Origin of the sequence: Phocaeicola sp. HCN-40430 (assembly GCF_037890285.1) — a bacterium.
In the GTDB taxonomy this organism is placed as follows: domain Bacteria; phylum Bacteroidota; class Bacteroidia; order Bacteroidales; family Bacteroidaceae; genus Phocaeicola; species Phocaeicola acetigenes.
This window is the reverse complement of record NZ_JBBKBS010000001.1, coordinates 115,343-230,685: the sequence shown is the minus strand read 5'-3', so window position 1 is coordinate 230,685 and position 115,343 is coordinate 115,343. Positions and strand designations below refer to the sequence as shown.

The following is a 115,343-nucleotide window of genomic DNA, read 5'->3' as shown; positions in this document are numbered from 1 at the left end:
GGCATGATGTAATTCTGACATACAACAAAGGGAAGTATCTTTAGCTTCCCTTCCTCATACTCAAACAAAAAAGTCCGGCGCTTTGCGTCGGACTTTTTTTATTATGCCACAAGACGTTTATCGGGAAGTAATCGGAGTGTATGCCACTTCTTCCAATACATTCTTATAAGCCGGACGGATAATACGTCTTCCTTCAAAGTTCAATTCTTCAATACGATGTGCTGTCCATCCCACAATACGCGCCATGGCAAAAAGAGGAGTATAGATTTCGTGCGGCAGGCCCATCATTTCGTAAATAAATCCGGAATAGAAATCTACATTCGAACAAACCTGCTTCTTTCCTCCCTTCACCTTCTTGAAACATTCTATGGCACGCTGCTCCAGAAGTTCAAGAAAGGCAAACTCTTTCTGACATCCCTTTTCAGCTACCAGTTCTCCTGCCAGCTCTTTCAACAAGACGGCACGAGGGTCGGAAATGGTATACACCGCATGACCGATACCATAAATCAGTCCACTACCATCATACGCCTCTTTATTGAGCATACGGGTAAGATAAGTATCAATCTCATCTACATTCGTCCAGTCGGATATCACTTCTTTCAGGTGATGGAACATTTTAACCACCTGTATATTGGCTCCTCCGTGCAAAGGCCCTTTCAACGAACCGATGCCTGCAGCAATGCTGGAATACGTATCGGTACGGGTAGAACTGGTGACGCGTACAGTAAACGTAGAGTTGTTACCGCCTCCATGCTCTGCCTGAAGCACCAGCAGCAAGTCGAGCATACGTGCTTCCAACGGAGTATATTCCTTTTTAATCATATACAGGAAATTCTCGGCAAGTGACAGATTTTCGTGCGGATGACGAATGTGCAACGAACGTCCGTGTGTGCTGTGACGATAAATGTTGTATGCGTAAGCAATGATTGTAGGAAACTTGGAAATCAACTCAATAGACTGACGCATCAGATTGTCTCTTGAGATATCATCGGGATTGGGATCGAATGTATACATTTCGAGGACACTCCGGGCCAGAATATTCATAATATTCTGACCTTCCAAGTCGATGATATTCATCGTCGTCTTCTTATCGAGCGGCATATTATCATTAATCAGCTCCTTGAAAGAAGCCAGTTGTTCGTTATCCGGCAATTCTCCCGAAAGCAACAGATAAGCCACTTCCTCAAATCCGAAACGCTTCTCCTTGAGCAGTGCATGAGCGATGTCGTCCAAATCATATCCCCTGTAAAACAACTTACCGGGAATCGGTTTCAGCCCTTCCTCCGTACGTTCATATCCTACTACATTTCCGATTTTGGTCAGCCCTACCAATACTCCTGTACCATCCTCATTACGCAATCCACGTTTTACATTATATTTTGCAAACAATTCATTATCAATACGACATGCCTGTTTGGCACACTCCGAAAGTTTATATACGATGTATTCTTTTTTCATATACAAGCTATCTTTATTAATATTTACAATGATTCAATCACACGCTGTCCGAATTCTTCTGTTGTCAATACATGTCCATCAGGCATAAAGCGTGCGAGGTCCGAAGTTGCCTCTCCAGCCTCGAAGAGGTCCTCCAACGCACGGATAATCAAAGCAGAAGCTTCTTTCCATCCGATATAATCCAACATCATAACAGACGACAACAGCAGCGAGCAGGGATTTACGATATTCTTTCCGGCAATATCGGGAGCCGTACCGTGTGTAGCCTCAAAAATAGCATGTCCGGTCTGATAGTTGATATTGGCTCCCGGTGCAATACCGATACCACCCACCATCGCAGCCAACTGGTCGGATATATAGTCTCCATTCAAGTTCAAAGTAGCAATGACTGAGTAATCTTCAGGAGTGAGCAATGTATTCTGCAAGAAAGCATCCGCAATACAGTCCTTGACAATTACTTTACCCAAATTCATGGCTTCTGCCAAAGCAGCTTTGGCAGACTCTTCTCCCAACTCCTTCTTCAGCTGATTGTAGCGGTTCATGGTAAAAGTCTGCTGGGCAAATTCTGTTTCTGCCACTTCGTATCCCCAACGCTTGAATCCTCCTTCGGTAAACTTCATGATATTTCCTTTGTGTACCAATGTAACCGAAGGCAAATGATGCTGCAGGGCGTACAGAATAGCAGCACGTACCAATCGTTTGGTTCCTTCTACCGATACCGGCTTTACACCGAAAGAAGAAGTCTCAGGGAAACGGACCTTCTTCACTCCCATCTCGTCGCGCAGAAAAGCATAGAACTTTTCAGCTTCCGGAGTCCCCTGTTCCCATTCTATACCGGCATAAATATCTTCTGTATTTTCACGGAAAATATGCATGTTTACTTTCTGCGGTTCCTTTACCGGAGAAACCACTCCACGGAACCAGCGTACCGGACGCAAGCAGACATACAAATCGAGTGTCTGACGCAGTGCCACATTCAGCGAACGGATACCTTCGCCTACAGGAGTAGTAAGAGGACCTTTTATACCGATAAGGTATTCGCGAAAAGCATTCATTGTAGCTTCAGGAAGCCATTCTCCGGTCTGCTTGAATGCCTTTTCTCCAGCCAGTACTTCTTTCCACTCGATAGAACGCTTATCATCATAAGCCAGTTTAACAGCTTCGTTTACTATTTTCTGACATACAGGAGTAATTTCTGCTCCCACTCCATCGCCTTCAATATAAGGAACGGTCACACAGTCGGGTACTATCAGCCGACCGTCTTTCATATCTATTTTGGACATAATTTTTAAGTTTGTGAGTTTGTAAGTTCTTAAGCTATTTTCGGAAGGTATTCAAAGCACAACCGGCTTTAAACCAACCTATCTGCATTTCATTATAGGTATGCAGGGCAAGAAATGTATCTTCTGTTTCATCCTCGTGCGTTACTACCACCTGCAAAGGTTTTCCCGGAGCAAAGTGGTCCAGTCCACAGACAGAAATACAGTCGTGTTCCTGTATTTTATCGTAATCGGATTTGTCAGCAAAAGTCAGTGCCAGCATTCCCTGCTTCTTCAAATTGGTTTCATGGATACGGGCAAAGCTTTTGGCAAGAATCACCCGCACATTCAGGAAACGAGGTTCCATAGCAGCATGTTCCCGACTGGAGCCTTCGCCGTAGTTTTCCTCGGCTACCACAATAGAAGAGATGGCCTTTGCTTTATATTGCTTGGCCACAGCCGATACGGCATCATATTCGCCAGTCAGCCGGTTCCATACGCAATTGGTCTTCCCATTGAAAGCATTGACAGCCCCCATCAGCATATTGTCGGAAATATTCTCCAGATGTCCACGGAAGCGCAACCACGGACCAGCCATCGAGATATGGTCTGTAGTACACTTACCCTGCGTCTTTATAAGCAAAGGCATCTGCTCCAGATCTTTACCATCCCAGGGAGCAAAAGGAGCCAGACGCTGTAAACGGACAGAATCGGGAGCTATGGACACTTCGATATCTTTTCCGTCGGCAGCAGGAGCTACATACCCGTTATCGTCTACAGTAAATCCTTTTTCCGGCAAGGTATCTCCTACCGGAGCATCCAGCCGTACCTGTTCACCCTGTTCATTGGTCAAGGTATCGGCCAGCGGATTAAAGCATAAATCACCAGCTATAGCCAGTGCCATTGCCACTTCCGGAGAAGCCACAAAAGCATGGGTATTAGGATTGCCGTCGGCACGTTTGGCGAAGTTACGGTTAAAGGAAGTAACAATAGAATTAGCCCGCATAGGGTCATCAGTCACTCGCTTCCACTGGCCGATACACGGACCACAAGCATTGGTCATAATCACTCCACCTACCGCTTCGAAATCGGCTATCATGCCATCGCGCCGAGCAGTACAATAGACTTGTTCCGAACCCGGGTTGATAATCAGCCCGGCAGCCATCTTCAAACCTTTCGCCTTGACCTGACGTGCCAAGGAGGCTGCACGACTCAAATCCTGGTACGAAGAATTGGTGCAGGAACCAATCAGTCCCACTTCCATTTTCTGCGGATAGCCATTCTGTTTTACCTTCTCCGCAAATTCCGAAATCGGGCAAGCCGCATCGGGAGTAAACGGTCCGTTGATATAAGGTTCCAAAGCCGACAAGTCGATTTCTATTACCCGGTCATAATAAAGATGCGGAGCAGCTTCCACTTCCTTGTCCGCTCTCAGACACGAAGCATTTTCCGAAGCCATTTTTGCCACTTCCTCACGTCCGGTAGCACACAGATATTTCTCCATCTCTGCATCATAAGGAAAGATAGAGGTAGTAGCTCCCACTTCTGCTCCCATATTGCAAACAGTGGCCTTACCGGTAGCAGACAGTGAAGCCGTACCTTCTCCGAAATATTCTATAATGGCATTTGTAGCTCCTTTCACCGTAAGCAGTCCGGCCAGTTTCAGAATAACATCTTTCGGAGAAGCCCATCCGTTCAGACTACCTTTCAGATGTACTCCAATAAGCTTGGGCATTTTCAACTCCCATTCCATTCCTGTCATGACATCCACCGCATCGGCTCCGCCTACTCCGATGGCTATCATGCCCAATCCTCCGGCATTGGGGGTATGCGAATCTGTACCCACCATCATTCCTCCCGGAAATGCATAGTTCTCCAATACTACCTGATGAATAATACCGGCACCCGGCTTCCAGAATCCTATATTGTATTTAGAAGCTACACTCTTCAGGAAGCCATACACTTCCTTGTTGGTTTCCTGCGCCACAGGCAAATCTGCCGATGCGCCCTTGTACGCCTGAATCAAATGATCGCAGTGTACAGTAGAAGGTACAGCCACTCGCTGCTGTCCGGAATTCATAAACTGAAGCAGTGCCATCTGTGCGGTTGCATCCTGCATGGCTACACGGTCCGGACGAAAATTGACATAATCCTCTCCACGGCGAAACGCACAAAGCGTCTTTTCATCGTATAAATGTGCATATAAAATTTTCTCAGCCAAAGTCATTGCTTTGCCCAATTTACGTTGTACTGCATCTACGCGCATTGCATAGGATGCGTAAAACGTTCTCATCATTTCAATGTCATAAACCATCTCTTTTCTTTTTACCTTTTACTTTCAATTAGTCGCAAAAATATGGTATACTATTTTCGTTTGTCTACAAAAGACGATATTTTAAATACATTTTAATAGAAAATAACTTATTAGCGTATACTTATAACATTTACAACCATTCTTCACAAAAAGGAGTTATAAATATTCAACTTTTAAAACAAGGCTATCGTAACTTCATACCATCAATCACAATCTGTAGCCAACGTCGTCGGCTGTAAAACCAACGACATCGGCTGTAAAATCGGCGACGCTGGCTGTACAATCGACGTCGTCGAATACAGAAAAGAATAAAAATCAGCAGCAGATTGTATCAGAAAGGAAGACTCTGAAGAAAGATATACTTTCCGACTGCGAATATAGAAAAGAGTGGAAGTCTGAAACATAAAAAAAATGCCCGAGCACTGAACAGACAGTGGACGGGCAATGTTTTTATCACTTATCACCAGTATCGTGACAAGAAGAGGAATCTTATTTCTTCGGTTTAATATCCAGTTTTACCGGATGAATCATATTTTCAGGACTTAAGATTGTATCGATATCCTCCTTCGAAAGAATACCATGATCCAAAATCAACTGATACACACTCTTTCCGGTTTCCAAGGCTTCCTTGGCTATTTTAGTAGAATTCTTATAGCCAATAATCGGATTAAGAGCTGTTACTACACCAATGCTATGATGTACCTCTTCAACACAATGCTGTTCGTTTGCAGTGATTCCTTCCACGCACAAAGTACGCAATGTATCGAATCCGTTCATCAACAGATCTACCGACTCAAAGCAACACTGTACCATCACCGGTTCCATCACATTCAGCTCCATCTGAGCGGCTTCTCCCGCCATTGTTACACACAATTCATTTCCTATCACTTTAAAGCAAATCTGATTCATCACTTCGGGAATCACCGGATTGACTTTACCCGGCATGATGGAAGAACCCGGTTGCATAGCCGGCAAGTTCAATTCACCCAAACCACAACGCGGACCACTTGCCAACAGACGAAGGTCATTACAGATCTTGTTGACTTTTACAGCCAGACGCTTCATTGCCGAAGCATAACCTACCAGACAGGAAGTATCGGAAGTTGCTCCCACCAAATCATCAGACAAACGGATATCCCAGCCTGTAATATCGCGCAAAGCAGCAATACACTTTTCTGCATAACCCGGTTCTGCACAAATACCGGTACCAATGGCTGTACCTCCCATATTGACTGTCAGAAAATCGGCAGCAGCTTCATTCAGATGCTTGATTTCATCAGTCAGGATACTGGCAAAGCCATTAAAAGTCTGTCCCAATGTCATAGGAACCGCATCTTCCAATTGAGTACGTCCCATCTTGATGATGTGTGCAAATTCTTGTCCTTTCTTGCGGAAAGCCTCTATCAGTTTTTCCAGACAAGGGATCAGACGCAAATGAGTGGCATACATTCCCAAATGAATGGCAGTAGGATATGCATCGTTGGTAGACTGCGAACGGTTTACATGATCATTAGGCGAACAATAGGTATATTCTCCGTGTGCATAGCCCATGATTTCGAGTGCACGATTGGCAATCACTTCGTTTGCATTCATATTGGTACTTGTTCCAGCTCCTCCCTGAATCATATCTACAGGGAACTGATCGTGGAACTTTCCATCCAATATTTCCTGACAAGCCTGAGTAATCGCTTCAAACTGCTGGTCTGTAAGCAAACCTAATTCATGATTGGCACGGGCAGCTGCCATTTTTGTAATAGCGAGTCCATTTATAAACAAAGGATAATCATTCAGATGAAATTTACTGATAGAGAAGTTTTCCAGGCCTCTCAATGTCTGTACACCGTACAATAATTCATCTGCTATTTCACGAGAACCAATTAAATCGCTCTCTATACGAGTCTTTCCAAATTCTTTCATCATGTTATTCTTTTCGTTTAAATAAACATTTTATGCAGACACCTGCGTTTTATCATTTTGTAAGGCAAATATAAGTATATTAAGAGAAACAACCTAAAAATACGGATAAATTCTTGTATAAAAAGTTATATATAATGTTATTTTGTCAAAACCACAAGAAGACATTTCAAATCATTTCAGAGAGGTATCTACTTTGATATTAGCTCATTATATGTATATTCATAAAATTTTTATGTAAGTTTTATCTTTTCATCCGGATCTTTTATATTTGCTGTAAAAGTCAATACATTATCTAAACATGGAATTTCAACTGACCAAAGCGAAAGCAGAAGAGGCTTCCCTACTGACTTCACTCATTCGGGAAGTATGGAACGGAATGGAACAGCAGGAATGGTTTGCTCCAGAAGAAGGAGAAAACTACATCCACCAACTTATTGAACAAGATAAAGGAGTCGCATGGATAGCTACAGACACTGCTTCGGAAAAAATTGCCGGATTGTTTCTTATCGTATATCCGGGAAAAGACAATCCGGATAACTTGGGACGAGATATTTCTCTTCCTGAACACGAATTAAATCTGGTTGCCCATATGGATACAGCAGTAGTCCACCCTTCTTTCCGAGGCTATGGTCTGCAACGTAAACTTACAGCAAAAGCGGAAGAAGAATTACGGGCCGCAGGTTACCGCTATCTTTTATGTACCGTACATCCGGACAATTGCTTCTCACGTATCAATATGGAAAAAGCCGGATACCGCTGTGTAAAACAAGTCTTGAAATATGGTGGACTGCCCCGGCTTATCTTGATGAAAGAAGTGTAATAAAGATATATTGTCCGTTCTTTCTTGGTCAATCTCATATGGAAAGTATCTGTCCTAAAAGTTATTACAGATTTATGTATGTACTCAGTCAAAAATTGAAGAAGATTTACCACATAACATAATAAAGGAATAAGAAAATTGCTTTCAATTTGATAACTTTGTATGATAAGGAACAGTTTTTACACAAAGTAATATGTCCGACGGAAATACATACAAGAAGAATCCTTCCTATACAATAGGAAACGATAATTTAAATATGAAAAAATGATTAGACGATTTCTATTTATTTCAATCCTTTCGCTGTGTTTTGGTACACTGTGTTCAAGTGCATGCTTAGATGACGTTAAAACATTCTATAGAGGTTATATGATGAATTTTTTAACTGTTGATTCAAACAACGACTCTTTATGTAAAAAGTTTTTAACTGAAGGATTGATAGCCAAAACAAAAAGAATGAGTAATGCAACTGGAGTTAATCCTATAATACGCTCTCAAGATGTAAATGAGGATGCAATTAAAACCTTAGCTGTGAAAAGAGTTGCAGACGACTGGTATATGGTGAGTTATCTTTGGAATGAAAAGGATAGTACCACTTTAACTGAAATTCCATTAAAAGCACAAAGTATTGATGGTAAATGCAAGATTGTATATATTACTCCCATTGAAAATGGAAGTCAATGGGGAGACGAAATGTTGTCTTGTTGTGAGTGTATGAATGAAGCCAAAATAGATGAAATGTCAGGGCAATCATTCATAGAAAGCTTTTATAAAATTTATCTGTCACCCTATTGTACTATATCTAAAGACATAAATACAAAATTGTCATCTTTGCGTTTGTCTAATTTATCACCGGCAGCATTGCAGCAATTCAAGCAAGCAGAATCGGAACATCAAGAAGATGGTCTTTATGGATATGATCTTTTAATTAATAACTTTGATTTCGATTGCATGTGGTATAAAAGTCTTAAATTCACTCAAATGAGTGATGATAATTATCAAATTACTTATCAAGCAGGAGCCACGATACATAAAATAATTATTAAGATAATATATCAGAATGGAAAATATTTGATTAATAGTATTTCATTTTAAATAATAAGTGATATTTCTGAAAGTTGTTGGTCATTATTCAGCCTGTAAAATGAGAGGTTTGTTTTTGTTGTGACTTGCTTTCAAATTCATAACCTTTCAGTATAAAAAACAGCGAAAGATAAAAAGAACAAATGTGACACTTCATTGTGAAAACATCTAAAGCGGTCTTGAAAAAGGTCGCTTTCTTTTTGTTCCTCAATTCAACTACAATCGCTTTAGCAATTCAGGCAAAATAAGTAACTTTGCAACCTCACAAAAACAAGTTCAAGAAAAAGACAACTGTATGTTATTATTACAATTAATCATTGTATTAGGAGCAATCGTATTGGGAGCTCGTTTAGGAGGTGTCGGACTAGGAGTCACAGGCGGACTGGGAGTAGCAGTACTGACTTTTGTATTTGGCATCCAACCTACCACCCCTCCCATTGATGTAATGCTGATGATTGCGGCTGTAGTTACTGCTGCATCGTGCATGCAAGCTGCCGGAGGTTTGGAATATATGGTAAAACTGGCCGAACGTATTCTGCGCCGCCATCCCGAACACGTAACGATTCTAAGTCCTATCGTTACTTACCTGTTTACATTTATTGCCGGTACAGGGCATATTGCCTATTCTGTACTGCCAGTTATTGCCGAAGTGGCAAGAGAAACCAAAATCCGTCCGGAACGCCCGTTAGGTATCGCTGTCATCGCCTCTCAACAAGCCATCACAGCCAGTCCGATATCAGCTGCTACCGTAGCTCTATTGGGACTTTTATCCGGCTTTGATCTTACCTTATTTGATATTCTGAAAGTCAGTATTCCTGCTACGTTCATCGGAGTGCTGGTAGGAGCATTCTGCTCACTCCGGACGGGAAAAGAACTGGCTGATGATCCGGAATATTTAAGACGACTGAAAGAAGGGCTTGTAAAAAATACTACTGCTCAAACTTGTGAAATACAAGATATGAAGAAAGCACGCCTTTCTGTATTTATCTTCTTGCTGGCTACTTTCCTGATTGTACTGTTTGGGTCTGTAGAATCACTTCGTCCGGCTTTTATGAACGATGGAAAGATAACCATGCTTGATATGCCTGCTCTGATTGAAATCATCATGCTATGTACAGCTGCTATTATTCTGTTAGTATGCCGTATTGATGGCATCAAGGCTGTACAAGGCAATATATTCCCTGCCGGTATGCAGGCCGTCATTGCAATCTTTGGTATTGCATGGATGGGAGATACGTTTATTTCCGGTAATATCGAACAACTGACATCTACCATCGATCAGGTGATTCATTCCATGCCCTGGCTCTTTGGAGTAGCCTTGTTTGTGATGTCTATCTTGCTTTACAGTCAGGCTGCAACCGTACGTGCCGTAGTACCTTTGGGCATTGCACTGGGAATTTCTCCTTTGCTGCTGATAGCACTGTTTCCTGCAGTAAACGGCTACTTCTTTATCCCTAATTATCCTACGGTAGTAGCAGCCATCAACTTCGACAGCACTGGTACAACCCGTATCGGAAAGTATATTCTGAACCACTCGTTCATGATGCCGGGACTGATTTCTACTGGTGTAGCCATAGCTGTGGGACTGCTGTTGATACAGATACTTTTCTAAAAGAACAAAGAGACCGAAAATAAAGAAGGCCAATCGTTTTATGTTACGACAAAACGATTGGCTTTTTCTTTTCATATAAAAAAGAAAGGAAGGGGTTATCTTTCATTCCCCAATCTCTACCTAACGAATCGAATATTTTCCTTCCATCTGCAGATAGAGTTTCCTTATTTCTTCAGGGCGGGATGAATTGATATAGATATCTTCATTCCATATAGTCTGTACATGCAGAAAAGGAGCTTTATCTGATGCAAGAAAGAGTTTTACTTTCCTATCATCGCCAGTACGAAAATATCCCTTCTTTACCTCTCCCACCGACAAGCCATTGGTACGCCAGATAATCTCCGGTAATGTCTGTTCTAACGATACACGACGTATTTCGGTATGTGGTATCTCGGTTCCATACATACCCGAAATACGTAGGGTTTCATTCGTATAGCTGACAGATGTTCCACGACACAGAGGAAAAACGACAAGCCCCGTAATTAAGACAAAGACAAAAATACCATAGATACGGCTTTTCCGTTTCATACGACTGGATATCTTGCCTTGTACATAAAGCAAATACAAAAGCAATATACAGACAAGCACTATCGACAGAATACGATAGACATTAGAATTGAGCCACCAGGAAAGCCACTCTCCTCCAACTAAAACAATGGCTATGGTAATCATTATGTTTCGGACACTTTTCAGATAACGGTGAAAAGCAGGACTGGCCTTTTCTTCTTCCGTAAACGAATGATAATTGGACAGCAATTGGGGCTGTTTCACTATGGCTGTTCCAGCAATTACAAGAATCGCTACTACCGGTAGCATAATAATCAGACTAAGGTAATTCATACTCTTTCAGGTTTTCATTATCAATGCTCTAAATTAAAAAAAATATTGATTTTTAAATAGTCTGATAAAAAATATTATAGAATGATGATATGTCTTTTCTTCTTTCCAAGACAAATCCTATACAGTGAAATATACCCCAAAAACGCAATAATATGAGACGATTCAAGAATTACAGATACAATGCGGATTGCAGGATTTTAATAAGTCCTATTATAAGGTATCCCCATTAGTTAAACAAAAAGCGCCCGCAAACCTCACAAAGAAGTCTGCGGGCGCTATATATTCAATGCCTTATCAAAAGGAAGGATTATTTATATTCTTCCCAGCTCTTGATAGCAATATCATCGATTGTCATGGTACAGAATGCATGGATAAAGGCGCTTGCCAGACGTGCATTTGTAACCAAAGGAATGTTCAAGTCGACTGCTGCACGGCGGATCTTGTAACCGTTGTCCAATTCACCTGCCGACAAGTCGCGCGGGATATTGACAACCATATCAATTTCCTTGTTGTGCAACATTTCCAATGCCTGCGGATGTCCTTCTTCGCTTGGCCAGTATACACGGGTATTTTCTATACCGTTTTCTGCAAGGAATTTAGAAGTACCACCGGTAGCAAAGATGTTGTAACCTTTTGCCTTCAATTCATGAGCCGCTTTCAGCATTTCTACTTTCTGCTTCGGAGTACCTGTAGACATCAGTATGTTCTTTTCCGGAATACGGTAACCCACAGACAACATAGACTTCAGTACTGCGCAAGAAGTATCTTCACCGATACATCCTACTTCACCGGTAGAAGCCATGTCTACGCCCAATACAGGGTCGGCCTTCTGCAGACGGTTGAATGAGAACTGGCTGGCCTTGATACCTACGTAATCCAATTCGAAGAGATTCTTGCTTGGTTTTTCTACCGGCAGACCCAACATTACCTTCGTAGCCAATTCGATGAAGTTAATCTTCAATACCTTGCTTACGAATGGGAACGAACGGCTGGCACGCAAGTTACATTCAATTACCTTGATATCGTTTTCACGGGCAAGGAACTGGATATTGAACGGACCAGAGATGTTCAGTTCTTTTGCAATCTGACGGCTGATGCGCTTGATGCGACGTACAGTTTCTACATACAGTTTCTGCGGTGGGAACTGGATTGTAGCATCTCCAGAGTGTACACCGGCAAACTCAATGTGTTCTGAAATAGCATAGGCAACGATTTCACCGTTCTGTGCTACAGCATCCATTTCTACTTCCTTAGCATGTTCAATGAACTGGCTTACTACTACCGGATGTTTCTTCGATACGTTGGCAGCCAACTGCAGGAAGCGTTCCAGTTCTTCCTGGTTAGAACATACGTTCATGGCAGCACCAGAAAGTACGTAAGACGGACGAACCAATACCGGGAATCCTACTTTTTCGATAAATGCGTTGATATCTTCCATCGAAGTCAATGCGCTCCATTCTGGCTGGTCAACACCGATACGGTCGAGCATAGCCGAGAACTTGTCACGGTCTTCCGCATTATCGATACTCTTGGCAGAAGTACCCAAGATATTTATTTTCTGACCATCAAGACGAAGAGCAAGGTTGTTAGGAATCTGACCACCAGTAGATACGATTACACCGTGCGGATTTTCCAAATCGAGGATATCCATTACACGTTCGAATGTCAATTCATCGAAATACAGACGGTCACACATATCATAGTCGGTTGATACGGTTTCCGGGTTGTAGTTAATCATTACCGAACGGTAGCCTTCCTTGCGGATAGTATTCAGAGCCTGTACGCCACACCAGTCGAATTCTACAGACGAACCGATACGGTATGCACCAGAACCCAATACTACGATACTCTTATGATCGCCCAAATAGTGAACATCGTTTGCTACACCACTATAAGTCAGATACAGATAGTTGGTCTGAGCTGGATATTCGGCAGCCAAAGTATCGATTTGTTTTACTACCGGTACAATGCCTTGGCTCTTACGGTAGTTACGTACTTCCAATATTCCATCTTCCATATCGCCTTGATAACCGATGGCACGTGCAACCTGGAAGTCTGAGAATCCCTGACGTTTTGCCTTATACAGCAAATCTTTCGGAAGTTGTGCTATCTGTGTATGGTTTCCTCCCCATTCATGCAGTTCTTTTGAAGTCTGCATGATGTTCATCAATTTATCGAGGAACCATTTATCGATCTTAGTCAGTTCATGAATCTGGTCTACAGTATAGCCGGCACGCATCGCTTTAGAGATAACGAAGATACGTTTGTCGGTCGGTTCGCGCAATGCTTTATCTACATCGGCAATCTGCAATTCTTTGTTTTCAACAAAGCCGTGCATACCCTGACCAATCATACGCAGACCTTTTTGGATTGCTTCTTCGAATGTACGACCGATAGCCATTACTTCACCTACCGATTTCATTGAAGAACCCAGTTCGCGGTCTACGCCGTGGAACTTACCCAAGTCCCAACGAGGAATCTTACATACTACATAGTCCAATGCAGGTTCGAAGAAAGCAGAAGTAGTCTTGGTTACCGAGTTCTTCAAATCAAACAGACCGTATCCCAATCCCAACTTAGCAGCAACGAATGCCAAAGGATATCCGGTAGCTTTTGATGCCAATGCAGAAGAACGGCTCAAACGGGCATTTACTTCAATTACACGGTAATCTTCCGATTCCGGGTCGAATGCATACTGTACGTTACATTCACCCACGATACCGATGTGACGGATGATTCGGATAGCCAGTTCACGCAATTTATGATATTCGCTGTTGGTCAGTGTCTGAGAAGGAGCGATTACGATAGACTCACCGGTATGAATACCCAGTGGGTCGAAGTTTTCCATATTACATACAGTGATACAGTTGTCGAAACGGTCACGCACCACTTCGTATTCAACTTCCTTCCAGCCTTTCAGACTCTTTTCTACCAATACCTGTGGAGAGAAAGAGAAAGCTTTTTCAGCCAATACGTTCAGTTCTTCTTCGTTGTCGCAGAAACCAGAACCCAGACCACCCAGTGCATAAGCAGCACGGATAATAACCGGATATCCCAGTTCTTTTGCTGCACGACGAGCATCTTCGATATTTTCTACCGCTTCACTCTTGATAGTCTTCACGTTGATTTCATCCAACTTCTGTACGAAAAGTTCACGGTCTTCTGTATCCATGATAGCCTGTACCGGAGTACCCAATACCTGTGTATTGTATTTTTCGAATACACCTGCCTTATACAGAGCCACACCACAGTTCAATGCAGTCTGTCCACCAAACGACAGCAATACTCCATCCGGACGTTCTTTCGCGATGACTTTCTCTACGAAATACGGAGTTACAGGCAAGAAGTAAATCTTATCTGCCACACCTTCCGATGTCTGTACGGTAGCAATATTCGGGTTGATAAGGATGGTTTCAATACCTTCTTCCTTCAACGCTTTCAATGCCTGAGAACCAGAGTAGTCGAACTCACCGGCTTCACCGATTTTCAACGCTCCAGAACCTAACAATAATACTTTCTTTATATTTTCTTTCATGAATTTGAGTTTTTAAGTTTTTGAGTTTTTGAGTTTGCGAGTTTAAGTTTGAGTGTGAGTTTTCAAGTTTTTCAGTTTTTGAGTTTTTCAGTTTGCATCAACAAACTAACAAACTAACAAACCAACAAACTTATAACAATTTTACAAACTCATCGAACAAGAATTCGGTATCAGTAGGACCGCTGGCAGCTTCCGGATGGAACTGTGCAGAGAACCAAGGATTCTTTTTATGACGGATACCTTCGTTTGAGCCGTCATTCATGTTGATGAACAAAGGTTCCCAATCTGCTCCCAATGTATTGTTGTCTACCGCATAACCGTGGTTCTGTGAAGTGATGAAGCAGCGTTCTGTTCCTACCATACGTACTGGCTGATTGTGGCTGCGATGACCGTATTTCAATTTGTAAATCTTAGCACCACCAGCCTTCGACAGCAACTGGTTACCCATACAGATACCGAAGATAGGAAGTTTTTCGTTCTGCATTGCCTTACGGATATTCTGTACAGCAGCATCGCAAGTGTCAGGGTCGCCCGGACCGTTTGAGATAAACAAACCATCGAACTGCAAAGAGTTGAAGTCGTAGTTCCAAGGTACACGGATGATTTCCACATCACGTTTCAAAAGGCAACGGATAATGTTTGATTTTACACCGCAGTCTACCAGCACCACTTTCTTCTTGCCTTCGCCTTCGTTGTAACGAATCACTTCCTTGCAAGAAACCTTGTCTACGTAGTTTACTCCGGCATATGCAGCCTCAGGAATATTGTCCGGTTCATCGTCGAATACGATTTTTCCCATCATTACCCCATGTTCGCGCAAAACCTTAGTCAGTTCACGAGTATCAATACCTGTAATACCAGGTACCTGCTCACGTTTCAACCAGTCAGCCAGGCTTTCCACAGCATTCCAATGGCTGTATTTTTCACTATAATCACTGACAATAATTGCCTCGGCATGGATTTTTTCACTCTCCATGAAAGTCGGAAGTCCGTTAGCTTCAAAAGTAAACGGTGGAACACCATAGTTACCAACCAGCGGATAAGTCAAAGTCATCAACTGACCTGCATACGAAGGGTCGGTCAAGCTCTCTGGATAACCGGTCATTGCTGTATTAAACACAACTTCACCGGCTACCGGTTTCTCATAACCGAACGACTTGCCATGGAAACGGCTCCCGTCGTCGAGGATTAATGTTACATTTCTCATTACCTTATTATAATACTAATATATCGTTTAAATTTATTATTCTTCACTTATTTACATTCATCAGAACTGATAGACTTGCTCTACATAGTCGATGAACGCCTGGTTTACCCGTTTCACTCCCCCCGGCGTAGGATAGTCGCCACTGAAATACCAGTCGCCTTCGTGCTGTGGACAAGCTTCATGCAGCCCTTCCAATGTCTGGTAAACAATTTCCACCTTTGCCTGAGTACCTGCCGGAGTAAGCAGTTCTACCATCTTTGCCGAAATTTCCTCGTCGGTGAAAGGAGCATAAATCTCTTTCACGTAATTCACCATCTGTTCTTTCGGTAAAGAAAGCTGTCCTTTCGACTTACGGTATACTTCCTCAATAACCGACTGCATACCTCGTTCTTCCAGCAATGCGATAGCAGCACGGAATGCAATAAACTGCTCCATACTTGCCATATCAATTCCATAATAGTCCGGATAACGAACCTGAGGAGAAGAAGAAACAATGACAATCTTCTTCGGATGCAGACGATCGAGAATGCTGATGATACTTTGTTTCAAAGTAGTACCTCGCACAATACTGTCGTCGATAATGACCAGATTATCCTCATAAGGAATCAAGCTTCCGTAAGTAATATCATATACATGAGCGGCAAGATCGTTTCTTGTATTACCTTCTGAAATAAACGTACGAAGCTTTATATCTTTAATAGCGACCTTCTCACTACGGATGCGTTGAGAAAGAATCTGTTCCAACTCGCTATGGCTGGGCTTATGTCCCAATGCCTCTATACGCTGCACTTTCAATTCGTTCAGATAGTTATCAAAACCTTCCAGCATTCCATAGAAAGCAACTTCTGCAGTATTAGGAATAAACGAAAATACAGTGTGGACCACATCGTAGTCGATAGCCTTCAGAATAGGATTCACCAATTTTTCACCCAGCAGTTTACGCTCGCGGTAAATATCCATATCACTTCCGCGGCTAAAGTAAATCCGCTCGAACGAACAAGCCTTTTTCTGCTTAGGTTCATTGATTTGAGCCAAACGCATCTCTCCTTTCTTATTCAGCAAAATAGCCTGTCCCGGTTGTAATTCGTGAATACTGTCAGCCGGCACATTCAAGGCTGTCTGTATTACCGGACGTTCCGATGCCAATACCATGATCTCCTCATCCATGTACCAGAATCCCGGACGGATACCCCAAGGGTCGCGTACGGCAAATGTTTCTCCACTTCCTGTCAGACCACAGATTACATATCCTCCGTCCCACTTAGGACTCGATGTTTTCAATACATTCGTCAAATCAATACGGTCTTCGATAGCATGAGTAATATCCATCCCTTCCAGTCCTTCGGCCTTACACTCAGTAAACAGTCGCTCTACCTCTCTGTCCAGTCGGTGTCCCACCTGTTCCAGCATGATATAAGTATCGGCATACTTGCGAGGATGCTGACCAGCTGCAGTAATCTCTTCGAAAATCTCATCCACATTAGTCAGATTGAAGTTTCCGCAAAGCAACAGATTCTTCGCACGCCAGTTATTTCTTCTCAAGAAAGGATGTACGTACGAAATACCACTCCTTCCGGTAGTAGAATAGCGCAAATGCCCCATATACAACTCTCCTGCAAAAGGCAAGCACTTCTCAGCATATTCAGCATCACTCATCTGCTCTGGAGTAAGCCCTTTAAAATTGGAATGTACAGCACTGAAAATTTCAGTAATAGCTCCCGCTCCCATGGCACGCTCACGAAACATATACTCCTCACCCGGATTTGCCTGTAGCTTCACACAAGCAAGTCCGGCAGCTTCCTGTCCACGGTTATGCTGTTTTTCCATCAGTAAATACAGTTTATTCAGACCATACATCCAAGTCCCGTACTTCTTCTGAAAATAATCCAACGGTTTGAGCAGTCGAATCATAACTACTCCACATTCATGCTTTAGCGGTTCCATACGTATATATGAAAAGACGCCCGGATATGCCGAAAGCAATTCCGGGTGTCAGTTAGTATAAACAAATTACAAATCAAGTTCAATAAGGAACAAAAAAAAAGAGTGATATTGGCAGGGTGGTAAAAAAGAGAAAAACCAAAGGGAAAGAGGTCGAAACTTGACTGCCCGTTTCCTTTTGTCTGCAAAAGTGCGGTAAAAATGTCCCTAGCAGGATATGCACTTTGCCCTTTTATATGTTTCACCAAACTATACATCAGATTATGCCACATCACTATTCGGGGTGCAAATATACGAATTACTTATCATATTCTTATATATGTTTTTTAAAATTATTCATATCAGAATAATTATTTCCTTTCTTTAAACGCCTTTCTGTATATATATTCCATAAAAAATCAGAACAGAGAATTTTCATAAAAAAAAATTCTATTCCTTTTTGCTTGTGAAAAGAAAACAATAAATTTGCATCACGATCGGGCGACAAAACAGTCACCGATATTGCCGAAATAACTCAGTTGGTAGAGTAACTCATTCGTAATGAGTAAGTCGCGGGTTCGAGTCCCGCTTTCGGCTCACAAAGGCATAGTCAACTATGCCTTTTTTATTATCCGATTCCATACCGACAATCTTATCCAATTCCCCAATAGCTTTAAGGTAATAAAATCAATTTGCACAGCTCTGTATTTCCTCCGGTTCCTACTATATCCCGACTTACATAAGACATTTTTGCAGTCTCTTTCCTTTCTTTAAGACATTTTTGCAGAATAAAGCCTTAACACACTGACAATTAGACAGTTTTATCTTCTTTTCCGACATTGGCAAAGATTTTGAGAATCTATTAGCGTCGTGCAACGGACAAGGTAATTCCCCTACTCCGGACGACACCCTAAAACAAGATAAAAGAAAGGAGAAACTATATGAACTTTAACAACTTTACAATCAAATCGCAGGAAGCTGTTCAACAGGCTGTCAACCTTGTACAAAGCATGGGACAACAGGCCATCGAACCGGAACACCTGCTGGCAGGAGTGTTGAAGGTAGGTGAAAATGTAACCAACTTCATCTTCCAGAAACTGGGAATGAACAGCCAGCAAGTAGCCATGGTTCTCGACAAGCAGATAGCTTCCCTTCCTAAGGTTTCGGGAGGAGAACCTTACCTGAGCCGGGATGCTAACGAGGTACTTCAGAAAGCGGTCAGCTTCTCTAAAGAGCTGGGCGACGAGTATGTATCACTGGAAGCCATTATTCTGGCTTTACTGAACGTAAAATGTACGGTAGCCACTATCTTGAAAGATGCCGGTATGACCGACAAGGAACTGCGTGCTGCTATCAGTGAACTGAGACAGGGACAGAAAGTTACTTCACAATCCAGCGAAGATACTTACCAGTCTTTGAACAAGTATGCCATCAACCTGATAGAGGCTGCACGAAACGGAAAACTCGACCCTGTTATCGGACGTGACGAGGAAATCAGACGTGTATTGCAGATTCTGAGCCGACGTACCAAGAATAATCCGATTCTGATAGGTGAACCGGGTACAGGTAAAACAGCTATCGTAGAAGGATTGGCACAGCGTATCTTAAGAGGTGATGTACCGGAGAATTTGAAGAACAAACAACTGTACTCACTGGATATGGGTGCACTGGTAGCCGGTGCCAAATATAAAGGTGAGTTTGAGGAACGTTTGAAATCGGTCATCAACGAAGTGACTCAGTCGGACGGAAACATCATCCTGTTCATCGATGAAATCCATACGCTGGTAGGTGCAGGTAAAGGAGAGGGTGCAATGGATGCAGCCAATATCTTGAAACCGGCATTGGCGAGAGGAGAACTGAGAAGTATCGGTGCCACTACATTGGACGAATACCAGAAGTATTTCGAAAAGGATAAGGCTTTGGAACGTCGTTTCCAGACCGTAATGGTCAACGAACCGGATACACTGAGTTCTATTTCTATCCTTCGTGGTTTGAAAGAACGGTACGAAAACCATCATCAGGTACGTATCAAAGACGAAGCTATCATTGCTGCCGTAGAATTGAGTAACCGTTACATTACAGAACGTTTCTTGCCGGATAAGGCCATCGACCTGATGGATGAAGCGGCTGCAAAACTGCGTATGGAACGTGACTCACTTCCGGAAGAACTGGATGAAATAGAACGTCGTCTGAAACAGCTCGAGATAGAACGCGAAGCCATCAAACGCGAAAAAGATGAAGCTAAACTGGCTCAACTGAACAAGGAAATCGCAGAGTTGAAAGAACAGGAAACTTCTTATAAGGCTAAATGGCAGAGCGAAAAAGAACTGGTCAACAAGATTCAGCAGAACAAACAGGAAATTGAACACCTGAAGTTTGAAGCTGATAAGGCTGAACGTGAAGGCAACTACGGAAAAGTAGCCGAAATACGATATGGCAAGCTCAAAGCACTGGAAGATGAAATCAAACATATCCAGGACGACCTGAAGCACAAACAGGGAGACAATGCCATGATTAAGGAAGAAGTTACCGCCGAAGACATTGCTGATGTTGTATCACGCTGGACAGGAATACCGGTCAGCAAAATGTTGCAGAGCGAACGTGAGAAACTGCTGCATCTGGAAGACGAACTGCATCGCCGTGTCATAGGTCAGGACGAAGCCATTCAGGCTGTAGCCGACGCCGTACGTCGTAGCCGTGCCGGATTGCAAGACCCGAAACGTCCGATTGGCTCATTTATCTTTCTGGGTACTACCGGAGTTGGTAAGACCGAATTGGCAAAGGCTTTGGCCGAATACTTGTTCGACGATGAAACACTGATGACCCGTATCGATATGAGTGAGTATCAGGAGAAACATACCGTGTCTCGTCTGATTGGTGCGCCTCCGGGATACGTTGGTTACGATGAAGGAGGACAGCTTACCGAAGCCGTACGCCGGAAACCTTATTCTGTAGTATTGTTCGATGAGATAGAAAAAGCTCATCCGGATGTGTTCAACATCCTGCTGCAGGTATTGGATGATGGTCGACTGACCGACAACAAAGGACGTACAGTCAACTTCAAGAATACTATCATCATTATGACATCCAACTTGGGCAGTGCCTACATTCAGAGTCAGTTCGAGAAGATTAACGACCAGAACCACGATCAGATTGTAGAAGAGACCAAGGCGGAAGTGATGAATATGCTGAAAAAGACCATTCGTCCGGAATTCTTGAACCGTATCGACGAGACCATCATGTTCCAACCGCTCAACAAAGAGCAGATTGAACAGATTGTCCGCTTGCAGATAAACGGTATTAAGAAGATGTTGGAAGAAAACGGAGTAACCCTCCAGATGACCGACGAAGCTGTCGACTTTATCGCCACAGCCGGTTACGATCCTGAGTTTGGTGCCCGTCCGGTAAAACGTGCAATCCAGCGTTACCTGTTGAACGATTTGTCAAAGAAACTTCTGTCTCAGGAAGTAGACCGCAGCAAACCGATTATCGTAGAACGTAGTGGTGAAGCACTGAAGTTCCGTAACTAAATCTTTCTACTTAAATAAAAGCAAGGCTGTTTCAAACTATTTTGAAACAGCCTTTTTTGTATCCGGATATTCCCTGCATCAGGAAAGTCCGTCATACCGTAATTGTACGGTATAAATTGCGCTTTCACCTGAAACCGAACAGAAATTTATTGAAATGACAAACAGTGCAGCAGGAATAAAAAGATAACAATGAATGTCAGAAGCTTTAAACGCGGTCGTTGGATGTCCGTTTGTCGCCGTTGGCTGTACATTCAACGTGGGCAAATGTACAGCCGACGTCGTCGTTTTAAGCCAGTAAATAGAATCATAAATTTATATTAAAGAAAACAGAGACCATCCCAGAATGAAGTGAGATAGTCTCTGTTTTGATAAAAAAGTACACCAACAATGTCTTCTTATTCAAAAAGCAATTTCTGTATTGCTCCGATGATTTATTTCCTCGTTTTTTTCTTTGAAGCAGTAGCCTTTTTCAAACTCTGATAATCGGCCACAATACCTTCGGTTATCCAGTTGGCAAGTGCCTGACGGTTGTCGGCTATAACCAAACGCTTCTGGTCTTGAGCATTCTGTATATTTCCCAGTTCCATAAATACAGAAATAGGCATTGCTTTACGCAATACGAACAAATTTCGTTCGCTCACCGTTCCGTCAAATCCACGATTGGGCTGATGACGGTCGTACTTGGCACGGAACGTACTCTGTATCCGGTTTGCCAAACGCTTTCCATACGTGCTTCCCGGCGCATGATAGAAGAACACATCGGTCTGATTCCGTCTTCCACGACTATCTACATGGATAAAGATAGCCCGCTTATAACTGCTTTTCTCCTTACGATGAATCCGGTTAATGGCATCACAGCGCTGTTGCAGGCGTGCTACCTGATTCAAAGGAATAGGACTTCCCATACAGGTTTCCCGCTTACTGTTCTTCAATACAGCATGCTCACGAATGCCGTCTTTCGCATCCTGAATAATAAAGTGTACTTTAGCTCCCCGCTTCAACAGTTCACGTCCCAATCGGAGTATGATGTCGTAAGCATACTCATCTTCGTGCAACTCCTTTCCTTTATACTTTCCGATACATCCGGGGTCGGGACCACCATGCCCGCTCACCAGATAAAAGACTGTACCTTTCAGCGAATTCGAAATAACCGGATACGATGCTTGTGCCTTTCCAAATAAAGGCTCATAGTTTGCTTTCTTCTTTTTCTGAGAAACAGCCGGCAAACACATAAGCCAGCACAGCAATATCAATACGTATCTCATACTCAGTCTTTCAGCAATTCATCGATTTTCTTACACAATGAAGCAAACTCTTCTTCATTGTACAAACGGGTCATCATCACAATCTTACCATCCTTACCCACCAATACATTACGGGTAATTCCAGCCTTCCGTTCTGCATAAAGAGCAAAAATATCTGCACCCGGATCAAGGCCTAACGGATAAGTCACTCCGGTCTGTTCTGCAAACTTCTTCACTCTCTCCAAAGGCTCGTCGCGGTCAATACCGTAAAGAGCAAAATCTGCATTATCTTTATGTTTCTTCCAGATATCACGTTCGATGAAAGGCATTTCCTTTCTGCAAACTCCACACCAGCTGGCTGTAAACTGAAGCATCACAACCTTTCCTCTCAAATCGGAAAGACGTACCTTCTGTCCGTCGGTAAGTGTCATTTCAAAATCGGGAGCTTCCTCTCCTACTTTTACAATATAACCTACCGCATCCGGAGTCTGCTGCTGTGCATAGCCAGATGTACCAACCAATAAACTTATTATCCCAACTACCAATAATACAATCTTTCTCATTTTTATATTCTCCTTTATTTTCTTTGACAAACTTACGGAAAAATGACGGAATATGCCAATATCCATAAAAAAAGCTTCTCCCATTCCTTCATCAGGCTATGGAAGAAGCTTACGAATTAAATATCTAAATCATTCTCTATTCATCAAAAGCAACTTGAACCGTCGAAACAGTGCGTACAAACCTTACACTTAGGCAATCCAATTGCTTCAATCAATGTTTCCAATGTATTAAACTTCAAAGAAGTCAGTCCGAAACGTGCACGGATACGCTCTACCAGTTCCTTATACTCTGGTGAATCGGTGGTTGCATACTGTGCCAGTTTTGCATTCTCATCTCCCTCTATTTCCTTGATAATACGGCGTGTAATCAGTTCCATATCTCCTTTCGAAGAAGTAAATCCGATAAAAGGACAACCATAAATAAGTGGAGGACAAGCAATACGCATGTGTACTTCTTTTGCTCCGTAATCGTACAGTACATTTACATTATCGCGAAGCTGTGTACCGCGTACGATAGAATCATCACAGAACAAGACTCTCTTTCCCTGCAACATGGCACGGTTTGGAATCAGTTTCATCTTAGCGACCAAAGAACGCATTGCCTGATTGCTTGGAGTAAAGCTTCGTGGCCATGTAGGAGTGTATTTTGAAATAGCACGGTGATAAGGAATTCCTTTTCCTTCGGCATAACCTAAAGCCATACCTACACCCGAATCAGGAATACCGCATGCACAATCTACTTCCGAATCGTCGGTCTTTCCCATCTTGTAACCACTTGCAAAACGAACCTCTTCTACATTCTTTCCTTCATAGCAGGATACAGGGAATCCGTAATATACCCACAGGAATGAACAAATTTGCATTTTCTCATTGGGCTTGCGCAATTGTTCCAATCCATCGGCACGCATCCGGATAATTTCTCCCGGACCTACAAAGCGTTCAATCTCGTAATCCAAGTTAGGGAAACTGCTTGATTCGCTTGTAGCCGCGTAGGCACCTTCTTTCTTACCTATCACAATAGGAGTACGTCCCCATTTGTCACGCGCCACAATAATACCGTCTTCTGTCAGAATCAGCATTGAACACGAACCTTTTATCTTATTGAATACGTTTTCAATACCATCTACAAAATCTTTTCCCTGTACGATAAGCAAGGCAATCAACTCGGTAGGATTGGTCTTTCCCATGCTCATTTCCGCAAAATGCATATTCGCATCTAGCATTTCCTTCTCAAGTTCAGCAGTATTGTTGATTTTGGCTACCGTAACAATAGCAAATCGTCCTAAATGAGAATTGATCATGATTGGTTGCGGATCTGTATCACTAATGACACCTATTCCCGACTTTCCTTTAAACTGAGGAAGTTCTGCTTCAAATTTCGTACGAAAATAAGAACTTTCAAGACTGTGTATAGACCGCGTGAATCCTTCGCCTTCGGCATATGTAGCCATACCGGCGCGTTTTGTTCCTAAATGTGAATTATAATCCGTACCGTAGAATAAATCGGTTACGCATTCAGCCTTAGAGACTGTTCCGAAAAAACCACCCATTCCTTTATTGTTTGTTTTATTATTGTTTGATTGAGAGGGCAAAATTACGAAAAAAAAGAAAAGTCATAATCATGAACAAACATAAACATGAAAAAAATATCCATCAACTGCAATCCCCAATAAAAAAATGCCGCAATCTTACGATAACGGCATTTTCCATAACTTCTTTCTTATGAATTGATATTTACTTTATTTTATCTCGAATCTTGCTAAGATAGGCACGCATTCCCTCGGTATCTTTATTGCTGATAATATCCAAGAGTTCATTCAACTCGGTACGAATTCCCTCTACCTGGGCAGGTGTACGGGGGTTGAATAGAATTTCCTGCAACAGATAATCGTCTTCATTCAAGACTCCTTTCGCAATAGCCATATGACGCTTGAATGTGGTACCCGGTGCATCCTGGTGCTTCATTACAGCTGCAAAAACAAAGGTAGAGACAAAAGGTATGGACAATGAATATGCTACTGTTTCATCATGTCCTTCGAAGGTATATTCAAAAATGTTCAGTCCTAAACGCTGATATAAATCTTTGAAGAAAATCTTACCTAAATGGTCTCCTTCCTTGATAATAATCGCATTTTCTGTACTCAGCTTATCCAAGTTGGCAAATGTAGGACCAAACATAGGGTGTGTGGAAACATAACGGAATCCGCTCTGTTCGTAAAACTCCTTCAGTCCTGTCTTTACCGAAGCAATATCACTGATTATACAATCTTTTGGCAACACTGGAAGAACCTGACGAAAAGCTTCTAATGTATATTTGACCGTCGCTGCATTGATAACCAGCTCTGGTCCGAACTCCTGTATTTCGTCTATCGAGGTGAAACGATAACAGTTGTACATAAAACGAAGGCGCTTGGCATCTACATCATATACTGCTACATCATGGTCAAAACTCAACACATCAGTAAAGAAAGATCCCATCTTTCCGGCTCCCAATATCAATATCTTCATCGTCTCTTTTCTTATTTATTAATAATTTCCATCTGCTGACGTACACTTTCTTCATGGATAGCTTCGAACACTTGCTTTACAAAGTCTGCATCCATTCCACACAGAGTTCCTTGTGCTCCACGCTTATCAAGAATCTCATTGTAACGTCCGGTCTGAAGAATGGTCATATTATGCTCTTTCTTGAATGTACCGATTTCACGACATACACGCATACGTTTAGCCAGAATCTCCATCAGTTCATTGTCGCAATCGTCAATCTGATGACGAAGTTCATTCAGATTTTCTGTAGACTGATGTTCCTTACGGATAACCAGCAAGTTCAAAATATAATCCAGAATATCCGGAGTAACCTGTTGTGCAGCATCGCTCCACGCCGCATCCGGATTGCAGTGTGCTTCTACAATCAGACCGTCGAAGCCCAAATCCATTGCCTGCTGACAAAGCGGAGCAATCAGTTCACGCTTACCTCCAATGTGGCTCGGGTCGCACAGAATAGGCAAGTTAGGAATACGACGGCGCAATTCGATAGGAATATGCCATTGAGGAAGATTGCGGTAAATCTTCTTGTCGTAAGAAGAAAAACCTCTATGGATTACTCCCAGTCTCTTCAATCCGGCATTATTGATACGTTCCAAAGCTCCAATCCAAAGTTCCAGATCGGGATTGACCGGATTCTTTACGTATACAGGAACATCTACTCCTTTTAATGCATCTGCAATCTCCTGTACAGCAAACGGATTGGCAGTTGTACGGGCACCAATCCACAAAATATCGATACCGGCTTTCAGGCACTCGTATACGTGTTTGGCTGTAGCCACTTCTGTTGCTACGTACATACCTGTTTCCTGTTTGACACGTTTCAACCATGCCAGACCATCCACTCCGATACCTTCAAAGCCTCCTGGTTTTGTACGCGGTTTCCAGATACCGGCACGGAAAATCTTCACACCTTTATTAGCCAAAAGTGTGGCAGTTGACATTACTTGTTCTTCTGTTTCGGCACTACAAGGGCCTGCTATCACCATGGGGCGTTCTTTTGAAACACCTTCCAGTTCGATGGGTTGTAAATTCAGTTCCATATCTTTATCTTTTTTGTTGTTCGTTTTTATTTATCTGACTTTTTATAAGACAGATTTGATTCTTTCTAAAGCTTCTGCCAGTTTTTCTTCTTTGGCACAAAGCGAAATACGAATGTAGCGTTTGCCATTGCTTCCGAAGATAAATCCCGGAGTAATGAATACCCGTGCCTCATGCAAGACTTTCTCGGTCAGTTCCTCTACATCACCATAAGTATCGGGAATACGTCCCCAAAGGAACATGCCCACTTGGTTTTCATCAAAGGTACATCCCAAGACACGCATGATTTCTTCTGCAAGTTTCCGGCGTCGGCTATATACCTGAATATTGGCTTCTTCATGCCATTCGGCACTGTTATGATACGCCTGTGCTGCAGCCAACTGCAAAGGTCGGAACGTACCCGAATCGATATTACTCTTAATCTTCAGAATCCACTGTACAAAAGTAGCATTGGTAGCCAGCATACCGACACGCCATCCCGGCATGTTGTGACTCTTACTCATCGAGTTGAACTCAATACAGCATTCCTTTGCTCCCGGCACATTCAAGATACTGATTGGCTTCCGGTTAAGAATAAAGCTGTAAGGATTGTCGTTCACTATGACAATATTATGACGGCGTGCAAAGTCTACCAGTTTTTCATACAGTTCCATTGTAGCATTTGCTCCTGTCGGCATATTGGGATAGTTGGTCCACATAATCTTTACACGACTCAAATCCATTTTCTCCAACTCGTCAAAGTCCGGCTGCCAGTTGTTGTCTTCTCTTAAGTTATAGTTGACAATCTCACTACCCAATATTTTATTCAATGATGTATAGGTAGGATAGCCAGGATTAGGAACCAACACTTGATCTCCCGGATTCACCAATGCCAGCGTCACATGCAAAATACCTTCCTTAGAGCCGATAAGAGGCTGGATTTCCGTAGCAGGATCTAAATCAACGTTATACCAGCGCTTGTACCAGTCGGCCATAGCCTGACGTAACTCAGGAATACCCACCGTAGGCTGATAACCATGAGCATCCGGTTTCTGGGCATTTTCACACAAGACACGTACCGTTTCTTCTGAAGGTGGCATATCGGGGCTTCCGATACCCAGACTGATTACATTCTTTCCTTCCGCATTCATACGCGCTACTTCTTTCAACTTACGGCTGAAGTAGTATTCGCTTACATTAGCCAGTCTGTCGGCAGGCTGTATATTATAGTGTAGATTCTCCTTCTGCATATTCTCCTAATATTTTAAGTGCTTTGGTAAGCGGCATTACCGCATCAATAGCTTGTTTGTATCTCAAATAATCGTTAAACATTACATCCACATAAAACAGATACTCCCATTCACGACCGATAATAGGCAACGACTGTATCTTGGTCAGATTGATCTTATAAAATGAAAAGATAGACAAAACCTGTGAAAGGCTTCCTTCTGTATGCGGAAGTGAAAATACGATGTTGGCTTTGTTTACTTTCGAGCGGTCTTTCAGTTCGTCTGCCATCCAAGTATCGGCAATAACCAGGAAACGGGTAAAATTATGTTTGTTTGTTTCAATGCCTTCCTGCAAGATTTTCATTCCATACAATTCGGCCGCATACTTGGAACAGATAGCAGCATGGCCTTTCAACTGATGCTTACTGATGTTTTCGGCACTACCGGCAGTATCTTCTGTTTCTACAACCTTCAGCTTCGGATGATGCTGCAAGAACTCACGGCACTGGGCCAATGCTACCGGATGAGAATTCACTTCAGTCAAATCGTCCCAATCCTGATCGGGCAAACACATGATACTATGACTGATACGCAACTTGTGTTCTCCAATGATGGTTGCTCCACTTTCTCTCAATAATTCATAATTGTGAAGCAAACTTCCTGCAATCGTATTTTCAATGGCTACAAGTCCTATCACCTTACTGTCTTTACGCATCTGTTCAAAGACCTCTTCAAACGTATTGCAACATATCAGTTCAATTTCTTCATCTTTAAAATATTTATGAGCTGCAATATCATGATACGAGCCTGGAACCCCTTGTATAGCTATCTTTTTCATATAATCATATCTATAAAAAAAAATCCCGACTTCTTTACGAAGCGGGATTCGTTATATTTTCACTTATCATTTATCTTACTGTACACATGCGAACTCCCGCTTCTACCTTATTGCTAAAGTAAAAGTAATAAAAAAAGAAAAAGAAGTATGTCGCAAATGTTTTCATAAATCTTGCATTATTGTCTTTACGCTTGCAAATGTAATGTTTTTCTCGAAAAAACAAGCATAATGCGAAAAATTTCTATTCTTTTTTCAGTTTACGTATTTCACAGACTCATTTCAAAAGATTTCTTTACAAGAAAGAAGTACAACTACAGTCAAATGTCCCTTCAATAGAGATCAAGAAAAAACATACAGCTTTTTGGGTTCAAAAATAGAACGCCGTTGAGCTTCCCAACTCCCATTTACTCTAAATAGCCAAAGTAACGCTCCGTCCCCTTTTTTACAAGCTACAGCAGGCAGAGCAGAAAGAAATAAGATAACTTCATTCTGCGCATCTGTTCTCAGACAGACACAAAAACAACTAAAATAGTGCATGAAAAAGCCGTACCATCCCCCTGTTCCAGCTACTTCTCTTTTTCTGTTCTTTGACGATCAGACAATCCCAAAGGAGATACCAAAAGTAAACGGGAAAATACGGCACCTATTACTTCTTACCTAAAAGGAGTCAACCTATTGTATGCAGAACACATCCGGATAAAAACCGAGAGAATTTTTCACATAGACTAACCTGTTCTTTCCAACTTATATCAACAGCCTGCAACAAATATATAGAAAAGATTGTATTTTTGTAAAAAGAAGAATAACAAGATAAGCCGTATATGCGGTTCATACCATATTCCGGCTTGTAAGAAATCAAACAAAACCTGAAATGAAAAACCTTATTGCCTATAGCTGTCTGGCTACTTGCCTATTCTCCTTTCAGACAGTGCTTCCGCAACACCTTTCGGAAGACAGTTTGGCACCGACCGTGGTCGGTATCCCTCCTTCCGATGCCTTCATCGGACTGTCGCTCATGGAAGACGGGGAAATCAGACATTACAATTACGGAGCTCACGCTGTCGACCAACGTCCTCTCTATCTATCCAGTCGAGACGGTGGGCACAGTTGGAACACAGTCTACTTGCCTTATGAACTTCCTTATGCCGACCAGCGTTCGCCAGTGAGCCACGAATACATCCGTCTTTTCTGTACGGCTCAAGGAGTATACGCCATGCGTACGGAAGGAGGACTGGAGGGCGGACGTTCCATCGTGAAGATAGACGACAAGCCGGGAATCATGAACAAGCCTCCTCTCTTTATCCGAGATGGTAAACGAATTGTGTCAGGAGCGCACCGAACTGACAGAAGCGGTGCTTTTGTGTATTACTCCGACGACGATGGACGCTCTTGGAAAGCTTCTCAACAGGTTACGGTACCACTACACGAGAAAGGAGGATTTCATCAAGGCATACGCTGGAACCACGGTGCAGTAGAACCGACTGTACTGGAACTGTCCGACGGACGATTATGGATGATTATACGCACTTCACAAGACAAGCATTACCAGTCTTTTTCCGAAGACGGAGGAGAGACATGGAGCGAAGCTACCCCTTCGCCTTTCTACGGAACCATTACCATGCCTACGTTGTTCCGGCTGTCTGACGGAAGAATTCTCTTTTTCTGGTGCAATACCACTCCACTGCCCGAACTGCCGACAGCCAACGGGATATGGGATGATGTCTTCACCAATCGTGATGCCGTGCATGTGGCTCTGTCAGAAGATGAAGGAAGGACCTGGAAAGGATTCCGCGAACTGCTACTGAACCCGGAACGGAACTCTTCTCATTTTGGCAACACAAAAATGGGAGAAGATAAAAGTGTACATCAGGTGCAGGCAGTGGAAGTAGCTCCCGGCAAGGTTTTAACCTCCATTGGCCAACATCGTCAATGCCGAAAAATGATTCTGTTCGATGTAGACTGGCTTTACGAAACCGAACGTTCTTGCGATTTCAGTGACGGACTCGAGCAATGGTCCGCATTCCGGTACTACAAAGGTATTACCGGACACTGCTGCTACAACCGCCAGGAAGCTCCCTTACTACAGCCTCATCCGGACCGTACTCAAGCAAAAGCACTCCATATCGGATATACACCAAACGACTCACTAGTACAAGACAACGAAGGAGCCTTATGGAATTTTCCGGCTTCACCAGATGGAGAAGTCGAAGTACATCTCAGACTGGATACCGATATCGCTCATATCGACCTTGTCCTGAACGACCGTTGGTTCAATCCAACCGATACGGTAGCCCGACATGAAAGTATGTACATCCTACCACTGCAAAGAGACCGACTGAAAATCAACGATAAAAAGTGGCATAAAATCCGTGTATCGTGGGAAAAGAACCAAATGGCAACAGTATACGTAGACGATAAGCAACATGGAACGATTCCTCTGAACAAACCCACCGAACACGGTATTTCTTACCTACATGTGATAGGAGGTCACACTCCCGACAAGGCTGGAGTCTGGATCGACCGAGTATATGGAGGAAAACCTCAAAACAAGTAAATCAGCATTCAAAAAACAAATTAATCAATTTATAACCATAAAATTAAGATTATGAATAATTCCTTCGACCAAATCATAAACCGGCAGGGTACTGCTTCAGTCAAAACAGATGAAGTAAAAGAAATCTGGGGACGCGAAGACCTTATCCCATTGTGGGTAGCCGATATGGACTTTGCTACTCCTCCTTTTGTACTTGATGCCATACGAAAACGCTGCGAACATCCCATACTGGGCTATACCTGTAAGCCGGACAGCTATTATCAGGCTATTATTGGCTGGATGAAAATGAGATACCACATGGAGGTAAGCAAAGAACAGCTGAATTATGTACCCGGTATCGTACCCGGACTGGGAATGGCCATCAATGCTCTGACTCAGCCTGGAGACAAGATTATGATTATGCCTCCTGTATATCCTCCATTCTTTTGGTTAGTTACACGCAATAACCGCCGGTTGGTAGAATGCCCGCTTCGTCTGGAAGATGGACATTACCGGATGGATTTAGACCTGTTCCGCCGGTCTATAAAAGGAATCCGCGCCTTAATTTTATGTAATCCTCATAACCCGGGTGGTATAGTATGGACAAGAGAAGAACTGGAAACCATAGCTGAAGTCTGTGCAGACGACAATGTGATTGTATTGTCCGATGAAATCCATGCCGACCTGACCTTACCTCCCCGTCAGCATCTTCCTTTCCCTATGGTTTCAGAAAAAGCCCGTAACAATTCCGTGACTTTCATGTCGCCCAGCAAAGCTTTCAACATGCCAGGAGTGTCGGCCTCACACACCGTTATTTTCAATGAAGGATTAAGAGCCCGATTTGAAGCTTATCTGGAATCCTGCGAACTGAATGGTGGACACGTATTTGCCTTTCCTGCTGTGGAAGCTGCCTATTCAAATGGAACAGAATGGCTGGAACAATTATTAAGCTATATACAGGGAAACATTGATTATGTAACTGATTATATTCACACCCACATGCCCAAAATCAAGGTGATAGTTCCGATGGCTTCTTATCTTGTATGGCTGGATTGCCGCGACTTGAAACTCAGTCAGGAAGCGCTCAACGATTGGTTTGTTTCAAAAGCTCATTTGGCTTTGAATGACGGAAAGACATTTGGCAAAGAAGGGATTGGCTTTATGCGCATGAACATCGGTTCTCCCCGCTCTATTCTTGAACAAGCCATGAAACAACTTCATTCAGCTTATCAGCAATTGCCGGAATAGAATATAAACAACGTGAATTCTGAGACTTTACTTGCAAAAGTCTTAGAATTCACGTTATTTACAAAATGTCAATTCAGATGCCTTTATACGGCGTTATTTGACCACCGATACAGAAGTCGTGGAAAATTCGGCTGTTTTTCGACCCTTATAAAAATACAGAAAGACAGATATTCCTGCCTTTATCCGTCCAAATAACATAAACAGAAGTATACTATATATTCCGGTATCGAAGAATCAAGAAATAAGCAGCCTTTTATCACTTAAAAAAATGAAAAAATCTGCTTCGAAAAAGCATCAGAAATCCCCCGAAAACAGGTAAAAACAAGCAAAAAGAAGCATCAGCCAACGCGACTAATCGCGTAAGACAACGATTCTAGTACCGTAAGCCCTCGTTTCAAGTATTGTTACCGCCTGATACAGGTCGTATTTTCCTCTGGAAAAGGTTCCATAAACCTGCCCTATAACATGTTTTAAGGAGGTTTTCTAGCCCTAAAAAGGGATTTTTGACACTGTGAGCGAACTTTTTATCCCAAATACGGGTTATCGAAAAACAGCATTTTCCCATTTTTTAATGCAAAACATTCAATATTCCTATCAATATGACAAAAGCCTTGAACCGTTTTCATTATCTTTCCGGTTCAAGGCTTTTCCTTTCTGTGGTAATGTGTTCCGAAGTCTTTCTTATTTCCAGTCGTCTATAACCACTTTATCTTGTGTCCAGCTTTCTACCACCATCTGTATTCTCTCTTTGGGCAACTCGGAACAGAAATCAAAACAGATACAACGTTTGTCTCCCGGCATCAGTGTGACATAATTATCAGAATAATGTACCGGAAGAATCCGCTCGCCAGTTTCCTTATCGAAAAGTTTAATACGATTGAAGAAACTGATACGACTGTCACCTGTAAAGTTAATCTTTCCCTTATACGTGTTTTCATTCTTTACCAGCGAAGCCTGTATATCCGGACGAGAAACAGGCAATTCTGCCAATGTACGATAATCTTTGGGAGTTGTAGTCAGCCAATAAATATTATCCGTCAGTTGTTTTCCTTCTGCATCCAGCAAGGTCAGTTTCAAGAAATACACACCTTTTATCGCTTCTGGCTGCGGAACTTCAAACAAATCATTTAACCCATTGGCCGACGCATCACATGTTTTCTCTTCCTTCCAACATTCCTTTCCATCGCGTGTAAACAACTGCGCTTTTACAACCAATCCTTTCTTCTCTTCAACCGTCGTATTCAGTAAAGTCACTTTTTTTGTGATCAGATTATAAAACGGATGAATCGGTTCGCATCCTTTACGAGTTCCATAAAGAGAAGCATTGACATCGAGAAACCAATCGTACATCTGACCGCGCAATGCAGTCCATGGATTTTGAGTTTTCCAAATCAGTACCCCGGTATACCAGTCCCACATGTGCGAAGCCCATCCTTCCATAAAGCTGCGGTATTGGTCATAATTGACTACCTGCGCATATTTACAATAATCTTCAATGGTATGTAGCTCTCCATAACGTTCCAGATGATCTCCATAGCCTAAATCCTTGTGATACCGCCAATTCAGATTACGTGTTCTTCCGTTTCTGGGAAATTCCTTTAAATCTTTCTCCGGCATGAAAGCACGGAAGCTTTCGACTTCGGGCGAACCTATCGAACCAACTTCCGGATTGAAAGGATGAGAACGGAAAGTAAAGAACCATTCCGGTTCCTGAATGCCATAAGGACCGTCTCCATTATCACCCAGTAAATTGCGGGTAAAAGTAGAATCGGTAGAATAACGGGCAAACAGACGATTCGGATCCAAACGAGGAAGAATATCTTCCTGCAAAGCCTGATCTATATCCTTAGCCAAAGGCCACTCGTTCGCTCCACACCAGAAACAAAGGCTCGGATGATTACGAATCATTTTAATCTGGTCTTCTGCCGAAGCCAAAAACAACGCATGATTATCCGGATATTCCCAGCGACGCTCTCTGGAGTCAAGTTTCGTAAGGTCTTCCCATGCTCCATTACAGTCTCCGCTTCCCCACAAATCCTGGAATACCAGAATACCATAACGGTCGCAAGCCTCATAAAATTCAGGACGTTCCAGTAAGGCACCTCCCCACACACGTATCATACGCAGATTCATTTCAGCATGAAAACGCACGTCGTGCTCATATCGTTCAGGAGACAGACGAAGCAGCCAGTCGGAATCGATGTAATTGCCACCGGTCATAAATATAGGCTGACCGTTTACATAAAACTCACGGCCTCCGTTATGAGGGTTTTTGCGTGTAGTTATTTCCCGAATACCAAAACGTACATTCTCAGAATCCGTTTCTTCCCCATCCATTACAAACGAAAAAGAAATCTGATGCAAAGGCTGAGTTCCTATTCCATTCGGCCACCACAAAGACGGATTCTTCAAAGTCTGTCTGTCAAGTTCGACTGTTTTGGTTTCATAAGGCTGCAAGCTCACCGGCTCTTCCAGCTTTCGTCCTTCGTACACCATCCTCAATATCCCTTTCTTAGGTTGAGCCGATACATTCTTCACCTCCACAGATGTTTCCAAATAAGCCGGAGCCTGTTTGGTGTCACTCGGACGGCGTACTCCCGGTACTTTCGTTACCACATACGGATGATCTACACAAACATCTCCTGTCGTGGTAATAGAAACTTCATCCCAGATTCCGGTATTACGGTCGCGTACGGGCTGAATCCAATCCCATCCGGGAGTATATTGCATCGTACAGTTTCGGGCTATCTGTCCGTCACCTCCCTGTCCTCCATTAGGAACTCCTACATGATCGGGAGGGAAAACCAATACTCCCAATACATTTACAGAATCCTTTTTCAAATAAGAAGTAATATCGTAAGTCTGGCGTAAGAACATTCCTTCATGAGTCGTAGTATTGACACGCTTTCCGTTCAGATAAATTTCAGCCTTATAATTGATGCCTCTGAAATTCAGCCATACATGTGTTCCTGAATCTACTGAAGAAACTGTAAAAGGACGGACAAACCAATAAGTATAGAAATCCCGCCCCACGGCAGAGATATCCGGTATCTTCTCATTATTCAATCCAAACTCGGGAACAGGAAACAACTTGTTCTCCAGCAAGGTAGTCAGCACCGTTCCCGGTACTTTCGCCTGCAACCATCCTGATGAATCAAAACATCCTGAAGTAAGTCTGTTTCCATCTTCTCCAATTTCTGCTGCCCTACGGGCAAACCAACCCTCATGTAATAAAGTTTTGCTTCCAGCTTCTGGTAACACAACCTGTACCCCATTCTGCGCAAAACCCAATAAAGGCAGACAAACTGCCATTACCAATAATCGTACCTGTGTTTTCATGTAATAAAGATTCGTAAAGTGAAAACAAAGGTACATTTTTATCGTAAAAAACCAAATTATCGGCAGTTGTCATTCCTTATAAAGACAGAGTCTATCTAATGGAAAGAGCCTCTGTAAAAACATAAAAAAACTTCCTGACGAATCACTCGACAGGAAGTCTATAACTGTTTCCATTACTGTTTCAATAAATAATTCTTGAAAGCAGAAAACTCTTTCGACATCGGTACACTCTGTTTTTCACCTCTCATAAAGGCCTGAAGTTTTTCAGGAATCTTTACCTCATGTCCGATGATACCCTCTACTGTTTGAAGGAACTTAGCCGGATGGGCCGTTTCAAGGAAGACACCATATTCATCGTTTTTCAATTCCTGTGCCAAAGCCTTGTAGCCACACGCTCCATGCGGATCGAGCAGATAACCGGTTTCTTCGTATACCTGCTGTACAGTATCACGTATCTGCTCATCGGTATACGTTTCACCACTGATTTCTGAAGCAATTGCGTCATGACTTCCTTCATACAAATCGAGAATACGGGCAAAGTTACTGGGATCTCCCACATCCATTGCATTAGCAATAGTCGATACCGACGGACGAGGGCGATATTCTCCTGTCTTCAGATACTGATAGAAGATATCATTCCGGTTATTAGCTGCAATAAAACGTTTCACCGGCAATCCCATCCGTTTTCCGAAGAGTCCGGCAGTAATATTACCGAAGTTACCGCTGGGCACACAAATCACCAGATTGTCTGCCTTGCCTATTTTCTTCATCTGCGCATAAGCATAGAAATAATAAAAAGCCTGAGGAAGGAAACGTGCCACATTGATGGAATTGGCAGAAGTCAGCTGCATGTGTTCATTCAATTCTTTATCCATAAAAGCATTCTTCACCAATGCCTGGCAATCGTCGAATGTACCGTCTACCTCGATAGCGGTAATATTCTGCCCCAATGTAGTAAACTGCTTTTCCTGTATCTCGCTGACCTTACCTTTCGGATACAGTACATACACATGAATACCTTCCACTCCCAGGAAACCATTGGCTACGGCACTACCTGTATCACCGGAAGTAGCAACCAGCACGTTCACTTGGTTTTTACCTTCTTTCCGGATAAAATACCCCAGCAAGCGAGCCATAAAACGTCCGCCCACATCCTTAAAGGCCAATGTAGGACCATGAAAGAGCTCCAATGCATATACGTTGTCTTTTACCTGAACGACAGGGGTATCGAAACTCAATGTATCGTATACAATCTGTTTCAGAGTTTCCGCCGGTACATCTTCGCCAAAGAACGCATCAGCTACCCGACAGGCAATCTCCTGAAAAGACATTTTTTCTATTTCCTCAAAAAAGGAAGAAGGCAACGGCTTTATCACTTCCGGCATATACAAGCCTTTATCGGCAGCAAGACCCTTTACTACCGCTTCTTCCAGTGTGGCCCAAGGAGCCTTTTTATTGGTACTATAGTATTTCATAAGGTCAGTATTTCATAAATTCATTCATAAACTCATCTCTCTCAAGTGTGCCATACGCCCCCTGTTTGCAGGAAACTTCATCGTATGTCTGCACCTCATCGGGTTCTATACCCGGATAGTAAATAAGGAAAGGAATCGGTTCGGCTGTATGAGTACGCAACTCACAAGGAGTAGGATGATCGGGCAACACAGCAATCGCTACCGGTTCGTCCCATTCTTTCACAACTTCGTATACGGGTTTTACAATACGGCTATCCAGATTTTCTATCGTCTGCAATTTCAAGGCTACATTTCCCTCATGACCGGCCTCATCGCTTGCTTCGACATGCAAATACACAAAATCGTCTGTCCGCAAAGCTTCGATAGCCGCATGTGCCTTTCCTTCGTAATTCGTATCATAGAGTCCTGTTGCTCCTTCTACATCGATACAGCGTAAACCTGCATAACGGCCAATTCCCCGAATCAGGTCGACAGCTGTAATGACACTTCCCTTCTTTATCTCCGGATATTTCTGTGACAAAGGCTCCATTTGCGGACGGAAGCCCGGACTCCATGCCCAGATACTGTTTGCCGGATCTTTTCCTTCTTCCACTCGCTTCAGATTCAGCGGATGAGAAGCCAGCAGTTCCTGCGAACGGAGTGTCAGCTCGTTCAGCAAACGTGCAGTATCTTCTGCCTCTGCACAAGCCGGACGCACCATATTCGGACGAAAAGGCTGCAACGGAATATCGTGAGGAGGTACACAAACCAATCTTTTATCTCCTCCTTTTATTACCAGCAGATGACGATACTGTACTCCGGTATAAAAATGAATACGGTCCGTACCCAAATGTTCCTGCAAATAACGAATCAGCACATCAGCCTCTTCCGTGGTAATATGTCCGGCCGAATGGTTTTTCAAGGTTTCCCCTTCCACACATACTATATTACAGCGCAAGGCCAAATCCCCCGGACAAAGTTCAACCCCTATACTTGCAGCCTCAAGCACCCCGCGCCCTTCGTATACCTTAGGCAAATCGTACCCCAATACCGACATATTGGCAACTTCGCTCCCCGGATGAAATCCATCGGCTACTGTTTTCAACATACCGCAACGCCCCATTGCGGCCAGTTTATCCATATACGGTGTATGTGCATACTGCAACAAAGTCTGGTTTCCCAATGAAGGTACGGCCCAATCGGCCATGCCATCGCCTAATATAATAATGTGTTTCATCGTTCTAAATATTTGCAATGCTCATAATATCGGCAAACACACCGGCTGCAGTTACGCTGGCACCGGCTCCGTATCCCTGAATGAGCATAGGGTATTCATTGTATCGCTCGGTAGTGAGCAAAATAATATTGTTGCTGCCTTCCAGATTATAGAATGGATGGCGACTGTCTACTTCCTGTAAGGAAACTATACCTTTTCCATTGTCCAGGCTTGCCACGAAGCGCCAGCGTTTTCCTTCGGCTTCCAATTTCTTGCGACGGGCTTCAAAATCGGCATCCAACGTTTTGACATTCTTCCAGAAATCGTCCAACGAGCCTTCGAAGCAAGAATCCGGAATAAACAGATGTTTCTCCACATCCTCCTGGCTCAGTTTATATCCGGCCTCACGAGCCAAGATAACCAACTTACGGATGACATCCTTTCCACTCAGGTCGATACGCGGATCGGGTTCCGAATAGCCTTCTTCCTTCGCTTTACGGATTGTTTCACTCAGAGGTACCTCCTCGCTGATGGTATTGAAAATATAATTCAGCGTACCACTTACCACCGCTTCAATCTTAAGAATCTTATCGCCACTGTTGATAAGGTCGTTGATGGTATTGATAATCGGAAGTCCTGCACCCACATTGGTTTCGAAAAGGAATTTCACACCACGCTGGCGGGCAATAGACTTCAGTTCTGCATAGACATCGTATTCCGAAGAAGCGGCTATCTTATTGGCTGCTACAACCGAAATATTATGGCTTAGAAAATCTTTATACAGTCCGGCAATGGAAGCATTAGCAGTACAATCCACAAATACAGAGTTGAATATATTCATGCCAATAATCTCGTCGTGCAAAACCTGAGGCGAAGAAGGAATACCTTTCTCCTCCAGTTCCTTACGATAGTTATTCAAATCTATTCCACGGCGGGTAAAGTATGCATAATGTCCGTTGGCAATACCTACCACTTTCAAGTTCAGTCCCCGCTCCTGCTTCAATTTCTCCTGCTGACTGTTGATTTGCTCAATCAAGCTATGTCCTACCGTACCGATTCCGCAAATGAACAGATTCAGTACCTGATATTCGGACAGGAAGAAAGAATCGTGAATCACGTTCAGAGTCTTACGTAAAGAATCACCTTCTACCACAAAAGAAATGTTTGTTTCCGATGCTCCCTGTGCACAGGCAATGACATTGATACCGTTTCGTCCGAGCGTACCAAACAGTTTACCTGCAATTCCCGGAGTATGCTTCATGTTCTCTCCTACAATAGCCACTGTAGCCAGTCCGCTTTCTGCCATCATCGGCGAGATTTCTCCCATTTCAATTTCTTTGGCAAACTCTTCATTCAGCACCTTACATGCCAAAGCCGAATCTTCTGTACGTACCCCGATAGAGGTTGAGTTTTCCGAAGAAGCCTGTGAGACCAGGAACACACTGATACCATTTTCTGCCAAGGTCTTGAAAATACGGTGGTTGACTCCAATCACACCCACCATACCCAATCCGGTCATGGTAATAAGGCAGGTATCATTAATAGAAGAAATACCTTTGATAGGTTTTGAAAAATGATCGGCCTGCTGCTTTACAATAGTACCGGGAGCATCCGGATTGAATGTATTCTTTATCAGAATAGGAATGTTTTTATGGCATACCGGATAAATGGTCGGCGGATAAACCACCTTGGCTCCGAAGTTACACAACTCCATTGCTTCCACATAACTCAGTTCGGTAATAGGATATGCAGTACTGATGACACGGGGATCGGCAGTCATAAAACCATCCACATCGGTCCATATCTCCAGAATATCCGCATTCAGAGCCGCAGCCAGAATAGAAGCTGTATAATCCGAACCTCCACGTCCCAAATTGGTCACTTCTCCGGTATCCTTATCTGTAGAAATAAAACCGGGTACCAGTGCTACCTGGGGAACTTCCTTGAAAGTCTCTCTTACCAGACGATTCGTCAGTTCCGAGTCGAGTATATGTTTGTTATGCTTCTTTTCGGTTTTGATAAAAGTACGTGAATCGAACCACTGGGCTCCTTCTATCAGTGTAGCTACAATGATAGACGAAAGACGTTCTCCATAGCTTACTATTGTAGCAGAGGTTTTGGGAGAAAGGTCATGAATCAGGAAAATACCCTGAAAGATATTTTTCAATTCGCTCAACAGTTCGTTGACCTGATCCAATAAAACTTCACGTGCTTTCCCGGCAGGAATGACTGTATATACCATTTCGATATGGCGGTTGACAATCTCCTTCATTTCCTTCTCATACGCCGAATCACCGGCTGCAGCCATTTTCGATGTATGAATCAGTTTATCTGTAATTCCTCCTAATGCCGATACGACTACTATAACCTTATCGTCTACCGATTCGACTATTTTTTTTACACTCAACATACTGTTGACCGATCCAACAGATGTTCCGCCGAATTTCAATACTTTCATGCTCTTATATTTTTAGCCTGTTTTCCCCGATATACATGCAGGAAAATAAAGTTCAAAAAAGAAAAAAAATGAATGATAAAAAAGAATATGCTTGCGCACGCAAGCGTGTATCACGTAGAAACACCATATATACTATCTTCCCCCCAGAGGGGTCATCCCAAAGGTCGATGTAGTGGTCATCATCCACCCCATCCCGGTCTGTGTCATGTTACGATAGTAGATATTCACTTATTGATTTTTTAGTCTGTGGCAAATATAAGAACATTTTTCTACAAACAAACAGATTTTACTGTTTTTTTGCCACATTTACATCAACTACGCCATCTAATAGATTAAAAAGTATCGAATAATAACATCTTTAGTTCTATAAAGAAAGTCTGTTTCATACAGCAACTCTTCTATATTCGACGACGTCGGATACAAAGCCGACGACGACAAATCACCGTTCAACGACGCCGTTTGCGCAGCCAACGACGGTAATTATATACCGACAATACAAACAGATACAATCCATCCACATCATACAACATTTGTTTCCTGACTTTTCTTCTACCTGCAAAAAAAATGGCTGTACAACGGGGAAAAAATCCTCGAAGTACAGCCTGTCAATTTAACCTATACTATAAAAAAAATCTTTATTTGCGATACGCAGCCAATTCCTCGGCATTAAACTTGCGAATAAAGTTGAAGTGTTTCTCAACTTCAGATTCTGCATAGTTTACATATACATTGAGTGATTGTGCAAACAGTTCCGGAGCTTTGGTAGCATCCTGCAGCAACAAATGGCTCATTACACATACTGCTGCCATTTCGTACAGACGACGTGCCACGAAATCGAGCAATTCCTGATTCTGTGCCTCTTTCACCGCATTGGTACATGCTTCCAGTTTACGGGTCATGTCTTTGATACGGTTCATGTATCCTTCAAATTCAGGAGCGCATGGAATCAATTCGTATTCGTGCAAAGTAGCGGCATACGAACCGTTAGTCACATAACGGATAGCAGCCACAGTCTGCAACTGAGTAGTACCTTCGTAAATGCTGGTGATACGTGCATCACGATAAATACGCTGACAAGCATATTCCATCATGAAACCTGAACCACCGTGTACCTGGATACAGTCGTATGCATTCTGGTTGGCATATTCAGAGTTCATACCTTTGGCAAGCGGAGTAAAGCTGTCTGCCAGTTTCGCATAGCGTTTCTGTTCCTGACGTTCTTCCGGAGTAAGTTTACGTTCACGGGCAATATCGTCCAAAGCCTTGTAAATATCTACATAGCGTGAAGTCTGATACAGCAAAGCACGTCCGGCATCCAGTTTAGCCTTGATAGTAGCCAGCATATCGTATACTGCCGGGAATTCGATGATAGCCTTGCCGAACTGTTTACGGTCTTTAGCGTATGCCAAAGCTTCGTTGTAAGCAGCCTGGCTCAAACCTACCGACTGTGCAGCAATACCCAGACGGGCACCGTTCATCAAAGCCATGACATATTTAATCAAGCCCAACTTACGTTCGCCGCAAAGTTCAGCTTTCGCATTTTTGTATACCAACTCACAAGTAGGAGAACCGTGAATACCCAACTTGTTTTCGATGCGGCGTACATCTACACCACCGTCGTTCTTGTCATAAATAAACATAGACAGACCACGACCGTCGTGAGTACCTTCTTCCGAACGAGCCAATACCAGGTGCAAGTGTGCATCACCGTTTGTGATGAAGCGTTTTACACCATTCAGACGCCAGCAGTTGTTAGCCTCATCGTAAGTAGCTTTCAGCATTACACTCTGAAGGTCCGAACCTGCATCCGGTTCGGTCAAGTCCATAGACATGGTTTCACCTGCACAGATACGAGGGATGAAACGGCTGTGCTGATCTTCGTTACCAAACTCGTACAATGTTTCGATACAGTCTTGCAGCGACCAGATATTACCAAAGCCGGCATCTGCCTGAGCTACGATTTCCGCACACATGGTATACGGAGTGATAGGGAAGTTCAATCCACCGAAACGGCGTGGCATAGTCATACCGTTCAGACCGGCTTTCACCATGGCATCGAGGTTTGCTTTAGTACCCGAAGCATATTCCACGCGACCGTTTGCACAGTGTGGTCCTTCTTCGTCTACTCCTTCTGCATTGGCAGCAATTACTTCACCGGTAATTTCTCCGGTAATTTCCAATACTTTATCGTAAGAGTCGATTGCATCGGCATAGTCCTGCGGTGCATAGTCGTACTCGTCTTTATCTCTATAACTGCGTTCTTTCAGTTCGCAGATACGCTCCATCAACGGGTTGTTCAGATGGAAGCGTAATTCCGGATGTTCTGTATAAAAGTTAGCCATTACTTACTATTCTTTTTATAATACTTGATTAATTTCGGAACCACTTCCTCTACTGTTCCGTTGATTACATAATCTGCAATTGAATTGATCGGTGCGTTCGGATCATTGTTTACAGAAATAATGATACCTGCATCCTGCATACCGGCAATGTGCTGAATCTGACCAGAGATACCGCAAGCGATATACAGTTTAGGATGAACAGTCACACCAGTCTGACCAATCTGACGGTCGTGGTCGCAGAAACCGGCATCTACAGCTGCACGGCTGGCACCCACTTCTGCATGAAGTTCTTTAGCCAGTTCGAACAACATATCGAAGCCTTCTTTGCTACCCATACCATATCCGCCGGCAATGACAATAGGAGCTGCCTTCAGATTATGTTTGGCCTTTTCTACATGACGGTCGATTACTTTTACCACGTAGTCTGTTTCCGGAACATACTTCGCTACATCATGACGGATTACTTCGCCCTGATAGTTTTCATCGACAATTTCTTTTTTCATCACTCCTTCGCGTACGGTAGCCATCTGAGGACGATGTTCGGGGTTGATAATGGTAGCTACAATGTTACCACCGAATGCCGGACGAATCTGATACAACAGATTTTCGTAAGTAACTCCGTTTTTCTTGTCTTCATGGTTTCCGATTTCCAACTGAGTACAGTCGGCAGTAAGACCACTGGTCAGTGCAGAAGATACACGCGGACCCAGGTCACGACCGATAACGGTAGCACCCATCAGACAGATCTGAGGTTGTTCTTCCTTAAACAGGTTGACAAGAATAGAAGTGTGAGGGAGTGAAGTATAAGGGAACAAGCCCGGAGCATCGAATACATGTACACGGTCTACTCCGTAAGGCAATACTTGTTTTTCTACATCTGCAAGATCGCTGCCGGCACAGATTGTTTCCAGCTGGCATCCCAACTGATTGGCCAACTTACGACCTTTGGTTAAAAGTTCGAGACTGACATCGGCAACATGTTTGCCTTCCATCTCACAATATACAAATACGTTATTCATAGTCTTTATCCGATAGTATGGTTAGCCAACAGTTCAACAATCAAATTCTCTACATCTGCATCACTTCCTGTCAGTGTCTTACTTTCCTTAGCCTGGAAGATAATATTTTCAATCTTCTTTACCTTAGTAGGTGAACCTGACAATCCGCATTGTTTAGTGTCTCCGTTTACATCGGCTACACTCCATTCTACAATATTCAGATAAGGACGAGTTTCATACAAAGAAGCATACGGAAGTTCTACGCCTTCTTTTGCCAATGCAGCCTTTTCCTGTCCGCCCAGTGCACGTTTGTACTTCTGCACCAGTTTTGCATTACGCGGACGGCATGGAGCAGCACTTCCGTTTACTGTCAGCACGATAGGCAATGGACCTTCTACAGTTTCCACACCTCCGTCGATATGACGTTTTACACGGATGCGTCCGTCTTTTACCTCCTGAATTTCTTCTACGTATGTTACCTGAGGCAATCCCAGTTTTTCTGCTACCTGAGGACCTACCTGTGCAGTATCTCCATCGATAGCCTGACGACCACCTACAATAATGTCATATTCACCTATTTTACGAATAGCAGTAGCCAACGCATACGATGTAGCAAGTGTATCAGCTCCGGCAAAAGCACGGTCTGTCAGCAAATAGCCGTTGTCGGCACCTCTATATAAACCTTCACGAATAACTTCTGCGGCACGGCCCGGTCCCATAGTCAAGATAGTCACGGTAGAGCCAGGATGTGTGTCTTTCAGTCTGAGTGCCTGTTCCAAGGCGTTCAAGTCTTCCGGATTGAAGATAGCCGGAAGAGCCGCACGGTTCACCGTTCCGTCGGCATTCATGGCATCTTTCCCTACATTGCGAGTGTCAGGTACTTGTTTTGCCAATACTACAATTTTCAAGCCCATTCGATTAATATTTTAGTATTAGTAATTAATTGGCGGCAAATTTAATGAAACCATTCATTCTGCAAAAAGATATGGAAGGAAAATGCACAAAGTTTGTTAAATTGAGCATCACAAGGCAAAATATCAACAGAAATATAAAAAACAATGTTATCCTAAATTTTGAAAAGCTTGTATATTTGCTATCCGTATATCAATATAAAATATCATGCATACTATTTCAGAAGATATCAGTCAGCAACTGTGCAATTGGGGCATCCAGCCTGCACAATCCAACTGGACAACCAAAATTATATTTATCGTAGGTATTTTACTTCTTTCGTATCTCATCAGCATGGGCTTCCGGCATTTAATTGTTCCCATCATACAAAAAGTAACTGCCAAAACCAAAGCTACCTGGGACGACTATCTGTTTAATGACAGAATGATGCACAGCTTTTGTTTACTCATTCCTCCACTTGTATGGTATCTGTTGCTGCCATTTGCCTTCAACGATTCTCCCCACATATTAAATTTGTTATTAAAGGCCTGTCTGATTTATATTGTAGTCATGACGGTAAAACTCATAGGCAGTTTTCTCGACTCTCTTTATGAAATATCCAGCGAACATGAACGGTTAAAAAATCGTCCGCTGAAAGGTATTTACCAGATGATTCAACTGATAGTCATAGGAGTAGGTCTAATTCTTATCATCAGCATTCTGATTGATAAAAATGCAACCAGCATTCTGGCAGGATTGGGAGCTTCGGCAGCCATTTTAATGTTAATCTTCAAAGACAGTATATTGGGACTGGTGGCAGGAGTCCAGTTATCTGCCAATGATATGTTACGGCCGGGCGACTGGATTACCATGCCTAAATATGGTGCCGACGGTGATGTACTGGAAGTATCTCTTACTACCGTAAAAGTACGAAACTTCGACAAGACAATTACCACCATTCCTCCCTATGCTTTGGTAAGTGATTCTTTCCAGAACTGGAGGGGAATGCGCGAAACAGGAGGCAGACGTATCAAACGCTCTGTTTTCATCGATCTGAATACAGTTCATTTCTGCACTCCCGAAGAAAGAAGTTATTTTAAATCGAAAGGGTGGATAGAAAAAGATGAGAACAACCAAATTGTGAATTTACAGGTATTCAGAGACTATCTGCAAAATTACCTGAAAGCTCACCCGCGAACGCATAAAGAACTCATGATTATGGTACGCCAGATGCAACCCACTTCGGAAGGACTTCCTCTGGAAGTTTATTGTTTCTCTAATACTTCCGACTGGAAGCAATACGAAGAAATACAGGGAGAGATTTTCGATCATCTGCTGGCCATGATTCCGGAATTTGGACTACGTGTTTATCAGCGTCCTTCGGGCAGAGACATCAACAGATAGCCCAACTATAAACAAGAAAGGAGGTAAAACCCGATTATATGAGTGGTTTTACCTCCTTTCCTTTCTTACACAAGCCGTTTATTGAAACAAAGAACCGTCAAACTTTACATTGAGATAAACATCATTCGGTTCATTATCTATTTCTACCCGATAAAAATCGGTTTCTCTCTGAGGCAGATCAATGATTTTCACTTCATCCACGTGCCTTCCTCCTGCTTCCCGTGCAACTGTTTCCCGCACCTTTGCAGGAATCACAACCTGATCGGCTGCTACAGAGTAATAACTTGTCACATCAAACTCAGTCTTTATCCATTGTGCTCCGGATGTATAAAAGGCCTCAGCTTCTACACGGTTCAGCGGCATATTCCATTCTGCATGAGTTCCTGTATAAAAAAACTCAGCCTCATAATTACCCCACTCAAAATCCCACTTAGGGTTCATATTTGGATATTGAACTTCGAAGACCTGTTTCACCTCATCAGGAGGATTTGCCCCTACACGATCGTCGTCTTTATCACAACTCGACAAAGTCAATATTCCTAACACTGTACTTAATGCAATACCAGTATACTTTTTCATCATTTCTTTCATAAGATTCCATTATTTAAGATTTCTGATGCAAATGTAGGAGGGTAATTCTGAAATAAAATTGAAATATAAGAACAGAAAGGAATAAAAAAAGATTGTATTCTGCAAAGCATACACTTCTGCAGAATACAATCTCTCTTTTTTCTATACTGTATTTTCTACACCAGGAACATCGCTATAAACTGAATAAACAAAATAAGGAATACCATGGCTATAGGATAGACAGTAGCATAAGCTACTCCCGGGATATTACTATCGGTCATCGAGTCGGCTGCAGCCAAACCGGGTGTGCTGGTCATTCCTCCAGTAATGGTTCCCAGCAAATCAAGCAAACTGATCTTAAAGACCAAACGTCCTACCAATGCAGCTATCAGCATCGGAACAAGAGTAATCAATGCTCCTACTCCAAACAGCAGAAAACCGCTTTCCTGAAATGTAGAAACCAAATTCTTACCCGCTGAAGTTCCAACTTCTGCCAGGAAAAGCAACAGTCCCAACTGACGGAGCAACTGGTTGGCCGGTCCAGACATAGACCAAAGAATAGGTCCGGTTTTTCCAATTGCACTTAAAAGAAGAGCCACAATCAAGACTCCTCCCGTTAAACCCGGAGAGAAAGACATTCCTCCACCAAAAGATATATTCAGTTTACCAAACAAAACTCCAAGCACAATACCCATTGCTATCGGGAAAAAATCTGTATCGGAAAGACGTTTGGCATCATTTCCCAACATACGGGCAACTGCCTGAATACCTTCCTTTTCTCCTACAACCATCAATTTATCACCAAACTTCAGAGCCAGTTCAGGCGACGGAGACAAATCGATTCCACTTCGGCGTACACGCGTAACGGTACATCCAAAATTGCGCTGCATATTCAAATCACCCAGCTGCTTGTTGATCATATCTTTTTTGGTAAGCAGCAACGATTCGATACTCTGTGTATGCTCCAAAGGAAGTTCTCCTTCTTCACGTTCTCCCAACATCAAGGCCAGATTATTCAAGGACTCTTCACTGCCGACAGCCTGAATACAGTCGTCTTTTTCTACCGTTGTATGGGCTGTAGGAATCATAATCTCTTCTCCACGTTTCAAACGAGAGATTACCGCTCCCGTCATTACACGGATATTAAGCTGTGCCAATGTACGTCCAAATACAGCAGAATTAGTAACCCGAAACAGACAGGTTCCCAGTTCCGGGAAACTACTACGACGTTCTTTTTCCAGCTGACGCGCCTCTTGCTCCAAGTCGACACGCAACAACTTAGGCAATAGTTTTACAAATAAAATAACACCGATTACCCCAAATGGATATGCAATACCATACGCAATAGAGGCCAATGGAGACTGGGTACTGTCAATAGCTACAGCCAACCCCGGTGTACTGGTAAGAGAACCGGCTATCAGCCCTACAATACTAGGAGTATCTATATTGAACGCATATTTCAAACCAACCGCCGTAAGACAAGCGGACGCAATAATAAGCAATGTTATCAGAATCAATGTTTTTCCTTTACTTCGGAAAGAATCGAAGAATCCGGGTCCTGCCTGAAGGCCAATGGTAAAAATAAACAATACCAATCCAAAATTTCCCAATTCTTTTGGAATGGAAACACCCCAATGACCAAATGCCAAGGCTATAAAAATAACGGCTGATACATCGAGAGACAATCCGCCTATCTTGATACGTCCAAGCATAAAACCCAACGCCACGATCAAGAAGACGGAGAAATAAGACGATTGTAATAAGTCGATTAACATAAGTTTTAATTGATTAATTGTTTTGGAATCAAATATACGACTTTCCTTTGAATCGTCCAAGTCATTGATTCATAACAAACAAGAAAATTACTTACTCATTCAATTCCTCTATATATTCGTATAATTTCCGGTAAAACGGATGTTGTGTCAAGGTGGAAACATCTCCTAATATAATCAACTTCATACGGGCTCGGGTCATGGCCACATTCATACGACGCAAATCATTCAGAAAACCAATCTGTCCTTCTTCATTTGCACGCACCAGACTAATTAAAATGACATCCCGTTCCTGTCCTTGAAACCCATCGACAGTATTTATTGTAATAGCCGAACGGTAGGGCTTAAAGAAAGTATCTTTTTTAATCAGTTGCCGTAAATATTGCACCTGTGCCTTATAGGGGGATATTAATCCGACATCAATTCGCTCTTCGAGAATGCGCTCTCTTCCTATCTTCTGCAAATACTCCTTTAATGTTTGTACAGAAAGTTCTGCTTCCTGTTTGTTGATTCTCCCATAATTCTCACCGACAAACTCTTCATTGCAATCCATTCCTTCTGTATTAATCCACTCTATCAGAGTATCAAAATCAAGAATCCCACGGTATTTCACTTCTGGAGCAGAACGGAGTTGCCCATGATAGAACCAGTCCGATGAAAAGCGCATGATTTCTTCATTCATACGGTATTGAAGTTTCAAAAGCGATACCGTATCTGGTTTGTTACTTACGATAGCCTGCATCAGAGTATTTCCCAAACCTCCACGTAATGCTTCCGGACTTTTTACCGTAGGCGGCAACTGACAATGGTCGCCCGCCAATATCACCCTGTCTGCTTTTCGTATGGCAATCCAGCAAGCAGCTTCCAAAGCTTGTGCCGCCTCATCTATAAATAAGGTACCAAATTTTTGTCCGGTAAGTAGTCTGTTGGCACTTCCCACCAAAGTACAAGCTATTACACGTGCATCAGAAAACAATGCTTCATTAATCCGTATTTCCAATTCCATAGCACGATCTTTAAGAGAGTTTATCTTTAAACGAACAGTCTCTCTGTCTGTACCTTTTCCGACACGAGCATATAGTTCGCGAATCGCTTTCCGGATACTCCATAATTGAGGATAATCCGGATGCGACTCAAACCGACGCTCGTAAGTAAACGAAAGCATTTTATCGTTTACCCGACTGGGATTACCTATACGCAATACACTAACCCCTCTGTCTACCAGTTTTTCACTGATCCAGTCGACAGCCATATTACTTTGTGCACAAACCAGAACTTGATTTTCACGATGCAGGGTTTCATAAATAGCCTCCACCAACGTGGTAGTCTTTCCTGTTCCGGGAGGTCCATGTACAATTGCTACATCTTTAGCATGCAATACCTTATTAACAGCCTCATCCTGTGCAGCATTCAACCAAGGAAAACGGACCGGTTGAAAAGAATAAACAGAAGCCTGCCTGCTTCCATGAAACAAATCTCTCAACTCTGCCAACCTGTTATTTTTTGCAGCAATAACCTGCTTCAAAGCCTCAAACATGGTCCGATAACTGGTTTCGTCAAAATATAACTGTACTCCCAACACTTCCTTACTCTGCAAAGCCAGCAATGCATCCACTCCAGGTAGTACTAGAACCATACGGTCTTCGTCTACATAACTTACAGTAGCTATAAAATGAAGATAATTCAGCTTACCCGATGCATCTTGTGTGAAAAAACATACCGGACGCCCATATTCAAACTGATGCTCTATTTCTTTATCTTCTCTCCGCTCCACTTCCACAACCAGTTGGTTCAAGGCATTGTAATAGTTACGCCCTATATTCAGCGGATACCAGCACATACCACGTTTGATTTTACGTCCGATGCCCATCAACTCTGTTTGCTGTTCGAACTGTTTTTTCTCGTACTCATATTCTTTCTGCAGCAATTCATATTGCTTTTGCAGATAAAGAACAGGGGAAGATATTGTAGAATTTTCTTTCATACACATATTTTAATCTACGCAAAGATACAAGTTTCCATATTAATTGCTAATTTTGTTAGAAAGCAAATAGGATACAACCATGAAAAAGGAAGCTGACTACATTAAACGTATTGAAATAAAAGGTCTTTGGGGACGCAAAAATATTTCATGGAATCTACGTGCCGATGTCAATATTCTGAGTGGAGTAAATGGAATCGGGAAAAGTACGATTTTAAACAATTCTGTACGTAGCTTAACAGAGCTGGAAGGAGGTTCTCTAAGTAATGGAGTTAAACCGGGAGTAGTGTTCGTCTTTTCTCCTGAAGATGCAACCTATATTCATTTTGATGTCATCCGGAGTTTTGACCGTCCGCTCATCAATGCCGACCTTTTAGGAAAAATCGGAAATCAACAAGTCAAAACAGAGTTAGACTGGCAACTTTATCAATTACAACGACGTTATCTGGACTATCAGGTAAACATAGGGAACCGTATCATTGAACTGCTGACCTCAGGAATCATTGAAGATCAGGCTAAAGCTACACAAGTTTCAAAGCCTAAGACCAAGTTCCAGGACTTGATAGACGAACTGTTCAGCGAAACCGATAAGAAGATTATCCGTAAGAGCAACGAAATATTATTCGAACAAGATGGAGATATTTTGACTCCTTATCAATTGTCTTCAGGTGAAAAACAAATGCTTGTAATATTGCTTACCGTCTTAGTACAAGACAATAAATCTTGTGCCCTGTTTATGGACGAACCTGAAATCTCTCTACACATCGAATGGCAGCAAAAACTGATTGGTATGATACGTAGTCTCAATCCTAATGTACAAATTATACTTACGACTCATTCTCCTGCTGTCATTATGAATGGCTGGGTAGATGCCGTGACAGAAGTTAGTGATATTACCACTCTTTAAATTTTCACACTATGGGAAAGAGATTGACTGAAAATCTTTCTTCTTTATACATTGGAGCGGCTAATAGTTTAAAGCCCAAACATGCAAGAAGAAAAGTCGTAGCATACGTAGAAAGCTACGAAGATATATCATTTTGGCGTTCCTTGCTTGCCGATTATGAAAATGAGAATCTTTATTTCGAAGTCATGCTTCCCTCTGCCAATTCATTAGCTAAAGGAAAGAAGACCGTCTTAATGAACCAATTGGGAAAACAATTGGGAGAAAATATGATTGCCTGTGTAGACAGTGACTATGACTATCTTCTTCAAGGAAGGACTCAGACTTCTCAATACATTAACAACAACCCTTATGTTTTTCAGACTTATGCCTATGCCATAGAAAATTACCATTGCTATGCAGAAGGTTTGCATGAAGTGTGTGTAACTGCAACTCTGAATGACCATTCTCTCATCGACTTTCCTGCTTTTATGAAACTATACTCCCAAATAGCTTATCCTCTTTTTATCTGGTCTGTATGGTTTTACCGTAAACATAACTTATCAGAATTCTCTTTACTCGACTTTTGTTCACAAGTGAAACTTGACCACGTAAGTATACGACATCCGGAGCGTAGTCTGGAAGTTATGGCTAAAAAAGTCAATCGGAAGTTACACGAATTAGAGCGGAAACATGCGAATGCCCTTCATGAAATAGAAGAAATGAAAAGTGAATTTAAGACATTAGGAGTATACCCCGAAAATACCTATATGTTTATTCAGGGGCATCACATTATGGATAATGTAGTGTTAAAACTACTCGTACCCGTATGTACTATATTACGACGCGAGCGCGAACAACAGATACATGAGTTGGCACTGCATAATATACAATTACATAATGAGCTTGTCAGCTACCAACGCAGTCAGGTAGGAGTAGAATTGGTCATCCACAAAAATCCCAATTACAGAAATTCACCACTCTATCATATGATTCAACAAGATGTAGAGCGTTTTCTGAAAAAATACACTGAATAAGATTACATTGATTTACATTGATAGAATCTGATGTAAGTAACATTTAGACCAAGCTTAAAACAAGACTGTCAATCAAAACTAAATCCATTCCATAAATTACCAGCAGGAACCGGAGCGATAAGATCTATTTCCTGTTTGGATACCGGATGTACAAAACGTACTCTACGTGCATGGAGGCAAATGCTTCCATCGGGATTGGAGCGAGGAAATCCATACTTTAAATCCCCCTTAATAGGGCATCCCATTTTAGCTAGCTGGCATCGAATCTGATGGTGTCTTCCTGTTTTCAAATCGACTTCCAACAGATAATAATTTTCCGAATGACCTATCAGACGATAATGTAATATGGCCTTTTTCGAGTTCTTCACTTCTTTGTCGTAGGCATAAGACTTATTCTGTTTTTCATTGCGAACCAAATAATGCACCAACTCACCTTCTGTCTGAGGAGGACAGTTTTTCACTATTGCCCAATAAGTCTTTTTCACTTCTCCTATACGAAACATCTCATTCAAACGAGAGAGAGCTTTGCTGGTTTTTGCAAAGACAACTAATCCACTAACCGGACGATCCAGTCGATGAGTCACTCCGATAAACACATTGCCAGGCTTGGCATACTTTTCCTTCAGATACAGTTTTACTGTCTCCGACAAAGGAGTATCCCCTGTTTTGTCTCCCTGTACAATTTCAGAAGCGGTTTTATTAACTACAATAATATGATTATCTTCGTAAACTACAGTCATAGCTATGTTAGAAATGAAATGATCCGACTAAAGAATAAAATTTACTTGAAAAATAAGGAATGAAGAATAAAGAAAGCCGAATGCCGTAAGCCATTCTTCTCCCTCTATTCTTCATTCCTTATGAAGTAGTATATTACATATTCATACCACCATCTACCTGGATAACCTGTCCTGATACATATGCAGACAAGTCAGAAGCAAGATATAATGCAGTATTAGCTACATCTTCCGGAGTACCTCCACGACGCAAAGGAATCTTCTTAGCCCATTCAGCCTTAACTTCGTCAGACAACTTAGCTGTCATATCAGTAATGATGAATCCCGGAGCAATTGCATTGGCACGGATACCACGAGAGCCCAATTCCTGAGCAATTGATTTAGCTAAACCAATCATACCAGCCTTTGATGCAGAATAGTTGCACTGACCTGCATTACCGTGTACACCAACCACAGAAGCCATGTTGATGATGTTACCACTCTTCTGACGCATCATGATTGGAGTACAAGCGTGAATAAAGTTGAAAGCAGATTTCAGATTCACACCAATCACAGCATCCCACTGTGCTTCACTCATACGCATCATCAGACCGTCTTTTGTAATACCGGCATTATTCACCAGAATATCGATAGAACCGAAATCTTCCTTAATCTGTTCTACCACTCTAGCTGTATCTTCAAAACTAGCAGCATTAGAAGCATATCCTTTTACTTTTACACCGAATGCAGCTATTTCCTTTTCTGTATTCTCACCATTCTCGTCGATAACCAAATCTGTAAATGCGATGTTTGCACCTTCTGCAGCAAACTTCAATGCGATAGCTTTACCGATACCACGAGCAGCACCTGTAACAATCGCTGTTTTTCCTGTTAATAATCCCATAATGATATTTATTTTAAAGATTAATATTATTCTTTTTTACATCCCAAAGCCCCAAATACGATTTTAGCTACATATCGCCAGCCAATCTCATCTTCCAAATCTTCACCAATCTGACCGCGAATATAAGGCACCTCTATCCCTTTGATACAATAGTGCAAGATATCTGCTGTTATCTCCACATTGTCGATATCAAAAACACCTCTCTCTTTGCCTTCCTGCAACACATTTCGAAATAATTGTATTTCCTTTCTATCAAAGTTCTTACGCATTGCTTCTACCCGCCATATATCCCGAAAGAAATCCGCGCGAAGAGTTCCATTTCGAAATACAACCATTTTAACAATATTCAAGTGGGTGGTAATTAAATCAAGAATCTTCTGGTCAGGAGCAACCGACTGTTTTGCAGCCTTTTCCATTGAATCTGAAAGCATTTCCAATTCCGATTCCACAACAGCCATATAAATCTGATCCTTACTTTTAAAGTAAGTATACAGTGTGCGACGTCCCTTTTTAGAGGCTACCGCAATATCATTCATCGTTGTATCTTCTACCCCTTTTCTGGCAAAAAGTTGCCGGGCAACATCTACTAATTTGGCTCTTGTCTTTAATACTGTCATGCCTTCCTTCTATTGCACATATTTATAGAGTGTGAGCAAAAGTACAGTTTTTATTCCGACTACACAAATAATTAAGGCGGGAAAGGCGATTTAGGAAATAAAAGAAAGGAAGTAAAGCCTCAAATACCTTTGAGCTCTACTTCCTTTCTTTATTTTTCAAGTCAATACTTTATCCCCCGATAAGCATCAACGGTCGTATTGCGGCATATCAGGATTGAAATCGAGAACAGTCTGTGGAATCGGCATAATATAACGCAAGTCGTTTGCGGGCAATGTCCATGTTTCGCCATCAACACTGTGAACGATATCTTTACGGAACCAGTCTTCACGATTCAGACGTTTCAGGTCGATCAAACGTGGAGCTCCCTGCATTGCAAACTCACGACGGCGTTCGTCGATTACCAGTCGAAGAGCCTCTGTACGATTTGGAGCATCTGTTTCCTCTACATAATGCACATTGTTTTTAATACGGGCATCACGCAATTTATCTAACAACTGCAAAGCCCGGGTAACAGAACCGATACGCGCTTCACATTCAGCCGCAATCAAATAAATTTCAGGAGTAGTAAACCCAGCATTCTGATTAATAAAAGGAGCATAGGTGCTATATCCTTTAAATTTTTCTGGTGTGGCAGAAGGATTCATTGTAAAGTTGGCCTCATCGGTAGCGAAGAAAAGGCGCAAACGCATATCTACTCCATCAGGAGCCAGATGACGTTTGAATGTTTCAAGCAAATCTTTACTAGCTACAACATCCATGTAGAAACCAGAACCAGCTCCATTTAAGTTACGCATGAAGATATTCTCTACATTATCTACATCTTCCGGGAAAGTTTCATCCGGATTAGACTCCAGCACAATACGTCCCCATGTACTGTATGTAGTAGTATAAGGCTTCATATCCAGCAACTCATCATTCAGTTTAAGAGCCTCATTTGCATTCTTCAATGCATTTTCGTAATCCCCCATATAAAGGAACATACGCGCCTGAAACGCATAACCGATTGTACGGCTAGGATGATACACATTAGTAGGTATTTCCGGCAAAAGCGGAGTGGCAATCTTCAAGTCAGAAATAATCTGGTCATATACTTCTGCAACTGTGTTGCGCACATACGAAGCCCCGTCACCTACTACTTCACTCAGTAAGATAGGTACTCCATAATCTGTAGCTGCAGTCTTAGGATCATAGTGATTACCGAAAATATTCACCAGATTCAAGTATTCGAATGCACGGCCTACAAGTGCTTCAGCATATTTTGCTTCTCTCTGCTCTTTAGTAGCATCGGGTACATTCAATATATTATTTGCGACTGCATTATATACATAGATATTTTCGTAAGCATCATTCCATAAAGGGTCAGAATTTCCGGCAGTCAGAACCTGTCCGTGCTTGAACATATAAAGATTACGCTCATGGTCGTCGCATCTGGAAAAATTAAAGTCAGTAAATTCTATCAACTTTCCTTCATCATTCTCATTCATGATTTCTCCTTCAGAAGTACGATAAAGGTCATCAGTCAAATAAGCAAGTACTGTATTCGATGATCTCATCAGATAACTGCTGTTCAATAGTTTAGAATAATCTTCGAATTTCTCGGGAATCGTATATCCCTTTGGCTTGTTTCCCAGAAAATCGTCACAACTATGTAAAGACAAGACACCAAGTCCAATCAACAAGTATTTAGATAGATTCATATTATATCTTAAATTCATGGTTATACATTAAAAATCAAGTGCTACACCAAAGGTGTAAGTAGCCGGGATATGCTGTCCTCGAGATGAAGCAGTTGCGACTTCCGGATCAAGGTGCTTTTTATTGGCAGCCCAGTAGAAAGCATTCTGAATCTGAAGGCTCAGACGCAACCCCTGGATACTCGCACTACGCAACCATTGTTTCGGGAATGTATATCCCAAGGTAATGTCACGCAATTTAATATAATCAGCTCGTTCAATATGTTTATCAGCATATTGCCACAATCCGCTACAAGTTTTACCATTTTTATACTGGAAAGCCGGATTCATATCCGGATCGAGTTCATCACCCGGTTTTTGCCAGAAGTTCAAGCGGTCACGATCCATATTGCTGGCATAGTTAAATACAGGATACATGGTAAACTGATAGCTGGATGCTACATCACGCATTACGTTTCCTCCGTAATAAACAAACATCATGCTCAGGTCAAAGTTCTTGTAAGCAAATCGGGTAGTAAGCGATGAAGAATAAGGAGCATTTGTTGTTCCTTTGTAAACCAAATCTTCAGCCTCCAAATCGTTTACAGAATTAACAATTGTTCCATCTGCTTTGTAAGCTGTCGGATTACCTTCACTGTCAAGACCGGCATATCTGATAGCAAAAATAGAACTCATTGGATAACCTTCACGATTCTGATAAGAACCATACCAGCTAGACGCAGAAGTTCCTGAATTATCAATCTTTGTCAGTTTATTCTTGTTGTAGCTGAAAAGGAAGTCAATACCAAAACTGAAGTCGCGTGTACGCACAATTTCACTCTGCAAAGAGATTTCCACACCACGGTTCACCATAGAACCATAGTTCAGCAACAGTGAAGACCATCCGAAAGTTGAATCTGTCAAGCGATTACCCAACAAATCACTGGTAGCCTTGTTATAAAATTCCACACTACCGTTCAAACGGTTATCAAACAAGTTAAAATCAACTCCCACATTCACCAGTTTAGTTTTCTCCCAGCGCAAGGTAGGATTTGGTGCATTTCTAACATATGCCTGATACTCATTAGTATAGTAGTTAGTACCGTTATCAGCCACAATCATATACGGACCAGCATCCTTAGCAACATTACCGTTAATACCATAAGTCAGACGTCCTGCCAAACGATCCAATACACCCTTGTTTTCCAAAATAATATGTTGCAAACCTACAGACCACAATGGTTTGTACTGATACTTAGGATCGGTACCAAACAAGTTCGACTGGTCGATACGGATACTTCCGGTCAGTGTCGTACGATGATCGTATGTATAAGATGCATTGCCATAGAATGACACATAACGGTTATCATCAAACTCGAAACCATCAGTACCCAGACGATAAGAACTGAAATAGAAGTTTCCGCTCGTAGACTGAGTACCGCGGATACCTTGTCCCATAGCCAGTTCATCGATAGCTTTCCATGAAAGTGAATTATCATCGTAACCATATTTAAAGAATTTGCTAGTCTGATTAACCACTTTACGACGCTCTGCACCGGCAATTACCTGAACAGAATGTTTTTTCAGGAAATTACGATTGAAGTTAAGCTGCGCACGCAATGTATACGAATTGTCTTTATTCCAGTATTCACTCAAATTACCTCCTTCCGGAATATAATGAGTACGTGTACCATCGTTATTGATAACCGTAGCATCATTAATCATTTTTTTCACGCTGTAATGATCAACCGAATTATACTGTTTGGTATAACCATTAGTCATTTCAGTCTGATAGCGCAGGTCGAAGCTCAATCCTTCAATAATTTTGAACGTTGCACCCACATTAATATTCCAGTACTGATTTTTATTCTGATAGTGAGCCGTATTCAGAGCCTCAGTCGGATAGAAAGTTTCATCATACAATCCTACTCCTTTCAGACGGTCTATTTCACGTTGCGATTTACCAGTCATATACCATTGTGCAGGAGAGCCATCCGCATTACGGATCATACGGTATGATGGTCCACTGAACAAGTAACTGTATCCGGAGAAACCATTATCATAATCCCGCGATACGGTACTATTCAGGATACCCAAATCCACACGAAGCCACTTGAAGAAATCGAACTGATTCTTAAAGTTAAAACCATAGCGGTTAGTCTTCTGTTCTTTAGCATGAGGCAAATTCTGCTGGAAATTGGCAGAAAGAGCATACTTATAGATGTCAGAACCACCTGAAATAGAAAGGTTGTGCTGGTGCGTAGTATTCGAACGACGTACAAACTCATCCTTTATCTGATCGTAACGATCACGGTTACGATATACATCGAGTTCCTTTTCAAGTTCCGCATCAGTCAATTCTCCAGCTTCATGACGATACATCAAATCGTATACCTCATTGGTAAAGCTCGGACTGGTCGGGTCATATGTATTATGATAGCAATTGAATAAAACTTTCTGCAAATCTACCAATTCGGCACTCGACATCAAGTTCATATAATCACGGTCTGGCAGCGGTTCAAACTTGACACTACCGTTGTAGCGCACTTTAGGCTTGCCAAGTTCACCACTACGGGTAGTAATTACGATGACACCATTTGCCGACTGTGCTCCGTAAATAGAGGCAGCCGAAGCATCCTTCAATACAGTCACATTGACAATATCAGACGGATTGATAGCATCCAGACTACCTTCGTAGGGAATACCATCTACCACATAAAGTGGAGTTGATGTGGCATTCAGCGTAGAAATACCACGAATTTCCGGTGCACTTCCGTTCATCTTCATACCGGCTACCAAACCTTCCATACGGTCGATAATATTGGTCTGCAATTTATCTGCCAAATCTTTTTGGTTTACAATAGCAAACGAACCAGCTGCACGTTCCTTCGATATCGTCTGATAACCAGTAACAATAACCTCATCTATCAAATGAGTTTCCGGCTCCAATGAAACCGTATATTTAGCTTTACGCTCATTAATCTGAACTTCCTTATTTGCATAACCGATAAAAGAAACTACAATAGTAGCTCCTTTTTCTACCTGAAGAGAGAAATTACCATCCATATCGGTAATTGTACCCACTGTAGCACCTTTTACAACGACATTTGCACCTGGTACAGGTTCTCCATTTTCATCAAGAACGACCCCTTTTACCCCAATTTTTGCCTGGTCTATAGCAATGACTTCATTTACTGAATTACCGGCTTCCAATTGAGAAGGTATCATCAGGGAACAAGCTGCTACGGCAAACCACACCCCATTCCACATTTTACTACTTTTGCCCATTTTCATAAACGAATCTTATCTTTAAAATTAATGTTTTGGTTTCGGTTTCAATACATCAGGACGCATAGAATATCCTTTTTTCCCATATTTAGGAGCAGTCAGCAATACTGCCGGCACCTGAGTTTTATCAGGCAAATTACGAAGTAATTCTTCCAAAGCTGCCGCATACTCCTGATGAATATTAGCGTCATCACGATCTGTTTGATTATATGCGATATAACGTAAATACTCTACACTCTTATAGAACCATGTAGCCGGTACGGACTTATATCCACGAGGAACTCTAACTAAAAACTTCATACGCTGTATCAGTTCCTGTTGATCTACGGTCGGATCTGCAATCAGTGCATCCAATTCTACAGCAGCCTTATCATACTGTTTAGAATATACCAGCTTGCTCACTTCAATCATTTTACGGTTGAAAGCTTTTCCTTCAAAATCGCACATGCTATCCAGCAGAGCTACATCGCCATACATTGTTTCTTTTACAAGTTTTGCATCTACCGCTTTTTTCCCAAATGTCTGACAGAACAACGAATATTCTTTCGAAACCTGTTGTACATATTTGTTATCCATACCACCGATCACATCAACAAACAAATCCCATATATTCTGATCTGTAAGTTTTGCTCCACCTGCAATCAATGCATCAAAAGCCTCCTCTACCGCCTTACGCTGATAAATTGAATGATTATAACGGATATAATCAATCAACAACTGTGGTTCTCTATTGCCTTTATTGTATTCTTCTATCAGATAAAAAGAACGTTGAGTCGGAGTCAGTGCAGCCTTTCCAGTCGCAATAAACTGCTCTTCTGTCTGGCGGCTGCTACTACGATGCACAGCTTCTCCTGTTGCCGGATCAATAAACACATAGGTTGGGAAAGAACGTACACCATACTTTTTAGCCAACTCGATACCTTCTCCATTTTCAGTATCAATTTTAGCCGAAACAAAATTAGCATTATAAAAAGCTCCGACTTCCGGCAATACAAACACCGCCTGAGCCATGTTCAAACAAGGTCCACACCATTGAGTATAAAAATCAACAAATACCAGTTTGTTTTCAGACTTCGCTTTAGCTAAAGTCTCTTGCCAAGTTCCATGAAAAAATGCGATTCCCTCAGCTCTCAACGGCAGAGCCATTACAACAAGCGTTAAAATAAATAACAAAAATCTCTTCTTACTACACATACAATTACACTATTTTAAATTTAATGGGCGCAAATTTAATAGTTTTCACAAAAATATTCAAATACATGAATTTATTTTTATAAAATATCGTAACAAAAAAGCATTTAAAAATACGCATTCGTTACATGAGAGCAGATTTTCTCTATTTTTTAAAACAATTTTCCGTACTAAACCGTATCAAATAAGAACAAATCACCCTAAAAAAAAGAAAAGATCAAATTTTTCATAAGACCATATTTCGTTTTGTACCTACGTATACCGGCTACGCAAACATTATCATCAAGTTATACGTCTTCCTATCAATCAACCTACAACCTAAAGCATCTCCAATATTTTGTCCAAATCCATAGAAATTTGTTCCAACAAAAAAGAATAATGACATAAACCTTCTCAAAAAGTTCAAAACAGATGAAATATCATATTCCTATTCAAGCTTAATTTCTTCTCTTCACAAATAAGATAAAGAGGTATAAACCACTATATATCAGCACAAATAGTATATATTAAAAGTTCGCTTTTCATATCCATAGCCTTAAATCTAATACCTTATCTACACCAGACAATCATTCTTGATAAAAGGTTTTCAACTTAAAAGACTCATTCTTACGACAAATGTTCAACTTACTTTTTCCAATATTTTTCCAATATTCATTCGTTATTATAAGATAAAACACTATATCTTTGCAAATCCTTTTGAAAAACGAATATTAAACAATCAATTTATAAGCAATGAACAAAAGATTCCTACTCACCTGGCTTTTAATGGCCATTTTATGCCTGCCGGTACTCGCACAGATGCAAGATCCGGTGCAGTTTAAAACAGAATGGAAGGCTATCTCGGACAATGAGGCAGAGATTGTCTTTACCGGAACCATCGAACGTGGATGGCATGTATACTCTACAGATCTGGAAGAAGGAGGTCCGACCTCGGCTACATTCAACATCGACCAGATAAAAGGAGCTGAACTGGTAGGTAAACTTACCCCAAAAGGCAACGAACTCGACATGATGGACCCTGTATTCGGTATGCAAGTCCGTTTCTTTGAAGGAACAGCTGTTTTTGTACAAAAGATTAAACTGACTGGAGGAGATTACAATATTACAGGATATCTTAATTACGGAGCTTGTGATGATCAGAACTGTATGCCTCCTACTAATGTAGAATTTACTTTTAAAGGCAAAGCGGCAGGAAGTGCCAAACAAGCAGCTGCTCCCGCTAGCCAGGAAACAACAGAAGTAACTCAAGCTACAGATACTGAAAATGCAAATGATACCGTACAGGCTGCCGCAACAACAGCCCCTGCACAGCTGGATGGAACTACAGATTACTGGAAACCTGTTGTAAACGAATTAAGCAACTTCGGTGAACAAGCTGGAGAAGAATCTCACTCATGGATTTATATATTCTTTACCGGTTTATTGGGAGGATTATTGGCATTGTTCACTCCTTGTGTATGGCCTATTATTCCTATGACTGTCAGCTTCTTCCTGAAACGTACTAAAGACAAGAAAAAAGGAATCCGCGATGCATGGACATATGGTGCTTCCATCGTAGTAATCTATGTCACACTGGGATTGGCTATTACTTTAATCTTCGGTGCAAGCGCATTGAACGCCTTGTCTACCAATGCAATCTTCAACATCTTATTCTGCTTGATGCTGATTGTTTTTGCAGCCTCTTTCTTCGGTGCATTCGAAATTACTTTACCTTCCAAATGGAGTAATGCAGTAGACAGCAAGGCAGAACAGACCACTGGTTTGTTGAGTATCTTCCTGATGGCATTTACCTTGTCATTGGTTTCATTCTCTTGTACAGGTCCTATCATCGGCTTCCTGCTGGTAGAAGTATCCACTACTGGTAGTGTAATTGCTCCGGCGATTGGTATGCTGGGATTTGCCATTGCATTGGCTTTGCCGTTCACCCTGTTTGCCTTGTTCCCATCATGGTTGAAATCAATGCCAAAATCAGGTGGATGGATGAATGTAATCAAAGTCGTATTGGGATTCCTCGAACTGGCATTTGCATTGAAATTCCTGTCTGTTGCCGACCTCGCATACGGATGGCGAATTCTCGACCGTGAAACATTCCTGGCTTTGTGGATTGTAATCTTCGGATTGCTGGGTATGTACCTGTTGGGCAAAATCAAATTCCCTCACGATGACGATGATACCAAAGTAAGCGTACCTCGTTTCTTCATGGCACTTATCTCACTGGCATTTGCCATCTATATGATTCCAGGATTGTGGGGTGCACCTCTGAAAGCTGTCAGCGCATTCGCTCCTCCTATGCAGACTCAGGACTTCAACCTATATAAGAATGAAGTACATGCGAAATTCAACGATTTCGATGCAGGTATGGAATATGCACGCCAGCAGGGAAAACCTGTAATGGTAGACTTTACTGGTTACGGATGCGTAAACTGCCGTAAGATGGAACTTGCTGTATGGACAGACCAGAAAGTAAGCCAGATGCTGAACGACGACTATGTATTGATTACATTGTTTGTCGACGATAAGACTAAATTACCTGAACCTATCAAAATTACAGAAAACGGTACAGAACGTACACTCCGCACCATAGGCGACAAATGGAGCTATCTGCAACGTTCTAAGTTCGGAGCAAATGCACAGCCGTTCTATGTATTGCTCGACAACGAAGGTATGCCTCTGAACAAATCGTACTCATACGATGAAGACATTCAGAAATATGTAGAATTCCTGGGAACAGGTTTAAAGAACTACAAGAAATAAATATACACTAAGTTCATAAGTTTTTGACTTTATAAGTTTGTTTTGTTAAACAAAAACATTACAAACTTATAAAGTCAAAAACTTATAAACGAATTTGAAAAAACAGACAAACTCAAAAAAACTTATAAACTTAATATCCATGATTGCTAAATCTGAAAGAGAGCAAATCATTGCCCTGATAAAACAGGAAGTAGTTCCGGCAATAGGCTGTACTGAACCTATTGCCGTAGCTCTTTGTGTAGCCAAAGCGACAGAGCTTTTAGGTCAACGCCCCGAAAAAATCAAAGTTCTTCTCAGTGCCAATATTCTGAAAAATGCAATGGGGGTAGGTATTCCCGGAACAGGAATGATTGGACTTCCTATTGCTGTAGCCCTTGGTGCACTGATAGGAAAATCGGAATATCAATTGGAAGTTCTGAAAGACAGCACTCCGGAAGCCGTAGCCGAAGGCAAAAAAATGATTGATTCACAATGTATCGACATTGCACTAAAAGAAAATATCGAAGAAAAGCTGTATATTGAGATTATCTGCGAACATGGCAATGACAAAGCTACTGCCATCATCAGTGGAGGACATACTCACTTTGTATACGAAAGCATCAATGATAAAGTTCTGCTGGATAAACGTACCCAGTCTACACAAGAAGCAGATGCTACAAATGTAGAATTATCATTGAAAAAAGTCTACGACTTTGCAACCACTGCCCCGCTTGAAGAAATTGAATTCATTCTGGAAGCTAAGCGTCTCAACAAAAACGCAGCAGAACGTTCGTTCCAGGGAAACTTCGGACATGCACTGGGAAAGACCTTACAAAGCAGCAAAAGCGAACAGAGTGTAATGGGAAGCAATATTTTCACTCATATTCTTTCCTACACATCGGCAGCTTGTGATGCCCGTATGGCAGGAGCTATGATTCCGGTGATGAGCAATTCTGGAAGTGGTAACCAAGGTATCGCAGCCACTCTTCCGGTTGTTGTATATGCAGAAGAAAACCATATGTCCGAAGAACAGTTAATCCGGGCTTTGATACTCAGTCACCTGACAGCTATCTATATCAAACAGAATTTAGGACGCCTTTCAGCTCTCTGCGGATGTGTAGTAGCAGCCACAGGAAGTAGCTGTGGTATTACCTACCTGATGGGAGGAAGTTATCAACAAGTTGCTTTTGCCGTACAAAATATGATTGCCAACCTAACCGGTATGATTTGCGACGGTGCAAAACCAAGTTGTGCGTTAAAGCTGACCAGTGGCGTATCTACCGCTGTATTGTCTGCTATTTTAGCCATGGAAGGCAAATGCGTGACCTCTGTAGAAGGTATCATCGAAGATGATGTAGACCGAAGCATCCGCAACTTGACCAAGATCGGCTCGGAAGGTATGAACGAAACAGACAGACTGGTTCTTGATATCATGACCCATAAGCATTGCGATTAAATTGCATTTTTCATCATACTAACGACTGTTTTTCGTAAAAGAACTGAAAAGTAAAAGCGAAGAACAGTCGTTTTTTTTATCTTTGCCCTCCGTATGAAAACGAGGACGGAAACAGAATATATACAACAGCTGATAAGTGAAGGAGAACATATTCAGCAGGACTTTAAGTTCGCCATTTCTGATGCAAGGAAAATAGCCCGAAGCATTTCGGCTTTTGCCAATACACAAGGAGGAAGACTACTCATCGGAGTTAAAGACAACGGAAAGATTGCAGGCGTACGCTCGGAAGAAGAAATATATATGATTGAAGCAGCCGCCCATATGTATTGCCGCCCACAGGTTGAATTAGAAAACTATATATATAAGGTAGAGGGGAAAAATGTACTTGAAGTACGTATTGCCGAAAATCCCTGCAAACCAATCTGTGCTTTGGACGAGCAAAATAAGGCATGGGCTTATGTCCGTATCAAAGATGAAAACATATTGGCCAATCCTGTACATTTAAATATATGGAAACAAAACCGGCAGAAAGAATCGGTTGTCATAGCCTATACCGAACGCGAACAGCATCTGCTCAACATATTGAAACAGCACGGTGCTCTTACTTTAAACCAATGCAGCAGATTATCTCAAATCAATCGGAAACAGACGAGTGAACTGCTCGCCGATTTTATCCGCTTTGGTTTGGTAGAACAAGATTTTAAAGAACACACTTTTTATTTCAAACTGACAGAAAACGAGTGACATTTTTTATTACCTTTGCCCCATAAAACCTAAATTAACAATCATATATGAGCATATTTTCAAAAATATTCGGCAAAAAACAAGCAGAAGAAGCAGAAGGAACTGTACGTGTAGGAGGTATGGAAGACTTCATGACACTGATTCGTGTATATTATCAGGCAGTAATGGCTGCACAGTTGGGAATCAGCAACATCAATTTCTTACCCGACATGGCTGTATTCAAACGTACTCTTAAAATCCCTACTCAAAACAACAAGTTGGGACTGGCAGAAAAAGCACGTTGCAAGAAAATGCTGACAGACATATACGGACTCAACGACAGTTTTTTCAAAGAAATAGACAATTCCATCAAGAAGAACTGCAAGAATGTAAACGACATCAAGACTTATCTGTTCATGTTCCAGGGCTTCAGCCAGGACTTGATGATGTTGATTGGCAATTTGATGCAATGGAAATTCCGTATGCCGGGTGTTTTCAAGAAAATGTTGCGTAACATGACCGAGAAAACCGTACACGACATTCTGACCAAGATGACTTGGAAAGACGACAGCGTACACAAAACCTGTATCACAATCCGTCAGTATCAGCATAGTCTGGGATACAGCGAAAGCTGGATTACCGAATATGTGTACAACATTGTGCTTCTTGCTAAAAAAGAGCCAAAGCCTAAAGCATAACCCAATAATAACGCAAATACAATGATAGAAGAAACTGTGCCTGTCATAGAGACACATCCTCTCGAACCTTTTCTACCGGGTAATGCGGTATTGCTGATGCTGGGAAGTTTCCCTCCGCAGCAGAAAAGATGGAGTATGGATTTCTTCTATCCTAATTTGCAAAATGATATGTGGCGCATCGTCGGACTGATATTCTTCGGCGATAAAGAATACTTCCTGAAACCAGACAAGAAAGCATTCGACAAAGAACGGATTATAGATTTCCTGAAACAAAAAGGTATTGCTTTATACGATACAGCAACCTCCGTCCGACGTTTGCAAGACAATGCTTCGGACAAGTTTCTTGAAGTAGTAGAACCTACAGACATCAGGCTTTTATTAAAACAGCTGCCACAATGCCGGGCGGTCGTTACTACGGGACAGAAAGCCACCGATACATTCCGGCAACAAATGCATGCAACAGAACCAGCTGTAGGATCAAAAAGCCCGTTTGAGTTCGAAGACCGGCAATTATTCCTTTACCGAATGCCTTCTTCAAGTCGTGCCTATCCGTTGAAGTTAGAAAAAAAAGCAGAAATTTATCGGCTCATGTTCAGCGAATTAGGATTGCTATAGCGAAACAGAGAATAAAATAATAGAAAAAGGTATTGCATATATTGAAATTTGTACTACCTTTGCAACCGCAATACGGGAATAGCTCAGTTGGTAGAGCATCGGTCTCCAAAACCGAGTGTCGGGAGTTCGAGCCTCTCTTCCCGTGCAAAACGAAAAAGCTGCAACTCTGAGAGTTGCAGCTTTTTTATTTTAAGAGCCGGACAAAATCCGGACTCTTTTCCTTTATCTTTAAGGAATATTTATCAGTTTATGCGTTTGCAGACTAAGTCTCCATTGAGGATGTTGCAAGATATACCCGACTACCTCTTCTGTATTCCTGCAAGAACAAGGCTGCAAGAAAAAATGAGTAGCAGGTAACTGCAGATACGAAGATACATCCTGTCCCAAATAAACCACTTTCACCTCATCCATACGCTTCACTTTCAAGACAGTCCCCTGTTTGGGAGAACAAGTCACCCAGTCAATCTGTTCAGGAAGTACACATGTACCGTTTGTTTCAATACATATATATTTACCCGCTTTGTGCAAAGCCTCAATCAATGCATCATCCACCCAAAGTCCGGGTTCTCCACCAGTCAGAATCACCATACGGGAAGGATAACGAAGCACCTCTTCCACAATCTCCTCATCGGTCATGCTTTTCCCCTCTTCATGCCGCGTATCACAAAAGTCACACTTCAAATTACAACCGGAAAAACGGACAAATACAGCAGGAGTACCTGCATGAAAACCTTCTCCCTGCAGGCTGTAAAAAATCTCGTTAATCTTTTTCATAGATAACAGTATTACCTTCCGACTCTTGCACTTCTACCTTGAAACAACAAGGTATCTGATTACAAATCCAACAAGCAATATTTTCGGCAGTCGGATTAGCAGGTATCACATCATTCAGATTACGGTGATCCAGCTTCCCCATCACTACTTCCTTAATGTGGGTAAAATCTACCACCATTCCATCTTCATTCAACACTTCCGAACGGCAATACACCGTAACAATCCAATTGTGACCATGCAAGTTCTCGCACTTGCTTTGATACGAAAGTTTCAGACTGTGCGAAGCCGAAACCTCCATTCTTTTTACCACAGTAAACATATTATACTCTGAATTAATATTTAATAAATTTACATTTACACCTAATGTCACCTCGGTGTCCGGCAAAGGTAAAAATAATTTCAAAAAACAAGAAAAAACAAACAAATCCATTTATCGCTCCGGATATTTCAGACATTTTTCCGAAAATATCCCCCAAATATTTTTGAGTTTATTTCCAATCCACTATATTTGTATAGAGTTTTGGTATAAAATGACGGAAGAAGACAAAAAGCTATTAAGTACTTTCGAAGGGAAATTGAGGCATTTCATGTATTTATACAAAGAATTAAAGAAAGAAAATGCCACCCTTAAACAACTTCTTTCTGAAAAAGAAGAAGAAATAGCCCGTATGGCTGATAGCCAAAAAGAATTAGAAGCCAGATATACCAACCTGAAAATGGCCCGGATGATCAGTATTAATGACAATGAACTCAGAGATACCAAACAAAGATTATCCAAGCTGGTGCGTGAAGTCGACAAGTGTATCGCTTTGCTGAATGAATAAAAACCGGTAAACCGAATCATGATGGACGACAAAATGAAAATACATCTGCTGATTGACAACGAACGATACCCGTTGAACATACGCCGGGAAGACGAACAACTGTATCGTGACGCTGCCAAACAGATTGACTATAAACTAAACAAATATCGGAATGCTTTCAGAGACTTCGGTCCCACAAAGCATTGGGCTATGGTAGCTTTGGAACTGGCTTTTGAGAATATGTATCTGAAAGACAGAAATGATACACAGCCTTATATGGAAAAAATAAAAGAACTGGAAGAAGAAGTGGACCAATGTCTGAACTTAAAAGACACGCCACAGCCATAGCTAATAAGGTTTATAGTACGGAACGTATAAAAGAGATTATCCACGCACAACTGGAGACGACGGAAGAAAGATCCGAGTCGAAAGTCGTGCGTTTTTTGTTTATATTTTAATTTAAAATTATAATGTTATCATTAGCAATATTGACGGTAGTAGCCTTTCTGGTAGGAGGGGCACTTTCATACGGCTTTTTCAAGTACGGCTTGAAAACACGGTATGAGAAAATTATAAAAGAGGCTGAAACAGAGGCCGAAGTTATCAAGAAAAACAAATTGCTGGAGGTAAAGGAGAAATTCCTGAACAAGAAAGCAGATTTGGAAAAGGAAGTTGCCATCCGCAATCAGAAGATACAGCAGGCCGAAAACAAACTGAAACAGCGCGAAATGGTGCTGAATCAGAAAAACGAAGAGTTGCAGCGTAAACGCAATGAAAACGAAGCCATTAAGGAAAACCTCGATGCGCAACTCGTTATCATCGAAAAGAAAAAGGAAGAACTCGATCATCTGCAATCACAAGAACGTGAAAAACTGGAAGCATTGTCTGGCCTTTCTGCAGAAGAAGCAAAGGAACGCCTGATAGAATCACTCAAGGAAGAAGCCAAGACACAGGCTCAGTCTTACATCAACGATATCATGGACGATGCAAAGCTGACTGCCAACCGCGAAGCAAAACGTATTGTGATTCAGTCTATCCAGCGTGTAGCCACTGAAACAGCTATTGAAAACTCAGTAACTGTATTCCATATCGAATCAGACGAAATCAAAGGACGTATCATCGGTCGTGAAGGACGTAATATCCGCGCACTTGAAGCTGCTACAGGAGTGGAAATCGTAGTAGACGATACTCCGGAAGCAATTGTACTTTCTGCATTCGACCCTGTACGCCGAGAAATTGCCCGTCTGGCTTTGCACCAGTTGGTAACCGACGGACGTATTCATCCGGCTCGTATCGAAGAAGTAGTTGCCAAGGTACGTAAACAGGTAGAAGATGAAATCATCGAAACCGGTAAACGTACTACCATCGACTTGGGTATCCACGGTTTGCATCCTGAACTGATTCGTATCATCGGTAAGATGAAATACCGTTCTTCATACGGACAGAATCTGTTGCAGCACGCTCGTGAAACAGCCAATCTTTGTGCAGTAATGGCATCCGAACTGGGCTTGAACCCGAAAAAGGCAAAACGTGCCGGATTGTTACACGATATCGGTAAAGTACCCGATGAAGAACCGGAATTGCCACACGCATTGCTGGGTATGAAACTGGCAGAAAAATACAAGGAAAAACCGGATATCTGCAACGCCATCGGTGCACACCACGACGAAGTGGAAATGACCAGCTTGCTTGCTCCTATCGTACAGGTTTGTGATGCCATCTCTGGCGCTCGTCCGGGAGCACGCCGGGAAATTGTAGAAGCTTACATCAAGCGTTTGAACGATCTGGAACAACTGGCAATGTCTTATCCGGGTGTAACCAAGACATACGCTATTCAGGCCGGTCGTGAATTGCGCGTAATTGTAGGTGCCGACAAGATTGACGACAAACAGACTGAAAGTCTGTCTACTGAAATCGCAAAGAAGATTCAGGACGAAATGACTTACCCGGGACAGGTAAAGATTACTGTTATCCGCGAAACACGTGCAGTAAGCTTTGCAAAATAGGTAGAGTACAGATATATTTCAAATCTGCAAGCCTCATCCATCAGGATGACTTGCAGATTTTTTTTGCACTTCATCTCTTGCCTCTCTTTCTGCTGACAAAATGTAAATTTCTCCCATCTTTATTTCTCCCCTATCTGCCTTCTGACAAAACGTCAAATCAACCTCTTCTATATTGCGTTATTTGCATCTGTATGCAGACGTTGTTCCAAAATCACTTATTTTCTGCCATCAGAAAAATTCAGAAAGAAAGCCAAAGTACAAAACAAGAACCACAATAGCTTATATTATTTCAGAACACTCTACACAAAGTTTATTTTCCATTGAGTTACATTCCGATTTATCAAAATCAGATTCACAGTAAAAACGCCTGCAAAAAAGAAGAAAATCAAGGAAACAGAAAGAGAAAATACGCCATTAATCGCATCAGCTTACGCGACAAGTCACGTAAACCAACGTGATTAGTCACGAAAGCCCACATTACAAGTCACATTTCTTCTCGTAACAGGTTCTATTTTCCCTCTATATAAATTGAAAAAACCTGCCATACAGCAGGTTTTAAAGGTATTTTTCAACTAAAAAGCTCTGTTTTACAAAGCGTGAACAAGGATTTTGCTTCAAATACGCGTTAGCGGAAATCCATTTTTTCCTTGTTTAAGTCAGAAGAATGTAATTATTCCTTTCATTTTGAAAAGTCATCAATTTCTATTCAAAAGACGAAAAAACCTTCTCGGCACAAGCATATCCTTCTTCGTAAAGTGCTGTAAGCTTTTTGATATCCCGTTCAATACGATTGACCACCACAGGACGTTCCGGACGAATTACTACGATACGTCCTTCGTCTTCCATACGCTCCACCATTTCCAACTGTTGATTATACGCCTTGCATCGGTTACTCAGCACCACACGCAAACGGGGATACCGCTTGTAGACAAAACGGGGAACACGGATGTCTTTTTCATCTTTCCGATAACCCCGGTTACGGGTAAGTACCACTACATTCCGCTCATATCCCTGTGATATGGCCCGCTCTACCGGAATAGAATCTACAATACCACCGTCCAGCATCGGCCTTCCGTCGACATAAGTAATCGGACAGACATAGGGCAGACTACTGGAAGCCTTAGCAATAGCCAGCAAACGGATTTTATCTTTTTTCTCTTCCAGATAGCAGGCTCTACCCGTCACACAATTGGTGGTGACCATTTCAAAACGGGCAGGATTGTTCCGATAGGCCTCATAATCGTAGGGTAAAATTTCTTCCGGAAACAGTTCGTACAACAATTTCTGGTCAAGAATGCTATGCTGATACCACAAATGCTTCAACCCGATGTAATGATACTTGTCCAGCAGTTCGATATTGCTGTATCGTGCCCTTCCACGCTGATGCGACATGTACGACAAACCGTTGCAGGCACCGGCAGACACCCCTACTCCATACGGAAACTCTATTCCCTTATCCATGAAATAGTCGAGTACACCACAAGTAAACACACCTCGCATACCTCCTCCTTCGAGTACTAAGCCCATATTCTGTACATCTATTGCCATATTGACCTCCGCTTTCAAAATAATAAGACTCCAATTGCAAAGATATGTTTTTTAAAATAAGGCATAGAACAATATTCAATTTAATTTGCTACTTTTGCAACAATTAAAACAAATATTGAACTTAATACTTATCAATATGTTCGATTCATCTGTGTATAAACAACGTCGTCAGGCTTTAAGAGAAAAGGTCGGTCATGGGCTTATCCTTATCTTGGGTAACAACGAAGCTCCGGCCAATTATCCTGACAATACTTATAAATTCCGCCAAGACAGTTCGTTTCTTTATTTCTTCGGCCATTCTCATCCGGGCTATGCGGGTGTAATGGACATTGAAGCCGGAGAAGACTACTTCTTCGGAAATGATGTAACGATGGACGATATCATCTGGATGGGACCTCAGCCCAGTGTGAAAGATCTGGCTGCACAGGTTGGTGTAGAAAAGAGCTTCCCGTTCGACAAGCTCAAGGAGTTTGTCGGAAAGGCCATCTCACAGCGCCGCCCTATCCACTTCCTTCCTCCTTATCGCTACGACAACATGTTACTGCTGGAAGATCTGACAGGTATACGCGCTTCAATGACTAAGCAGCATGCTTCCGTAGAACTCATCAAAGCGGTGGTTGCACTGCGTTCTGTTAAAGAGGCTTGCGAAATAGCAGAAATCGACAAGGCCTGCAACATTGGCTATGAAATGCATACAGCTGCCATGCGTCTCTGTAAGCCGGGTGTTTCCGAACAATATATCGCAGGTATCCTGGACGGTATTGCTTCTTCGTATGGCAACATGGTTTCGTTTGCTACTATCCTTACACAAAACGGACAGACGCTTCACAACCACGACCACAGCCATCTGCTGGAAGCTGGCAGACTGATGCTGACAGATGCCGGTGCGGAAAGTGTAACCAACTACTGCTCCGACCATACACGTACCATCCCGGTAGGAGGAAAGTTTACTTCCAGACAGCGTGACGTATACAGCATCGTGCTGGACTGCCACGACAAGGCTCTGGAACTGGCGCGTCCGGGAGTAACCTACAAATCGGTTCACCTCGAGGTATGTAAAGTGTTGGCACAAGGGCTGAAAGATCTGGGACTCATGAAAGGGGATGTAAACGAAGCGGTAGCAGCTGGAGCACATGCTTTGTTCATGCCGCACGGACTGGGACACATGATGGGTATCGACGTACACGATATGGAAGACTTGGGTCAGTGCTATGTGGGTTATGACGACGAGATACGTCCTTCAGACCAGTTCGGTCTGGCTTCTCTGCGTATGGGCCGCCGTCTGCAGGAAGGTTTTGTCATTACCGACGAACCCGGATGTTATTTCATCCCTGCCCTGATAGACAAATGGAAAGCTGAAAACATGCACAAAGACTTCCTCAACTACGAGGCAATAGAGAAGTTCAAAGACTTTGGAGGCATCCGTCTGGAAGACGACATCCTGATTGTACCGGGAGGTTCACGCTTTACGGGAGAAAAGCGTATTCCTATTACTATCAGCGAGGTAGAACAAATCATGAACGAATAATCAAAAATAATTCAATAACCATTTAATAACTTAGAAAACAATGAACAAACTTGTTGCTCTTTTAGCTTTGGGTGTTTGCTTCAGCAATGTTTCTGCAAAAAGCCCGAAAAAGAACAAAACAGAAGAAGGTTTCGTATTCACAACGGTAAAAGAAAATCCTATCACCTCTATTAAAGACCAGAATCAGTCAAGTACTTGCTGGTCGTTCTCTTCAATTGGTTTCTTCGAAGCTGAATTGCTTCGTCTGGGCAAGGGAGAATTCGACTTGTCTGAAATGTTCGTGGTACACAAAACCATGGAAGACCGTGCTGTAAACTACGTACGTTACCACGGAGATGCTTCATTCTCTCCAGGCGGTAGCTTCGAAGATATCGTAACCTGCTATGAAAAATACGGTATGGTTCCACAGGAAGCAATGCCGGGTATCATGTATGGCGATTCTCTGCCTGTACACAACGAACTGGATGCCGTAGCTGCAGGATATGTAAATGCAATTGCTAAAGGCAAGTTGAAAAAACTGACTTCTGTATGGAAAAATGGTTTGTCAGCTATCTACGATACATACTTGGGAGTATGCCCGAAAGAATTTACTTACAAAGGCAAGACTTATACTCCGAGAACTTTTGCCGATGAAGTATTGGGATTGAACATGGACGACTATATCTCTTTGACTTCATTTACTCACCATCCGTTCTATACTCAGTTCAATATCGAAGTGCAAGACAACTGGCGTAACGCTATGTCTTACAACCTTCCTATCGATGAACTGATGGCTGTAATGGACAATGCAATCAACAACGGTTACACATTTGCATGGGGTTCGGATGTGAGCGAACAAGGATTTACACGCGATGGTATCGCAGTATGCCCGGATGCTGAAAAGGGAGCTGAACTGACCGGTTCGGATATGGCTCGTTGGTTAGGATTGAGCCAGCAGGACAAGCGCAAGGAACTTACCGCTAAACCGTTGCCGGAAATCACCGTAACTCAGGAAATGCGTCAGGAAGGTTTCGACAACTGGGAAACTACAGACGACCACGGTATGGTAATCTACGGTATTGCAAAAGACCAGAACGGAAAAGAATACTTCATGGTAAAGAACTCATGGGGTGAAGAAGGAAAATACAAAGGTATCTGGTATGCTTCAAAAGCATTCGTAGCTTATAAAACAATCAATATCCTTGTACACAAGGATGCTATCCCTGCTGAAATCGCAAAAAAATTGGGTTTGTAAGACTTATTAAATAGACTGATTTTAAATAAATAAACGGTTGGTTCCGCAATTATTTGACGGAATCAACCGTTTTTTCTTTCTTTTTTTCTAACTTTACAAGTTGAATAAGTGTGCGGATTGTTCTCTTTTGTACAACAGACAAAAGAAAAGCCAACGGTAAAATTGCTTTTACTGTACCTTACTTACCGACACAACAAAGCATGTAAGCAAGAACAAGACTACGCTATCTAAAGTTTCTTCAATCCACACGAAGAAGACCCAACAAAGATAACGTCAACCTTTCGGATATCTTCTTGTCCTAATGGCACAACAGTCTGCAACACTCAACATAAGAAAAAAAGAAAAAATAGATATAATGAATTACAAATGGAACTATCAACCTCCTACACCGGAACAAAGGGAAGCGGCAAGGGCTTTGGCTAAGGAAATAGGAATCAGTCCTATATTATGCCGAATGCTGCAGGAAAGAGGGATAACTTCTGCCGCAGAAGCCAAGCGTTTCTTCCGCCCGCAGCTTAGCGAACTGCACGATCCTTTCCTGATGAAGGATATGGATATAGCTGTAGATCGTCTGAACAAAGCGATGGGACGCAAAGAACGTATCCTTGTGTACGGAGACTACGATGTAGACGGTACAACTGCCGTTGCATTGGTCTATAAGTTTCTTCAGCAATTCTACTCGAATATCGACTACTACATCCCCGACCGATACAACGAAGGATATGGGGTTTCGAGAAAAGGAGTAGACTATGCTTACGAAACTGGTGTCACGCTGATTATCGTATTGGACTGCGGCATAAAAGCCGTAGAAGAGATTTCGTATGCCAAAGAAAAAGGTATCGATTTCATCATCTGCGACCATCATGTACCCGATGAAGTACTTCCTCCTGCCGTGGCTATTCTTAATCCGAAACGGGAAGATTCTACTTATCCGTATGACCATCTATCTGGATGTGGCGTAGGATTCAAATTCATGCAGGCTTTTACAATCAACAATGGCATCGAATTTCACCAGCTGACTCCGCTGCTGGATTTGGTTGCAGTAAGTATTGCATCCGATATTGTACCGATTATGGGAGAGAACCGTATTCTGGCTTATCATGGATTGCGCCAACTCAACTCCAATCCCAGCGTAGGACTGAAGTCTATCATCGATGTATGCGGACTGTCTGAACGGGAAATCAATATGAGTGACATCGTGTTTAAAATCGGACCGCGAATCAATGCTTCCGGACGTATTCAAAACGGAAAAGAGGCTGTGGATCTTCTTATCGAAAAGGATTATCAGGCAGCAAAAGAAAAGAGTAACCTGATAAACCAATACAATGAAACCCGAAAAGACCTCGACAAGAATATGACCGAAGAGGCCAATAAGATTGTAGACAATCTGGAGCATCTGGACGAACGCCGCTCTATTGTAATCTATAATGAAGACTGGCACAAGGGAGTAATTGGTATTGTGGCTTCACGACTCACGGAAATATATTATCGGCCGGCTGTAGTACTCACGCGCACCGACAACCTGGCAACTGGTTCGGCACGCTCCGTATCGGGATTCGATGTATACAAGGCCATTGAATATTGCCGCGATCTCTTGGAGAATTTTGGAGGACATACGTATGCAGCAGGACTTTCTATGAAAACAGAAAACGTAGAAGAGTTCTCACGCAGATTCGAAGAATATGTCACTCAAAATATTCTTCCGGAACAGACCAGTGCTACCATTCAGATTGATGCTCATCTCGACTTCAGGGATATTACACCTAAATTCTTCTTCGACTTGAAGAAGTTCAATCCTTTCGGACCGGACAATCATAAGCCGATATTCGCTACCCTCAATGTATACGATTATGGTACAAGCAAGGTAGTAGGAAGAGATCAGGAACATATCAAACTGGAACTGGTGGACAATAAATCGAACAATGTAATGAACGGTATTGCTTTCGGGCAAAGCTCGCAAGCCCGTTACATCAAAACCAAGCAGTCGTTCAACATCTGTTACACCATCGAAGAAAATACACACCGGAGAGGAGAAATCCAACTTCAGATAGAAGACATAAAACCAAGCAGAAACAAAGCCTTATAACAGGCTACGGAGAAAGACAAGACACAGATGGACTACAAAAGCATTTTGAAACAATACTGGGGATACGATGACTTCCGCGGAATACAGGAAGACATCATCACCAGTATCGGCCAACAGCGGGATACGCTGGGGCTGATGCCGACCGGAGGAGGTAAGTCCATCACGTTTCAAGTGCCGGCTCTTGCTCAAGAAGGGCTTTGCCTGGTCATCACGCCACTTATCGCATTGATGAAAGACCAGGTACGCAACCTGCGCGACCGGGGTATCAAGGCTATAGCTGTCTACTCGGGTATGACAAGAGAAGAAATTGTAGTCGCGCTTGAAAACTGTATCTTTGGCAACTATAAGTTTCTCTATATCTCTCCGGAACGACTGGATACAGAAATATTCCAGCAAAAGCTCCGCAGCATGAAGGTAAGCATGATTACGGTAGACGAATCGCACTGTATCTCTCAATGGGGATACGATTTTCGCCCTGCTTACCTCAAAATATCCGAAATACGAAAGCTGTTGCCCGGTGTTCCGGTACTGGCTCTGACAGCAACTGCTACCCCTGAAGTCGTAAAAGACATTCAGGCACGTCTTGCCTTTAAGGAAGAGAATGTATTCCGCATGAGTTTCGAGCGGAAGAATCTGGCTTACATTGTACGGAACACAGAAAACAAAGCAGAAGAACTGCTCCACATTCTGAATCATGTACCGGGTTCGGCTATTGTCTACACACGAAACAGAAAAAAGACAAAGGAAATCTGCCAGTTTCTCAACCAACAGGGAATCACTGCCACATTTTACCATGCCGGACTTCAGAACGACATCAAAGACCAGCGGCAAAAGAGTTGGCTGACAGGAGAACATCGCGTGATGGTAGCTACCAACGCCTTCGGTATGGGCATAGACAAGCCGGATGTCCGACTGGTAGTACATGCCGACTTCCCGGATTCTCCCGAGGCGTATTTTCAGGAAGCAGGACGTGCCGGACGAGACGGAAACAAAGCATATGCCGTATTGCTCTATGCACAAAGCGACAAAGCCATTCTTCGCAAACGCATCTCCGATACTTTTCCTGAAAAAGAATACATACGCAAAGTATACGAAGATATCAACTTCTATTACCAGATGGCTCTTGGTGACGGATTGGGATGTACCTATGCATTCAATATAGATGAATTCTGTCACAACTTCAAGCACTTCCCCATTCAGGTAGACAGTGCCTTGAAGATACTGACCCGTGCCGGATACCTGGAGTATACCGACGAACAGGACAATGCTTCCCGCATCATCTTCACCCTCCGGAGAGACGACTTATACCGTTTGCAGGAATACAATGCCGACACAGAAAAGCTGATTCATACCATTCTCCGTTCGTATACAGGTATATTCAGCGACTATGCTTATATCAGCGAAGATACATTGGCACTGCGAACCGGTTTGTCAAGACAACAAATCTACGAGACATTGGTCTTGCTCACCAGACAGCATATTCTGCATTACATTCCGGGAAAGAAAACCCCTTACATTATCTATACCTGCGAACGCCGCGATACTTCGCGTATTCATCTCAGTAAAGAAGTATACGAAGACCGCAAAGAAAGTTTCGAACGGCGCATACAAGCTATGCTGGAATATGCAGATGCCAAGGAACAATGCAGAAGCCGTATGCTGCTCCGGTATTTCGGAGAAAAGAATGAACACAATTGCGGACAATGTGATGTATGCCTGAAGAAACATCAAAGCGGATTGAAGCAGGGAGAATTCGACGACATTGCCGAAGCGATAAACGCCGAACTGAAAGCACATCCCTTGTCAGCTCATGAACTGATGGGAAAATTGGCTTACGATAAAGAAAAGGCTTCTTGCGTACTCCGGTATCTGATGGCAGAAGAAATCATTCAGGAAAGCGACGGAAAGCTCATCTTCACCAAGTCATAATCTCCTTAATGTTTCCACTTCACGAACAGAGAAAAGAAAGGTTTGCTTTTCGACTGAAGAAAAACACCAGCAGAGTGCAGAAGCACTGAAAACAAAATCAGTCCCAAACCTACATAAAAACTGGCATTCAGTTCTTTGGCCTCGTGAAAAAGAAACATCGCTGCTATAATACTATAAATAGGCTCCAGATTGTAAGTCAGATTAAAAGTAAAGGCAGATATTTTCTTCAACACCTGAATCTGTAAAATGTAAAGCAATACGGTGCAGACCGAAGCAAACAGAAGCAAGTAAACCAAATCGGTCAGTGAGGGAAGTATCGACGCAACGGGAAAGAAAGACAGATAAAGCGGAAGCAGACAGGATAACCCTAAAAAGCCTCCTCCCATCTCATACATCAGCATAGTGCTCGAAGTATATCCCACAGATACTTTCTTATTGCAGATAGTGAAAAGGGAAGCCAGTGCCGACGAAAGGATTCCCATACCTATTCCCAGACGGTAACGGGTATCAAAATGGAAAATAAGAATAATTCCCAGCACTCCTATCAGACTGCATGCTATCTCTCCCAGCGATATACGATGACGGTTGATAAGCGGTTCGAACAAAGCTGTAAAAAAACTCATCAAAGACAAACAAACCACTCCGATGGATACATTCGAAGCCTTGATACTTCCATAGAAAAACAGCCAGTGAATGGCAAGCAACATTCCTACAGAACCTATTTTACACACATCACGGAAAGATACTCTCTTCAACTTGCCCAACATCCACAGCAAAAGAAAAAACATCACGGTAGCAAACAGCATCCGATACCACACCAACAATCCCTCATTCAAGGATATTAAACGCCCAAAGATACCGGTAGCTCCTGCAATCAAGACCGACACATGAAGTTTGATAAATGCCTCTTTCATTCTTTAGTTTCTTTTTACGAGGGTGCAAAGATACAATTTATTTACACGCACCTCTTCAATATCCCGCTTCATATTCTATATTCCTTCCGGCTTTGGAGAGTATAATATTTTACATACTTTTGTCGGCATAAAGCAGAAAACAAATGAAAAACATACTCTATAAAATACAGTCGTTATACCCTCTCTCAGATGCTACTATTGAAGAGCTGAAGGCTTATGTTACCCCATGCCGGTTTCCTAAAAGATATCAGATGATTAAAGCCGATATGTTCTGCAAATATGCCTATTTCATAGAAAAAGGAATGACACGTTCTTTCTGGCTGGTAGACGGAGAAGAAATTACAACCTCCTTTGCCTGGGAAGGAAGCATTGTATTCAGTATGGACGAACTGTACTATCAGAAGAAAAGCGAGGAATATGTAGAAGCACTGGAAGAAGTGGAAGCCTATCGCATTTCTCTGACCGACCTGCGCCGTCTGTTCGAAACCAATCTTGAATTATGCAACTGGGGCAGAATCATCCATCAGAACGAATACCGCCGTCTGCACCGCAGCCACAAGGAACGGCTTACGCTGCCGGCTAAAGAGCGGTATGAAGAGTTCAAGAAACAGTTTCCTGAAGTATGTCAACGAGTCAACTTAGGATTCATCGCCTCCTACCTTGGTATTACACTGCCTACACTCAGCCGAATCAGAAGCGAAGAGTAACAATATGAAACAAACTATGCCCACAAAAGATGAAATTCATTTATAAAGTCCCAAATATTACACATATATTTATATATTTGCACTTCGTAAAAACTAATTATTTACTATGGATTGCACAAATAAAATAGGCGAAAAGATTCAATCGCTACGAACAATAAAAGAAATCAGCAGAGAAGAACTTGCTGACCGTACCGGACTCTCAATCGAACAGATTGCACGTATAGAAGAAAATATCGATATCCCTTCTTTGGCTCCCCTCATCAAAATAGCCAGAGCATTGGGAGTACGGCTGGGAACCTTCCTGGACGACCAACCGGAAGAAGCCGGAGCAATTATCTGCCGCAAAGGTGGTGCAGATGATACCATCAGTTTTTCGAATAATGCCACAGATTCCCGCCTGCATATGCGCTATCATTCTTTGTCGCGCAACAAGACAGACCGCCACATGGAGCCTTTCATCATCGACATAGAAGCCAATGAAACAGCTCAGTTCAGTCTGTCGGCACACGAAGGCGAAGAGTTTATCATGGTTTTACAAGGAATGGTCGAAATCAATTACGGAAAGTTTACCTATCTTCTGGAAGAAGGAGATACCATTTATTACGACTCGATTGTGCCGCATCATGTACATGCTTTCGAAGGACAGGAAGCAAAAATCCTGGCAGTAATTTATACTCCTATCTAAAAAACCGGCAATACCATGAAACAGTTATCGGAAAAGACACTGGGAGACTGGCTGGAGCATTGGGCAAGTCACACTCCCGACAAAGAATATATTGTATACTCCGACCGTAACCTGCGTTTTACCTGGAAAACATTCAATCAGCGGGTAGACAACATGGCCAAGGGATTGCTTGCCATCGGTATCACCCACGGTACACATGTAGGTATCTGGGCAGGAAATGTACCCGACTGGCTTACCTTTCTTTATGCATGCGCAAAAATCGGTGCTGTAGCTGTTACGGTCAATACCAACTACAAGCAGGCCGAACTGGAATATCTCTGCGAGAATTCGGATATGCATACCCTCTGTATTGTCAACGGAGAAAAAGACAGCAACTTTGTAGAGATGACTTATGCCATGCTGCCCGAACTGAAAACATTCGAGCGAGGACACATGAAAAGCAAACGGTTTCCCTGTATGAGAAACGTCATTTACATCGGGCAGGAAAAATACCGGGGAATGTACAATACATCGGAAATCTTGCTGTTGGGCAACAACATAGACGATGAGGTTCTGACAGAAGCCAAAAAGAAAGTCAACTGCCACGATACGGTGAACATGCAATACACTTCGGGAACAACCGGTTTTCCAAAAGGTGTCATGCTTACCCATTACAACATAGCCAACAATGGTTTCCTGACAGGCGAACACATGAAGTTCACTGCAGACGATAAACTGTGTGTCTGCGTTCCTCTCTTCCACTGCTTCGGTGTGGTTCTGGCTACCATGAACTGTCTGACCCACGGATGTACACAAGTCATGGTAGAGCGCTTTGACCCGCTGCTGGTACTGGCCTCCATACACAAGGAGCGATGTACTGCACTCTATGGGGTTCCGACCATGTTCATTGCCGAACTGCATCATCCGATGTTCGACATGTTCGACCTCTCCAGTCTGCGCACCGGTATCATGGCCGGCTCACTCTGTCCGGTAGAACTGATGAAGCAGGTAGAGGAAAAAATGTTTATGCGCGTTACCAGTGTATACGGTCTTACTGAAGCCTCACCCGGTATGACTCACAGCCGTATAGACGACCCGCAGGAAGTAAGATTCACTACCGTAGGACACGACTTTGAGTTTACAGAAGTACGGGTAATCGATCCGGAAACCGGAGAGGAATGTCCGGTAGGTGTACAAGGTGAAATGTGCAACCGCGGATACAATACCATGAAAGGATATTACAAGAATCCGCAGGCTACGGCAGAAGTCATCGATAAAAACGGTTTCCTGCATTCGGGAGACCTGGGTGTAAAAGATGAAAACGGAAACTATCGCATCACCGGACGCATCAAGGACATGATTATCCGGGGAGGAGAAAATATCTACCCCAGAGAAATAGAAGAATTCCTTTATCAGATGCCCGGTATCAAGGATGTACAGGTAGCCGGTATTCCGTCGAAGAAATACGGAGAAGCAGTAGGAGCTTTCATCATTCTGCACGAAGGCTACAACATGAATGAGTTTGACGTACGCGACTTCTGTCAGGGAAAAATTGCCCGCTACAAGATTCCGAAATACATCTTCTTCGTGAAGGAGTTTCCGATGACAGGAAGTGGTAAAATACAGAAATTCAAATTAAAGGACATCGGTCTGGAACTCTGCAAGCAGCAAGGTATCGAAATTATTTAAGACATAAATACAACGATGGCGACACAATCTGCACTGATTATGTCGCCATTGTTGTATGACAGCAGTTTCATGCTGTATCCGACGTCGCCGTCCGTACAACCGGCGGCGTCGGCTATGAAATCAACGACGCTGTCCATAGAGCCGACGTCGCTGAATGCACGCAACGTCCATCACCAGACGGTTACGAAACAAGATCTTTTCTCAATTCTTCCGACAAGCCTCATATAAATCATAAACAGACAAACTCTTTTCAAAATCCCCCTGCGACAAAGCAGTACGAACCATCAGAGTAACCGGTTCCCCGGGAAGCAAATCGATATAATTATCGGAAAAAGTAGTTTCAAAACTATCACTGCACAAATATACCGCACGGGCAAAGCGGTTGCTCTGCAAGGTCACTTCAAAGCCTCCTTCTACCGGACGGATATCCTTCCGGATAGTTGCCGGAGCATAAGCCATCTCCTTCTGTGCAGCCAGAAAACAATTGTTGGCATAACATTTCCTGCCGTCTTCTTTCAGATATACATGTACCACCACATCCTGAGGAGAAGCTCCATCCAACAGTCTGTCCAACTGCTCTTCGAATACACAAGAAGACGTATTCGGATTTACTTGAATCTGCTTTTCCAATGCACTGAATTTTCCACCTTCCAATTTCCAAACCTCTACCGATAACACCGTCTGCAAAGGCTCCCGGCGGTCGGACACTGCATATACACGCAGATTGCCCTCTACTACAAGAGGAGACAAAAGTATATCGGAATAAGCCTTCCGTGCAAAATAATGCTGTGCTTTCCACCGGCCGTAATAATCCCGGCTCGACCACGATGCCACCGGCCAGCAATCGTTATGCTGCCAGAATAAAGAACCCATACAATACGGCATATCCCTGCGATGTGCTTCCATGGCTATCTTAATGGCATCGCCCTGCAAGACCTGAGTGAGATAAAGGAACGAGCGGAAATCTTTAGGTTCGCGATGTTCTGCAAGCATATAAGTTTCTATCAACTTGTTGGCATGTTCTCCCCCACGCTGATGGGCCATCATCACCTCGGAAGTAATATTCCAGTCTTCGGGACCCGACGTATAGCGTTTCACCGTTTCAAAATCGGGGAACGACTGAAAGCCATACTCGCTGAAAAAACGGCTTCTTTCCTTATTATACTGCGAAATTGGTTCCCTTCCACCCCATACTCTCCAATAATGGCGGTCCCCGTTACAGTCGTCGTTTACCTGTCCTTCGAGTCCGAAAGGTGAAGACGGCAGATAAAAACGGTCGGGATCTTCTTCGCTTACCACCAAAGGCAATGTTTCCAGATACTGTTTATCCATCTGCGCCTTAATCAGCCGGGCATATTCCGGATTCTGTTCGTTGTATTTTTTTGCCCAGCCCCATCCGTACCAGGCTTCATTACACTCGTTGTTTCCACACCAGATGGCAATACAAGGATGATTACGCAAACGGCGTACATTATCGATTGCTTCCCGACGTACATTCTCCAGCCATTCGCCTTCTGCCGGATAGAGACTACATGCAAACATAAAGTCCTGCCATACCAGGATACCGTATTCATCGCAAAGGTCGTAGAAAATATCGTTTTCATAAATTCCTCCTCCCCACACACGAAGCATATTCATATGTACATCTGCTGCATCCTGAATGGTTTTCCGGTAATTCTCTTCCGTTACCCGCGGAAGGAAATTATCTTGTGGTATATAGTTTGCTCCTTTCATAAAAACAGGACGTCCGTTGAGTTCGAAGAAAAACGAAGTTCCATGCGCATCGGGTTTTCGTATCACCTTCAACGAGCGAACCCCTACCCTATCCTGATGTGCATCGGCAGTCTGTTTACCCACAACGAGCGTTGTTTCAAACGTATACAGATGTGGATTGCCCAACCCGTTGCTCCACCACAATTCAGGATTTTTCATGACAAAAGGCAATTCCACTTTATTTACTCCCTGCTTCAAGGAAGTCTTTACACGTGCCAGCACCTTTCCGTTACCGGTATCGGTCAGTACCACAGAAGCATCGGTCATCTCCTTGTCGGCCACCACCTCAACCTGTCCGGTCAGTACAGCCTTCTTTTCATTGACTTCATGCTGACGGATGAACACATTGCTGATACGTGCATCGTTCCATGCCTCCACATACACCGGACGCCAGATTCCCGAAGTCACCAGACGAGGTCCCCAATCCCATCCATAATGATAGCCGGCCTTCCGGGCAAATACACTTACTTTCTTATTAAATACACCTCCATTCTCCGACTGGTCGTTTCCTGCAGAATAATGATATGGCAATGCATCCCATTTTGGGATATCCACTTTCAGAGGAGAATGAAAATAAATACGCAGGATATTTCCGGATGACTTGACCAGCGACTTGACTTCCACTCTCCATTCCCGAAACATATTGTCGGCCTTTAGAATCAAAGAATCATTCAGATACACATCTGCATACGTATCCAATCCTTTAAAAAGCAAATCAATATTCTGTCTGTTCATAAATTCATCGGAAAGTGAAAAAGACGACTCATATACCCAGTCTTCTTTATCAATCCACTGTACTCCCCGTTCATTCAAACGGTAGTAAGGGTCTTCTATTATTCCGTTATTCATCAAGTCGGTATGCACGACTCCAGGAACTGTAGCCGGATACCAGTTAGACAGTCTGGCCTGACGAAATTGCCATCCTTCATTCAGCTCCATCCGTAAAGGGGCTGCCGAAAGCCAGGTTCCACATCCTAAAGAAAAGGTTGTCAATGCTGTATAGCGTAATATTTGCGAAAAGTTTTTCATAGAATTATTTTTCATCACTTCAATTTTACAATCTTATCTTCTACAGGCAGACTGGCCAATAGGCCATATACCTCAAAAGGAAAGGGGATGAAAAGCGGTATCAATTCGTCTTCCATCTCCTTTCTACTATGCATTTGCCGATGCAAACCAATGCCTACGAGCACTTACATCAGTCTTTTCTGACAATCTTCACCAGCAAAGTCTTTCCATTGGGTTTTCCCTTCATGTCATGCGATTCTGATTTCACCAATCCGACTCCTTTCGCATACCATTCGGTAATGCGTTCGGTTTCCGATTTTACCAGAATCTTGGTCCGTTTCAGATAGGAAATCTTGATACATTCAAATCTTCCGGCAGTAGTACCGATGGAATCTTTTCCCATATAAGCAGCTCCCGAGATTGTAACCTCGTTCTTCAGCATATTGGAAATTAAAGAATAAGAACGTTCAGGAATAGATTCTCCTCCCTGAGCTCCATCTTTTATGACAAATGAGTTATCTCCTTTAAATTTCAGTTTCTCCTCGAAAAGAGCATGCGCCTTTTCGTCGTATTTTTCAGGGTCGAGATCGGCTTCAATATAAGGACCATACATCAAATCCTGTTTGCAAACGGTATTCTGTCCGTCATAACTCCAGTCGTACAATGTATAACTGGTATTATTTTTCGCCTTATTGGCCACAAGTTTCATATAATAAGTAGCTTTTGCCGCATTGCCGTTCTCCTCAGCCTTGGTTACAGTTACTGTTCCGTTCGAAATACTTTGTCCAGCCTCATCGTAGCTTACATAATGAAGTTCAGTACCTTGCTTCGTACAAAAATATTGTGCCTGCATACTATGTACCATCAGCAATCCAAGCACAGTAAACATTAATTTTCTCATTGTTCTATTTGTTTAATTAATTTGTCATCTGTTAAGATGGGGCAAACTTACAAATTTATTTCCATCAAAAATGCTTTTTCGTTCTTTTTCAAAGAAAACAGCAGTGTCAGTTATCATTTTCTAACTATATTTAAAGAATATAGGATGCGGCTCGGCATTACCTTCGTTCAAAAGCAAGCTTTTGACTTGGTACTGCGCTCACCTTTAACTATATTTGCAACACTTAACGATTAAAACCAAATATATCATGGGCTTATTTACATCTTTGTTCGGCGGAAACAAGTCGAACGAATGTCAGGAAGACAAGCAGAAAAAGAAAAATTTTGAAATATTGAAATACGACGGTATCCGCGCCCGCAACATGCGCCAGCTGCCTTATGCCATTAAATGTTTTGAAGAAGCCATTGCACTGAATGAAGAAACAGAAACCATGCAATTGCTGGCTACTACCTACATACAGGCAGACCGCACAGAGGATGCACGCAATATACTGAACCGGCTTTGCGAAAAAGAACCGGAAAATGTAAATGCTTTACTTTCATTGGCCAACGTATGCCACATGCAACAAGATTACGACAGTATGGCTTCTGCATGTGAAAAAGCAATACAGATTGCTCCCGAAAATACTACAGCCCTTTATCTGGTTGGAAAAGCAGAACACTCCCGCCACAACGATTTGCAGGCTATAGTAATGCTGACCAAAGCTATTACACAAAACGAAACCTTTACAGAAGCTTATCTGCTCCGTGCAGAGGTACTTTGGAGCATGAGACAGGCTAAAGATGCTTTGGAGGATATCGAGAAGGTTTTATCGCTCGATGCAAACGAAGAAAAAGCATTATTGATAAAGGGAGAAATTGAAGCGGCACTGGGACATACAGAACAGGCTTTCGAATGCTTCAATCAGGTAGCAGAACTGAACCCTTTCAACGAAAACTCTTATCTTCTGAAAGGAACTTTGCAGATAGAGCTGAAAAACTTCGACCAGGCTATCGAAACTTATGAAGAGGCTATCGAACTGATGCCCGACAATGCCAAACTGTATCAGGAACGCGGACGGGCACGCCTGCTGAAAGGAGATAAGGAAGGCTCGATGGCCGACTTGAAAAAAGCCATTGAACTGAATCCGGAAAATGAGAACCAGATAAACGGTCACTTCAAGAACTTTGAAGATACAGGAAAAGGTATCTTGTGGTAAGACTGCCCTGCAAGATAAAAACAACGTTCGGCAAGAAATCACCTGATGGATGTATCAGCATCCGCATTGGTAATTGTTCTTGCCGAACGTTTTATATATCTACTTTATAATAGAGATTGATTTTATCAGAACTGGAAAATAGCCGTCACAACCAGACGATGGTTTAAGATAGAGTGTGAACTGATTGCCTTTGCCTGGTTATCAAATTCGTCTCCATACCACGCACTACACAACGAATACTCTGCACCCAGTTTCCAATGATTGCGGTTGTAAGTGAGTTCTGCACTTCCTGTAACAAGCTGGTCGAGTGTTGTACCGGTGCCCAATACTCCTTGTACATCTTCTCCCGCACCCAAATTCTTCAGATAACCGAAGAACAAAGCCGGACGCCAGGTTTTGCCATATGCAATATTCAACCAGGTAGAGGAAGTACGCAGCGGAGTATACTCCTGCTTGCCATTATGAGTGTCTATCGAAGTAATGCCATATCCACCTACCGTACTGGTCTGTGTCAAGTTGGAGCCTAATACAGTCTTAGCCGATACCAACAGCTGGTCGTATGTATATTTTACATGAGCCTCAGCCGAAACACCTGTAATACGCTCACTCACCTTGTAAGTTTCACCGTCTATCACAGAGTTGACACGCGGAACGATGGAAGACACGTGTACACCGGCTCCAGCCAACAGACCGGTCTGTTTATAGTCTACACCGGCATAGAATTCCGGGACACAACTGTTTTTCAAGAAGTTCTGGCTTTTCTGTGTAGCAGTGCTTCCAGCCACATTGGTAGAAGGTCCGACAGACAAATATTGCGACTGCCAGATAGCAGCTGCCGTAAGCATAAAGTGTTTGGCTGTATAACGGTAACGGATTTGAGGAGCACGGCTAAACGGCTGATAAGGTGCTCCCATATTCAGGTTCAGAATTTCAGGAGCTACATCTCCGTACAATGGATGCCAGGTCTGTCCGACAAGCAAAGCCGATTTTCCCCAGTCCAAGTTGAAATACACATGACGCAGACGGAACATGGAATAGGAAGTACCCGATCCGCGAAAGTCGACTTCTACTTTAGCCGAAGTCTTGGCCTTTCCCCACATCGGTCCCTTTACATCCACTCCTAAACGAGTATATAAAGTATAAAAATTACCATTTGCAGCACTGTTCAAATCATTTCCATCCGGATCCAGTACTTCATCTTGCGGATACATGTAAAACAAACCATCTACCGTTTCAGAATTGGCACGGCTGTTATAAAACAAATCCGTACGTACCTGACCATAGAATTTGTAGTCAAATCCTTTTTTCTGGGCAAAAGCAGTGGCAGACACTCCGAGCACTGCCGCCATAAAAAGACATCTCTTTTTCATTCTTAACATGATATTAAAAAAACACGGCTGCAAAGATACTGATTTTTATCATTCCCATGCACATCAGAAATAAAAGCCAAAGCCAATCTTAAAACCTAACTTACTGTACTCCGAACAATTCATGAAACTCAAATCGTAATATACGGCAGGTTCTATGGTAACTGTTCCATTCAGAAAGAAAGCATATCCCAGTTCAGGAGTCATACAAACAATATTTTTCCGGTTGACAGAGTTCGACAAATGTTTATAAGCAAATCCCAGTCCACCATATACTCCACAACTCGACAAATAATAACGCGTACCTACCCCCAATGTGGTTTCATCCATACCATGTTCTACATATTCACCTTTGAAATTAACCAGTACAGAAAGATTGTCTACCACAAAAGCTCCTCCTTCCACTTTCAGTCCAAAGTTTGTTCCCTCATATTTACTATGCGACAAATTCAATCCGGTAAGAGAAGTGTTGACAAAAAACGTCCCTTCTTCAAACTGTGCTTTAACTTGTACACACGCCATCAACAGTACACACACAACAGCGATTTTCTTCCACATAAATACATTCAGAATTAAATTGTTATTCCATTTCGACTAAATAAAACAACAAGAGGAAAATTTCCCGCTTGCTGTCAGTGCACAAAAATAACAATTCCCTTTTTGAAGTACAAAATTTCATGTCTACAATACTTTCCTTTCTATCCTTCTGTAATATTAATTCGGTCTTCCAACCATAATCGATAAAAACAAGAGCAGCAACTTATACTGTAGTACTACAAAGCCGTATCAATGTCACAAAAAAGAGAAGGAGATGGCTTTAAATAAAAAAGTCACACTATCTTTGCAAAAACAACAGATGTCTATGCGCTTATCCATTTTATTATTCTTGATGGGATTGTTGAGCTACCTGCCTCTCTGCGCACAACCCAAAAACGAAATACGTGCTACGTGGCTTACTACTTTGGGAGGGCTGGATTTCCCTTCTTCCAAAGCCAGTTCTGCGGCCGGTATCCAGCGACAAAAACAGGAATTATGCAAAATATTAGATGAGCTGAAGCAAGCTCATATCAATACAGTACTCTTTCAGACCCGTCTGCGAGGCGATGTGATTTATCCTTCTGCCATCGAAACTTTTGCAGAATCGCTTACCGGACATGAAGGACGGAATCCGGGCTATGACCTGCTGGAATTTGCAACAGCTGAATGTCATAAAAGAGGCATGGAACTTCATGCATGGATTGTGACTATACCGGTGGGCAATAACCGACAAGTGAAACTGTTGGGTAGGAACTCAGTCGTAAAGAAGTATCCTCAGCTCTGTAAACAATACAAAGGAAGCTGGTATCTGGATCCCGGACAACCGGGCACTGCCGATTACCTTACTCGCCTGGTACGGGAAATTGTTTCCCGATACGATATTGACGGCATCCATCTCGATTATATCCGCTATCCGGAACGCGCCCAACAGTTTCCGGACAATGCCACTTTCCGCAAATATGGAAAAGGACAAAACTTGGAACAATGGCGACGGGATAACATCACCCGCATTGTACGCAGAATCTATACGGAAGTAAAGACACTCAAACCTTGGGTAAAGGTCAGCAGTTCGCCTGTAGGGAAATATGCCGACACGCAACGATACAGTTCGCACGGGTGGAATGCTTACGAAACAGTATATCAAGATGCTCAGGCATGGCTGAAAGAAGGCATACACGATGCACTCTTTCCTATGATGTATTTCCCCAACAATCATTTCTATCCTTTTGCTTTAGACTGGAAAGAGAACAAAAGCAACCGGTGGGTAGTACCGGGACTGGGTATTTATTTTCTTCATCCCAAAGAAAAGAACTGGGATGCAGCCGAAATAATCCGTCAGATTCATTTCATACGAAAAAGCGGACTGGACGGAGAAGCTTATTTCCGAAATCGTTTTCTGCTGGAAAATACAAAAGGGATATTAAGTACCTTAAAAAACAGGTTTTATCAGACACCTTCCTTCGTTCCTCCCATGACGTGGGCAGACAGCATTGCTCCATCGGTTCCCGATACTCCGGTTTTGCACGAAACAAAAGAAGGAATACACCTTTCATGGTCTCCTTCAACTGATAACAGTACGTTACCGGTACACTATCGTGTTTATGCATCCAATTTTTATCCAGTTGATATCACACAAGCTGAACATATCGTAGAAACACGAATAGACACAACTTGTTATACCACTTCATCTTCCCAACTATATTGGGCTGTGACAGCAGTAGACCGATATGGCAACGAAAGTCAACCGCTCTACTTTAAGACAATATCAGAAGACAGCCTTCCGATATGGAACCATTTGCCCGACCTTCCTGCAGGCGGTATCCTGATAATATACGATGTCACGGGAACTGAACTTTTCCGTACCTCGGATATTCACTCCCAGCAGATACAAAATCTGGCTCCGGGATTTTACAGAACCAAGATTTTAACCGACAACGGGCAAAGCATAGCAACAGGAAGCATCGTAAGATAAGGTTTTATGTATAAATCGTATGGATATAAGCAAAATAATCCGTACTTTTGCACATTCAATTGAAGAAATAAAACAAACTTATTACTATATCTCATGAGCAATCAACGATACATGCAGCGCGGCGTATCCGCATCGAAAGAAGATGTACACAACGCCATCAAGAACATTGACAAAGGTATTTTCCCGAAAGCATTCTGCAAAATCATCCCAGATATCTTGGGAGGCGATCCGGAATATTGCAATATCATGCATGCCGACGGAGCCGGCACCAAATCATCACTGGCTTACCTGTACTGGAAAGAAACCGGTGATTTGTCTGTATGGAAAGGTATCGCACAGGATGCTTTGATTATGAACATCGATGACTTGTTGTGCGTAGGAGCAGTAGACAACATTCTGGTTTCTTCTACTATCGGACGAAACAAACTGCTTGTACCGGGAGAGGTAATTTCTGCCATTATCAATGGTACTGATGAGTTGTTGGCAGAACTTCGCGAAATGGGTGTAGGTGTATATGCTACCGGTGGTGAAACTGCCGATGTAGGCGACTTGGTTCGTACTATCATTGTAGACAGTACCGTGACTTGCCGTATGAAACGCAGTGATGTAATCGACAATGCCAACATCCGTCCGGGTGATGTAATTGTAGGTCTGGCTTCTTACGGACAGGCTACTTACGAAAAAGAATACAATGGTGGTATGGGAAGCAATGGTCTGACCAGTGCCCGTCACGATGTATTCAGCAAGTATTTGGCAGAGAAATATCCGGAAAGCTACGACAAGGCAGTACCTGAAGATTTGGTTTACAGTGGTAATTTGAAACTGACAGACAGTGTAGAAGGTTCTCCGCTGGACGCCGGTAAACTGGTACTTTCACCAACACGTACTTATGCACCGGTTGTGAAGAAGTTACTGGATGCACTTCGCCCGCAGATTCACGGTATGGTACATTGCTCTGGTGGTGCACAGACTAAAGTATTGCATTTCGTAGGCGATAACTGCCGTGTGATTAAAGACAACCTCTTCCCTGTTCCTCCTTTGTTCCGCACAATCAAAGAACAGAGTGGTACTGACTGGGACGAAATGTACAAAGTGTTCAACATGGGACATCGTCTGGAAGTTTACCTGTCACCGGAACATGCAGAACAGGTTATCGAAATCAGTAAATCGTTCAATATCGATGCACAGATTATAGGACGTATCGAAGAAAGCAACGGTACAAAAGAACTGATTATAAAGAGCGAATTCGGAGAATTCAAATACTAATAAAAATGATACAGGATGAGGCAACGCATCCTGTACCATTTTATCAAAACAGCAGCCAATAAGAAATATGAAATATTCTTTACTCATATTTACAGCACTTGCCCTTGCATTCGCTATTTGGCAAAATCGCGTTTACCAAAAAAGTATTATAGATAATCTAAGCAGACCTTATCGAAGATGCATAGCTATACTTATGTGGATAAGTTATATTGCTGCCGCATATTTTTTGATAAGTGAATTGATTCTTTATTGGAGCGAGCATGGGTTTAATTGGCGAGTTGTAATAAAAATCCTCGTCAGCGCAGGATGGATCACTATATTATATAGAAGTATTACATTGAAAAATACACTAGCAAAGAAACTGTGGAAATAAAGTGATATGGCAGAAAACAATACCATTTTAGAAAAGCTGGAAGGCTTGGTAGCCCGCTTCGAGGAAGTATCAACTTTGATTACAGACCCGAACGTAATTGGCGATCAGAAACGATACGTAAAACTGACCAAAGAATACAAGGAACTGGGAGACATCATGGCAGCCCGCAAAGAGTACCTGCAATGCCTGAACGGACTGGAAGAAGCCAAAATGATGATGTCTGAAAATGATCCGGAAATGAAAGAAATGGCTCGTGAAGAAGCTGCTGCCTGCGAAGCCCGTATTCCGGAATTGGAAGAGGAAATCAAATTATTATTGGTTCCTGCCGACCCACAAGACGACCGTAATGCAATTCTTGAAATCCGTGGCGGTACAGGAGGAGACGAAGCTGCAATCTTTGCCGGCGACTTGTTCCGTATGTATTCTAAATATTGCGAATCAAAAGGTTGGAAACTGGAAGTATCAAGTGCCAACGAAGGAGCAGCCGGTGGTTTCAAGGAAATCATCTGTTCTGTAACCGGAGACAAGGTATATGGAACTTTAAAATACGAATCGGGTGTACACCGTGTGCAGCGTGTACCCGCTACTGAAACACAAGGACGTGTGCATACCTCAGCTGCATCGGTTGCCGTACTTCCCGAAGCCGAACCTTTTGATGTAGAAATCAACGAAGGAGAAATCAAATGGGATACATTCCGAAGCGGTGGTGCAGGAGGACAGAACGTAAACAAGGTAGAATCTGGAGTTCGTCTGCGTTATAACTGGAAAAACCCGAATACCGGAGTGGTAGAGGAAATCCTTATTGAGTGTACCGAAACCCGAGACCAGCCGAAGAACAAGGAACGCGCCCTCTCACGTCTGCGTACCTTTATCTACGATAAGGAACATCAGAAATACATCGATGATATTGCTTCCAAGCGTAAAACAATGGTAAGCACTGGCGACCGTTCGGCCAAGATTCGTACATACAATTATCCACAAGGACGTATTACCGATCATCGTATCAACTATACCATTTATAATCTGGCTGCATTTATGGATGGAGATATTCAAGACTGTATCGACCATCTGATTGTAGCAGAAAATGCAGAACGTCTGAAAGAAAGTGAATTGTAAACAAATAAAAACAACCAGAATATGAATAAGCAAGAATTATTTGAGAACATCAAACGTAAACAGTCTTTCCTGTGTGTAGGATTGGATACCGATATAAAGAAAATCCCAGAACATTTACTGAAAGAAGAAGACCCTATCTTTGCTTTCAACAAAGCCATTATTGACGCTACAGCTCCTTACTGTATCGCTTATAAACCTAATTTGGCTTTCTACGAAAGTATGGGTGTAAAAGGATGGATTGCTTTCGAAAAAACAGTAGAGTATATCAAGACAAACTATCCGGATCAGTTTATCATTGCAGATGCCAAGCGTGGAGATATCGGTAATACTTCGGCCATGTATGCCCGCACATTCTTTGAAGAACTGAATATCGACTCTGTAACTGTAGCACCTTACATGGGCGAAGACAGCGTGACTCCATTCCTTACTTATGAAGGAAAATGGGTGATCCTGCTGGCATTGACATCAAACAAGGGTTCACACGATTTCCAGTTGACTGCAGATACAGAAGGAGAGCGTTTGTTTGAAAAAGTATTGCGTAAATCTCAGGAATGGGCAAACGATGAAAACATGATGTATGTAGTAGGCGCTACTCAAGGACGTATGTTCGAAGACATCCGTAAAATCGTCCCAAATCACTTCCTGCTGGTTCCCGGCATCGGAGCTCAAGGTGGTTCTTTGGAAGAAGTTTGCAAATACGGTATGACTAAAGAATGTGGTTTGATTGTGAACTCCAGCCGTGCCATCATCTATGCAGACAAAAGTGAAAACTTTGCTCAAGTTGCTGGAGAGGAAGCACATAAGGTACAACAGCAAATGGCAGAACAATTGAAGATTCATCAGATCTAATTCAATCATCTGATTTTACATCATAAAAAGGGATGAAATAGTTTTTAAAAGCTATTTCATCCCTTTTTTCTATCTAATATGAGCAAGAATTAAGTATAGGAAAGAGAAATAATTAGCATTTTGTACGGATATATAAAAAAAAAATACGTAATTTGCATAATTAACAATGTATATGTCCTTACCAAGACTGTACAAAGAAACTATTTTACACGTATATAAAGAACAAAAAAATTAAGTTATGGAGTTCTCAGCCAAACAGATTGCAGAATATATCCAAGGAGTTATAATAGGAGATGAAGAAGCAACTGTGCATACTTTCGCAAAAATTGAAGAAGGTATTCCAGGAGCACTGTCATTTCTTTCGAATCCCAAATATACACATCACATATACGACACAAAATCGTCTATTGTATTAGTTAACAAAGATTTCCAACCCGAACGCGATATACAGGCAACTCTGATTAAAGTTGACAATGCTTATGAAAGCCTTGCCAAACTGATGACTCTATACGAAATGAGTAAACCGAAAAAAAGCGGTATTGATCCTTTGGCTTCCGTTGCAGCCTCAGCTAAAATAGGTAAAAATGTATATATCGGAGCCTTTGCATGCATAGAGGAAGGGGCCGAAATTGGAGATAATGCTTACATTCACCCACATGTAACTGTAGGCTGTAATGCGAAAGTAGGAGAAAATACAATTTTATATCCTCAGGTAACTATTTATCACGACTGCCGTGTAGGAAACCAATGTATTATTCATGCAGGAGCGGTTATCGGAGCCGATGGTTTCGGCTTTGCTCCCAGTGCTGAAGGTTATGAAAAGATCCCTCAAATCGGTATTGCAATCATAGAAGATAACGTGGAAATAGGCGCCAATACTTGTATTGACCGTTCTACTATGGGAGCTACCATCGTACACAAAGGAGTAAAACTAGACAATTTGATTCAAGTAGCCCACAATGTAGAAGTAGGCAGCCATACAGTAATGGCTTCGCAAGTAGGTATTGCCGGTTCTACCAAAATAGGCGAATGGTGCATGTTTGGCGGACAAGTAGGAGTAGCCGGACATATACAGATAGGCGACCATGTGAATGTAGGAGCCCAATCCGGTATTCCAGGAAACACCAAGTCAGGCAGCAGTTTGATGGGATATCCTGCTATCGAGCCCAAACAGTTTGCACGTTCATCGGCTGTATTCAAGAAATTACCGGATATGTATAGCGAACTGGGACGCCTGCAAAGAGAAATAGAAGAACTAAAAAAACAACTTAATAAATAAGCCCATGTTGAAACAACAAACATTAAAAGGCAGTTTTTCACTGAATGGCAAAGGACTCCATACTGGAGTTAAACTGACTGTCACATTTAATCCTGCCCCAGAACATCACGGGTATAAAATTCAGCGAATTGATTTAGACGACCAGCCTATCATCGATGCTGTAGCTGAAAATGTAGTTGACACCACTCGCGGTACTGTTCTGGAAAAGAACGGAGTAAAAGTCAGTACCGTAGAACATGCACTGGCAGCTCTTTATGCAGCCGGTATAGATAACTGTCTGATTCAGGTAAACGGTCCGGAATTTCCAATTTTGGACGGTAGTGCCAAAGCATATGTAGAATGCATCAAACGTGTAGGAATAGAAGAACAAGCTGCTCCTAAAGATTTCTATATCATCAAATCGAAAATTGAGTTTAGAGACGAAGCTACCGGCTCTTCTATTATCGTTCTTCCAGACGATAAGTTCAGTGTAAACACACTGATTTCATACGACTCGAAGATTTTAACCAACCAGTATGCCACATTGGAAAATATGGCAGACTTCCCTGTTGAAATTGCTTCGGCACGTACATTTGTGTTCGTACGCGAAATAGAGCCGCTGTTGAATGCAGGTCTGATTAAAGGAGGTGACTTAGACAATGCAATCGTAATTTACGAAAAGCAAATGACTCAGGAAAACTTCGACAAGCTGGCTGATGTCATGGGAGTTCCTCACATGGATGCTGCCCAATTAGGATATATCAACCATATACCTTTGGTATGGCCTAACGAACCTGCACGCCACAAATTGCTGGACATTATCGGTGACTTAGCTTTAATCGGTAAACCTATCAAGGGACGCATCATCGCTACCCGCCCAGGACACACCATCAACAACAAGTTTGCACGTCAGATCCGCAAAGAAATTCGTCTGCACGAAATACAAGCTCCGGTATACAACTGTAATGAAGCACCAATCATGGATGTGAACCGCATCCGCGAACTGTTGCCTCACCGCTACCCGTTCCAGCTGGTAGACAAGGTAATTGCTATTGGAGCAAATCACATTGTGGGAGTAAAGAATGTAACTTCAAACGAACCGTTCTTCCAGGGACACTTCCCTCAGGAACCAGTCATGCCGGGAGTACTGCAGATAGAAGCAATGGCACAGGTAGGTGGACTGCTGGTTTTAAACTCACTGGATGACCCGGAAAAATACTCTACATACTTCCTTAAAATAGACAATGTAAAATTCCGTCAGAAGGTTGTTCCTGGAGATACACTGATTTTCCGTGTAGAACTGATGGCTCCAATCCGTCGTGGAGTTTCTACCATGAAAGGTTATGTATTCGTAGGCGAAAAAATTGTCTGCGAAGCTGAGTTCATGGCACAAATAGTAAAAAATAAATAATAAACGATTCACTCAGATATATGATAAGCCCGTTAGCATACATACACCCTGAAGCTCAAATCGGAGAAAACGTAGAGATTGGTCCTTTTGTTTTTATCGACAAAAATGTAGTCATTGGCGATAATAATATCATCATGCCCAATGCCAACATTATGTATGGTTCACGCATAGGAAACAATAACCGCATTTTCCCGGGAGCTGTCATAGGAGCTGTTCCTCAGGATTTAAAATTCCGTGGAGAAGAAACAACTGCAGAAATAGGAGACAACAATACAATTCGCGAAAATGTCACCATCAACCGTGGAACAGCAGCGAAAGGCAAAACTGTAGTAGGAAGCAATAATCTTCTGATGGAAGGAGTTCATGTAGCTCATGACACCATCGTAGGCAGCAACTGTATCATTGGAAACTCTACAAAAATGGCAGGTGAAGTCATTATCGACGACAATGCCATTGTAAGCGCCAATGTCTTAATGCACCAATTTTGCCGGGTAGGAGGATATGTCATGATCCAAGGCGGATGCCGCTTCAGCAAAGACATTCCCCCATATATCATTGCAGGAAGAGAACCCATTGCTTACAGTGGAATCAATATAATCGGATTACGCCGCAGAGGATTTTCAAATGAAGTGATTGAAAATATCCACAATGCATACCGCATTATTTACAACAGTGGAAAGAATGTAAGTGATGCATTGGTACAGATACGGGAAGAAATACCTTCTACTCCCGAAATAGAATATATCATTTCATTCATTGAAAATTCGGAAAGAGGAATTATCCGATAAAAAGATTTTTATATCTTTACTACATCAAACAAAGTAAAAAAGATGGTATATAAATTTAGAATCATATCCGATGAAGTTGATGATTTCTTAAGAGAAATCAAAATCGACTCTGATGCTTCATTTTACGAACTGCATGAAGCTATTCTGAAATGTACTGGTTATAAAGACGACCAGATGACTTCTTTCTTTGTCTGTGATGATGACTGGGAAAAACAAACAGAAATTACACTGGAAGACATGGGAGGAGGAAGTTCGGAAGAAGATACTTATATCATGCGTGAAACTCGTTTGAGCGAACTCCTGGAAGAAGAAAAGCAGAAAATGCTGTATGTATTCGATCCGCTGTCCGAACGTGTATTCTTTATCGAATTGTCCGAAATTATCACAGGAAAGGACTTGGATAAGGCTGTTTGCTCCAGAAAAGAAGGAATGCCTCCTGCACAGACAATCGACTTCGACCAGCAGATGAACACCAATGCTGCACTCGATTTGGATGAAAACTTCTACGGCGATCAGGAATTTGATATGGAAGATTTCGACCCGGAAGGTTTTGATATGGGAGGAGGAGGAAATCCTTACGACGAAGACAGATATTAAGAAACAACCGTCTTACCTATAAAGCCGGATATATTCATCTAATACATTCCGGCTTAATCAAGCGAATAGTCTTGTAAACACCTTTAGAGGATTTATTACAAGATTATTCGCTTTATTTGAATCAATTCCAATACCCTTTTTCAGATGAATAAACCTACTCTCATTGTAATTATCGGCCCTACAGGAATTGGAAAGACAGAACTCAGCCTTTCTATTGCCGAAGCATATCATACCTCCATCATTTCGGCAGACTCCCGTCAACTTTATGCTGATTTAAAGATTGGTACTGCCGCCCCTACTCCGGAACAATTGAAGCGCGTTCCCCACTATTTCGTCGGGACACTGAAACTGACCGACTATTACAGTGCAGCACAATATGAAACAGAAGTGCTGAAAACACTGGAACACCTTTTTCAAACCAATCCGGTAGTAGTAATGACCGGAGGTTCTATGATGTACGTAGATGCCGTATGCAAAGGAATAGACGACATTCCGACCGTAGACAAAGAGACACGTGAACTAATGATTCAGCGGTACGAAACCGAAGGACTGGAAAGGCTTTGTGCAGAATTGAAGCTGCTGGATCCGGAATACTACAACATCGTAGATTTAAAGAATCCCAAGCGAGTGATCCATGCCCTCGAAATATGTTATATGACCGGAAAGACATATACCTCCTTCCGTACACGTACCACAAAAGAACGTCCATTCCGCATCATAAAAATAGGATTGAAACGAGACAGAGAAGAACTGTACGAGCGAATCAATAAGCGCGTAGACATAATGATGGAAGAAGGGTTACTGGAAGAAGCGCGTAGCGTATACCCCTACCGACAATTAAATTCACTCAATACCGTAGGATACAAAGAATTATTCAACTATCTGGACGGACAATGGGAATTGCCCTTTGCTATCGAAAAAATAAAACAGAATTCGCGTATTTACTCGCGCAAACAGGTAACGTGGTTTAAAAGAGACGAAGAAATAACCTGGTTCCATCCCGATCAGCAAGAAGAAATTCTAAAATATATTTCAGAGTGTTTGAAAAAAGAATAAAACCCACCTTGATAACCATCACAAAAAAGGCTGCCCGGTTATTGTGAAAACAATAATCGGGCAGTTCTTTATACAGTAAGCCCTTATGCTAGCACACGGAGAATATAAATAACATAAAGAAACATTTTACAGCATATAAAATACATATCAACATAAATCTATCACATAAAACATCAAAAGAGATCAGTTCATTGGTATGGGGATGGCCAATGATTATCATGCTGCTGGGTACACATTTATTTTTAACGATAAAATTAAGATTTCCGCAACTGTATTTATTGAAGGCAATAAAACTATCCTTCAACAGTGATAAAAATGCAAGCGGAGACGTCAGCCAGTTTGGTGCATTGGCCACATCGCTGGCGGCTACCATAGGAACCGGCAATATCATTGGTGTAGCCACAGCTGTAGCTTTAGGCGGTCCGGGTGCCGTATTCTGGTGCTGGCTTACGGGAATACTGGGTATATCAACCAAATATGCCGAAGCTTTGATTGCCGTAAAATACAGAACGAAGAATGCTTCAGGAAAAATGATTGGAGGACCTATGTATGCCCTTGAAAAAGGATTGGGACTGAAATGGATGGGAATTATCTTTTGTATTTTTACATCTCTTGCAGCCTTTGGTATTGGCAATACGGTACAGGCCAATTCCATATCCCTGCTACTAAACGAATCGTACGGTATCTCTCCCCATCTAAGCGGAATTGCTGTAAAGAAAACCAGAAAATACCTGTGGAATAATAGATTGGACGAATATGCCGAAGATTAATACAAACTCAAAAGATTGCATATTATAACAATAAGAATAGCAAGAGTTTATTCTCACTCCACTCACTATAAAATAACATTCCTGCTACCAAAGATATAAATTTACGATTCTATTCGTTCATTCAAACCGACGACGTCGGCTGCACGTTCGTCAACGCTGGCTGCACAGCCGACAATGACGGCTATACAATCAACGACGGCAATTTATATCTATCAATGTCTGACTGGAATAAGACGATATAACATCTTACGTGTCATTACATGATAATTCAAGAACTTAACAATATAGCCGGTGATACAGGCAGCAATAACAGAACCCTCACGAACCCCTTCTATGCGCATTGTAAATGCTAAAGAAATAAGAACGGCCATGCACACCAACGACACATCTACGTAAACTTTTATATTCCCAAAATCTTTATGACAACGACGGGCTATGTATTTCACAAGTCCTTCTGCACTCATCATGGCCACTCTTGGCTTGATTTCCAATACAACTCCTACCGATTGAATCAAACAACCAACAAGCAATATTCCCATTGCCATTCCATAATTGGCAGGAACCAAATCCTGAATGAACCACATGTTCAAATCGATAAAAGCAGAGAATATAAATGAAAAAGGAATCTGCAACAAGATTTCTATTGTATCTTTTCGTGTACCATACCGCCCTTGAGTAAGCCATAGCTGAATAAGAATCATTATCAGATTCACAACAAAAGTCCAAGTTCCCAACGAAAAGGAAGTATTAATACTTAATACATAATTCATACTCGAGATAGGGGTCGTTCCAAGAGTAGAGTGAACAATTAGTGTGATTCCCAGTGCCAGAAAATATAAACCTACAATAAAAATTAAATATCTTTTCAAAAGACTTTCTTTCTCCATATCGCTATATAAATTTTCTCGCGCAAAATTACATTATTAAATCATAAACCAATCGGAAAAGATACAAAACCGATGGTATTTTGTTTTACTGAAGATAAAATTTTCCAAACTGTGGGTTGGAAGTATCTTTAAACACAGGTCTCCACCAAATAACAGAAGGATCAAGATTACGCACATCATCATGGTCGAGGAATCCTAAATTGAAATAGAAACTGTCTTTTATTCCGTATCCTGCTTTAGGTATAAAAACTGTAACGACTCCATCCTGTTCTGTCTGCTTGATACCGGTAGAACGATAGTCTTCCGTATAAACACAATCGCCTGCTACCACCAATCGGGTATATCTATTTGCAGTTTTACCCGAAATCAGTTCTATAAATATTTTGTCCTGTACTTCCTGCGGAGTAGACAAACTATTAACCACATCGTCTGTCAGTTTATATTTCACTATAATATGTTTTTTATCCTGTGAAACAGAAAAGTCAAAGCTTCCGTCTTCTACTCCGCTCCAGTCCCAGTCTTCGTCTACATAATAAGGATAAGCATTTACCCAATTTTCCCGTGTACTACAGATATGTTTTTTCTCAATTAAGCATTTCTTTGTGAAATCTGTAGATACTCCTTCTTTCCCAGACTGTATTCTCAAATTAAAGAATATCGGTGAGCAGTCAACCAGATCAAGTCCATAAGGATTGTACAAAGTCTGCACTATACGATTATTTCCTTTACTTACTTCTTTGACAATAGTATCGTTTGCAAACTGCAACGAATCAGAGGACTCAAAAAGCAATTCCAGTTTTAAAGGTGCTTCGGTATTGCAGAAAGCATCAATGTTTACAGACACCGAATCTTCGCAACCGGTTTCAAGAAAAACAGGGTGTACATTTACCCATCCATCACTTCGCAATGCTGAGACTGTTTCCTCATTCTGTTCGTTTACAATACTATCCGATATGATACCGTCGTACAGCACATTCGAAACAACAGGTCCATCATCGGTTACTGTAACGAAGAAAAAATGATGAAATTCTCCGAGCTTATTGCTACGCAGACTATTTCCTCCTCCCGAAGTTGCTACAATATAATGGCCTATACTTCAACGGTATTTTTCAGATAATAATGTTCGTGTCCTGAAAATACAACTACATTCTTGCGGTCTTTCAAAACCTTTTTCAGTTTCATATACCCATTGGCACGATTTTCTTTCCACAAAGGTCTATGCATGAATATATAAACCCACTTATCTCTCGGAAGGTTTTCCAGTGACTTTTCAAAATAAGCGATTTGCTCTGCAGAAAGATCTCCATTTTCTTCCGTATTAAGCAACCAAAACAAATGACCGTCTACGTACATGTACTTATACATATACCCCCAACGCTTCAGCCACTCTTGAACCATAATGTCATTGGTACAATCGTGATTTCCGGGTACTGAATAAAAAGGAGCTTTTATCTGGCTTTTTATGCCTTCAAACTCATCCCACATTTCATTGAGATATTGCACATCGGTTGTATATCCTTCTATCACATCACCGATACTAATCATAAAATCGGGCGATAATGTCTGTGCCAGTTTCAGTGTTTGCTCGAAAATTCCTTTTTGTTCACCTCCCGTTCTATCAGCTATAACGGCAAATCTTATTGTCGGCTTATAATTTTGTGCACAAATACAACTCACAGCAAGAAGCATAAAAAAACAGACTTGCCAGTTTCTTGAATGTGTTGTTCATTTTGCTTGTTTTTAATTTGTGCAAAAATAAAGATGTAATGAATAGTAATGCAATCAGAACGAGTCTATTGCAAAACTTAAATTAGTAAGGTTATACGCTTTCAAAGGATAAAGTTATAGAGATTTATCTGTTGATAAATAATTTCCGAATGAAATTTATTTACCAGCAGATAATATATGCTTAACAGCAAAGTATATATGACAATATGAAGACAACATTACAATTCAGAGAAAAATTTCTTCCCCTTTAGCTTCGACTGCCATAAAATACTGAACATACGGCGCTCTGGGATATTCTTTACGACAGTCTTATTCAAGTTTTCACAACGATCTGCTTCAAACTGAGGACGCATCTTCATGAAATCTTTTCTGGCCTGCATCACTGCTTTTGCATTTTTCCAGTCTCTTTTCAACAGGAAAAATATCATTGCCAAATAATCCAAGCACATACGAACGCGCATCACCGAATCCAGTTCGGATACAGGAAGATTCTTATAGAGCATCAGCAGATTATTGCGAAAATTAAGATAAGTTTTACGCGGATTTTCTTTCTCTAAGGTAGCTCCACCTACATGGTATACCGTACTGGATGGAATACAGAAAATCTGATACCCCCGACTACGTAAACGCCAGCATAAATCTATTTCTTCCATATGGGCAAAGAAACGTCCGTCAAGCCCTCCTACTTCACGATAAACAGATAAACGGATAAACAAAGCTGCACCAGTAGCCCAGAAAACAGGAGAAACCGAATCATACTGTCCTCTATCCTCTTCTACTTTATCGAAAATACGGCCACGACAAAACGGGTATCCATATTTATCGAGAAATCCTCCCGAAGCACCTGCATATTCAAACTTTTTCTTTTCTCTGAAACTCAAAATCTTAGGTTGACAGGCTGCTACATCAGGGTGTGCATCAAGATAGTTTACAAGAGGAGATAGCCAATCTGGAGTTACTTCCACATCACTGTTTAAAAGTACTGCATAGCAGGCTTCTATCTGCGACAAAGCTTTATTATATCCATCGGCAAAACCATAATTGCGGTCCAAACGAATAAGACGTACGCTAGAGAATTCTTCTTCTATCACACGACATGAATCATCGGTGGAAGCATTATCAGCCACATAAATCTCCACTCCTTCTGCTTGAGAACCACTTATCACAGAAGGCAAAAAACGACGGAGCATTTCTGCTCCATTCCAATTTAATATGACTACTGCAACTTTTGTCATAGGATTGTTCCCTTCAAAGATGTTCCATCTTCATTGAATTCGCCCAAACGAACACGAACGAGACGATTGTCCAACGCATCATCGTGTTCCAGCTCTACTCTGATATAATTATCTGTAAAGCCATGCATTGGAGCCCCGGCTTTCGATTTTTCCATCAACACTGTAGCTTCACGACCAATATGACGGGCATAAAAAGCATGAGTCTTTTCTTCCGACAAGGACAAAAGACGCTGGCTACGTGCATGCTTATCTTCCGGAGATACCACATAGTCTATCTTCAAAGCCTGTGTTCCAGGACGCTCCGAATAGCTAAACACATGCAACTGAGTGACATCCAATCCTTTTATAAATTCATAGGCCTGTTCAAAATATTCAGGAAGTTCACCTCTTGTTCCTACGATGACATCTACTCCAATAAAAGCATCCGGCATCAGCGACTTGATTTTTGCTATCTTCGACGCAAACAAAGCTGTATCGTAACGACGGCGCATCAATTTCAAGACTTCGTCCGACCCAGACTGCAAAGGAATATGGAAATGTGGCATAAAACGACGGGAACGCGATACATATTCAATAATTTCATCCGTCAGCAAGTTAGGCTCAATGGACGAAATACGATAACGTTCAATTCCTTCTACCTCATCCAATGCTTTCACCAAATCGAAGAAAGTCTCTCCTGTAGATTTTCCAAAATCACCAATATTGACACCAGTCAATACAATTTCCTTTCCTCCTTCGGCTGCTACCTGACGAGCCTGTTCTACCAAATCTGCAATTTTACCATTGCGGCTTCTTCCACGCGCAAAAGGAATTGTACAATACGAACAGAAGTAATCACAACCATCTTGTACTTTCAGGAAATAACGTGTACGGTCTCCTCTTGAACAGGAAGGTGCAAAAGTACGAATATCTTTGGTAGCTGTAGTCACAGCTGTTCCATGTTCATGCTTAGTCAAATCGCCAAGATAATCCATTAAATTACCTTTCTGTTCTGCTCCCAACACCAGATCCACACCTTCTATATCGGCTACTTGTCCTGGTTTCAATTGTGCATAGCAACCAGTTACCACCACAAAAGCATTGGGGTGTTCCTTTGTCAGGCGGTGAATAGCCTGGCGACATTTCTTATCAGCCATCTCCGTCACCGAACAAGTATTGATTACGCAAATATCTGCTTTCTCTCCTTTACGTACGGTACGTACTCCGGCTTCTTTTAAAGCTTTTCCGATAGAAGATGTTTCAGCAAAATTCAATTTGCAGCCTAAAGTATAATAGACTGCTTTTTTATCCTGAAATATAGTTGTATCAATCATTTTTTTAAACTCCGTTATAGATATACATTGAGTATACAAAGTTACTCATTATTCTTTGAACAGAAGCCCCCAAAGTGGGGTTACAACATAAAAACATATTTTAAAACATATTTTTTTGAAAAAAAGTTGCATGTTGGAGAACAACGTATCAGAAAAGTCTATATCTTTGCATCGTTTTAAGAAAACAACTAAGTATTACAGATTAAAAAGCAAAGAAAATGAAAAAATTAGTATTCTTGTTCGTAGCATTCGTTGCTGTATCTTTCGCATCTTGCGGTGGTAACCAGAAAGCAAACTCTGAAGCAGCTGATTCTTCAGCAGTTGTAGTAGAAGAAACTGTAGTAGCTGACACAGTTGCTGCTGTTGCTGACACTGTTGCTACTGACTCAGTAGTTGCTGAATAATTTACGAACAGTAGAGAGAATTGAAAGTCTGAGTGCTTAGCACACAGACTTTTTTTTATGTCCATACGTAGGCTCCTAACAGTTTTCTCTTTATTTTTCTTTCTCCAATATTCATTTCCAATAGATTTTACTTTACTTGAAAAACTGTTTTCAAGAATTTCTTTTTCTACCAGACTGAAATTTTCATCGTTTCGTATACAGCCATAAAATGGTTATGCGAAAATTCTAGATACTACCAAAGAAGTCTGGATTATCTACTTTTTCTCTTTGAATACATAGCTTATTTTTTCAAGATACAACTATATATAAAAAAAGAACCCCGAACAGATTACTCTATTCGGGGCTTTTATCAAGTATTTACAGATAGCAAAATTAAGCTTCTTCTGCAACAACTTCGAAAGGAATTTCTACAGAAACTTCCTTGTGAAGTTTAACAACTGCTTTGTACTGACCAACTTCTTTCACAGCTTCTTTTACAACGATAATCTTACGATCGATGTTGTGACCCAATTTAGCCAGTTCTTCAGCAATCTGAATGTTACCTACAGAACCGTAGATAGCACCAGTAGCGCTAACTTTAGTAGCAATTTTCAAAGAAACATCTTTCAATGATTCAGCTACAGCTTCAGCATCTTTCTTAATCTTTTCCAGTTTGTGAGCACGCTGTTTCAATTCTTCAGCCAACATTTTCTTTGCAGCTGGAGAAGCGATTACAGCTTTGCCAGTCGGAATAAGATAGTTACGACCATAACCTGATTTAACGGTTACAATATCATTCTTGTAGCCCAAGTTAACTACGTCTTCTTTCAAAATCAATTCCATATTCTTACTCCTCCTTTATTATTTCATCATATCAGTTACGAAAGGCAGCAAAGCCAAATGACGAGCTCTCTTCACAGCCTGTGCAATACGGCGCTGGAACTTCAATGAAGTACCTGTGATACGGCGTGGAAGGATTTTACCCTGTTCGTTCAAGAATTTCTTCAAGAATTCAGGATCTTTGTAGTCGATATACTTAATACCACTCTTTTTGAAACGGCAGTATTTTTTCTTCTTAACGTCTACTGAAGGCGGAGTTAAATATCTGATTTCTGATTGTTGCTGTGCCATGATTAGTTTTCCTCCTTTTTAGTTGATTTAACATTTCTTCTCTTAGCAGCATATTCTGCAGCGTATTTATCCATCTTGAATGTCAAGAAACGGATAACACGTTCGTCACGACGGTAGTTTACTTCCAATTTTTCGATTACCGACGGTTCTGCTTTAAATTCAATCAGCTGATAAAAACCAGTAGATTTCTTCTGAATTGGGTAAGCCAATTTCTTCAATCCCCAGTTTTCTTCGTTGATGATCTCCGCACCTTCCTGAGTCAGGATAGCTTTGAACTTCTCTACCGCTTCCTTCATCTGAACATCAGACAAAACGGGAGTTAAAATGAAAACGGTTTCGTATTGATTCATACTATTCGTTAATTAAATTATTAATAAATAAATTTTTCAATTGCGGTGCAAAGGTAGAACTTTTTTCTCTTATATACAACACCTTATTGCTTTTTATCCAAAATTAATATCTGTCTACAAGCATCTTTTTTCATGTTTTTTATCCACAACCATATTATATCAAGTAAAATCCTCCAATAAAAAGGTCAAAAGAGGGCTAAGAAGCTATATATAAGAGAGCTTAAATTTTCATTTTACTCTTCTATATTTCATAAAACTGTCGTATCTTTGCATAGTTGCTTAAACAATAATTAGATGATAGAACAATTTAATTTTGATATTCAACTTATTTTTGCCATTCTAAACGGAAAAGTATCTGCGGCAATCAACAGAAAACTAAGCCGTAATTTTCGTCAAAACGGAATGGATATTACCCCCGAACAATGGACAGTACTGCTTTTCTTATGGGAAAAGGATGGAGTAACACAACAGGAGTTATGCAATGCAACGTTTAAAGACAAGCCTAGCATGACTCGACTGATAGACAACATGGAAAAACAGCATCTCGTAGTACGCATCTCGGATAAAAAGGACCGGCGTACCAACTTGATACATCTTACCAAAACTGGAAAAGAGCTGGAAGACATGGCACGCTTCATTGCAAACAAAACTCTGAAAGAGGCATTACACGGTCTGACATTGGAAGAATTACGTATCAGCCAGGACGTCTTGAGGAAAATATTTACAAATACAAAAGATTAAGTTACAATTATCTGTAACCTGCGAAAGATATTTGATTTTGACCTCATTTTTTCTTTAAAATAATTTTCTTGATACAAGAATTATGCTTTTCTTTGTAACCAAGAATAATAAACCATTAAAACAGAAGACACACATGAAAAGCTTATTAAAGAACTTAGGAGTGATATTGGTCATCATTGGTGCTGTGATTCTGATTGCTTCTTATGCAACCGGTAATGTGAACAACAACACTATTTTGGGAGGCTCTTTGGCACTCACTATTATCGGACTTATTACTTATATCATTTGCAACAAACGTATTGTTGACTGATATTTCTTCAAAATCAAAAGAAATAAAAAAGCCTGAATCAACCAAGTTGATTCAGGCTTTTTTATATTTCATCGTTCATCTCTTATTCCTGTTCCGGAGTAATCAGTTTATATCCCTTTCCATGAATATTGATAATCTCAATTGAATCATCTTCTTTCAGGTGTTTGCGCAATTTGGTAATGTATACGTCCATACTTCTTGCATTGAAGTAGTTATCGTCAATCCAAATTGTTTTCAAAGCAAAATCACGCTGCAGAATTTCATTGGCATGAGCACAAAGCAAACCTAACAACTCTGATTCTTTTGTAGTCAATTTGGTCTGCTTTCCATCAATTGCCAAAATCTGCTTCTGTGTATCAAAAGTAAAACGACCAATCTTATAAATATTACTTTCCTTATTACGTTTACCACGTACACGACGCAAAATTGCCTCAATACGGAAAGTCAATTCCTCCATACTGAAAGGCTTGGTAATATAATCATCTGCTCCAATCTTAAAACCTTCCAATATATCTTCTTTCAGTGTCTTTGCGGTCAGGAAAATAATAGGAATTTCTGCATTTGCCTGACGAATTTCCTGTGCCAAAGTAAATCCATCCTTCTTAGGCATCATTACATCCAACACACACAAGTCATACTTATTTTTCAAAAAAGCTTTGTAGCCAGCGTCACCGTCCGGACAAAGTTCTGCTGAGTAGCCCTTTGCCTGCAAGTATTCTCTTAAAAGCATGCCAAGATTCTCATCATCTTCGCACAATAAAATACGCAATTTTTCGTCCATATTATTCGTCTTTAAATAAAGGTAATACAATAATAAATTTAGTTCCTACATTCAGTTCACTTTCAGCACGTATTGTTCCCTTATGATCGGTTATGATTTTCTTCACATAGGCCAGCCCTAAGCCAAAACCTTTCACATCATGTAAGTTGCCGGTATGAACCCGATAGAACTTTTCAAATATCTTCTTTAAATTTTCTTTCTTAATACCAATACCATTATCCTCTATAGAGATATGCAATTTGCCAGATTCATTCCATGTCCGAACCTTAAGATGTATATTCACATCTGCTTTCTTATATTTCAAAGCATTATCCAACAAATTGAATATCACATTTGTAAAATGCATTTCATCTACAAAGATAAATGGATCATCTGCATCCAGCGCCACATCTAAAGTTCCATTACAGTTCTCTACTTTCAGTCGGAAGGTATTAGTAACACCGTAAATCAGTTCATTGGCGTCTACTTCCTTCTTTTTCAAAGTCGCCTTCTGGCGTTCAAACATAGACATCTGCAATACCTTTTCAACCTGGAAACGCAAGCGCTTTGTTTCATCATTAATAACACCCGATATATGCTTAAACATAGCAGGTGACTTACCTACAGCAGGATCGTTCAACATCTGCGCAGCCAGTGATATGGTAGATATCGGAGTCTTAAACTCATGCGTCATGTTATTAATGAAATCATTCTTTATCTCTGTCAGTTTCTTCTGCCGGAAAATGATATAAATGGTAAAGATAAAGGTCACCAGCAATACCAAGGTAAAGATAAGAGAGGGAATCATAAATCTTACCGAACTGAAGATATAGCTATTGATAGTAGGGAAGAACACATTTACAAATCCCATTTTTGCTGGAGGATCTTTCTCAAAGAGCAGACGCGAATAGATTTTCTCATTATCGTACACATAGTCAGAACAACGGTACACCTCTTTACCATTACGGTCAGTCACAGAAAAATGATAAGGAATATCTATTCCATTGTTTAACAGCTCTGCTTTCAGAAAATGATTCAACTGATTAAAATTCACACGTTCTCTTAAAGGCTTATCACTTGCTGTATAAAGAATGTTATAAACTACCTCATCAAGCAAAGCACGCTGATAAATATAACGCTCCTTTAAGATTTCCTGCAATGCACGAGAAGTTTGAGGAATATTCTTTCCTGTTGAAATTACCACTTTAGGAACACTGGAAGGACGATTGGTAATCGCTTTCAATTCAAAAGTAGAATACATAGTCGTACCATCAGGAGCTGTAATCTTATAACGATGCTGCTCTACTAAATTATCTGTCTGATCCAACACTCGTCCTACAGGCGATAACTGTCCGGCACGTCCGGTAGCTGCAATATCTTTTTCAAGATACTTCTTTGTTTCTACCAACTCTAAATTATGAACAGCCTGAGCAAGACTTCGTCCTACATTCTCTTCGAACTGTTCCTTGCGCATCTTGACCATCTCTTCGATATAGCTTACCTGCAAATAAAGCAAACTAAGAAAAGAAAGGCCCATCACAATACCTAATATCCAAATAGTTGACTTTTTCATAGGGGCAAATTTAACAGCCTAACTATTACAAAATATTCAGCTTAACATGTTTTAAACCAGAATTTCTTTTATATTAACAGAATTCATCATTCAAGTTATCTTTTTCTACACTACAAACTGGTTTTCGACTCCTATTAATGCAAAAATAATAAAACTTTAAATTAACAACAAATAAAACTACCTAATTGTTTAAGTTTAGTTAAATAAAAACAACAACTTGAGAATTACGCGTCCTCTTTTTCCTGTTCTTCGAATTCTTTCATCAACTTATTCTGTACATCAGTTGGTACCAATTCGTAACTAGCAAACTTCATAATAAACGAAGCACGACCACCTGTCAGTGAACTCAACGCTGTAGAATAATTCGACATTTCTTTCAAAGGTACTTTTGCAGCCAGTTTTTCATATCCTTTTTCACTGCTCATACCCATAATCATACCTCTACGTCCTTGCATATCGCTCATTACATCACCTAATTTATCGCTTGGAACAAAGACTTCTACATCATAGATAGGTTCAAGAATCTTCGGACCGGCATTTTTAAAGGCTTCACTAAAAGCATGACGTCCGGCAAGCATAAATGAAATTTCATTTGAATCTACCGGATGCATCTTTCCGTCATAAACAATGACACGTACATCGCGTGCATAAGAACCAGTCAACGGACCTTGTTCCATACGACTCATAATACCTTTCAAAATAGCAGGCATAAAACGAGCATCAATTGCTCCACCTACTACACTATTCACAAACACCAGTTTACCACCCCATTCCAAATCGATGGTTTCAGTTCCTTTCACATTCATCTTGAATTCCTGTCCGTTGAACTTATAAAGTTCGGGGGCAGGCATACCTTCATAATATGGTTCTACAATCAGATGAACTTCACCAAACTGTCCTGCACCACCCGACTGTTTCTTATGACGATAATCAGCACGTGCAGATTTAGTAATTGTTTCACGATATGGAATCTTAGGTTCAAAGAATTGTACCTGAAGTTTTTCATTATTTTCCAAACGCCATTTCAAAGTACGTAAATGGAACTCACCCTGACCATGCACTAAAATCTGCTTCAACTCTTTAGACTGCTCTACTACCCATGTCGGATCTTCTTCACGCATACGATTTAAAACAGCCATCATCTTTTCTGTATCAGCTTCATTTACCGGTTTGATAGCACGTGTATATTTAGGATTCGGATATTTAATAAAGTTAAAGCGATTCTCACAATCCTTTCCGTTTAGGGTATTTCCTGTTTTCACATCTTTCAGTTTCACAGTACATCCAATGTCTCCAGCCCGTAATTCGTCTACCTTTTCACGGTTAGCACCTGCACATACATACAACTGAGCCATACGTTCTTTCGAGCCTCTATCCGCATTACTCAAATCATCACCCTCACGCACAACACCACTCATTACTTTAAAGTACTGCACATCACCAATATGAGGTTCTACTGCAGTCTTAAAGAAATACAAAGAAGTTGGAGCATCAACTTTAGGTTCTACTGGTACTCCACGAGTATTGTGTACTGTAGGCATTTCATCTACAAACGGCACCACATTACCAAGGAATTCCATCAGTCGGCGTACACCCATATCTTTACCGGCACATACGCAGAATACAGGGAACATACCTCTTGCCGCCAATCCTTTGCGGATACCTTCACGCATTTCATCTTCGGTCAAAGACTCTGATTCGAAGAATTTTTCCATTAATGTTTCATCGTGTTCGGCAGCAGCTTCTACCAATGCTTTATGCCATTCCATCGCCTTTTCCATTTCCTCTTCGGGAACCGGTTCGATGGTTGGAGCTCCTCCTTCAGGACCCCAAGAATATTTTTTCATTAAAAGTACATCAATCAACGAATTGAAGTCGGGTCCTGTACTTAACGGATACTGAACCGGAACTACTTTAGAGCCATAATTCTCTTTCAACTGTTCCAATACACGGTCAAAATCACATTTTTCATTATCAAGCTGGTTTACCAGGAAGATTACCGGTTTACCCAGTTTTTCCGTATAGCGGAAGTGATTCTGCGTTCCAACTTCGGGACCATACTGACCATTCAACAAAAGAATTGCAGTATCAGTTACATTCAATGCTGTAATAGCAGCTCCTACAAAGTCGTCACTTCCCGGACAGTCGATGATATTCAGCTTTTTACCATTCCACTCTACATGATAGACAGTAGAAAACACCGAGTAGCCATACTCTTGTTCTACTGGAAAATAATCGCTCACTGTGTTTTTGGCAGTAATTCTGCCACGACGTTTTATAATACCACTCTCATAGAGCAAAGCTTCTGTGAGGGTGGTTTTACCTGAGCCATCATTGCCAAGGAGGGCAATGTTTTTAATTTCGCTGGTCTGATATACTTTCATGGTATTTCAAGATTTAATTAGTAAACAAAAGGATATGCTTTTCATATCTCTTAAAGTGATGCGCAAATTAGAAAAATAGAATCAGAAAAACAACAATTCAATTCATGTTACTAAACTATGTTATTAGACACACATATATATTTATAGTACTTTCACCCTCATACTTCTTTTCATAAGACAAGAAGCTGCCTGGTATAAATCAAACTTGAAAACTATGTTTTCGTTTGTCTCGATTCTTGCCTTTAGCTATCTTTGTCGAAGAAATAAAATCCACAATTATGGCAGGTATTTATCTTCACATTCCGTTTTGTAAGAAACGATGCATCTATTGTGATTTCTTTTCTTCAACAAAAAGTGAAAAGAAAACAGCTTATATTGATGCACTGTGTCAGGAATTGGAATTACGACGTGATTATCTCGACGAAGAAAGAATAGAAACCATTTATTTCGGAGGAGGAACTCCATCACAACTTGCCAAAGAGGATTTTGAACGTATTTTTTCATCCTTATATAAAATATATCCTATCAGTCCAGAAGCAGAAATTACATTGGAAGCTAATCCTGATGATTTAAGTCCGGAATACATACACATGTTGCGTACCTTGCCTTTCAACCGGCTTAGCATGGGGATACAGACATTCAACGAAAATACACTGAAACTGCTTCAACGACGTCATACGGCTCAGCAGGCCATTGAGGCCTTCACTCGGTGCCGGGAAGCCGGTTTCCACAATATCAGTATTGACCTGATGTAT

General features: G+C 41.7%; 89 protein-coding genes, 2 tRNA genes and 1 pseudogene (2 of these 92 running past the window's edge). 42 read left to right on the top strand and 50 right to left on the bottom strand.

Features of this window, described 5'->3' with window-relative positions; genetic code table 11:
* Positions 1–12: the 3' portion of a chaperonin GroEL gene (gene groL / locus WKU26_RS00920; protein WP_340320543.1), read on the top strand. The gene continues 1,626 nt to the left of window position 1, outside the view; only the last 12 of its 1,638 coding nucleotides appear in the window; the start codon falls outside the window, past its left edge; it ends in the stop codon at positions 10–12.
* 105 nt (positions 13–117) lie between these two features.
* Here the strand turns inward: groL and WKU26_RS00915 are convergent, their stop codons facing one another.
* The 4 genes from WKU26_RS00915 to WKU26_RS00900 all read right to left on the bottom strand — a co-directional run bounded on the left by WKU26_RS00915 (position 118) and on the right by WKU26_RS00900 (position 6,948).
* The gene (locus WKU26_RS00915) at positions 118–1,458 is read right to left on the bottom strand and encodes a citrate/2-methylcitrate synthase (RefSeq protein ID WP_178266363.1); all 1,341 of its coding nucleotides are present in this window, start codon (positions 1,456–1,458) and stop codon (positions 118–120) included.
* Between the two features lie 23 nt (positions 1,459–1,481).
* Positions 1,482–2,792, bottom strand: a complete 1,311-nt coding sequence (gene icd / locus WKU26_RS00910; protein ID WP_340320560.1) for an NADP-dependent isocitrate dehydrogenase — start codon at positions 2,790–2,792, stop codon at positions 1,482–1,484.
* Complete coding sequence (locus WKU26_RS00905; RefSeq protein WP_340320542.1) at positions 2,776–5,031, bottom strand: aconitate hydratase; 2,256 nt, start codon at positions 5,029–5,031, stop codon at positions 2,776–2,778. The genes icd and WKU26_RS00905 overlap by 17 nt, the downstream gene beginning before the upstream one ends.
* Positions 5,032–5,520: 489 nt before the next feature.
* Positions 5,521–6,948 (bottom strand): aspartate ammonia-lyase, encoded by a 1,428-nt coding sequence (locus tag WKU26_RS00900; RefSeq protein ID WP_445323196.1) that lies wholly within the window; start codon positions 6,946–6,948, stop codon positions 5,521–5,523.
* A 298-nt stretch (positions 6,949–7,246) separates the two neighbouring features.
* On the opposite strand from WKU26_RS00900, the gene WKU26_RS00895 reads away from it, so the two are divergent.
* From WKU26_RS00895 to WKU26_RS00885, 3 genes are all read left to right on the top strand, one after another.
* The gene (locus WKU26_RS00895) at positions 7,247–7,768 is read left to right on the top strand and encodes a GNAT family N-acetyltransferase (RefSeq protein ID WP_340320540.1); all 522 of its coding nucleotides are present in this window, start codon (positions 7,247–7,249) and stop codon (positions 7,766–7,768) included.
* 366 nt (positions 7,769–8,134) lie between these two features.
* Positions 8,135–8,860, top strand: a complete 726-nt coding sequence (locus WKU26_RS00890) for a hypothetical protein (protein WP_340320539.1) — start codon at positions 8,135–8,137, stop codon at positions 8,858–8,860.
* 283 nt (positions 8,861–9,143) lie between these two features.
* A complete protein-coding gene (locus WKU26_RS00885) occupies positions 9,144–10,460 on the top strand; it encodes an anaerobic C4-dicarboxylate transporter (protein ID WP_340320538.1) in 1,317 nt (438 codons plus the stop codon).
* 120 nt (positions 10,461–10,580) lie between these two features.
* On the opposite strand, the gene WKU26_RS00880 is transcribed toward WKU26_RS00885, so the two are convergent.
* The 4 genes from WKU26_RS00880 to WKU26_RS00865 form a co-directional block, all read right to left on the bottom strand.
* Positions 10,581–11,300, bottom strand: coding sequence for a DUF3784 domain-containing protein (locus WKU26_RS00880; protein WP_340320537.1), 720 nt, complete (start codon positions 11,298–11,300; stop codon positions 10,581–10,583).
* Positions 11,301–11,607: 307 nt separating this feature from the next.
* Positions 11,608–14,835: a carbamoyl-phosphate synthase (glutamine-hydrolyzing) large subunit gene (gene carB, locus WKU26_RS00875; RefSeq protein ID WP_340320536.1), complete on the bottom strand. Its 3,228-nt coding sequence runs from the start codon at positions 14,833–14,835 to the stop codon at positions 11,608–11,610.
* Between the two features lie 130 nt (positions 14,836–14,965).
* Complete coding sequence (carA, locus tag WKU26_RS00870; RefSeq protein ID WP_178267314.1) at positions 14,966–16,042, bottom strand: glutamine-hydrolyzing carbamoyl-phosphate synthase small subunit; 1,077 nt, start codon at positions 16,040–16,042, stop codon at positions 14,966–14,968.
* A gap of 60 nt (positions 16,043–16,102) precedes the next feature.
* Complete coding sequence (locus WKU26_RS00865) at positions 16,103–17,986, bottom strand: amidophosphoribosyltransferase (RefSeq protein WP_340320535.1); 1,884 nt, start codon at positions 17,984–17,986, stop codon at positions 16,103–16,105.
* A gap of 500 nt (positions 17,987–18,486) precedes the next feature.
* On the opposite strand from WKU26_RS00865, the gene WKU26_RS00860 reads away from it, so the two are divergent.
* Positions 18,487–18,559: transfer RNA gene (locus WKU26_RS00860), tRNA-Thr, on the top strand.
* A gap of 344 nt (positions 18,560–18,903) precedes the next feature.
* The gene (clpB, locus tag WKU26_RS00855) at positions 18,904–21,492 is read left to right on the top strand and encodes an ATP-dependent chaperone ClpB (RefSeq protein WP_269877004.1); all 2,589 of its coding nucleotides are present in this window, start codon (positions 18,904–18,906) and stop codon (positions 21,490–21,492) included.
* Positions 21,493–21,923: 431 nt separating this feature from the next.
* On the opposite strand, the gene WKU26_RS00850 is transcribed toward clpB, so the two are convergent.
* The 7 genes from WKU26_RS00850 to WKU26_RS00820 all read right to left on the bottom strand — a co-directional run bounded on the left by WKU26_RS00850 (position 21,924) and on the right by WKU26_RS00820 (position 28,930).
* Positions 21,924–22,724 carry an N-acetylmuramoyl-L-alanine amidase family protein gene (locus tag WKU26_RS00850; RefSeq protein WP_445323195.1) on the bottom strand — a complete coding sequence of 267 codons (801 nt, stop codon included), beginning with the start codon at positions 22,722–22,724 and terminating at the stop codon, positions 21,924–21,926.
* A 35-nt stretch (positions 22,725–22,759) separates the two neighbouring features.
* Positions 22,760–23,299 carry a peroxiredoxin family protein gene (locus WKU26_RS00845; protein ID WP_178267318.1) on the bottom strand — a complete coding sequence of 180 codons (540 nt, stop codon included), beginning with the start codon at positions 23,297–23,299 and terminating at the stop codon, positions 22,760–22,762.
* Between the two features lie 143 nt (positions 23,300–23,442).
* Entirely contained in the window at positions 23,443–24,849 is a 1,407-nt protein-coding gene (locus WKU26_RS00840; protein WP_340320533.1) for an amidophosphoribosyltransferase, read from the bottom strand.
* A gap of 184 nt (positions 24,850–25,033) precedes the next feature.
* Positions 25,034–25,807: a prephenate dehydrogenase gene (locus WKU26_RS00835; RefSeq protein WP_178265751.1), complete on the bottom strand. Its 774-nt coding sequence runs from the start codon at positions 25,805–25,807 to the stop codon at positions 25,034–25,036.
* An 11-nt stretch (positions 25,808–25,818) separates the two neighbouring features.
* Positions 25,819–26,886 carry a bifunctional 3-deoxy-7-phosphoheptulonate synthase/chorismate mutase type II gene (locus WKU26_RS00830; RefSeq protein WP_178265750.1) on the bottom strand — a complete coding sequence of 356 codons (1,068 nt, stop codon included), beginning with the start codon at positions 26,884–26,886 and terminating at the stop codon, positions 25,819–25,821.
* Between the two features lie 42 nt (positions 26,887–26,928).
* Positions 26,929–28,113, bottom strand: a complete 1,185-nt coding sequence (locus WKU26_RS00825; protein ID WP_269876998.1) for a pyridoxal phosphate-dependent aminotransferase — start codon at positions 28,111–28,113, stop codon at positions 26,929–26,931.
* Positions 28,088–28,930: a prephenate dehydratase gene (locus WKU26_RS00820; RefSeq protein ID WP_269876997.1), complete on the bottom strand. Its 843-nt coding sequence runs from the start codon at positions 28,928–28,930 to the stop codon at positions 28,088–28,090. Before WKU26_RS00820 ends, WKU26_RS00825 begins: the two co-directional genes overlap by 26 nt.
* Positions 28,931–29,801: 871 nt before the next feature.
* On the opposite strand from WKU26_RS00820, the gene WKU26_RS00815 reads away from it, so the two are divergent.
* Both WKU26_RS00815 and WKU26_RS00810 read left to right on the top strand, forming a co-directional pair.
* Positions 29,802–31,484, top strand: coding sequence for a sialidase family protein (locus WKU26_RS00815; RefSeq protein WP_340320532.1), 1,683 nt, complete (start codon positions 29,802–29,804; stop codon positions 31,482–31,484).
* A 51-nt stretch (positions 31,485–31,535) separates the two neighbouring features.
* Positions 31,536–32,711 carry a MalY/PatB family protein gene (locus tag WKU26_RS00810; RefSeq protein WP_340320531.1) on the top strand — a complete coding sequence of 392 codons (1,176 nt, stop codon included), beginning with the start codon at positions 31,536–31,538 and terminating at the stop codon, positions 32,709–32,711.
* A gap of 681 nt (positions 32,712–33,392) precedes the next feature.
* Here WKU26_RS00810 and WKU26_RS00805 read toward each other — a convergent pair.
* The 7 genes from WKU26_RS00805 to WKU26_RS00775 all read right to left on the bottom strand — a co-directional run bounded on the left by WKU26_RS00805 (position 33,393) and on the right by WKU26_RS00775 (position 45,432).
* Positions 33,393–36,050 (bottom strand): glycoside hydrolase family 2 protein, encoded by a 2,658-nt coding sequence (locus WKU26_RS00805; protein ID WP_340320530.1) that lies wholly within the window; start codon positions 36,048–36,050, stop codon positions 33,393–33,395.
* Positions 36,051–36,223: 173 nt separating this feature from the next.
* Positions 36,224–37,525: a threonine synthase gene (thrC, locus tag WKU26_RS00800; RefSeq protein WP_340320529.1), complete on the bottom strand. Its 1,302-nt coding sequence runs from the start codon at positions 37,523–37,525 to the stop codon at positions 36,224–36,226.
* Between the two features lie 4 nt (positions 37,526–37,529).
* Positions 37,530–38,741: a cofactor-independent phosphoglycerate mutase gene (locus WKU26_RS00795; RefSeq protein WP_340320528.1), complete on the bottom strand. Its 1,212-nt coding sequence runs from the start codon at positions 38,739–38,741 to the stop codon at positions 37,530–37,532.
* Between the two features lie 4 nt (positions 38,742–38,745).
* Positions 38,746–41,178 (bottom strand): bifunctional aspartate kinase/homoserine dehydrogenase I, encoded by a 2,433-nt coding sequence (gene thrA, locus WKU26_RS00790; RefSeq protein WP_340320527.1) that lies wholly within the window; start codon positions 41,176–41,178, stop codon positions 38,746–38,748.
* Between the two features lie 635 nt (positions 41,179–41,813).
* Complete coding sequence (locus tag WKU26_RS00785) at positions 41,814–43,520, bottom strand: acyl-CoA dehydrogenase family protein (protein ID WP_269876991.1); 1,707 nt, start codon at positions 43,518–43,520, stop codon at positions 41,814–41,816.
* Positions 43,520–44,539 carry an electron transfer flavoprotein subunit alpha/FixB family protein gene (locus WKU26_RS00780; RefSeq protein WP_340320526.1) on the bottom strand — a complete coding sequence of 340 codons (1,020 nt, stop codon included), beginning with the start codon at positions 44,537–44,539 and terminating at the stop codon, positions 43,520–43,522. The genes WKU26_RS00785 and WKU26_RS00780 overlap by 1 nt, the downstream gene beginning before the upstream one ends.
* A 5-nt stretch (positions 44,540–44,544) precedes the next feature.
* A complete protein-coding gene (locus WKU26_RS00775; RefSeq protein ID WP_340320525.1) occupies positions 44,545–45,432 on the bottom strand; it encodes an electron transfer flavoprotein subunit beta/FixA family protein in 888 nt (295 codons plus the stop codon).
* 205 nt (positions 45,433–45,637) lie between these two features.
* Here WKU26_RS00775 and WKU26_RS00770 point away from each other — a divergent pair, with 205 nt between their 5' ends.
* Complete coding sequence (locus WKU26_RS00770) at positions 45,638–46,813, top strand: mechanosensitive ion channel family protein (protein ID WP_338158240.1); 1,176 nt, start codon at positions 45,638–45,640, stop codon at positions 46,811–46,813.
* A 78-nt stretch (positions 46,814–46,891) separates the two neighbouring features.
* Here WKU26_RS00770 and WKU26_RS00765 read toward each other — a convergent pair whose 3' ends face one another.
* From WKU26_RS00765 to WKU26_RS00755, 3 genes are all read right to left on the bottom strand, one after another.
* The gene (locus WKU26_RS00765; protein ID WP_340320524.1) at positions 46,892–47,404 is read right to left on the bottom strand and encodes a hypothetical protein; all 513 of its coding nucleotides are present in this window, start codon (positions 47,402–47,404) and stop codon (positions 46,892–46,894) included.
* 155 nt (positions 47,405–47,559) lie between these two features.
* On the bottom strand, positions 47,560–49,158 hold the full coding sequence (locus WKU26_RS00760) for an aspartate:alanine exchanger family transporter (RefSeq protein ID WP_178265737.1): 1,599 nt from the start codon (positions 49,156–49,158) through the stop codon (positions 47,560–47,562).
* A gap of 91 nt (positions 49,159–49,249) precedes the next feature.
* Positions 49,250–51,139 (bottom strand): AAA domain-containing protein, encoded by a 1,890-nt coding sequence (locus tag WKU26_RS00755; protein WP_340320523.1) that lies wholly within the window; start codon positions 51,137–51,139, stop codon positions 49,250–49,252.
* Positions 51,140–51,218: 79 nt separating this feature from the next.
* On the opposite strand from WKU26_RS00755, the gene WKU26_RS00750 reads away from it, so the two are divergent.
* Both WKU26_RS00750 and WKU26_RS00745 read left to right on the top strand, forming a co-directional pair.
* Positions 51,219–52,043 (top strand): AAA family ATPase, encoded by an 825-nt coding sequence (locus WKU26_RS00750; RefSeq protein WP_178265735.1) that lies wholly within the window; start codon positions 51,219–51,221, stop codon positions 52,041–52,043.
* An 11-nt stretch (positions 52,044–52,054) separates the two neighbouring features.
* On the top strand, positions 52,055–53,056 hold the full coding sequence (locus WKU26_RS00745; protein WP_340320522.1) for a DUF4435 domain-containing protein: 1,002 nt from the start codon (positions 52,055–52,057) through the stop codon (positions 53,054–53,056).
* 68 nt (positions 53,057–53,124) lie between these two features.
* Here the strand turns inward: WKU26_RS00745 and WKU26_RS00740 are convergent, their stop codons facing one another.
* From WKU26_RS00740 to WKU26_RS00715, 6 genes are all read right to left on the bottom strand, one after another.
* Positions 53,125–53,796 (bottom strand): RluA family pseudouridine synthase, encoded by a 672-nt coding sequence (locus WKU26_RS00740; protein ID WP_178265733.1) that lies wholly within the window; start codon positions 53,794–53,796, stop codon positions 53,125–53,127.
* Between the two features lie 133 nt (positions 53,797–53,929).
* A complete protein-coding gene (gene fabG / locus WKU26_RS00735; RefSeq protein WP_178265732.1) occupies positions 53,930–54,676 on the bottom strand; it encodes a 3-oxoacyl-[acyl-carrier-protein] reductase in 747 nt (248 codons plus the stop codon).
* 26 nt (positions 54,677–54,702) lie between these two features.
* Positions 54,703–55,293, bottom strand: a complete 591-nt coding sequence (locus WKU26_RS00730) for a TetR/AcrR family transcriptional regulator (protein WP_340320521.1) — start codon at positions 55,291–55,293, stop codon at positions 54,703–54,705.
* A gap of 186 nt (positions 55,294–55,479) precedes the next feature.
* Positions 55,480–56,991, bottom strand: a complete 1,512-nt coding sequence (locus tag WKU26_RS00725) for a RagB/SusD family nutrient uptake outer membrane protein (protein ID WP_340320520.1) — start codon at positions 56,989–56,991, stop codon at positions 55,480–55,482.
* Between the two features lie 27 nt (positions 56,992–57,018).
* Positions 57,019–60,261, bottom strand: a complete 3,243-nt coding sequence (locus WKU26_RS00720) for a SusC/RagA family TonB-linked outer membrane protein (RefSeq protein WP_340320519.1) — start codon at positions 60,259–60,261, stop codon at positions 57,019–57,021.
* A gap of 21 nt (positions 60,262–60,282) precedes the next feature.
* Positions 60,283–61,401 carry a thioredoxin family protein gene (locus WKU26_RS00715; RefSeq protein WP_340320518.1) on the bottom strand — a complete coding sequence of 373 codons (1,119 nt, stop codon included), beginning with the start codon at positions 61,399–61,401 and terminating at the stop codon, positions 60,283–60,285.
* Between the two features lie 777 nt (positions 61,402–62,178).
* On the opposite strand from WKU26_RS00715, the gene WKU26_RS00710 reads away from it, so the two are divergent.
* The 6 genes from WKU26_RS00710 (at position 62,179) to WKU26_RS00685 (ending at position 67,816) form a co-directional block, all read left to right on the top strand.
* Positions 62,179–64,200 carry a protein-disulfide reductase DsbD family protein gene (locus tag WKU26_RS00710; RefSeq protein ID WP_340320517.1) on the top strand — a complete coding sequence of 674 codons (2,022 nt, stop codon included), beginning with the start codon at positions 62,179–62,181 and terminating at the stop codon, positions 64,198–64,200.
* A gap of 139 nt (positions 64,201–64,339) precedes the next feature.
* Positions 64,340–65,635, top strand: coding sequence for an L-cysteine desulfidase family protein (locus tag WKU26_RS00705; RefSeq protein ID WP_178266929.1), 1,296 nt, complete (start codon positions 64,340–64,342; stop codon positions 65,633–65,635).
* A gap of 93 nt (positions 65,636–65,728) precedes the next feature.
* Entirely contained in the window at positions 65,729–66,379 is a 651-nt protein-coding gene (locus WKU26_RS00700; protein ID WP_340320516.1) for an RNA-binding domain-containing protein, read from the top strand.
* A gap of 47 nt (positions 66,380–66,426) precedes the next feature.
* Positions 66,427–67,056 carry a hypothetical protein gene (locus WKU26_RS00695; RefSeq protein ID WP_178266931.1) on the top strand — a complete coding sequence of 210 codons (630 nt, stop codon included), beginning with the start codon at positions 66,427–66,429 and terminating at the stop codon, positions 67,054–67,056.
* Between the two features lie 21 nt (positions 67,057–67,077).
* Positions 67,078–67,671, top strand: coding sequence for a uracil-DNA glycosylase family protein (locus WKU26_RS00690; RefSeq protein WP_340320515.1), 594 nt, complete (start codon positions 67,078–67,080; stop codon positions 67,669–67,671).
* Positions 67,672–67,743: 72 nt separating this feature from the next.
* Positions 67,744–67,816: transfer RNA gene (locus tag WKU26_RS00685), tRNA-Trp, on the top strand.
* Positions 67,817–67,899: 83 nt separating this feature from the next.
* Here WKU26_RS00685 and WKU26_RS00680 read toward each other — a convergent pair.
* Positions 67,900–68,445, bottom strand: a complete 546-nt coding sequence (locus WKU26_RS00680) for a 7-carboxy-7-deazaguanine synthase QueE (RefSeq protein WP_340320514.1) — start codon at positions 68,443–68,445, stop codon at positions 67,900–67,902.
* Positions 68,432–68,764: a 6-pyruvoyl trahydropterin synthase family protein gene (locus WKU26_RS00675; RefSeq protein ID WP_340320513.1), complete on the bottom strand. Its 333-nt coding sequence runs from the start codon at positions 68,762–68,764 to the stop codon at positions 68,432–68,434. The genes WKU26_RS00680 and WKU26_RS00675 overlap by 14 nt, the downstream gene beginning before the upstream one ends.
* 211 nt (positions 68,765–68,975) lie before the next feature.
* On the opposite strand from WKU26_RS00675, the gene WKU26_RS00670 reads away from it, so the two are divergent.
* The 3 genes from WKU26_RS00670 to rny all read left to right on the top strand — a co-directional run bounded on the left by WKU26_RS00670 (position 68,976) and on the right by rny (position 71,254).
* A complete protein-coding gene (locus tag WKU26_RS00670; protein ID WP_178266948.1) occupies positions 68,976–69,269 on the top strand; it encodes a hypothetical protein in 294 nt (97 codons plus the stop codon).
* 21 nt (positions 69,270–69,290) lie between these two features.
* Entirely contained in the window at positions 69,291–69,596 is a 306-nt protein-coding gene (locus WKU26_RS00665; protein WP_269877047.1) for a cell division protein ZapA, read from the top strand.
* Between the two features lie 122 nt (positions 69,597–69,718).
* Positions 69,719–71,254, top strand: coding sequence for a ribonuclease Y (gene rny / locus WKU26_RS00660; protein WP_178266935.1), 1,536 nt, complete (start codon positions 69,719–69,721; stop codon positions 71,252–71,254).
* Between the two features lie 702 nt (positions 71,255–71,956).
* On the opposite strand, the gene WKU26_RS00655 is transcribed toward rny, so the two are convergent.
* Complete coding sequence (locus WKU26_RS00655; RefSeq protein ID WP_269876920.1) at positions 71,957–72,802, bottom strand: patatin-like phospholipase family protein; 846 nt, start codon at positions 72,800–72,802, stop codon at positions 71,957–71,959.
* Positions 72,803–72,938: 136 nt separating this feature from the next.
* Here WKU26_RS00655 and WKU26_RS00650 point away from each other — a divergent pair, with 136 nt between their 5' ends.
* The 4 genes from WKU26_RS00650 (at position 72,939) to WKU26_RS00635 (ending at position 79,579) form a co-directional block, all read left to right on the top strand.
* Positions 72,939–74,330, top strand: a complete 1,392-nt coding sequence (locus WKU26_RS00650; protein ID WP_340320512.1) for an aminopeptidase P family protein — start codon at positions 72,939–72,941, stop codon at positions 74,328–74,330.
* Between the two features lie 40 nt (positions 74,331–74,370).
* Positions 74,371–75,564 (top strand): C1 family peptidase, encoded by a 1,194-nt coding sequence (locus tag WKU26_RS00645; RefSeq protein WP_340320511.1) that lies wholly within the window; start codon positions 74,371–74,373, stop codon positions 75,562–75,564.
* Positions 75,565–75,919: 355 nt separating this feature from the next.
* A complete protein-coding gene (gene recJ / locus WKU26_RS00640) occupies positions 75,920–77,650 on the top strand; it encodes a single-stranded-DNA-specific exonuclease RecJ (protein ID WP_340320510.1) in 1,731 nt (576 codons plus the stop codon).
* Between the two features lie 27 nt (positions 77,651–77,677).
* Positions 77,678–79,579, top strand: a complete 1,902-nt coding sequence (locus WKU26_RS00635) for a RecQ family ATP-dependent DNA helicase (protein ID WP_340320509.1) — start codon at positions 77,678–77,680, stop codon at positions 79,577–79,579.
* Between the two features lie 5 nt (positions 79,580–79,584).
* Here WKU26_RS00635 and WKU26_RS00630 read toward each other — a convergent pair whose 3' ends face one another.
* A complete protein-coding gene (locus WKU26_RS00630; protein ID WP_269876915.1) occupies positions 79,585–80,493 on the bottom strand; it encodes a DMT family transporter in 909 nt (302 codons plus the stop codon).
* A gap of 143 nt (positions 80,494–80,636) precedes the next feature.
* Here WKU26_RS00630 and WKU26_RS00625 point away from each other — a divergent pair, with 143 nt between their 5' ends.
* The 3 genes from WKU26_RS00625 (at position 80,637) to WKU26_RS00615 (ending at position 83,553) form a co-directional block, all read left to right on the top strand.
* Positions 80,637–81,200, top strand: a complete 564-nt coding sequence (locus tag WKU26_RS00625; protein ID WP_340320508.1) for a Crp/Fnr family transcriptional regulator — start codon at positions 80,637–80,639, stop codon at positions 81,198–81,200.
* 106 nt (positions 81,201–81,306) lie between these two features.
* Complete coding sequence (locus WKU26_RS00620) at positions 81,307–81,885, top strand: helix-turn-helix domain-containing protein (protein ID WP_340320507.1); 579 nt, start codon at positions 81,307–81,309, stop codon at positions 81,883–81,885.
* Positions 81,886–81,900: 15 nt separating this feature from the next.
* The gene (locus tag WKU26_RS00615; RefSeq protein ID WP_340320506.1) at positions 81,901–83,553 is read left to right on the top strand and encodes an AMP-binding protein; all 1,653 of its coding nucleotides are present in this window, start codon (positions 81,901–81,903) and stop codon (positions 83,551–83,553) included.
* A gap of 201 nt (positions 83,554–83,754) precedes the next feature.
* Here the strand turns inward: WKU26_RS00615 and WKU26_RS00610 are convergent, their stop codons facing one another.
* Both WKU26_RS00610 and WKU26_RS00605 read right to left on the bottom strand, forming a co-directional pair.
* On the bottom strand, positions 83,755–86,355 hold the full coding sequence (locus tag WKU26_RS00610) for a beta-mannosidase (protein WP_445323191.1): 2,601 nt from the start codon (positions 86,353–86,355) through the stop codon (positions 83,755–83,757).
* Positions 86,356–86,524: 169 nt separating this feature from the next.
* Complete coding sequence (locus tag WKU26_RS00605; protein WP_340320505.1) at positions 86,525–87,235, bottom strand: TapB family protein; 711 nt, start codon at positions 87,233–87,235, stop codon at positions 86,525–86,527.
* 247 nt (positions 87,236–87,482) lie between these two features.
* Here WKU26_RS00605 and WKU26_RS00600 point away from each other — a divergent pair, with 247 nt between their 5' ends.
* Positions 87,483–88,433: a tetratricopeptide repeat protein gene (locus WKU26_RS00600; protein ID WP_340320504.1), complete on the top strand. Its 951-nt coding sequence runs from the start codon at positions 87,483–87,485 to the stop codon at positions 88,431–88,433.
* A 125-nt stretch (positions 88,434–88,558) separates the two neighbouring features.
* On the opposite strand, the gene WKU26_RS00595 is transcribed toward WKU26_RS00600, so the two are convergent.
* Positions 88,559–89,803 carry a hypothetical protein gene (locus WKU26_RS00595; protein WP_340320503.1) on the bottom strand — a complete coding sequence of 415 codons (1,245 nt, stop codon included), beginning with the start codon at positions 89,801–89,803 and terminating at the stop codon, positions 88,559–88,561.
* A 63-nt stretch (positions 89,804–89,866) separates the two neighbouring features.
* Positions 89,867–90,358, bottom strand: a complete 492-nt coding sequence (locus WKU26_RS00590) for a hypothetical protein (RefSeq protein ID WP_340320502.1) — start codon at positions 90,356–90,358, stop codon at positions 89,867–89,869.
* Positions 90,359–90,662: 304 nt separating this feature from the next.
* Here WKU26_RS00590 and WKU26_RS00585 point away from each other — a divergent pair, with 304 nt between their 5' ends.
* From WKU26_RS00585 to WKU26_RS00540, 10 genes and pseudogenes are all read left to right on the top strand, one after another.
* Positions 90,663–92,309 (top strand): family 10 glycosylhydrolase, encoded by a 1,647-nt coding sequence (locus WKU26_RS00585; RefSeq protein WP_340320558.1) that lies wholly within the window; start codon positions 90,663–90,665, stop codon positions 92,307–92,309.
* A 93-nt stretch (positions 92,310–92,402) separates the two neighbouring features.
* On the top strand, positions 92,403–93,575 hold the full coding sequence (locus tag WKU26_RS00580; protein WP_178266520.1) for an AIR synthase related protein: 1,173 nt from the start codon (positions 92,403–92,405) through the stop codon (positions 93,573–93,575).
* A gap of 379 nt (positions 93,576–93,954) precedes the next feature.
* Positions 93,955–95,064, top strand: coding sequence for a peptide chain release factor 1 (gene prfA, locus WKU26_RS00575; protein WP_178266521.1), 1,110 nt, complete (start codon positions 93,955–93,957; stop codon positions 95,062–95,064).
* 21 nt (positions 95,065–95,085) lie between these two features.
* Positions 95,086–95,913 carry an orotidine-5'-phosphate decarboxylase gene (gene pyrF / locus WKU26_RS00570; protein WP_340320501.1) on the top strand — a complete coding sequence of 276 codons (828 nt, stop codon included), beginning with the start codon at positions 95,086–95,088 and terminating at the stop codon, positions 95,911–95,913.
* Positions 95,914–96,151: 238 nt separating this feature from the next.
* The gene (gene lpxD / locus WKU26_RS00565; protein ID WP_340320500.1) at positions 96,152–97,192 is read left to right on the top strand and encodes a UDP-3-O-(3-hydroxymyristoyl)glucosamine N-acyltransferase; all 1,041 of its coding nucleotides are present in this window, start codon (positions 96,152–96,154) and stop codon (positions 97,190–97,192) included.
* Positions 97,193–97,196: 4 nt separating this feature from the next.
* Positions 97,197–98,582: a bifunctional UDP-3-O-[3-hydroxymyristoyl] N-acetylglucosamine deacetylase/3-hydroxyacyl-ACP dehydratase gene (locus tag WKU26_RS00560; protein WP_340320499.1), complete on the top strand. Its 1,386-nt coding sequence runs from the start codon at positions 97,197–97,199 to the stop codon at positions 98,580–98,582.
* Positions 98,583–98,602: 20 nt separating this feature from the next.
* Entirely contained in the window at positions 98,603–99,370 is a 768-nt protein-coding gene (gene lpxA / locus WKU26_RS00555) for an acyl-ACP--UDP-N-acetylglucosamine O-acyltransferase (RefSeq protein ID WP_178266525.1), read from the top strand.
* A gap of 42 nt (positions 99,371–99,412) precedes the next feature.
* Complete coding sequence (locus WKU26_RS00550) at positions 99,413–99,967, top strand: IS1096 element passenger TnpR family protein (RefSeq protein WP_178266526.1); 555 nt, start codon at positions 99,413–99,415, stop codon at positions 99,965–99,967.
* Between the two features lie 144 nt (positions 99,968–100,111).
* Positions 100,112–101,023 (top strand): tRNA (adenosine(37)-N6)-dimethylallyltransferase MiaA, encoded by a 912-nt coding sequence (miaA, locus tag WKU26_RS00545; RefSeq protein ID WP_340320498.1) that lies wholly within the window; start codon positions 100,112–100,114, stop codon positions 101,021–101,023.
* A 209-nt stretch (positions 101,024–101,232) separates the two neighbouring features.
* Positions 101,233–101,736: pseudogene (locus WKU26_RS00540) on the top strand (alanine:cation symporter family protein); the annotation flags it as partial.
* 269 nt (positions 101,737–102,005) lie between these two features.
* Here WKU26_RS00540 and WKU26_RS00535 read toward each other — a convergent pair.
* The 5 genes from WKU26_RS00535 to mtaB all read right to left on the bottom strand — a co-directional run bounded on the left by WKU26_RS00535 (position 102,006) and on the right by mtaB (position 106,956).
* A complete protein-coding gene (locus tag WKU26_RS00535; protein WP_340320497.1) occupies positions 102,006–102,680 on the bottom strand; it encodes a YczE/YyaS/YitT family protein in 675 nt (224 codons plus the stop codon).
* 85 nt (positions 102,681–102,765) lie between these two features.
* Positions 102,766–103,653, bottom strand: a complete 888-nt coding sequence (locus WKU26_RS00530) for a hypothetical protein (protein ID WP_340320496.1) — start codon at positions 103,651–103,653, stop codon at positions 102,766–102,768.
* 116 nt (positions 103,654–103,769) lie between these two features.
* Positions 103,770–104,357, bottom strand: coding sequence for a metallophosphoesterase family protein (locus WKU26_RS00525; protein WP_340320495.1), 588 nt, complete (start codon positions 104,355–104,357; stop codon positions 103,770–103,772).
* 269 nt (positions 104,358–104,626) lie between these two features.
* Positions 104,627–105,643 carry a glycosyltransferase family 2 protein gene (locus tag WKU26_RS00520; protein ID WP_340320494.1) on the bottom strand — a complete coding sequence of 339 codons (1,017 nt, stop codon included), beginning with the start codon at positions 105,641–105,643 and terminating at the stop codon, positions 104,627–104,629.
* Positions 105,640–106,956: a tRNA (N(6)-L-threonylcarbamoyladenosine(37)-C(2))-methylthiotransferase MtaB gene (gene mtaB / locus WKU26_RS00515; RefSeq protein WP_338157933.1), complete on the bottom strand. Its 1,317-nt coding sequence runs from the start codon at positions 106,954–106,956 to the stop codon at positions 105,640–105,642. Before mtaB ends, WKU26_RS00520 begins: the two co-directional genes overlap by 4 nt.
* A 218-nt stretch (positions 106,957–107,174) precedes the next feature.
* Here mtaB and WKU26_RS00510 point away from each other — a divergent pair, with 218 nt between their 5' ends.
* The gene (locus tag WKU26_RS00510) at positions 107,175–107,360 is read left to right on the top strand and encodes a PG1828 family lipoprotein (RefSeq protein WP_178266537.1); all 186 of its coding nucleotides are present in this window, start codon (positions 107,175–107,177) and stop codon (positions 107,358–107,360) included.
* A 372-nt stretch (positions 107,361–107,732) separates the two neighbouring features.
* On the opposite strand, the gene rplI is transcribed toward WKU26_RS00510, so the two are convergent.
* From rplI to rpsF, 3 genes are read right to left on the bottom strand one after another with little or no spacing between them, the layout of a single operon-like run.
* Entirely contained in the window at positions 107,733–108,182 is a 450-nt protein-coding gene (rplI, locus tag WKU26_RS00505) for a 50S ribosomal protein L9 (protein ID WP_340320493.1), read from the bottom strand.
* Positions 108,183–108,200: 18 nt separating this feature from the next.
* A complete protein-coding gene (rpsR, locus tag WKU26_RS00500) occupies positions 108,201–108,470 on the bottom strand; it encodes a 30S ribosomal protein S18 (protein ID WP_005841178.1) in 270 nt (89 codons plus the stop codon).
* Between the two features lie 2 nt (positions 108,471–108,472).
* Entirely contained in the window at positions 108,473–108,820 is a 348-nt protein-coding gene (rpsF, locus tag WKU26_RS00495; protein WP_007563184.1) for a 30S ribosomal protein S6, read from the bottom strand.
* A 294-nt stretch (positions 108,821–109,114) separates the two neighbouring features.
* Here rpsF and WKU26_RS00490 point away from each other — a divergent pair, with 294 nt between their 5' ends.
* A complete protein-coding gene (locus WKU26_RS00490) occupies positions 109,115–109,561 on the top strand; it encodes a MarR family winged helix-turn-helix transcriptional regulator (RefSeq protein ID WP_178266539.1) in 447 nt (148 codons plus the stop codon).
* Between the two features lie 133 nt (positions 109,562–109,694).
* Positions 109,695–109,871 carry a hypothetical protein gene (locus WKU26_RS00485; RefSeq protein WP_178266540.1) on the top strand — a complete coding sequence of 59 codons (177 nt, stop codon included), beginning with the start codon at positions 109,695–109,697 and terminating at the stop codon, positions 109,869–109,871.
* An 82-nt stretch (positions 109,872–109,953) separates the two neighbouring features.
* Here the strand turns inward: WKU26_RS00485 and rprY are convergent, their stop codons facing one another.
* The 3 genes from rprY to WKU26_RS00470 all read right to left on the bottom strand — a co-directional run bounded on the left by rprY (position 109,954) and on the right by WKU26_RS00470 (position 114,588).
* Positions 109,954–110,652: a response regulator transcription factor RprY gene (rprY, locus tag WKU26_RS00480; protein ID WP_340320492.1), complete on the bottom strand. Its 699-nt coding sequence runs from the start codon at positions 110,650–110,652 to the stop codon at positions 109,954–109,956.
* A 1-nt stretch (position 110,653) separates the two neighbouring features.
* Positions 110,654–112,204 carry a sensor histidine kinase gene (locus WKU26_RS00475; protein WP_178266542.1) on the bottom strand — a complete coding sequence of 517 codons (1,551 nt, stop codon included), beginning with the start codon at positions 112,202–112,204 and terminating at the stop codon, positions 110,654–110,656.
* A 224-nt stretch (positions 112,205–112,428) separates the two neighbouring features.
* The gene (locus tag WKU26_RS00470; RefSeq protein WP_340320491.1) at positions 112,429–114,588 is read right to left on the bottom strand and encodes an elongation factor G; all 2,160 of its coding nucleotides are present in this window, start codon (positions 114,586–114,588) and stop codon (positions 112,429–112,431) included.
* A 278-nt stretch (positions 114,589–114,866) separates the two neighbouring features.
* Between WKU26_RS00470 and hemW the strand changes: the two genes are divergently transcribed.
* On the top strand, positions 114,867–115,343 hold the 5' end (the start) of the coding sequence (hemW, locus tag WKU26_RS00465) for a radical SAM family heme chaperone HemW (protein ID WP_340320490.1). 657 nt of this gene lie beyond the right edge of the window; the window shows 477 of its 1,134 coding nt (coding positions 1–477); the start codon lies at positions 114,867–114,869; the stop codon falls past the right edge of the window.

Bases quoted from the DNA above. Each gene is read 5' to 3' on its own strand.
- WKU26_RS00915 (WP_178266363.1), bottom strand. From the start codon at position 1,458: ATGAAAAAAGAATACATCGTATATAAACTTTCGGAGTGTGCCAAACAG.
- WKU26_RS00905 (WP_340320542.1), bottom strand. From the start codon at position 5,031: ATGGTTTATGACATTGAAATGATGAGAACGTTTTACGCATCCTATGCA.
- WKU26_RS00900 (WP_445323196.1), bottom strand. From the start codon at position 6,948: ATGAAAGAATTTGGAAAGACTCGTATAGAGAGCGATTTAATTGGTTCT.
- WKU26_RS00895 (WP_340320540.1), top strand. From the start codon at position 7,247: ATGGAATTTCAACTGACCAAAGCGAAAGCAGAAGAGGCTTCCCTACTG.
- WKU26_RS00890 (WP_340320539.1), top strand. From the start codon at position 8,135: ATGATGAATTTTTTAACTGTTGATTCAAACAACGACTCTTTATGTAAA.
- WKU26_RS00885 (WP_340320538.1), top strand. From the start codon at position 9,144: ATGTTATTATTACAATTAATCATTGTATTAGGAGCAATCGTATTGGGA.
- WKU26_RS00880 (WP_340320537.1), bottom strand. From the start codon at position 11,300: ATGAATTACCTTAGTCTGATTATTATGCTACCGGTAGTAGCGATTCTT.
- carB (WP_340320536.1), bottom strand. From the start codon at position 14,835: ATGAAAGAAAATATAAAGAAAGTATTATTGTTAGGTTCTGGAGCGTTG.
- carA (WP_178267314.1), bottom strand. From the start codon at position 16,042: ATGAGAAATGTAACATTAATCCTCGACGACGGGAGCCGTTTCCATGGC.
- WKU26_RS00865 (WP_340320535.1), bottom strand. From the start codon at position 17,986: ATGGAACCGCTAAAGCATGAATGTGGAGTAGTTATGATTCGACTGCTC.
- clpB (WP_269877004.1), top strand. From the start codon at position 18,904: ATGAACTTTAACAACTTTACAATCAAATCGCAGGAAGCTGTTCAACAG.
- WKU26_RS00850 (WP_445323195.1), bottom strand. From the start codon at position 22,724: ATGTGTTTGCCGGCTGTTTCTCAGAAAAAGAAGAAAGCAAACTATGAG.
- WKU26_RS00845 (WP_178267318.1), bottom strand. From the start codon at position 23,299: ATGAGAAAGATTGTATTATTGGTAGTTGGGATAATAAGTTTATTGGTT.
- WKU26_RS00840 (WP_340320533.1), bottom strand. From the start codon at position 24,849: ATGGGTGGTTTTTTCGGAACAGTCTCTAAGGCTGAATGCGTAACCGAT.
- WKU26_RS00835 (WP_178265751.1), bottom strand. From the start codon at position 25,807: ATGAAGATATTGATATTGGGAGCCGGAAAGATGGGATCTTTCTTTACT.
- WKU26_RS00830 (WP_178265750.1), bottom strand. From the start codon at position 26,886: ATGGAACTGAATTTACAACCCATCGAACTGGAAGGTGTTTCAAAAGAA.
- WKU26_RS00825 (WP_269876998.1), bottom strand. From the start codon at position 28,113: ATGCAGAAGGAGAATCTACACTATAATATACAGCCTGCCGACAGACTG.
- WKU26_RS00820 (WP_269876997.1), bottom strand. From the start codon at position 28,930: ATGAAAAAGATAGCTATACAAGGGGTTCCAGGCTCGTATCATGATATT.
- WKU26_RS00815 (WP_340320532.1), top strand. From the start codon at position 29,802: ATGAAAAACCTTATTGCCTATAGCTGTCTGGCTACTTGCCTATTCTCC.
- WKU26_RS00810 (WP_340320531.1), top strand. From the start codon at position 31,536: ATGAATAATTCCTTCGACCAAATCATAAACCGGCAGGGTACTGCTTCA.
- WKU26_RS00805 (WP_340320530.1), bottom strand. From the start codon at position 36,050: ATGAAAACACAGGTACGATTATTGGTAATGGCAGTTTGTCTGCCTTTA.
- thrC (WP_340320529.1), bottom strand. From the start codon at position 37,525: ATGAAATACTATAGTACCAATAAAAAGGCTCCTTGGGCCACACTGGAA.
- WKU26_RS00795 (WP_340320528.1), bottom strand. From the start codon at position 38,741: ATGAAACACATTATTATATTAGGCGATGGCATGGCCGATTGGGCCGTA.
- thrA (WP_340320527.1), bottom strand. From the start codon at position 41,178: ATGAAAGTATTGAAATTCGGCGGAACATCTGTTGGATCGGTCAACAGT.
- WKU26_RS00785 (WP_269876991.1), bottom strand. From the start codon at position 43,520: ATGGCTAACTTTTATACAGAACATCCGGAATTACGCTTCCATCTGAAC.
- WKU26_RS00780 (WP_340320526.1), bottom strand. From the start codon at position 44,539: ATGAATAACGTATTTGTATATTGTGAGATGGAAGGCAAACATGTTGCC.
- WKU26_RS00775 (WP_340320525.1), bottom strand. From the start codon at position 45,432: ATGGGCTTGAAAATTGTAGTATTGGCAAAACAAGTACCTGACACTCGC.
- WKU26_RS00770 (WP_338158240.1), top strand. From the start codon at position 45,638: ATGCATACTATTTCAGAAGATATCAGTCAGCAACTGTGCAATTGGGGC.
- WKU26_RS00765 (WP_340320524.1), bottom strand. From the start codon at position 47,404: ATGAAAGAAATGATGAAAAAGTATACTGGTATTGCATTAAGTACAGTG.
- WKU26_RS00760 (WP_178265737.1), bottom strand. From the start codon at position 49,158: ATGTTAATCGACTTATTACAATCGTCTTATTTCTCCGTCTTCTTGATC.
- WKU26_RS00755 (WP_340320523.1), bottom strand. From the start codon at position 51,139: ATGAAAGAAAATTCTACAATATCTTCCCCTGTTCTTTATCTGCAAAAG.
- WKU26_RS00750 (WP_178265735.1), top strand. From the start codon at position 51,219: ATGAAAAAGGAAGCTGACTACATTAAACGTATTGAAATAAAAGGTCTT.
- WKU26_RS00745 (WP_340320522.1), top strand. From the start codon at position 52,055: ATGGGAAAGAGATTGACTGAAAATCTTTCTTCTTTATACATTGGAGCG.
- WKU26_RS00740 (WP_178265733.1), bottom strand. From the start codon at position 53,796: ATGACTGTAGTTTACGAAGATAATCATATTATTGTAGTTAATAAAACC.
- fabG (WP_178265732.1), bottom strand. From the start codon at position 54,676: ATGGGATTATTAACAGGAAAAACAGCGATTGTTACAGGTGCTGCTCGT.
- WKU26_RS00730 (WP_340320521.1), bottom strand. From the start codon at position 55,293: ATGACAGTATTAAAGACAAGAGCCAAATTAGTAGATGTTGCCCGGCAA.
- WKU26_RS00725 (WP_340320520.1), bottom strand. From the start codon at position 56,991: ATGAATCTATCTAAATACTTGTTGATTGGACTTGGTGTCTTGTCTTTA.
- WKU26_RS00720 (WP_340320519.1), bottom strand. From the start codon at position 60,261: ATGAAAATGGGCAAAAGTAGTAAAATGTGGAATGGGGTGTGGTTTGCC.
- WKU26_RS00715 (WP_340320518.1), bottom strand. From the start codon at position 61,401: ATGGCTCTGCCGTTGAGAGCTGAGGGAATCGCATTTTTTCATGGAACT.
- WKU26_RS00710 (WP_340320517.1), top strand. From the start codon at position 62,179: ATGAACAAAAGATTCCTACTCACCTGGCTTTTAATGGCCATTTTATGC.
- WKU26_RS00705 (WP_178266929.1), top strand. From the start codon at position 64,340: ATGATTGCTAAATCTGAAAGAGAGCAAATCATTGCCCTGATAAAACAG.
- WKU26_RS00700 (WP_340320516.1), top strand. From the start codon at position 65,729: ATGAAAACGAGGACGGAAACAGAATATATACAACAGCTGATAAGTGAA.
- WKU26_RS00695 (WP_178266931.1), top strand. From the start codon at position 66,427: ATGAGCATATTTTCAAAAATATTCGGCAAAAAACAAGCAGAAGAAGCA.
- WKU26_RS00690 (WP_340320515.1), top strand. From the start codon at position 67,078: ATGATAGAAGAAACTGTGCCTGTCATAGAGACACATCCTCTCGAACCT.
- WKU26_RS00680 (WP_340320514.1), bottom strand. From the start codon at position 68,445: ATGAAAAAGATTAACGAGATTTTTTACAGCCTGCAGGGAGAAGGTTTT.
- WKU26_RS00675 (WP_340320513.1), bottom strand. From the start codon at position 68,764: ATGTTTACTGTGGTAAAAAGAATGGAGGTTTCGGCTTCGCACAGTCTG.
- WKU26_RS00670 (WP_178266948.1), top strand. From the start codon at position 68,976: ATGACGGAAGAAGACAAAAAGCTATTAAGTACTTTCGAAGGGAAATTG.
- WKU26_RS00665 (WP_269877047.1), top strand. From the start codon at position 69,291: ATGGACGACAAAATGAAAATACATCTGCTGATTGACAACGAACGATAC.
- rny (WP_178266935.1), top strand. From the start codon at position 69,719: ATGTTATCATTAGCAATATTGACGGTAGTAGCCTTTCTGGTAGGAGGG.
- WKU26_RS00655 (WP_269876920.1), bottom strand. From the start codon at position 72,802: ATGGCAATAGATGTACAGAATATGGGCTTAGTACTCGAAGGAGGAGGT.
- WKU26_RS00650 (WP_340320512.1), top strand. From the start codon at position 72,939: ATGTTCGATTCATCTGTGTATAAACAACGTCGTCAGGCTTTAAGAGAA.
- WKU26_RS00645 (WP_340320511.1), top strand. From the start codon at position 74,371: ATGAACAAACTTGTTGCTCTTTTAGCTTTGGGTGTTTGCTTCAGCAAT.
- recJ (WP_340320510.1), top strand. From the start codon at position 75,920: ATGAATTACAAATGGAACTATCAACCTCCTACACCGGAACAAAGGGAA.
- WKU26_RS00635 (WP_340320509.1), top strand. From the start codon at position 77,678: ATGGACTACAAAAGCATTTTGAAACAATACTGGGGATACGATGACTTC.
- WKU26_RS00630 (WP_269876915.1), bottom strand. From the start codon at position 80,493: ATGAAAGAGGCATTTATCAAACTTCATGTGTCGGTCTTGATTGCAGGA.
- WKU26_RS00625 (WP_340320508.1), top strand. From the start codon at position 80,637: ATGAAAAACATACTCTATAAAATACAGTCGTTATACCCTCTCTCAGAT.
- WKU26_RS00620 (WP_340320507.1), top strand. From the start codon at position 81,307: ATGGATTGCACAAATAAAATAGGCGAAAAGATTCAATCGCTACGAACA.
- WKU26_RS00615 (WP_340320506.1), top strand. From the start codon at position 81,901: ATGAAACAGTTATCGGAAAAGACACTGGGAGACTGGCTGGAGCATTGG.
- WKU26_RS00610 (WP_445323191.1), bottom strand. From the start codon at position 86,355: ATGAAAAACTTTTCGCAAATATTACGCTATACAGCATTGACAACCTTT.
- WKU26_RS00605 (WP_340320505.1), bottom strand. From the start codon at position 87,235: ATGAGAAAATTAATGTTTACTGTGCTTGGATTGCTGATGGTACATAGT.
- WKU26_RS00600 (WP_340320504.1), top strand. From the start codon at position 87,483: ATGGGCTTATTTACATCTTTGTTCGGCGGAAACAAGTCGAACGAATGT.
- WKU26_RS00595 (WP_340320503.1), bottom strand. From the start codon at position 89,803: ATGAAAAAGAGATGTCTTTTTATGGCGGCAGTGCTCGGAGTGTCTGCC.
- WKU26_RS00590 (WP_340320502.1), bottom strand. From the start codon at position 90,358: ATGTGGAAGAAAATCGCTGTTGTGTGTGTACTGTTGATGGCGTGTGTA.
- WKU26_RS00585 (WP_340320558.1), top strand. From the start codon at position 90,663: ATGCGCTTATCCATTTTATTATTCTTGATGGGATTGTTGAGCTACCTG.
- WKU26_RS00580 (WP_178266520.1), top strand. From the start codon at position 92,403: ATGAGCAATCAACGATACATGCAGCGCGGCGTATCCGCATCGAAAGAA.
- prfA (WP_178266521.1), top strand. From the start codon at position 93,955: ATGGCAGAAAACAATACCATTTTAGAAAAGCTGGAAGGCTTGGTAGCC.
- pyrF (WP_340320501.1), top strand. From the start codon at position 95,086: ATGAATAAGCAAGAATTATTTGAGAACATCAAACGTAAACAGTCTTTC.
- lpxD (WP_340320500.1), top strand. From the start codon at position 96,152: ATGGAGTTCTCAGCCAAACAGATTGCAGAATATATCCAAGGAGTTATA.
- WKU26_RS00560 (WP_340320499.1), top strand. From the start codon at position 97,197: ATGTTGAAACAACAAACATTAAAAGGCAGTTTTTCACTGAATGGCAAA.
- lpxA (WP_178266525.1), top strand. From the start codon at position 98,603: ATGATAAGCCCGTTAGCATACATACACCCTGAAGCTCAAATCGGAGAA.
- WKU26_RS00550 (WP_178266526.1), top strand. From the start codon at position 99,413: ATGGTATATAAATTTAGAATCATATCCGATGAAGTTGATGATTTCTTA.
- miaA (WP_340320498.1), top strand. From the start codon at position 100,112: ATGAATAAACCTACTCTCATTGTAATTATCGGCCCTACAGGAATTGGA.
- WKU26_RS00535 (WP_340320497.1), bottom strand. From the start codon at position 102,680: ATGGAGAAAGAAAGTCTTTTGAAAAGATATTTAATTTTTATTGTAGGT.
- WKU26_RS00520 (WP_340320494.1), bottom strand. From the start codon at position 105,643: ATGACAAAAGTTGCAGTAGTCATATTAAATTGGAATGGAGCAGAAATG.
- mtaB (WP_338157933.1), bottom strand. From the start codon at position 106,956: ATGATTGATACAACTATATTTCAGGATAAAAAAGCAGTCTATTATACT.
- WKU26_RS00510 (WP_178266537.1), top strand. From the start codon at position 107,175: ATGAAAAAATTAGTATTCTTGTTCGTAGCATTCGTTGCTGTATCTTTC.
- rplI (WP_340320493.1), bottom strand. From the start codon at position 108,182: ATGGAATTGATTTTGAAAGAAGACGTAGTTAACTTGGGCTACAAGAAT.
- rpsR (WP_005841178.1), bottom strand. From the start codon at position 108,470: ATGGCACAGCAACAATCAGAAATCAGATATTTAACTCCGCCTTCAGTA.
- rpsF (WP_007563184.1), bottom strand. From the start codon at position 108,820: ATGAATCAATACGAAACCGTTTTCATTTTAACTCCCGTTTTGTCTGAT.
- WKU26_RS00490 (WP_178266539.1), top strand. From the start codon at position 109,115: ATGATAGAACAATTTAATTTTGATATTCAACTTATTTTTGCCATTCTA.
- WKU26_RS00485 (WP_178266540.1), top strand. From the start codon at position 109,695: ATGAAAAGCTTATTAAAGAACTTAGGAGTGATATTGGTCATCATTGGT.
- rprY (WP_340320492.1), bottom strand. From the start codon at position 110,652: ATGGACGAAAAATTGCGTATTTTATTGTGCGAAGATGATGAGAATCTT.
- WKU26_RS00475 (WP_178266542.1), bottom strand. From the start codon at position 112,204: ATGAAAAAGTCAACTATTTGGATATTAGGTATTGTGATGGGCCTTTCT.
- WKU26_RS00470 (WP_340320491.1), bottom strand. From the start codon at position 114,588: ATGAAAGTATATCAGACCAGCGAAATTAAAAACATTGCCCTCCTTGGC.